The 115,343-nt window shown below is 37.0% G+C and carries 99 protein-coding genes (2 of these 99 only partly in view); 37 read left to right on the top strand and 62 right to left on the bottom strand.

Annotated features, from left to right (window positions below; translation table 11 throughout):
• The 6 genes from rny to AC3FI7_RS23815 all read right to left on the bottom strand — a co-directional run.
• Positions 1-1,309 carry the 5' portion of a ribonuclease Y gene (rny, locus tag AC3FI7_RS23840; protein WP_172617113.1) on the bottom strand. 257 nt of this gene lie to the left of the window's left edge, so only the first 1,309 of its 1,566 coding nucleotides appear in the window; the start codon lies at positions 1,307-1,309; its stop codon lies beyond the left edge, outside the window.
• A 228-nt stretch (positions 1,310-1,537) separates the two neighbouring features.
• Complete coding sequence (locus tag AC3FI7_RS23835) at positions 1,538-1,825, bottom strand: cell division protein ZapA (RefSeq protein WP_077415090.1); 288 nt, start codon at positions 1,823-1,825, stop codon at positions 1,538-1,540.
• The gene (locus AC3FI7_RS23830) at positions 1,825-2,217 is read right to left on the bottom strand and encodes a hypothetical protein (protein ID WP_228451302.1); all 393 of its coding nucleotides are present in this window, start codon (positions 2,215-2,217) and stop codon (positions 1,825-1,827) included. Before AC3FI7_RS23830 ends, AC3FI7_RS23835 begins: the two co-directional genes overlap by 1 nt.
• 46 nt (positions 2,218-2,263) lie before the next feature.
• Positions 2,264-3,046, bottom strand: coding sequence for a type IX secretion/gliding motility protein PorT/SprT (gene porT / locus AC3FI7_RS23825; protein ID WP_142725633.1), 783 nt, complete (start codon positions 3,044-3,046; stop codon positions 2,264-2,266).
• A gap of 3 nt (positions 3,047-3,049) precedes the next feature.
• Positions 3,050-3,712 (bottom strand): bifunctional demethylmenaquinone methyltransferase/2-methoxy-6-polyprenyl-1,4-benzoquinol methylase UbiE, encoded by a 663-nt coding sequence (gene ubiE, locus AC3FI7_RS23820; RefSeq protein ID WP_232529200.1) that lies wholly within the window; start codon positions 3,710-3,712, stop codon positions 3,050-3,052.
• 72 nt (positions 3,713-3,784) lie between these two features.
• Complete coding sequence (locus AC3FI7_RS23815) at positions 3,785-4,354, bottom strand: hypothetical protein (RefSeq protein ID WP_142725632.1); 570 nt, start codon at positions 4,352-4,354, stop codon at positions 3,785-3,787.
• Between the two features lie 101 nt (positions 4,355-4,455).
• On the opposite strand from AC3FI7_RS23815, the gene AC3FI7_RS23810 reads away from it, so the two are divergent.
• Positions 4,456-5,523, top strand: coding sequence for a 3-oxoacyl-ACP synthase III family protein (locus tag AC3FI7_RS23810; RefSeq protein WP_002980530.1), 1,068 nt, complete (start codon positions 4,456-4,458; stop codon positions 5,521-5,523).
• A gap of 65 nt (positions 5,524-5,588) precedes the next feature.
• Entirely contained in the window at positions 5,589-6,794 is a 1,206-nt protein-coding gene (locus tag AC3FI7_RS23805) for a metallophosphoesterase (RefSeq protein WP_142725631.1), read from the top strand.
• Positions 6,795-6,962: 168 nt separating this feature from the next.
• On the opposite strand, the gene AC3FI7_RS23800 is transcribed toward AC3FI7_RS23805, so the two are convergent.
• Positions 6,963-7,715, bottom strand: coding sequence for a polysaccharide deacetylase family protein (locus tag AC3FI7_RS23800; RefSeq protein ID WP_142725630.1), 753 nt, complete (start codon positions 7,713-7,715; stop codon positions 6,963-6,965).
• Positions 7,716-7,799: 84 nt separating this feature from the next.
• The gene (locus tag AC3FI7_RS23795; protein ID WP_142725629.1) at positions 7,800-8,765 is read right to left on the bottom strand and encodes an NAD-dependent epimerase/dehydratase family protein; all 966 of its coding nucleotides are present in this window, start codon (positions 8,763-8,765) and stop codon (positions 7,800-7,802) included.
• Positions 8,766-8,966: 201 nt separating this feature from the next.
• On the opposite strand from AC3FI7_RS23795, the gene ggt reads away from it, so the two are divergent.
• Together ggt and AC3FI7_RS23785 are read left to right on the top strand one after the other, a co-directional pair.
• Positions 8,967-10,655: a gamma-glutamyltransferase gene (gene ggt, locus AC3FI7_RS23790; protein ID WP_142725628.1), complete on the top strand. Its 1,689-nt coding sequence runs from the start codon at positions 8,967-8,969 to the stop codon at positions 10,653-10,655.
• A gap of 185 nt (positions 10,656-10,840) precedes the next feature.
• Entirely contained in the window at positions 10,841-12,121 is a 1,281-nt protein-coding gene (locus AC3FI7_RS23785; RefSeq protein WP_142725627.1) for a dicarboxylate/amino acid:cation symporter, read from the top strand.
• Between the two features lie 182 nt (positions 12,122-12,303).
• On the opposite strand, the gene AC3FI7_RS23780 is transcribed toward AC3FI7_RS23785, so the two are convergent.
• From AC3FI7_RS23780 to gyrB, 6 genes are all read right to left on the bottom strand, one after another.
• Complete coding sequence (locus AC3FI7_RS23780; RefSeq protein WP_373995769.1) at positions 12,304-13,194, bottom strand: diacylglycerol/lipid kinase family protein; 891 nt, start codon at positions 13,192-13,194, stop codon at positions 12,304-12,306.
• Positions 13,195-13,198: 4 nt separating this feature from the next.
• Positions 13,199-14,023, bottom strand: coding sequence for an RsiV family protein (locus AC3FI7_RS23775; RefSeq protein WP_142725626.1), 825 nt, complete (start codon positions 14,021-14,023; stop codon positions 13,199-13,201).
• Between the two features lie 91 nt (positions 14,024-14,114).
• Entirely contained in the window at positions 14,115-16,049 is a 1,935-nt protein-coding gene (locus AC3FI7_RS23770; protein ID WP_142725625.1) for a transglutaminase family protein, read from the bottom strand.
• Between the two features lie 2 nt (positions 16,050-16,051).
• Positions 16,052-17,944 carry a DUF3858 domain-containing protein gene (locus AC3FI7_RS23765; protein ID WP_491461067.1) on the bottom strand — a complete coding sequence of 631 codons (1,893 nt, stop codon included), beginning with the start codon at positions 17,942-17,944 and terminating at the stop codon, positions 16,052-16,054.
• Between the two features lie 406 nt (positions 17,945-18,350).
• On the bottom strand, positions 18,351-18,776 hold the full coding sequence (locus tag AC3FI7_RS23760) for a DUF5684 domain-containing protein (protein ID WP_142725623.1): 426 nt from the start codon (positions 18,774-18,776) through the stop codon (positions 18,351-18,353).
• Between the two features lie 81 nt (positions 18,777-18,857).
• Complete coding sequence (gene gyrB, locus AC3FI7_RS23755; RefSeq protein ID WP_142725622.1) at positions 18,858-20,792, bottom strand: DNA topoisomerase (ATP-hydrolyzing) subunit B; 1,935 nt, start codon at positions 20,790-20,792, stop codon at positions 18,858-18,860.
• A 234-nt stretch (positions 20,793-21,026) separates the two neighbouring features.
• Between gyrB and AC3FI7_RS23750 the strand changes: the two genes are divergently transcribed.
• From AC3FI7_RS23750 to AC3FI7_RS23740, 3 genes are read left to right on the top strand one after another with little or no spacing between them, the layout of a single operon-like run.
• Positions 21,027-22,370, top strand: coding sequence for a cytochrome ubiquinol oxidase subunit I (locus tag AC3FI7_RS23750; RefSeq protein WP_142725621.1), 1,344 nt, complete (start codon positions 21,027-21,029; stop codon positions 22,368-22,370).
• On the top strand, positions 22,367-23,371 hold the full coding sequence (locus AC3FI7_RS23745) for a cytochrome d ubiquinol oxidase subunit II (RefSeq protein WP_142725620.1): 1,005 nt from the start codon (positions 22,367-22,369) through the stop codon (positions 23,369-23,371). Before AC3FI7_RS23750 ends, AC3FI7_RS23745 begins: the two co-directional genes overlap by 4 nt.
• A 4-nt stretch (positions 23,372-23,375) precedes the next feature.
• Positions 23,376-23,891 (top strand): ClbS/DfsB family four-helix bundle protein, encoded by a 516-nt coding sequence (locus AC3FI7_RS23740; RefSeq protein ID WP_491461066.1) that lies wholly within the window; start codon positions 23,376-23,378, stop codon positions 23,889-23,891.
• 170 nt (positions 23,892-24,061) lie between these two features.
• Here AC3FI7_RS23740 and AC3FI7_RS23735 read toward each other — a convergent pair whose 3' ends face one another.
• From AC3FI7_RS23735 to AC3FI7_RS23710, 6 genes are all read right to left on the bottom strand, one after another.
• Positions 24,062-25,498: a glutamate synthase subunit beta gene (locus AC3FI7_RS23735; RefSeq protein ID WP_491461065.1), complete on the bottom strand. Its 1,437-nt coding sequence runs from the start codon at positions 25,496-25,498 to the stop codon at positions 24,062-24,064.
• Positions 25,498-30,024 carry a glutamate synthase large subunit gene (gene gltB / locus AC3FI7_RS23730; protein ID WP_491461064.1) on the bottom strand — a complete coding sequence of 1,509 codons (4,527 nt, stop codon included), beginning with the start codon at positions 30,022-30,024 and terminating at the stop codon, positions 25,498-25,500. The genes AC3FI7_RS23735 and gltB overlap by 1 nt, the downstream gene beginning before the upstream one ends.
• A 298-nt stretch (positions 30,025-30,322) precedes the next feature.
• Positions 30,323-32,020, bottom strand: coding sequence for a lysine--tRNA ligase (gene lysS, locus AC3FI7_RS23725; RefSeq protein ID WP_491461063.1), 1,698 nt, complete (start codon positions 32,018-32,020; stop codon positions 30,323-30,325).
• 187 nt (positions 32,021-32,207) lie between these two features.
• The gene (gene rlmF, locus AC3FI7_RS23720) at positions 32,208-33,137 is read right to left on the bottom strand and encodes a 23S rRNA (adenine(1618)-N(6))-methyltransferase RlmF (RefSeq protein WP_491461062.1); all 930 of its coding nucleotides are present in this window, start codon (positions 33,135-33,137) and stop codon (positions 32,208-32,210) included.
• 3 nt (positions 33,138-33,140) lie between these two features.
• Complete coding sequence (locus AC3FI7_RS23715; RefSeq protein ID WP_142725614.1) at positions 33,141-33,515, bottom strand: c-type cytochrome; 375 nt, start codon at positions 33,513-33,515, stop codon at positions 33,141-33,143.
• Entirely contained in the window at positions 33,515-33,733 is a 219-nt protein-coding gene (locus tag AC3FI7_RS23710; protein WP_076354041.1) for a hypothetical protein, read from the bottom strand. The genes AC3FI7_RS23715 and AC3FI7_RS23710 overlap by 1 nt, the downstream gene beginning before the upstream one ends.
• Before the next feature lie 189 nt (positions 33,734-33,922).
• On the opposite strand from AC3FI7_RS23710, the gene AC3FI7_RS23705 reads away from it, so the two are divergent.
• The 14 genes from AC3FI7_RS23705 to AC3FI7_RS23640 all read left to right on the top strand — a co-directional run bounded on the left by AC3FI7_RS23705 (position 33,923) and on the right by AC3FI7_RS23640 (position 45,827).
• Entirely contained in the window at positions 33,923-34,375 is a 453-nt protein-coding gene (locus AC3FI7_RS23705; protein WP_142725613.1) for a cupin domain-containing protein, read from the top strand.
• 191 nt (positions 34,376-34,566) lie between these two features.
• On the top strand, positions 34,567-35,208 hold the full coding sequence (locus tag AC3FI7_RS23700) for a hypothetical protein (protein WP_491461061.1): 642 nt from the start codon (positions 34,567-34,569) through the stop codon (positions 35,206-35,208).
• A gap of 255 nt (positions 35,209-35,463) precedes the next feature.
• Positions 35,464-36,888, top strand: coding sequence for an anthranilate synthase component I family protein (locus tag AC3FI7_RS23695; RefSeq protein WP_343657676.1), 1,425 nt, complete (start codon positions 35,464-35,466; stop codon positions 36,886-36,888).
• A 44-nt stretch (positions 36,889-36,932) separates the two neighbouring features.
• The gene (locus AC3FI7_RS23690; RefSeq protein ID WP_142725610.1) at positions 36,933-37,535 is read left to right on the top strand and encodes an anthranilate synthase component II; all 603 of its coding nucleotides are present in this window, start codon (positions 36,933-36,935) and stop codon (positions 37,533-37,535) included.
• A 41-nt stretch (positions 37,536-37,576) separates the two neighbouring features.
• The gene (gene trpD, locus AC3FI7_RS23685; protein WP_491462113.1) at positions 37,577-38,563 is read left to right on the top strand and encodes an anthranilate phosphoribosyltransferase; all 987 of its coding nucleotides are present in this window, start codon (positions 37,577-37,579) and stop codon (positions 38,561-38,563) included.
• Positions 38,564-38,621: 58 nt separating this feature from the next.
• Positions 38,622-39,395 (top strand): indole-3-glycerol phosphate synthase TrpC, encoded by a 774-nt coding sequence (trpC, locus tag AC3FI7_RS23680; RefSeq protein ID WP_491461060.1) that lies wholly within the window; start codon positions 38,622-38,624, stop codon positions 39,393-39,395.
• Positions 39,396-39,409: 14 nt separating this feature from the next.
• The gene (locus tag AC3FI7_RS23675) at positions 39,410-40,108 is read left to right on the top strand and encodes a phosphoribosylanthranilate isomerase (RefSeq protein WP_343657674.1); all 699 of its coding nucleotides are present in this window, start codon (positions 39,410-39,412) and stop codon (positions 40,106-40,108) included.
• A 15-nt stretch (positions 40,109-40,123) separates the two neighbouring features.
• Positions 40,124-40,633, top strand: a complete 510-nt coding sequence (locus tag AC3FI7_RS23670) for a hypothetical protein (RefSeq protein WP_343657673.1) — start codon at positions 40,124-40,126, stop codon at positions 40,631-40,633.
• Positions 40,630-41,175: a GNAT family N-acetyltransferase gene (locus tag AC3FI7_RS23665; RefSeq protein WP_142725606.1), complete on the top strand. Its 546-nt coding sequence runs from the start codon at positions 40,630-40,632 to the stop codon at positions 41,173-41,175. Before AC3FI7_RS23670 ends, AC3FI7_RS23665 begins: the two co-directional genes overlap by 4 nt.
• A 3-nt stretch (positions 41,176-41,178) precedes the next feature.
• Entirely contained in the window at positions 41,179-42,357 is a 1,179-nt protein-coding gene (gene trpB / locus AC3FI7_RS23660) for a tryptophan synthase subunit beta (RefSeq protein WP_491461059.1), read from the top strand.
• A gap of 216 nt (positions 42,358-42,573) precedes the next feature.
• Positions 42,574-43,308 (top strand): tryptophan synthase subunit alpha, encoded by a 735-nt coding sequence (gene trpA, locus AC3FI7_RS23655; protein WP_142725604.1) that lies wholly within the window; start codon positions 42,574-42,576, stop codon positions 43,306-43,308.
• A 31-nt stretch (positions 43,309-43,339) separates the two neighbouring features.
• Positions 43,340-44,068 (top strand): lipoyl(octanoyl) transferase LipB, encoded by a 729-nt coding sequence (gene lipB / locus AC3FI7_RS23650; RefSeq protein ID WP_142725603.1) that lies wholly within the window; start codon positions 43,340-43,342, stop codon positions 44,066-44,068.
• Positions 44,069-44,485: 417 nt separating this feature from the next.
• Complete coding sequence (locus tag AC3FI7_RS23645; protein ID WP_142725602.1) at positions 44,486-45,445, top strand: protein-glutamine glutaminase; 960 nt, start codon at positions 44,486-44,488, stop codon at positions 45,443-45,445.
• 70 nt (positions 45,446-45,515) lie between these two features.
• Positions 45,516-45,827: a hypothetical protein gene (locus tag AC3FI7_RS23640; RefSeq protein ID WP_343657668.1), complete on the top strand. Its 312-nt coding sequence runs from the start codon at positions 45,516-45,518 to the stop codon at positions 45,825-45,827.
• A gap of 6 nt (positions 45,828-45,833) precedes the next feature.
• On the opposite strand, the gene AC3FI7_RS23635 is transcribed toward AC3FI7_RS23640, so the two are convergent.
• Positions 45,834-46,586, bottom strand: a complete 753-nt coding sequence (locus AC3FI7_RS23635) for an SDR family oxidoreductase (RefSeq protein ID WP_343657667.1) — start codon at positions 46,584-46,586, stop codon at positions 45,834-45,836.
• Positions 46,587-46,857: 271 nt separating this feature from the next.
• Here AC3FI7_RS23635 and AC3FI7_RS23630 point away from each other — a divergent pair, with 271 nt between their 5' ends.
• The 4 genes from AC3FI7_RS23630 to AC3FI7_RS23615 all read left to right on the top strand — a co-directional run bounded on the left by AC3FI7_RS23630 (position 46,858) and on the right by AC3FI7_RS23615 (position 48,997).
• Positions 46,858-47,490, top strand: a complete 633-nt coding sequence (locus AC3FI7_RS23630; protein ID WP_142725599.1) for an NAD(P)H-dependent oxidoreductase — start codon at positions 46,858-46,860, stop codon at positions 47,488-47,490.
• Between the two features lie 30 nt (positions 47,491-47,520).
• Positions 47,521-47,955, top strand: coding sequence for a MarR family winged helix-turn-helix transcriptional regulator (locus tag AC3FI7_RS23625; RefSeq protein WP_142725598.1), 435 nt, complete (start codon positions 47,521-47,523; stop codon positions 47,953-47,955).
• A complete protein-coding gene (locus AC3FI7_RS23620) occupies positions 47,956-48,381 on the top strand; it encodes an organic hydroperoxide resistance protein (protein ID WP_491461058.1) in 426 nt (141 codons plus the stop codon).
• A 181-nt stretch (positions 48,382-48,562) separates the two neighbouring features.
• Positions 48,563-48,997 carry a hypothetical protein gene (locus AC3FI7_RS23615; RefSeq protein WP_491461057.1) on the top strand — a complete coding sequence of 145 codons (435 nt, stop codon included), beginning with the start codon at positions 48,563-48,565 and terminating at the stop codon, positions 48,995-48,997.
• A gap of 83 nt (positions 48,998-49,080) precedes the next feature.
• Here AC3FI7_RS23615 and AC3FI7_RS23610 read toward each other — a convergent pair whose 3' ends face one another.
• From AC3FI7_RS23610 to AC3FI7_RS23570, 9 genes are all read right to left on the bottom strand, one after another.
• Complete coding sequence (locus AC3FI7_RS23610) at positions 49,081-49,716, bottom strand: peptide deformylase (protein ID WP_142725595.1); 636 nt, start codon at positions 49,714-49,716, stop codon at positions 49,081-49,083.
• Between the two features lie 161 nt (positions 49,717-49,877).
• On the bottom strand, positions 49,878-50,750 hold the full coding sequence (locus AC3FI7_RS23605; protein ID WP_142725594.1) for a ChaN family lipoprotein: 873 nt from the start codon (positions 50,748-50,750) through the stop codon (positions 49,878-49,880).
• 122 nt (positions 50,751-50,872) lie between these two features.
• Entirely contained in the window at positions 50,873-51,901 is a 1,029-nt protein-coding gene (locus tag AC3FI7_RS23600) for a hemin-degrading factor (RefSeq protein WP_142725593.1), read from the bottom strand.
• Positions 51,902-51,905: 4 nt separating this feature from the next.
• Positions 51,906-52,556, bottom strand: a complete 651-nt coding sequence (locus AC3FI7_RS23595) for a class I SAM-dependent methyltransferase (protein WP_142725592.1) — start codon at positions 52,554-52,556, stop codon at positions 51,906-51,908.
• Between the two features lie 2 nt (positions 52,557-52,558).
• Positions 52,559-53,332: a heme ABC transporter ATP-binding protein gene (locus tag AC3FI7_RS23590; protein ID WP_343657660.1), complete on the bottom strand. Its 774-nt coding sequence runs from the start codon at positions 53,330-53,332 to the stop codon at positions 52,559-52,561.
• Positions 53,332-54,372 (bottom strand): FecCD family ABC transporter permease, encoded by a 1,041-nt coding sequence (locus AC3FI7_RS23585; RefSeq protein ID WP_491461056.1) that lies wholly within the window; start codon positions 54,370-54,372, stop codon positions 53,332-53,334. Before AC3FI7_RS23585 ends, AC3FI7_RS23590 begins: the two co-directional genes overlap by 1 nt.
• The gene (locus AC3FI7_RS23580; protein WP_491461055.1) at positions 54,356-55,234 is read right to left on the bottom strand and encodes a heme/hemin ABC transporter substrate-binding protein; all 879 of its coding nucleotides are present in this window, start codon (positions 55,232-55,234) and stop codon (positions 54,356-54,358) included. Before AC3FI7_RS23580 ends, AC3FI7_RS23585 begins: the two co-directional genes overlap by 17 nt.
• 26 nt (positions 55,235-55,260) lie before the next feature.
• On the bottom strand, positions 55,261-56,343 hold the full coding sequence (locus tag AC3FI7_RS23575) for an HmuY family protein (protein WP_142725588.1): 1,083 nt from the start codon (positions 56,341-56,343) through the stop codon (positions 55,261-55,263).
• A gap of 10 nt (positions 56,344-56,353) precedes the next feature.
• The gene (locus AC3FI7_RS23570) at positions 56,354-58,489 is read right to left on the bottom strand and encodes a TonB-dependent receptor plug domain-containing protein (protein WP_343657659.1); all 2,136 of its coding nucleotides are present in this window, start codon (positions 58,487-58,489) and stop codon (positions 56,354-56,356) included.
• A gap of 100 nt (positions 58,490-58,589) precedes the next feature.
• Between AC3FI7_RS23570 and AC3FI7_RS23565 the strand changes: the two genes are divergently transcribed.
• Positions 58,590-59,390, top strand: a complete 801-nt coding sequence (locus AC3FI7_RS23565) for a T9SS-dependent choice-of-anchor J family protein (RefSeq protein WP_343657658.1) — start codon at positions 58,590-58,592, stop codon at positions 59,388-59,390.
• Between the two features lie 191 nt (positions 59,391-59,581).
• Positions 59,582-60,874, top strand: a complete 1,293-nt coding sequence (locus AC3FI7_RS23560) for a T9SS type A sorting domain-containing protein (RefSeq protein WP_491461054.1) — start codon at positions 59,582-59,584, stop codon at positions 60,872-60,874.
• Between the two features lie 132 nt (positions 60,875-61,006).
• Here the strand turns inward: AC3FI7_RS23560 and AC3FI7_RS23555 are convergent, their stop codons facing one another.
• The 3 genes from AC3FI7_RS23555 to AC3FI7_RS23545 all read right to left on the bottom strand — a co-directional run bounded on the left by AC3FI7_RS23555 (position 61,007) and on the right by AC3FI7_RS23545 (position 62,954).
• A complete protein-coding gene (locus AC3FI7_RS23555) occupies positions 61,007-61,297 on the bottom strand; it encodes a putative quinol monooxygenase (protein ID WP_142725584.1) in 291 nt (96 codons plus the stop codon).
• 88 nt (positions 61,298-61,385) lie between these two features.
• Positions 61,386-62,324 (bottom strand): sulfite exporter TauE/SafE family protein, encoded by a 939-nt coding sequence (locus tag AC3FI7_RS23550; RefSeq protein ID WP_491461053.1) that lies wholly within the window; start codon positions 62,322-62,324, stop codon positions 61,386-61,388.
• 222 nt (positions 62,325-62,546) lie between these two features.
• Positions 62,547-62,954: an RrF2 family transcriptional regulator gene (locus AC3FI7_RS23545; protein WP_142725583.1), complete on the bottom strand. Its 408-nt coding sequence runs from the start codon at positions 62,952-62,954 to the stop codon at positions 62,547-62,549.
• A 205-nt stretch (positions 62,955-63,159) separates the two neighbouring features.
• Here AC3FI7_RS23545 and AC3FI7_RS23540 point away from each other — a divergent pair, with 205 nt between their 5' ends.
• The gene (locus AC3FI7_RS23540; RefSeq protein ID WP_142725582.1) at positions 63,160-63,588 is read left to right on the top strand and encodes a DUF4268 domain-containing protein; all 429 of its coding nucleotides are present in this window, start codon (positions 63,160-63,162) and stop codon (positions 63,586-63,588) included.
• Positions 63,589-63,697: 109 nt separating this feature from the next.
• A complete protein-coding gene (locus AC3FI7_RS23535; RefSeq protein ID WP_142725581.1) occupies positions 63,698-64,336 on the top strand; it encodes a hypothetical protein in 639 nt (212 codons plus the stop codon).
• 326 nt (positions 64,337-64,662) lie between these two features.
• On the opposite strand, the gene gldG is transcribed toward AC3FI7_RS23535, so the two are convergent.
• The 4 genes from gldG to kbl form a co-directional block, all read right to left on the bottom strand.
• Complete coding sequence (gene gldG, locus AC3FI7_RS23530; protein ID WP_343657654.1) at positions 64,663-66,333, bottom strand: gliding motility-associated ABC transporter substrate-binding protein GldG; 1,671 nt, start codon at positions 66,331-66,333, stop codon at positions 64,663-64,665.
• Between the two features lie 4 nt (positions 66,334-66,337).
• The gene (locus tag AC3FI7_RS23525) at positions 66,338-67,066 is read right to left on the bottom strand and encodes an ABC transporter permease (protein ID WP_142725579.1); all 729 of its coding nucleotides are present in this window, start codon (positions 67,064-67,066) and stop codon (positions 66,338-66,340) included.
• A 57-nt stretch (positions 67,067-67,123) separates the two neighbouring features.
• Entirely contained in the window at positions 67,124-67,675 is a 552-nt protein-coding gene (locus AC3FI7_RS23520; RefSeq protein ID WP_142725578.1) for a CopD family protein, read from the bottom strand.
• Between the two features lie 173 nt (positions 67,676-67,848).
• Positions 67,849-69,045, bottom strand: coding sequence for a glycine C-acetyltransferase (kbl, locus tag AC3FI7_RS23515; protein WP_142725577.1), 1,197 nt, complete (start codon positions 69,043-69,045; stop codon positions 67,849-67,851).
• Positions 69,046-69,202: 157 nt separating this feature from the next.
• Here kbl and AC3FI7_RS23510 point away from each other — a divergent pair, with 157 nt between their 5' ends.
• From AC3FI7_RS23510 to AC3FI7_RS23500, 3 genes are all read left to right on the top strand, one after another.
• Entirely contained in the window at positions 69,203-70,081 is an 879-nt protein-coding gene (locus AC3FI7_RS23510; RefSeq protein ID WP_491461052.1) for a cupin-like domain-containing protein, read from the top strand.
• A gap of 127 nt (positions 70,082-70,208) precedes the next feature.
• Entirely contained in the window at positions 70,209-70,463 is a 255-nt protein-coding gene (locus AC3FI7_RS23505) for a hypothetical protein (protein ID WP_491461051.1), read from the top strand.
• A 27-nt stretch (positions 70,464-70,490) separates the two neighbouring features.
• Positions 70,491-71,234 (top strand): GLPGLI family protein, encoded by a 744-nt coding sequence (locus AC3FI7_RS23500; RefSeq protein ID WP_491461050.1) that lies wholly within the window; start codon positions 70,491-70,493, stop codon positions 71,232-71,234.
• Between the two features lie 270 nt (positions 71,235-71,504).
• On the opposite strand, the gene AC3FI7_RS23495 is transcribed toward AC3FI7_RS23500, so the two are convergent.
• The 14 genes from AC3FI7_RS23495 to AC3FI7_RS23430 all read right to left on the bottom strand — a co-directional run bounded on the left by AC3FI7_RS23495 (position 71,505) and on the right by AC3FI7_RS23430 (position 90,571).
• The gene (locus tag AC3FI7_RS23495; RefSeq protein WP_491461049.1) at positions 71,505-73,436 is read right to left on the bottom strand and encodes a M1 family metallopeptidase; all 1,932 of its coding nucleotides are present in this window, start codon (positions 73,434-73,436) and stop codon (positions 71,505-71,507) included.
• 83 nt (positions 73,437-73,519) lie between these two features.
• Positions 73,520-74,989: a D-alanyl-D-alanine carboxypeptidase/D-alanyl-D-alanine endopeptidase gene (gene dacB, locus AC3FI7_RS23490; RefSeq protein WP_343657651.1), complete on the bottom strand. Its 1,470-nt coding sequence runs from the start codon at positions 74,987-74,989 to the stop codon at positions 73,520-73,522.
• A gap of 162 nt (positions 74,990-75,151) precedes the next feature.
• A complete protein-coding gene (priA, locus tag AC3FI7_RS23485) occupies positions 75,152-77,599 on the bottom strand; it encodes a replication restart helicase PriA (RefSeq protein WP_291903384.1) in 2,448 nt (815 codons plus the stop codon).
• A 376-nt stretch (positions 77,600-77,975) separates the two neighbouring features.
• Complete coding sequence (locus AC3FI7_RS23480; RefSeq protein ID WP_491461048.1) at positions 77,976-78,884, bottom strand: AEC family transporter; 909 nt, start codon at positions 78,882-78,884, stop codon at positions 77,976-77,978.
• A 209-nt stretch (positions 78,885-79,093) separates the two neighbouring features.
• On the bottom strand, positions 79,094-81,562 hold the full coding sequence (locus tag AC3FI7_RS23475; protein ID WP_491461047.1) for a beta-mannosidase: 2,469 nt from the start codon (positions 81,560-81,562) through the stop codon (positions 79,094-79,096).
• Between the two features lie 128 nt (positions 81,563-81,690).
• The gene (locus AC3FI7_RS23470; RefSeq protein ID WP_142725570.1) at positions 81,691-82,353 is read right to left on the bottom strand and encodes a copper homeostasis protein CutC; all 663 of its coding nucleotides are present in this window, start codon (positions 82,351-82,353) and stop codon (positions 81,691-81,693) included.
• A gap of 18 nt (positions 82,354-82,371) precedes the next feature.
• Complete coding sequence (locus AC3FI7_RS23465) at positions 82,372-82,926, bottom strand: hypothetical protein (RefSeq protein WP_491461046.1); 555 nt, start codon at positions 82,924-82,926, stop codon at positions 82,372-82,374.
• Positions 82,927-83,002: 76 nt separating this feature from the next.
• On the bottom strand, positions 83,003-83,995 hold the full coding sequence (locus AC3FI7_RS23460) for an isoaspartyl peptidase/L-asparaginase family protein (protein WP_142725568.1): 993 nt from the start codon (positions 83,993-83,995) through the stop codon (positions 83,003-83,005).
• A gap of 155 nt (positions 83,996-84,150) precedes the next feature.
• A complete protein-coding gene (locus tag AC3FI7_RS23455) occupies positions 84,151-84,639 on the bottom strand; it encodes a DUF6691 family protein (RefSeq protein ID WP_343657641.1) in 489 nt (162 codons plus the stop codon).
• Positions 84,640-84,666: 27 nt separating this feature from the next.
• On the bottom strand, positions 84,667-85,230 hold the full coding sequence (locus tag AC3FI7_RS23450; protein ID WP_343657640.1) for a YeeE/YedE family protein: 564 nt from the start codon (positions 85,228-85,230) through the stop codon (positions 84,667-84,669).
• Positions 85,231-85,240: 10 nt separating this feature from the next.
• A complete protein-coding gene (locus AC3FI7_RS23445; RefSeq protein WP_491461045.1) occupies positions 85,241-86,662 on the bottom strand; it encodes an MBL fold metallo-hydrolase in 1,422 nt (473 codons plus the stop codon).
• Positions 86,663-86,746: 84 nt separating this feature from the next.
• The gene (locus AC3FI7_RS23440) at positions 86,747-87,529 is read right to left on the bottom strand and encodes a sulfite exporter TauE/SafE family protein (RefSeq protein WP_491461044.1); all 783 of its coding nucleotides are present in this window, start codon (positions 87,527-87,529) and stop codon (positions 86,747-86,749) included.
• 196 nt (positions 87,530-87,725) lie between these two features.
• Positions 87,726-88,364, bottom strand: coding sequence for a Crp/Fnr family transcriptional regulator (locus AC3FI7_RS23435; protein WP_491461043.1), 639 nt, complete (start codon positions 88,362-88,364; stop codon positions 87,726-87,728).
• Positions 88,365-88,372: 8 nt separating this feature from the next.
• The gene (locus AC3FI7_RS23430; protein WP_491461042.1) at positions 88,373-90,571 is read right to left on the bottom strand and encodes a glycoside hydrolase family 20 protein; all 2,199 of its coding nucleotides are present in this window, start codon (positions 90,569-90,571) and stop codon (positions 88,373-88,375) included.
• A 295-nt stretch (positions 90,572-90,866) separates the two neighbouring features.
• Between AC3FI7_RS23430 and AC3FI7_RS23425 the strand changes: the two genes are divergently transcribed.
• On the top strand, positions 90,867-91,673 hold the full coding sequence (locus tag AC3FI7_RS23425; protein WP_491461041.1) for a DUF4197 domain-containing protein: 807 nt from the start codon (positions 90,867-90,869) through the stop codon (positions 91,671-91,673).
• Between the two features lie 1,155 nt (positions 91,674-92,828).
• Here the strand turns inward: AC3FI7_RS23425 and AC3FI7_RS23420 are convergent.
• Complete coding sequence (locus tag AC3FI7_RS23420) at positions 92,829-93,482, bottom strand: CoA transferase subunit B (RefSeq protein WP_089696085.1); 654 nt, start codon at positions 93,480-93,482, stop codon at positions 92,829-92,831.
• A gap of 122 nt (positions 93,483-93,604) precedes the next feature.
• On the opposite strand from AC3FI7_RS23420, the gene AC3FI7_RS23415 reads away from it, so the two are divergent.
• On the top strand, positions 93,605-95,407 hold the full coding sequence (locus AC3FI7_RS23415) for an ABC transporter ATP-binding protein (RefSeq protein WP_491461040.1): 1,803 nt from the start codon (positions 93,605-93,607) through the stop codon (positions 95,405-95,407).
• A 48-nt stretch (positions 95,408-95,455) separates the two neighbouring features.
• On the opposite strand, the gene AC3FI7_RS23410 is transcribed toward AC3FI7_RS23415, so the two are convergent.
• Complete coding sequence (locus AC3FI7_RS23410) at positions 95,456-96,157, bottom strand: CoA transferase subunit A (protein ID WP_002980643.1); 702 nt, start codon at positions 96,155-96,157, stop codon at positions 95,456-95,458.
• Between the two features lie 372 nt (positions 96,158-96,529).
• Between AC3FI7_RS23410 and AC3FI7_RS23405 the strand changes: the two genes are divergently transcribed.
• A complete protein-coding gene (locus AC3FI7_RS23405) occupies positions 96,530-98,056 on the top strand; it encodes a toxin-antitoxin system YwqK family antitoxin (RefSeq protein ID WP_491461039.1) in 1,527 nt (508 codons plus the stop codon).
• Positions 98,057-98,343: 287 nt separating this feature from the next.
• Here AC3FI7_RS23405 and AC3FI7_RS23400 read toward each other — a convergent pair whose 3' ends face one another.
• Positions 98,344-101,082 carry a fibronectin type III domain-containing protein gene (locus AC3FI7_RS23400; protein WP_491461038.1) on the bottom strand — a complete coding sequence of 913 codons (2,739 nt, stop codon included), beginning with the start codon at positions 101,080-101,082 and terminating at the stop codon, positions 98,344-98,346.
• 294 nt (positions 101,083-101,376) lie between these two features.
• Between AC3FI7_RS23400 and rplS the strand changes: the two genes are divergently transcribed.
• Positions 101,377-101,733 carry a 50S ribosomal protein L19 gene (gene rplS, locus AC3FI7_RS23395; RefSeq protein WP_002980648.1) on the top strand — a complete coding sequence of 119 codons (357 nt, stop codon included), beginning with the start codon at positions 101,377-101,379 and terminating at the stop codon, positions 101,731-101,733.
• 70 nt (positions 101,734-101,803) lie between these two features.
• Here the strand turns inward: rplS and AC3FI7_RS23390 are convergent, their stop codons facing one another.
• Together AC3FI7_RS23390 and AC3FI7_RS23385 are read right to left on the bottom strand one after the other, a co-directional pair.
• On the bottom strand, positions 101,804-102,271 hold the full coding sequence (locus tag AC3FI7_RS23390) for an SRPBCC family protein (RefSeq protein ID WP_491461037.1): 468 nt from the start codon (positions 102,269-102,271) through the stop codon (positions 101,804-101,806).
• A gap of 150 nt (positions 102,272-102,421) precedes the next feature.
• On the bottom strand, positions 102,422-103,204 hold the full coding sequence (locus AC3FI7_RS23385) for an AraC family transcriptional regulator (RefSeq protein WP_491461036.1): 783 nt from the start codon (positions 103,202-103,204) through the stop codon (positions 102,422-102,424).
• A gap of 76 nt (positions 103,205-103,280) precedes the next feature.
• Here AC3FI7_RS23385 and AC3FI7_RS23380 point away from each other — a divergent pair, with 76 nt between their 5' ends.
• Positions 103,281-104,417, top strand: coding sequence for a multidrug effflux MFS transporter (locus AC3FI7_RS23380; protein WP_291903299.1), 1,137 nt, complete (start codon positions 103,281-103,283; stop codon positions 104,415-104,417).
• A gap of 58 nt (positions 104,418-104,475) precedes the next feature.
• Here AC3FI7_RS23380 and AC3FI7_RS23375 read toward each other — a convergent pair whose 3' ends face one another.
• The 6 genes from AC3FI7_RS23375 to AC3FI7_RS23350 form a co-directional block, all read right to left on the bottom strand.
• Positions 104,476-105,468 carry an alpha/beta fold hydrolase gene (locus AC3FI7_RS23375; RefSeq protein ID WP_491461035.1) on the bottom strand — a complete coding sequence of 331 codons (993 nt, stop codon included), beginning with the start codon at positions 105,466-105,468 and terminating at the stop codon, positions 104,476-104,478.
• A gap of 81 nt (positions 105,469-105,549) precedes the next feature.
• Positions 105,550-106,536, bottom strand: coding sequence for an EamA family transporter (locus AC3FI7_RS23370; RefSeq protein ID WP_491461034.1), 987 nt, complete (start codon positions 106,534-106,536; stop codon positions 105,550-105,552).
• 125 nt (positions 106,537-106,661) lie between these two features.
• A complete protein-coding gene (locus tag AC3FI7_RS23365) occupies positions 106,662-109,289 on the bottom strand; it encodes a T9SS-dependent M36 family metallopeptidase (RefSeq protein ID WP_491461033.1) in 2,628 nt (875 codons plus the stop codon).
• A 346-nt stretch (positions 109,290-109,635) separates the two neighbouring features.
• Positions 109,636-111,426, bottom strand: a complete 1,791-nt coding sequence (gene rpsA / locus AC3FI7_RS23360) for a 30S ribosomal protein S1 (protein ID WP_142725551.1) — start codon at positions 111,424-111,426, stop codon at positions 109,636-109,638.
• A gap of 260 nt (positions 111,427-111,686) precedes the next feature.
• The gene (locus tag AC3FI7_RS23355; protein WP_491461032.1) at positions 111,687-114,239 is read right to left on the bottom strand and encodes a DEAD/DEAH box helicase family protein; all 2,553 of its coding nucleotides are present in this window, start codon (positions 114,237-114,239) and stop codon (positions 111,687-111,689) included.
• Positions 114,240-114,243: 4 nt separating this feature from the next.
• Positions 114,244-115,343, bottom strand: the 3' portion of a protein-coding gene (locus AC3FI7_RS23350) for a DNA methyltransferase (protein ID WP_491461031.1). The gene runs 607 nt beyond the window's last position; 1,100 of the gene's 1,707 nt are visible here — the last part of the coding sequence; its start codon lies off the right edge, out of view — the gene reads right to left on this strand; its stop codon occupies positions 114,244-114,246.

Below are 115,343 nucleotides of genomic sequence, written 5' to 3'. Positions count from 1 at the left end.
GTCTTCTAGCTCCCGGTCTTGCTCCTGAAATGGCATCGGCAACCTGGATGATTGGTGATAATAATGATTTCATTTCAATTTCGTCGTGGTGCGCTCCGATTGCGTTAACAACTTCCGGATTTTCACCATATTTCTCAGCCCACTGCATTCCTAACAATGCGTGTGGTAATTCTGATTCCTGCTCAGGAACTTTACCGATATCATGTAAAAGACCTGCTCTTTTTGCTAATTTTACATTTAATCCTAATTCAGCAGCCATAGTCGCAGCGATGTTGGCTACTTCTCTTGAGTGCTGCAGTAAATTTTGTCCGTAAGAAGAACGGTATTTCATTCTACCTACGATTTTGATCAGCTCAGGGTGTAATCCGTGGATACCTAGATCAATGATTGTTCTTTTACCTACTTCAATGATTTCCTCCTCGATCTGCTTTCTTGTTTTTTCAACAACCTCTTCGATTCTTGCCGGGTGAATTCTACCATCAGTTACCAATCTGTGAAGGGACAGTCTTGCAATTTCTCTTCTTACCGGGTCGAAACAAGAAAGAAGGATCGCTTCCGGTGTATCATCAACGATGATCTCTACTCCTGTTACCGCTTCCAAAGCACGGATATTTCTACCCTCTCTACCGATAATTCTACCTTTTACCTCATCAGACTCGATGTTGAACACGGATACTGAATTTTCAATAGCCTGCTCGGTTCCGATTCTCTGAATCGTCTGAATAACGATTTTTCTCGCTTCATTTTTGGCATTCATCTGAGCTTCTTCCATGATGCTCTGAACATGTGCCTGTGCTCTTGTTTTCGCCTCAGCTCTCATGGTTTCTACCAATTCTGCTTTAGCTTCTTCAGCCGTATAGTTGGAGATTTTCTCAAGTATTTCTACTTTCTTAGTTGTTGCAATATCCAATTCCTGCTGTTTTCTTTCCAGAATTTCATTCTTCTTAGCGTAGTCTGCAATCTGCTTGTCTAAATCTTTTTCAAGTTTTCCAGTCTTGCTAAGCTCGTCATTCAGTTTGTGTTCCTTGTCTTTGATTCTTTTCTCAACCTCCTGCATTTTCTTTTCACGGGACTGAATATCTGCATCATGCTGTGATTTCAGCTCCAGGAATTTTTCCTTTGCCTGAAGGTTTTTTTCTTTCTTTATGGATTCAGCCTGTACATTAGCTTTTTCTATAAGGTTTTCGGCATTTTTCTTAGCATCATCTATGATGAATTTTGCTTTAGTATTCAGAGAACTTCTGGAAAAGAACATTCCCACGGCAGCCCCGATTACCAAACAAACAACACCGACTATAACTTCTATCATAATATATATTGAGTTTTAATTGTATTCATATCTAAATAAAAAAGCCTACAATAATCCAGAGATTGAGAGTAAACTCCTAATCAACACGATTTGAACTGATTTCCACTGTCTGTAATCCGGAAGTCCGGCACGCCATTCAATGGACATTTGTTCGGTAATTGTTTAGCGTTGAGTTTACCTTTAATGTGTTAGAATTATTGTAGGCAGTAATTTTTCAGGAAAAAAAATCTATTTCCCGATTTCATTCAACGACTGATTAATCTGCGTTAATCTTTCGTTGGTAGAATTAATATTTTTCTCGTAGTTAAGAGAAACCACTTCTGCATTGGTCCCAAGTTTAAGGGCACACATTGCCAAAGCATCCTGTTTATCTCTTACATCGAAGTTCTGTTCAAAATCTTTAATCATATTCTCGATCTGCTTCCCTACTTTACGCAAAGTTTCTTCCTCTGCTGCCGGTACGTTCAGCGGATACACTCTTCCTGCAATGTTGACGGTAATTCTCCTTATCTCCATTATAATCCACTGTTTTGAAGCTGAGCAATACAGAAATCAATCTCTTTCACCAATCTGTTGATATGGTTTTTCATTAACCTATTGTGTTCAGGATTTCCTGATATTGCTGAATAAAGTTTTATATTTTTTTGTTCTTCTGCTAATACCTGATTTTTTCTTCTTTCCTCATCATATTTCTTCTTCAGTTCTTCATGCTCAATACTTAATTCTTTTAAATTTTCCGTAAGATTTTTATAGTTCTTCTGCAGAGTCGAAATCTTTCTCTCTAGTTCTGAAAAATTGTTTTCTAAATCTTGAAGCATTTCAGGTTTGTATATTCTAACTAAAAGCAAAAATAAAAAAATAATAACACTAACAAAAATAAAACGCTCTATATTTTGATATACTAACAAAAAAGGAGGTACTGATGCACCTCCTATGTATTTTTAATAATTTTTTTTATTCAAATTTCAGAACAAACATTACGGCTCTTGTCTGCAATGTAGAAATAGCAGAAGACCAGTAAGGAGGTGTAGTGGCATTATCAGCCACTTTTTCGTTGTTCATGAAGAATGTTCCTCTGATAGCGGGAGTCAGTTTGAATTTGTTGAAATAAAACTGAATTCCCATTTCTGCAGACCATGCAAAATTGTGGGTGGTAGATCTGAAAATCCCCTGCATGTTATCATCTGTAGAAGTTGCATTAGACTGAAGGTTTACTACATAGTTCACCCCTGCTGCAACATAGGGTCTTGAGTTGTACCATCTTTGTCCGTGAAGTTCCAAAAGTACCGGAATATCAATCAAAGTAGATTTAATTTCTCTTACTTTATCCTTTTCCTGTAAAGGGAATGGCATAAAGGGATCGTTGGTCAAAGATCCGCCTGCATAAATATCATTGGATTGAGTATTAAAAGTCAACTGTCTTTGTGCAAACTGTAAACCTGGCTCTATTCTTACATCAAGATAGTCATTCAGTCTCCATTTTGCAATAAGCCCGGCACCGAAACTATAACTTTCCTTAGAGGTAACAAGGTTTTCATTATCATTCATCCCGTATTTCGGATGCAAAACAATGCGGTAATCCAGTCTGTTCCCGTTCAAATAAAACCCCCAACTGAATTTCTGTTCGTCGAAATCCTCCAACTTATCCATTCTGTTTCGGGTTCTGAATTGCGCGTTTGCAAAAACGGCAACATTTACTGAGGTTAAAACCAGTGCTTTTAATAGAAATTTATTCATAGGTTACTTTGTTGCTTTATAAATTGTGGCTATACCTAAACTTAATTTTTTATATTCAACTTTCTTAAATCCCGTATCTAAAAGAATTTGCTTCATCTTCTCCCCGAAAGGAAAAGCATTTACAGAATCCGGAAGGTATGTATATGCCCTATTATCCTTGGAAACCAGTCTGCCTATTGCAGGTAATATATTTTTGAAATAAAACATATAAAATGGTCCCATGAAACCCTCAACCTTTGAAAACTCCAGTATATAAACACTCTTGTTATCTTTAACTACTCTTCTTAACTCTGCCAAACCTTTGGTAAGGTTTTCAAAATTCCTAACTCCAAATGCAACGGAAACAGCATCAAATCTATTGTCCTCGAAGGGTAAATTTTCAGCATCTCCTTTTTGCATGGAAATTTTGCCGTCTAATTTAAGTTTTTTTATTTTAATAACGCCAACATTCAGCATTTGTTGTGATAAATCTAATCCAACTACTTTGGAACCGGTTCCTTTTTCAATGGTAATTGCAAGATCTCCCGTTCCTGTAGCCACATCCAGTACTTCCTGCGGATTATCATTTTTCATCCATTTTACCAGTTTATTTCTCCATAAAACGTCAATTTTCATGGATAGAACATGGTTCAGAAGGTCATACTTCGGTGCGATGTTGTCGAACATATCCTCTACCTGGCTTTTTTTTGTAGCCTCTGAATTGTAGGGAGTAACTTTGGTGATATCTTTTGTCAAAACTTAAAACTTGTAATATTCTTTGTAATAATTTAGGTAATCCTGCTTTCTGAAGATTTTGGATCTTGATTCCACTTTCTGGATATTTTTGATCAATTGATCATAGTCCTCATCTACATTGTAATAAAAATCTTCTGTATAAAGCTTATTGAAGCGTTTCGCTCCTCCGTAATAATCTTTTCCGTCAATAACCGTTTTATCAAGGGCTGCCAGTAATGAATCTTTTTTAAGGTTGTACCCGTAATACTGATCATTGATATAGTAATCCTGGTGTGTAATATTGATCAGACCACGAAGTTTATTCACTTCAAATGCTGAATCATAAAGCATTTTTTTATTCTGATCAAAAACCTGAATAGAGTTTTTCCCTTTATTCAGATCCACATGCACATACTGCCCCGCAGATATAATTCCTTCAGATCCGTTATTGATCTTGAAATAATAAGTGTTCGGGGTAGGATTATCTACAACATAATAATTCTTCTTGGCTAAAAAAAGGAAGTAGATCCCAAAGGCAACGATAAACGCCACAGCTGCAATAAGTAAGCCTTTTAAGGATGAGTTGTTTTTCATAGATTGTAAAGTACAATTTTTGCAAATTTAATAATATTTTTAATTCTCCGTTATTAATATTAATTATTAACTTTGCAACTTTAAAAAAATCATATAAACGAATGCCGAATACGATCATTATTGGCTCTGGATGTTATATTCCGAACAGAGTTATTGGTAGAGATTACTTCATGAATTCTGAGTTCTACACTGAAGACGGAGTAAAGATTGAAAAGCCTGTGGAAGAAACCATTGCGAAATTTGTAGAGATTACAGAAATCGAAAACAGGAGATTCATTGAGGATCATCTTTCCAACTCACAAATCGGTTATGAAGCTGCAAAAATTGCTCTTGAAGATGCAAAAGTAGACGGTGAGGATCTGGATTATATTATTTACGCAAGCAATTTCGGGGAGGTTACTGAACACGGATATGCTGATTTTATGCCTACCATGGCAGCGAGAGTGAAGAACAAACTGGGAATCAAAAACAGAAAGTGCGTAACCTACGATATGCTTTTCGGATGCCCTGGATGGGTAGAAGCCATGATTCTGGCAGATAACCTGATCAAAGCCAAGGTAGCCAAAACGATTCTGGTCATAGGAGGTGAAACCTTAAGCCGTGTAACAGATCCGCATGACAGAAACAGAATGATCTTTGCTGACGGCGCAGGAGCTGTAGTCGTAAAAGCAACAGATGAAGAAAATGTGGGAATTATCGCTCACAATACCATCTGTGACAATGGTCCGGAACTGAACTATCTTGAAAACGCTCCTTCCATCAATAAAGAAGTTGACCAGAGACGTCTGTATGTAAGAATGTTAGGAAGAAAAATCTATGAATACGCTCTGAAAAATGTACCGGTTGCCATCAAGGATACCATTACCGATGCCGGTCTTTCTATTGAAGATATAGACAAAATCTTAATTCACCAGGCAAATGCTAAAATGGATTATGCAATGATTGAAAGACTTCACAAGCTTTATGATGTGAAAGAATACGATCATGCCATCTCTCCTATGACGATCCAGGATTTCGGAAACACTTCTGTAGCAACGATTCCTACCATGTATGACTTAATAATTAAAGGAAAAATGGAGGGTCAATCGTTTAAAGAAAAAGGTAACATTGTGATGACTTCGGTAGGTGCCGGAATGAATATCAATGCTATCGTTTACAGATTTCCTTAATAATATTTAATAAACAAAAATATAAAGCACAGGGAAGTTATTCTTTGTGCTTTTTTTGATCAGACATGCAAAAGAATTTTTTAATTATCGCCGGAATCTTCCTGTTTTTGGAAGTATATATTTATCAGGCCGTCAGAACACTTACTGACAACCCGTGGATCAAAATCGGATATTGGATTATATCATTAGCCGTGTATGGAATCTTTGCTTATGAAGTCACCCATTACCAAAGATCAGACAGAAGCATGGTAAGGGCCCAGATCATGATTTCATTATTTTTGATTTTTATCCTTCCGAAAATTTTCGTGGTCCTGTTTTTATTGATTGATGACATCATCAGAATCGGAGGCTATCTGATAGGTTTTTCCCAACCTTCAGAAAACTTCTTCCCGGAAAGACGAAAATTCCTGAGTCTTGTCGGATTAGGAATGAGCGGGGTTCTTTCTGCTCTTTTCATAGACGGAATCACGTTTGGAAAGTACAGACATAAAGTCAGAAGGGTAAGAGTAAACTTTGCCAATCTTCCGAAAAGCTTCAAAGGCTATAAAATCATCCAGATTTCCGATGTTCATAGCGGAAGTTTCTCTGATCCCGGCAAATTAGAGCATGCTATTGAGCTGATCAATGAACAGAAACCTGATCTGGTCCTGTTTACCGGAGATATGGTGAATAATGTTGCCGATGAATTCAAACCGTTTATTCCTCTGTTTTCTAAAATCAAGGCTAAAGATGGCAAGTTTGCGGTCTTAGGCAATCACGATTATGGGGATTATGTAACCTGGGAATCACCTGCTGCCAAAAAGGAAAACCTCGACACACTGATTGGCTATGAAAAACAGGCTGGATTTGACATGCTGAGAAACGAGCACAGAGTTATTGAAAAAAACGGTGAAAAACTCTATATTCTAGGTGTTGAGAACTGGGGATTGAAACCATTTCCACAATTCGGAAAAATCGATGACGCTTTAAAGGATGTACCGGAATCTGCCACGAAGATCCTGATGAGCCATGACCCCACTCACTTTGATTATGTGGTAAAAAAACACCCTGCAAACATTCATTTAACCCTTTCAGGGCATACCCATGGAATGCAGTTTGGTCTGGATCTTAAAAACGTGAAATGGTCGCCAGTCCAATACAAATACCCAAAATGGGCCGACCTATATGAAAGCGAAGGAAAACTCCTGTATGTCAACAGAGGATTCGGAGTATTGGGATATCCGGGAAGAGTGGGTGTATTGCCTGAGATTACGCTTTTTGAATTGAGCTAGAGATGCAGGGCTCGGATACAGGTTATTGGTTGCTGGTTGTTTGGTTGCGAGTTAGTTTATTCCGGGTTACGTGCTACACACAACATCAAACATCAAACATCAAACATCAAACCTTAAACCCTTTACCTAATCCCTACAACCTGGCACCTGATATTTGCAACCTATCACCTAAAATATATAATCTTTCATACGGGAAGTAGCCATTTCCCTTTCATTGAGAAAAGTAAGGAGGGCATCTAATTTGTCCTCCATTTTTTTGCCCGAAAATAAGCTCCGGTAAAAAGGAATATCAAAACGGTATTGCTTGAAGTCCGTAAACTGCCATGCATTCAGGTAGATCAATACAAACTCTTCATTCTGCAAAGTTTCCAGCACCATATTCTGATAATATTTCATCGGCAGGATCTGGAACACAAAATCATTATAGGGAAGCTGACTGTAAGGAGAGATACTCTCTGGCACAATACTCAGCCCGTCTTCTTCTGTAATTTCCGTATCTCTTTTGAGTCTTTTGAATGGAAAAAGAATATTGGCATTATCAATATTAGAAACATAATTAAACTCCATCAGCTTCAAAATATCCTGTGGAACTTTCATATCTTTCTGGCGGATTCCCCTGATCTGTTTTTCCAGCAGATCCTGAATATTCTTTTTGGCATTTTCAATTTCTTCAGGATTTGAACCTTTATTATAAAAAGCAATTTCATGCCCTTTGGATGAAATTGCTTTTATTAAATTCTGAAGTTTTTCAGTAAGAGAAATCTCTACAAAAAAACTTGATTTGATATCATGAATATCTAAAATTCTAAGAATTGCTTTGGTATTATTTTCTATGATTTTCAATCGCTCTTCATCGGCAATCCGGAAGCCTTTTTTTACTTCAGCTTCAATACAAGTGATGTTAAACGTCAACAATACCATTTAAATTAAATTTTATATAAATATTTTAATACCTTAAAAATCAGATGTTAAAAACATTTTTATTTAAAGTATTACTTCACATTATTAATTCTTAGCTAATTTTACTTTCAGATTCTTGATCATATCTTTTGTCATTTCAGAAATCCCGAAGTCATACGTCAGCCCCCAGTCTTTTTTAGCTACTGAATCATCAATAGAAGCCGGCCAGGAATCTGCAATAGCCTGTCTGAAATCCGGGTTATAATCGATCGTAAAATCCGTAATTTCTTTCTTGATTTCTTCAGCCAGTTCTTTTGGGGTAAATGACATTCCACCCAGATTGTAAGAAGAACGAACCGTTAAACTTTCTTTTGGTGCTTCCATCAATTTCAAGGTGGCATTGATGGCATCATCCATATATAACATCGGCATTCCTGTATTCTCAGAAATAAAACTTGTATATTTTCCCTCTTCGATTGCTTTGTAGAAAATCTCAACGGCATAGTCGGTAGTTCCACCTCCTGCAGGAGTCTTCCATGAAATCAATCCCGGATACCTGATACTTCTTACATCTACTCCATATTTATCGAAATAGTATTCGCACCATTTCTCCCCCGCCATCTTAGAAATCCCGTAAACAGTTGTCGGATTCAACACTACATCCTGCCCCACATCATGCTTTGGAATTCCTTTTCCGAATACAGCGATTGAACTTGGCCAGAAGATCTTTTTAAGGAGTCCTTCTTTCGCCATTTCACAAAAATGAAGGAGTGGCTCAAGATTAAGTTTCCAGGCAAAAATAGGCTGCTTTTCCGAAGTTCCGGATAAAAGCGAAGCAAGGTGATACACTGTGGTGATATCATAATCTTTGATCACCTGTCTTACCAATTGTGTATTGGTGACATCCATTCTTTCATAATGTCCGGCAGAAGTAATCCCTTCCTGCCATCTGTCCAGTCCTGAAGCAACAACGTTTTCTGCTCCGTGGATTTCAACAAGTCTGTTTGTTAGTTCGGTACCAATTTGTCCAAGGGCACCTGTAATCAGTATTCTTTCCGTATAGGATTCCATTTTCAGATTTTTTTTAGAATTGTACAAAAGTAAAAAAAACATGTCAACCATAATAAAAAAGGTGTATTTAAAAACATTTCTCTGATAACCATCTTCATCTTCAATCAGATAATCTCAATGAAAGAAAAAACCAAATGCAATGATCATCAGGCTGTGATTCACTGAAAATTCAATAATTTTGTTTCAAGAAAAAACAATCATATGAAGAAGATTTTAATTGCTTCGATGCTGTTGGCAGCTCAGCTCAGCTTGGCTCAATTCACAGATATTAATATTATCAAAGAAGTACAGGTAAAAAATAAAGGAGTCGTCGTCTCTGCACATCCACTGGCCAGTGAAGCGGGAGCCAAAATCTTAAAGATGGGTGGAAATGCCTATGACGCTGTTACGGCAACACAGTATGCCCTTGCCGTTGTCTATCCACAGGCCGGCAATATTGGTGGTGGCGGATTTTTAGTAGGAGTAAAGAGTAATGGTGAAAAATTCACGCTGGATTACAGAGAAACAGCTCCGAAAAAAGCCTCCAGGGATATGTATATCGATAAAAAAGGAAAAGCAGATACTGACCTTTCTCAAAACGGAAGGCTGGCAGTAGGAATTCCGGGAAGTGTGGCAGGATTTTTTGCCACGCTGAAGTATTGTAAGCTGCCTATGGAAAAGATTATCCAGCCCGCCATTGATCTTGCAGAAAAAGGTTTTGCCATCACGGACAAAGAAGCAGAAATGCTGAATAACCAAAGAGAAAAATTTCAGAAGCACAATAAATCTTCCATCATTTTTGTAAAAGATACTCCATGGAAAGCCGGAGATCTTTTAATCCAAAAAGACCTGGCCGAGACTTTAAAACGAATCCAAAAATTAGGCGCAAAAGGTTTTTATGAAGGGAAAACAGCTGAGCTTCTGGTGGCTGAAATGAAAAGAGGCAACGGAATTATCACCCTGGAAGATCTTAAAAACTACAAAGTTGCAGAAAGAAAAGCTCTTGAATTTGACTATAAAGGAAATGATGTTGTCACCATGCCCTTACCATCAAGCGGCGGAGTTCTTCTTGCCCAGATGCTTAGAATGGCAAGTTTTGAAAACCTTGAAAAGTATCAGCAGAACTCGACAAAGGCTGTTCAGATCATGGCAGAAGCGGAAAGAAGAGCCTATGCGGACCGAGCTGAATATATGGGAGACCCTGATTTTATTCAGGACAAAACCTCTTATCTGATCTCTGATGAATACCTGAAAGGCAGATGGAAAAGTTTTAGTTTTGATAAAGCAACTCCAAGCGCAGAAGTTGGCAAGATCATAGAACAGCCTAAAGAATCAATGCAGACCACTCATATCTCTGTATTGGATAAGGATGGAAATGCTGCTTCAGTAACTACAACTCTTAACGGATACTACGGAAGTAAAGTTTTAGTTTCCGGAGCCGGATTCTTTTTAAATAATGAAATGGATGATTTCTCTATTAAACCAGGAGTCCCTAATATGTTTGGAGCAGTGGGCGGAGAAGCCAATTCCATACAGCCTAATAAAAGAATGCTTTCTTCCATGACTCCAACCATTATTCTTAAGAACGGAAAGCCCTATATGGTTGTGGGAACCCCCGGAGGAACAACAATTCCTACGTCGGTATACCAGTCAATTGTGAATGTTGTAGATTTTAAACTGAATGCCAATATATCAGTAAATGCACCGAAGTTTCACCATCAGTGGCTTCCGGAAACCATAACTGTAGAAAACAACTTCCCTGAAAGCACAATTTCTGAATTGAAAAGTAAAAATTATATCATAGAAAAAACAAAATATATCGGAAAGACAGAAATGATCGTTCTTGATGAAAACGGAAATATTCATGCAGTAGCAGACGGCCGTGGAGATGATTCTGTTGCCATAGAATAACTGACCTTAAGATATTATTACATTACGCTTCGGCTTCATTCCTGGCAGAGTAAAATCTGCAGAATGAAGCCGAAGTTTTTATATTTCCTGTAAAAGTGGCAGTAAAGATTCTTTTCAATGACTTTTGTCATGTTTTCAGATAAATTTCTTAATTTTCGCCCTTAAAAAAACAAAACGACTGTTCTTTGAAAGCAAAAAAAATATACAATCAGATTTATTTTCAAGTGATTATCGCCATTATTGCAGGTATTCTTCTTGGAAAATTCTATCCTGAATTAGGAGAAAAGATGAAACCGCTGGGAGATGGATTCATCAAACTGGTAAAAATGATTATCGCCCCGGTTATCTTTATTACCCTTACTTTAGGAATCGCCCATATGACCGACTTAAAAAAGGTAGGAAGAATTGCAATAAAGGCAATGCTTTATTTTTTCACATTCTCTACTCTTGCGCTTATTATCGGTTTATTTGTCGGAAATATTTTACAGCCTGGCCATGGTTTGAATATTGATCCAGCCACTCTTTCAGGTGATGTTTCGCAATATCAGGCGAAAGCCCATGAATCAACACTTACGGGTTTTATCATGAATATTATTCCCGAGACATTATTCAGTCCTTTGGTGGGTGATAACATTCTTCAGGTACTTCTCGTCGCCATTTTAATGGGCGTTGCTCTGGTACTTACCAAGGAAAAGAGTCAGAAAGTAACAGATTTTCTGCAGGACTTATCTACACCAATATTTAAGATTGTACATATGCTCATGAAACTTGCCCCGATAGGAGCTTTTGGAGCGATGGCTTTTACAATTGGTAAATATGGACTGCATTCTGTATTGAATCTTATATTTCTTGTCGGTACATTTTATATTACATCCATCCTTTTTGTAATTCTGGTATTGGGAGCAGTAGCGTGGTATAATGGGTTTAATATTTTCAAGCTTCTTTTCTACCTTAAAGAAGAGCTTCTCCTTGTTCTTGGAACCAGCTCGTCTGAATCTGCCCTTCCGGGAATCATGGAAAAACTAGAAAAAGCAGGCTGTTCAAAAGCTATTGTAGGTCTGGTTGTTCCTACCGGATACTCTTTTAATCTTGATGGGACCAATATTTATATGACCTTAGCCTCTTTATTCATTGCACAGGCATTAAATATTCATCTTCCTATTGAAAAGCAACTGATGCTGCTTTTGGTAGCAATGTTGAGCTCAAAAGGAGCAGCAGGTGTTACAGGCGCAGGATTTGTTACTCTTGCTGCAACACTGGCGGTAGTTCCAGAAATTCCGATTGCCGGAATGACCTTAATTCTTGGAATTGATAAATTTATGAGTGAATGCAGAGCCTTAACAAACGTTATTGGAAATTCTGTGGCAACAATAGTGGTAGCCAATTGGGAAAAGCAACTTGACAAGGATCAGTTTCATTATTGCCTGGATCATCCTCATGAAGTTGAGAAAAAGCTTGAAGTATAAACAGATCGCAGGTGACAGATTTTAGGTTGCAGGGATTATGGATTAAAGATAACTGTTTCGCATTGAAACAACTATTCAGATTTTTAATCTCTACTTTTAACCTGAAAATCTGATTCTTGTTCCTGAATTTTTACAGTGCAATATTAAGTTTTCCAGAACAGCTACATCAGCAACCTATAACTTTAAACCAGAATATTCAAACTTGAAGGCTGTACTTTAACGTGAACTGGTGATTTGATTTTATTGAATTCACCGTCCAGATGCCAGTTTTTGGTATTGACTTTAAAAGATATTTCAGAGACCGGAAGATACGTGACATACTCATCATCTTTCAGCCTTTTGGTAAACATTCTGAAAGCAAAAAGTGCTGAGTAGGTCAATGGAAATTTCTTAACCAATACCATATCAACCAATCCGTCACTTTTACTGGCCTTTGGTGCAATATAAGCATTATTGCCAAACTGACGGGTATTGGCGATATTCATCATCAGATATCTGCCATTATACTTTTGATACTCCTCATCAAAAAATTTCACTTTGATGGGTTTGTAATTGAAGAAGGTCTTCAGGGAAACTTTAATATAATTTTTAAATCCACGGCTTGTTTTCTCAAATTCCTTGACTACTTTCCCATCAAATCCTGTTCCTGAGACGTTGATAGAAAGCCTGTCATTGACCGTAAATGTATCAATCTTTCTGGATTTTTTTGCTTCTATTTTTCCTAAAAGTTCATCCAGATTTTTACTGAATTGTGTTTCATTGGAAAAGCCGTTCCCTGATCCAGCTGGAAAAATAGCCAGAATTTTTTCTGTATTGATTAAGTTTTTGGCTACTGTGGAAATCGTTCCGTCCCCTCCTATTGCCACAAAGATATCCACTTCTTTGAAATAAGTCTGAATGAATTCATCTGTTCCGGGAATAGATTCTGACACATAATACAATGGGTTATTAACCTTTGTTTTAAGTTCGTTCAAAAACGGCTGATAGTTTTTTTTAGCCGAAAAAGGATTGATAATAAAAGCGACTTTTTCCATTACCACAAAATTAAAAAATGCTTCCAGAACTGGAAGCATTAATTTATTTAATTTTCATTCTATCTTTAAATTCTGCATTTAAAGTCCCCTTAAGATCTTCCCATGAAACCGGAACTGTAATATCTCCCGCAGCAAAAGCGGCAATTTCATATGGACTGTAATGAAAATAAAGATTTTTATCGTCAAAATAGAAATTATCGGAAGCCGGGATTTTATCTACTAAAAGCATTTCCGAATTCTTAACTTCTCCGTCACCATCCATTGTGCCACTATTCATTTTATCAATATTTTTCATCAGAATAGCTTCAATCTTATTTTTAGGCATTGAGGTAATATCTTTCAACTCTAATTTTCGGTTGTTTTTAAGATCAAAAACTCTTTCTGAAAATCCGTAGTTGTCATGGGCTCCTCCTTCATATCCGCTTCCTACATATTGGATATGCATATAACCATTTTTATTAGAAATCAGATTCATATGTGAGCTTGAATACCAGTTCTGCGCATAGGTCACATCTGAAAGCCAGTCGTTATTATCTTTTTTTATCGAATTGAAGTAATCATTCTTTTCTTTATCAAGATAAGCCTGAAGTCCGGCTTTGGAAAAATCTTTAATTTTTTCATTCTGGAAATAGATGCTGTCCAGCAGTTTTTTATCTTTTAAGGTAGGAAAAACCAACAGCTTTGATGTGTAGCTTACCTTTAAAGAGTCTGTAATTTTTGTAGAATCATTGACCTTTACAGAGTCTACCACAAATTCTTCTGAAGCTTTGCTTTCTGTTTTTTCTTCTTGTGCTGCCGTTTCATTTTTCTTACAGGCAGTAACTGCAAGGAAAGAAGATAATGCTATAACAGCAATCGTATTTTTCATAATTACATTTTTTGATAATAAATACAAAAACCATTCAAAAGATGAATGGTTTTTGATTTTTTTTATTTTTTATTTAAATCATGTTAAAAAATTACTTCTTAACAAGGCTGATTACCTGGTTTTCACATTTTGAAGCTACTCCCCAAATCTGTTTAAATGCAGGATAATATTCTTTCGGATAATCTGAACTGTTAACTTTAATTGTAGTAGTAACTTCCAGCTTATTTCCTTTTTGCTCTACATAGTAACTATATTCTATTTCTTTATCGTCTGTGGTAATCTTTTTAGCTTTAGGCATTTCCTCAACAACATATCCTTCAGGGATTTCAAGAGTTACTTTTTTCACTTTGGTGATAGGCGATCCAAAATCGATAGGATATTTTCTGACTTCAGTCTGATCAAATTCATTGGAATTTTTACTTAGAAACAACATCGGATTGATAATCATTTTTTTTCCTACCCTATCAATAAGATTTGTTGAAGAAAACTTCATACTGCTTTCAAATTCACCAGTTTCCAATACTTTTGAGTTGATATCGGTGAAATCCATTGAGAAGTTTTCTTTATACTGTTTTTTATATTTCTCTGCATTATCATCATAGCTGTCTTTAGCATACATAGCATAAGCACCGGTATCTTTGTCTGAATAGGTTCCGGAAATACTTCCGTCATCATTGATTTTTGCATTTGCAGTAAGGTAGGTGTTGCTTGATTTTATATTGGTCATCTGAATCTGCAGTGCTTTTTCTTTAGTTACCAGAAGTCCATATTGATTCCAGTTTTTAAGAGGAATTTCATCCAATGAAGACTGTCTGGAAGTGGCGTCATAGATATGCAACTGATTATTCAAATTGATAGCAGCCAACACAAAATTCATATTGGATATATTAGGTGACACCAGATTAATGAGTCCGTTTTCTACTGTGGAAATAACCAATGGATCCGCTTTAAGACCAACTTCACGAAGCATCATAACTAAAAAAAGATTAATTTCTGCGGCATTTCCGGTTTTAGTTTCTAAAAGCTTCTTAATCCCGTCTTGCGTATAAATTCCTTTATCTTTATTCCATGTAAATGTTTTCTGGACATAAGAAAAAATAGCGTTGGCTTTTTCAATATCTGTTTTCATTCCCAAAACTCCAGCAGGTAAATTTTCTTTAGCCAATTTTGTTTTTTTAAGCTGTTCACCAAAATCTTCATTTTCATAAAGTCTTTTAGCGATTTGATCCCAGGATGATGAATACAGTTTTAACTGACCAAAATGAGTAGAGTGCAACTCTGCACTTATTTTGGTCCTGAAATTTCTGTCATTTCTCACAAATTTTTCAGTTTTAAAGCCTTTTATATTTTCATAAGCAAACCTAAAGGTTTTATATTGAGAACCATAGATGTTTCGCTCATCCATTTCTCTGTATTTAGGGCTAATTTCTCCAGTATAGTTTACATTATAAGACATATTGATTGGTGCATCAAAAACATACTCAGTGTTCAGAGAGGGGGTATCTGATTCTATCAATACTTCTGGGACAATAAACAGAAAGGGTGAGATTATTTCATACTGATATTCTAATACAGATCCGTTTTTTACACCGGGAAAGGCAAATTTTGTCAAAGTAACATATTTATCTTCTTTACTTCTATATTGAGAACTTTTTTCTACTTTTAAAGGAACTACATTTCCATTTTCGAGATTGTAAGTGAAAGCTTTGAATTTATTTAAGGATTCTCTATTCGCACCGATATTATAAATAGGAATTTCCAGATTTAGCCAATCCTCAGATTTATCTTTATCATAAATTTTAACTCTGTAAAAGTATTTTTTATGCATATTTCCTGTAGTGGCATCTACCATAAAATAAGCAGATTTGTACAAAATTTCAGCAGGAGCATTTTCATCTAATGAAGACTTTGCTTTAGACAGATCGGCCTCATTAAATTTAGGCGGATTCAGAAATTCATATTTCTTCTGAGCATTGAGCAGTATTGTATTGGCAGAGCAAAGAAGCAATACTATTATTTTTTTCATGGTTATATTTTTGTTATTAAAATTTTCGAATTGTCCATATTCAGAATCTTCTTTCTGAAACTGATGTAATCGTTGTACTTTTCTTTTGGATATAATCCTTTATTAATCTGCATTTTTCTGATCACTTTTACCTGACCATCACTTTTGACAAAGCTCATCTTATAAGACCCGAATTCAGAAGTGATGGATGAGTTATCGGGAGTTTCATCAACTTTATACCCCAAAGGAAGAACAAAAGCAATTTCATATTCATCTTCAAAAGACATATTCACTTCAAAAGGAAGTTCACGGTTTTCATCTGTTTTATAAACCACATCTGAAAAAATAGGAACAGACCTGAACAAAAGACTGTTTCCTGCTTTTTTTGAAAAATTATTAGTCTTAAAATCAAGGTCATACGTAATAACAGCATGATCTCTGTCATTATTAAAGTTCTTCATTTCAACTTTTTCAAAGTTTAAAACACCAAATCTTTCTTTTATGGCATCATTCTTTTCTTTAGGATCAAGATTGGCCAACCTCAAATTGTAATCATACTGATTTCCCGTGTAGGAAAAATTACCGGTCCCCATCATACTGTTATCCTCATTAAGGTTAACTCTCAATATCTGTTTTTCTTTGTTCTGTTCAGCTTTATACACCGGTGTATTAATGAGCTCTATCCCTTTCGAAGTTACTGCAAGTGCATTTCTATCAGTTGTACTGTAACTTAAATGATTAAATGCGATTTGTTGGGAAGTATTTTCAAGCCAGATATTTCCATTTTCAGTAGGAACCATCAGAATAGCGTGATTTCCACCCATGGATGGAAACTCAGGATCAAATGAAACCTGTGAAGAACTGGAGTTGATCACACAATACTTCGATGGGATTCCGGCTTCATTCAGCAGGATTTTCATATAATTTGTCAGGGCTTTACAGTCTCCATATCCTTTTTTATGAACTTCATCCGGCTGCATGGGAAGCCAGCCCCCGATTCCCAGACCAACAGCAATATATCTCGTTTTATTCTGCATATACTGATAAATTTTCTTTACTTTCTCTTCTACAGATCCCTGTAATTGTAAAGATGCAACTTCAGCTTTAATAGCAGGAGTAGATACTGAAACCGGCTCTACAAGATCTTTATAATACCAGGTTCCGAAATCCGTCCAGTTATTTAAAGTGCCCTGTTTTCCTGCCAGATTAAATTTTGTAAGGGCAAAGTTTACCGAAGGTAATATTTTAACAGGCTGTGGAATCATAAAAGCATCCTCTATTGCAGGTACATTTTTGTATGAATATGTTTTGTCGTTTCCACTTCCGCTTTCAACAACAGAGGCATAATTATATTTTGAAGGGTATATCTTGGTACGCAGCTCAATTCCTGATGTGTTGATAATTTTAAATTGCGCCTCTTCCAAAGACATTTTAATAGAATGGAAAGGGACAAAATCCTGGATGAAGATTGTATTCTTATCTTCACTTTCATAAGAAAAATCAACAGTATAAGGATACTGAACCGGTGTATAGGAAAATACCAGAATCCTGTTATCTGAATAAAAAACTCCCTGAGGGTTATTGGCAAAATCTTTAAAATCCGATTTTGAGAAGCTCTTTATTTTTTTACCTGCTTCATCGTAAATCGTAACCTTTATATTGGAAATACTTTTTGATTTATCATAAGGAATATAAGCAGCGGCCTGTTCGTTTCCGTCTTTATTCAGAACCGTGGTTACTGTATTATACTGGTATCTTATTTCATCAATTTTATTGATCTGAACGGTTGTAAAATCCTTTCGTATAACGACATCAGCGTTTTTCTTTAAATTCTCCGGAATTGCAGAAGCAGGATAGCTCTGTGCAAAATATAATGAGGCGGTAGATAAAGCCCCAAGGACTAATATTTTCATCATAGTTATTAAGATTATGCAAAAATAAGAAAATCTTAATAACTGTTAAAAAAAATATAAAAGGCTTCAACCAGGTGAAGCCCTTAACCTAATACTTAAAAAGTACTGTTTAAATGTACCTATAAGGCTATGAACACATTATCAACTTTTCATGAGTAATTTCTGAAAAGTTAAAGCAGAATATTTATACTCATTCTATATTGGGAGAAGAATATATATTCTGCAGCATGAAGGGATAAACTTCATATTGTCTGCTTTTCAAATTTAGAATAATTTACGATTCCTATAATTCAAAACATGTAGAATTAATATGAAACAGGAGTACAATTAATTCTACAGATCATGTACAATGCATTATCCATAAAAAAAGACCTCATTGCTGAGGCCTGTTAATTTTTTATTTCTTATTCTATTGATCATTTGGAATACGTTTACTATCGTATTGATCACTTCCAAGACCTAATACAGGAATGAAAATAAATCCGAAAATAAGAATCAGAATCGTATAAAGAGGAGTTTCTTTGGCAAAGCCTTTGGCAAGCCTGTCATAAACAACCCAACATGCATAGATATTCACCAAAGGAATAAAGAAAAGAATGATCCACCAAATTGGTTTTTTCACGATTTCCAGTAATACAATTGTATTATAAATAGGTACAAAAGCAGCCCAGGCATCTTGTCTTCCTGCCTTCTGGAAAATCCTGTACATGCAATATCCATAGAATATATAGCAAAGTAATCCGAAGAATAACGTTCCGATCCCTAAACCTGCAGCGGCTGCACCAGACACTGCATCTGTTCCATTATAAGGATCTGTTTGTAAAAGAGTTAGCATATTATTTGTTTTTTTGGTTTGTCCAAATATAAAAAAAGCTTCTAAATAATTAGAAGCTTTTTTTATATATTTTAAAAATGTTTATGCATCAATTTTTGCATATTTTGCATTTTTCTCGATAAACTCTCTTCTTGGCGGAACCTCATCTCCCATCAGCATTGAGAAAATACTGTCTGCTTCCACTGCATTATCAATGGTCACCTGCTTCAGAATTCTGTGTTCCGGATTAAGAGTGGTTTCCCAAAGCTGCTCAGGGTTCATTTCTCCAAGACCTTTGTAACGCTGTACCTCTACACCTTTACCGTCCGGAGCCATGTCTAAAGTAAACTCTTCACGTTCTTTTTCGTTATAGGCATATACTTTTTTGTTTCCTTTCTTTAATAAATATAAAGGTGGTTGAGCAATATAGATATATCCGTTCTCAATAAGTTCTTTCATATATCTGAAGAAGAAAGTAAGAATCAGTGTAGAAATGTGAGATCCGTCGATATCAGCATCGGTCATGATAACGATTTTATGGTATCTCAATTTTGATAAGTTCAATGCTTTGCTGTCTTCCTCAGTTCCTACGGAAACTCCAAGAGCTGTATAGATATTTCTGATTTCTTCGTTATCATATACTTTGTGAAGCATAGATTTTTCTACGTTAAGGATTTTACCTCTCAATGGAAGAATTGCCTGGAAGTGTCTGTCTCTTCCCTGCTTGGCAGTACCCCCTGCGGAATCTCCCTCTACAAGGAAGATCTCAGATTCTGCCGGATCTTTTGAAGAACAGTCAGAAAGTTTTCCCGGAAGACCGGAACCTCCCATCGGAGATTTTCTCTGAACCATTTCACGGGCTTTCTTAGCAGCCTGTCTTGCTTTTGCAGCCAACACAACCTTCTGCACGATCTGCTTTGCTTCAGTAGGGTTTTCTTCAAGGAAATTGGTAAGCATTTCCCCTACAATTTTATCTACAGCTCCCGAAACCTCAGAGTTTCCTAATTTTGTTTTCGTCTGTCCTTCAAACTGCGGTTCCATTACCTTTACAGAAACTACAGCTGTTAATCCCTCACGGAAGTCATCTCCTGTAACCTCTACTTTTTCTTTCTGTGGAATCCCTAAATCATCAGCATACTTCTTAAGAGTTCTCGTCAAAGCACGTCTGAAACCTGCTAAGTGAGTTCCTCCCTCATGAGTGTTGATATTGTTTACATAAGAGTGAAGATTTTCGTTGAAAGAAGTATTGTAACGCATTGCTACTTCTACAGGGATATCATCTCTTTCTCCTTCCATAAAGATCACGTGCTCCATAATAGATTCACGGTTACCATCAATATAGGCAACGAATTCTTTCAACCCTCCTTCAGAGTGAAAAACTTCTGAACGGAAAGATCCGTCTTCCAATTTTTCTCTTTCATCGGTAAGGGTGATGGTAATTCCTTTATTTAGGTAAGAAAGCTCTCTTAAACGGCTTGCTAATGTATCGTAGTTGTAAACTAATTCTGTAAATATAGTATCATCCGGCTGGAAAAACTGCTTGGTCCCCCTTTTTTCACTGTGACCGATCTCTTCAACACCTGTCTGTGCTTTTCCTCTGGAATAAATCTGCTGGTAAACGTTTCCATCTCTGTAAACTGTAGTGATCATCTCATTGGAAAGTGCATTCACACACGAAACTCCAACCCCGTGAAGACCACCCGAAACCTTATAAGAATCTTTATCGAACTTACCTCCGGCCCCGATTTTAGTCATTACAACCTCAAGGGCTGATTTCTGTTCTTTTTCGTGAAAATCAACCGGGATACCTCTACCGTTATCACTTACTTCAATTCCGTTTCCTTCCTTGATGCTAACGAAGATCGTATCGCAGTACCCTGCCAAAGCTTCGTCAATAGAGTTATCTACTACTTCATAAACCAAATGGTGAAGTCCGCGGACTCCTACATCACCAATGTACATTGAAGGACGCATACGAACGTGCTCCATTCCTTCCAATGCCTGAATACTACTAGCTGTATATTGTTTTTGACTCATATAAAATATTAAAAATCCTGCTCAGTGCAAAGACTTACAAATATCGTGATTTTTTTCGAGGTATGAAAGTTAAAAAGTGTCAAAAAAATGGAGAGTATTCTTAGTAAAAACATAAAGGAAAACAAGTCAATAAAAGAATCAAAATTAAAGTGTATTGGTGAAATATCAACTGTTGTAAATCATATTCAACATCAATAATTTATGCGTAAATTTATTTACTGAAAAGTTGATATTATGGATGATTTTATAGCAGCGCGTGCTCAGATGGCACTTTCACTGGGCTTTCATATCATATTCTCCTGTGTGGGTATGGTGATGCCTTTCCTGATGGCTTTTGCCCATTGGAAATATCTAAAGACCAATAATGAAGTATATAAAGGACTCACAAAAGCATGGAGCAAAGGAGTAGCTATTCTTTTTGCTACAGGTGCCGTTTCCGGAACAATGCTTTCTTTTGAGCTTGGACTTTTATGGCCCGGTTTTATGAAACATGCTGGTCCTATTTTCGGAATGCCTTTTTCTTTGGAAGGGACAGCCTTCTTTATTGAAGCCATTGCAATCGGGTTCTTTTTATATGGATGGGAAAGGTTTAATAAATGGTTCCACTGGTTCTGCGGATTTCTTGTGGGGCTAAGCGGGCTTGCTTCCGGAATTCTGGTGGTAGCAGCCAACTCATGGATGAATTCCCCGACAGGTTTTGATTATATCAACGGACAATACTTAAATATTGATCCGATCAAAGCAATGTTCAATGATGCCTGGTTTCCTCAGGCGCTTCACATGACGGTTGCTGCATTTTGTGCAACAGGTTTTGCCGTAGCCGGAGTTCATGCTTTTATGATCATGCGGAAAAGGAATATTGAGTTTCACACCAAAGCGTTTAGAATTGCGGTGGGTTTTGCCCTGATTGGAGCGTTTGGTGCGCCTTTGAGTGGTGATGTTGCAGCCAAATCCGTTGCAGAAAGACAACCGATCAAGCTTGCGGCTATGGAGGCGCATTTTGAAACTGAAAAAGGAGCTTCATTCGTGATTGGAGGAATTCCTGACGAGAAAAATGAAGAAGTGAAATATGCCGTGAAAATCCCAAAAGTTTTAAGCTTTCTGGTAAGCAATGATTTCAATGCCGAAGTAAAAGGTCTTAAGGATTTCCCGAAAGATGAGTGGCCTCCGATTGCAGTTGTTCATTATGCTTTTCAGATTATGATCTTCTTTGGTGTGGTTATGATTGTTATCGGAGCTGTTTATTTGTATGCCTTCTTCTTCAGAAAAGAATGGCTGAGTAAAAACTGGCTGTTAAAAACCTTCCTCATCGCAACGCCTTTTGGTTACATTGCGCTGGAGGCGGGATGGACCGTAACTGAAGTCGGAAGACAGCCATGGATTATTTATGGCATTATGAGAACTGTAGATGCTGTAACCCCGATGCCGGGAATACAATATTCATTCTATTTCTTCACCGCAATTTTTGTATCCTTATCACTGATTCTGATTTTCCTTTTAAAAAGGCAGATTCAGATGGTACCAAAACTTTATGACCCTACCGATTCTCAGTTTAACGATAAAAACAAAAAATCATGATTTACATTGTAATAGGCTTTCTCTGGCTATCCATTTGTCTTTATATTATTCTGGGAGGAGCTGACTTTGGAGCAGGTATTGTAGAAATGTTCACCAATAAAAAAGCCCGCCATAAAACCCATGAGATTATGTATGAATCTATTGCTCCTGTTTGGGAAGCCAATCACATGTGGCTGATTATTGCCATCGTTATCCTTTTTGTTGGCTTTCCGGAGATTTATACCACTATGTCTACTTATCTTCACATTCCTTTAGTCTTAATGCTTTTAGGAATTATTGCAAGAGGAACAGCTTTTACGTTCAGGCATTATGACGCAGTAAAGGACAACTGGCAGGTTTTATATACGCAGATATTTTATTATGCGAGCCTTTTAACTCCCTTCTTTTTGGGGTTAATTGCAGCTGCAACAGTTTCCCACTCTATTAATCCTGATGCGACAGGTTTTCTTGATTTGTATGTTTACAGCTGGCTTAACTGGTTTGGAGTGTCTGTAGGACTTTTTACTGTAGCGTTGTGTGCTTATCTTGCATCTATTTTTTCATTAAGAGAAACCCGTGGGAAAGAAGAATTGCTATTAATGATAAGAAAATCAAAACAGACGATGATATTTGTTGTGATTACAGGAATTCTGGTATTTGCTACTGCTTACCTTTCAGATATTCCTCTTTTGATGTGGATATTTTCAAAGCCTTTGGGAATTATGGCTATTGCTTTTGCTACTGTTGCTTTACTGCTTATTTTAAGAGCACTGAATACCCAAAAATTACTTCCGGTGAGAGCTCTTGCAGGCTTTCAGATGGTGATGATTCTTGTGGCCGCTACCTATCAGCATAATCCGGATATTATACTGTTAGGTAACGGACAGCATCTTTCATTGTTACAGCATATGGCACCGCCTAAAACTATTGCTGCATTAGGCTGGGCATTGATGCTGGGATCATTATTTATTCTGCCGTTTTTATTTTATTTGATGGCTTCTTTCAGTAAGCTTAGAAAATAATACTATGAAAGGTTATAAAGACAAAACTGAACTTATTGAAGAAATAAAAAAAAGGTTCCTTCTCTACAACAAGGAATTCGATGATATTAAAGAAAAGGAAAAAGATTGGCTAAAAGTAGGGGTTGATAAAACACCAGCCCAGAATATAGCCTATCAGATTGGCTGGACCCAACTGCTCCTACAGTGGGAAGCTGATGAAAAGAAAGGAAAGGAAGTGAAAACACCTACCCCTGAATATAAATGGAATAATTTAAAAGGATTATATCAGTCTTTCTATGAGCAATATAGCTCCTATAGTCTGGCAGAACAAAGAGATCTCTTACAAAAGCAAGTCGATGAAATTATAAAATGGATTGAAAGCCTTGATGACAAAATCCTGTTTGAACCTGAGCAAAGGAAATGGGCAACAACGCCCGCTAAATGGCCTGTATGGAAATGGATACATATCAACACAGTTGCTCCTTTTAAAAATTTTAGAATACAGCTCCGGAAATGGAAAAAAGAAAAAGGTACAGAATAACTCTGTACCTTCTATTTTTAATTCTTTATCAATTTTGTCTGATGCCTCATTTGGCCATTACAGAAAATAAATTCGGGATCAAAGGCTCGAAGCTGTATAAAATTATCTACTTCCTACTTTCAGCTGCCCATCTAATTTTCTTAAATAACCTAATCAGGATTCAGATTATTTCATGATTTATTTTTAAAAAACTCATCAATTTTATCTGCGCATTGTCTGCCTTCCGCAATAGCCCATACTACAAGACTTTGTCCTTTTCGGGCATCACCACAGGTGAAAATTTTATCCTGATTGGTTTTATATTCTTTATTATTTCCGATTAAGTTCCCTTTTGGATCCAGGTGAATATCTAATGCTTCAACCAGCCCTTTATGCTCAACATGCGTATATCCTAAGGCAATAAAAATAATATCGCATTCGAGTACAAATTCAGATGCTGGTTTTTCAGTATATAAGTTCCATTTTCCTTCATCAGAATCTTTAGTCCATTCTGCTTCCACCAGGCGAATTCCTTTTAGGTTTCCATGTTCATCTTTCACAAATTCTTTTGAATTCACAGACCACATACGATCACACCCCTCCTCATGGGAGGAAGTAATCTGCAGTAGAGCAGGATAACTGGGCCATGGCATCGTTTCATCCCGTTCTGTTGGCTGCATAGGTTTATAATAAATCTGATATACAACTTCTGCTCCCTGACGGTTAGAAGTTCCTATACAATCGGACCCTGTATCTCCACCTCCTATGACCACTACTTTTTTTCCTTTCGTATTAATTTCTTCTTCTTCAAAAGAAATCCCACTTACTTTTTTATTACTTTGTTTAAGAAAATCCATAGCGAAATAAATACCTTTTGCATCCCGGTTGGGAATGATCAGATCTTTGGGAACAGTACTTCCTGTTGCCAATACAATTGCATCAAAATTACGGTTCAATTCTTCTACAGCATAATTGACACCAACGTTAATTCCAGTACAAAATTCAACCCCTTCTTCTTTCATCCATTGAACTCTGCGTTCTACAATATTTTTGTCCAGTTTAAAATCCGGTATTCCAAACCTTAATAATCCTCCTATTTCAGGATCTCTTTCAAAAACTGTAGTACTATACCCCATCTGGTTCAATTGATATGCTGCCGCCAATCCGGCAGGTCCGGAACCTACTACCGCAACCTTTTTATCTGTTTTCAGCTTGGGAATTCTTGGCTTAGCAAAGCCTTTCTCGAAAGCTATTTCTATAATATTCTTTTCTATTTCCTCAATGGTAACCGCCTTATCGTTAATTCCCAACACACATGCACTTTCGCAGGGAGCAGGACAAATTCTTCCGGTAAACTCAGGAAAATTATTTGTAGATATTAAAATCTGATAGGCTTTTTGCCATTGTTTTTTATATACGGCTTCATTAAACTCAGGAATGAGATTTCCCAAAGGGCAACCACTCTGGCAAAAAGGAACTCCGCAGTCCATACATCTTGCCGATTGACAATTCAACTGCTGATCAGAAGGCTTCTGAATAAATTCTTTATAATCCTTAAGTCTCTTTTCAACATCCAGTTTAGAAGGAAGTTCCCTCTCATATAATAAAAATCCATCTATCTTCCCCATTACATAATATCATTTATCTGGTTTTCAATCACTTTCTTATATTCTCTCGGATACACTTTCGTAAAATGCTTACAGCTGTTATCCCAATCACTTATTATATATTCTGCCAATGTGCTTCCTGTATTTTCAAAATGTTCCCTGATCAGATTAAAAATCGATTCTTTATCATCCTCTGTAATAGATTCCAAATCCGCCATATCAGGATTAAAATGATATTCTAAGTTTTTATTTACATCCCATACATAAGCAATACCTCCGCTCATTCCTGCGCCAAAATTTCTTCCGACTCCTCCCAGGACAATAACTTTCCCTCCAGTCATATATTCACATCCATGATCACCAATTCCTTCCACAACTGCAGTAGCTCCGGAATTCCGAACGGCAAAACGCTCTCCTGCTATACCACTGATAAATACCTTTCCAGAAGTGGCTCCATATAAAGCAACATTTCCAACAATACTATTTTCACTGGCACGGATAATAGCCTCTTTATGCGGAAAAATAATCAACTGAGCACCTGAAAGCCCTTTCCCTAAATAGTCATTAGCATCTCCTTCCAGACGCATAGTCATCCCTTTATTACAAAATGCTCCAAAGCTTTGCCCTGCGGTTCCTTTAAAATTAAATAGTAATGAATGTTCATTCATTCCCTCAGACTTATAAATTTTGGTTAATTCATGGGAAAGAATAGTACCAACTGTACGATCCGTATTTTTTATATCAAATTCTGCTTCCATGTATGTATTATTTTGAAGGGCGTATTGAGCCGCTTCAACCATTTTCCAGGAAATGGAATGATCCAGACCCACATCCTGTTCCTCAGATTTAATTACCGGCAAATCAGTTTCTATTTTATAAAGAATCCTGCTTAGGTCTATCCTTTGATGTTTCCAGAAGGTAATATTTGTTTTTCTTTCAAGACATTGAGACTGCCCTACCATTTCATCAATGGTTCTGAAACCTAAATTAGCCATAATCTCACGAACTTCCATCGCAAGAAATTTAAAATAATTCACCAGGTACTCAGCTTTTCCCTTGAATTTTTTTCTTAATTCTTCCTTTTGAGTGGCAATTCCTACAGGACAAGTATTCAAATGACATTTCCTCATCAGTATACAGCCTTCAACAATGAGCGCAGAAGTAGCAATTCCCCACTCTTCTGCCCCTAACAAAGTAGCTATAGCCAAATCGCGTCCTGTTTTCATCTGCCCATCAACCTGCAGAGTAACTCTTTGTCTCAGTTTATTTTTAATCAGAGTCTGATGAGTTTCAGCCAATCCAAGCTCCCAAGGCAATCCGGTATGACGGATTGAGCCTAAAGGTGATGCGCCCGTACCTCCATCATATCCCGAAATCAGAATATGATCTGCTTTTGCCTTTGCAACCCCAGAAGCTATAGTTCCTACTCCTGCTTTTGAAACTAACTTCACCGATAACCGGGCATGACGATTAGCATTTTTTAAATCAAAGATAAGCTGAGCTAAATCTTCAATAGAATAAATATCATGATGCGGCGGTGGAGAAATCAGTCCAACGCCAGGTGTCGAGTGTCTCGTTTTACCAATCCACGAATCCACCTTATCCCCCGATAATTGCCCCCCCTCTCCTGGCTTAGCACCCTGAGCCATCTTTATTTGGATTTCATCTGCTTCTGCAAGGTATCTGGCAGTAACCCCAAATCTTCCGGAAGCAACCTGTTTAATGGAAGAACGCAGGTTATCTCCATTCTTGTCAGGTGTATACCTGGCTTCATCCTCTCCTCCTTCTCCTGTATTACTTTTTGCCCCTATCCTATTCATTGCAATTGCCAATGTGGTATGTGCCTCCCACGAAATAGACCCAAAAGACATTGCTCCTGTTGCGAAACGTTTCATTATGTTTTCTATAGGCTCAACTTCTTCCAATGAAATGGGCTCTCTGTCATTTTTGAATTCCAGTAATCCCCTCAATAGAGAGGCTTTACCCATTTGCTGATTGACAAGTCTTGAATATTTTTTAAAAATGCCATAGTCATTGTTCCAGGCAGACTGCTGAAGTAAGTGAATGGACTGTGGATTAAACTGATGATATTCATTATTACTTCTCCACCGGTAAATACCTCCTGTATCCAGTAATGAGTTTTCCATATCTTCCCTGAATGCATCCTGATGTTTTATCAAAGCTTCCTTCGCAATTTCATCAAATCCAATACCTTCAATTCTGGAAACAGCTCCTGTAAAGCATGTATTGACCACAAGTTTATTCAACCCTATAATTTCAAAAATTTGTGCTCCATGATAAGATTGCAAAGTGGAAACTCCCATTTTAGAAAATATCTTTAAAAGCCCATCTCCTATTGCTTTTTTATAATTATCTTTTAGCCTTAGTAAATCTTCTTCTTCAAATTCCCCATCATCAAACATTTGTCTGATACTTGCCAATGCCAGATAAGGATTAATTGCCGTTGCTCCAAATCCTAATAACGTTGCAAAATGATGAACCTCCCAAACATCTCCAACCTCCATTACCAAACCGATCTTTCTACGGATGCCTTTCCTGATCAAATGATGGTGTACTGCCGAACATGCCAGTAATGAAGGAATAGATGCATGCTGAGAATCCAGTGACCGATCCGAAAGTATAATTACTTCAAATCCATCATCTACTGCATCTACCGCATACCTGCAAATCCTGTCGATCGCTTTTTTTAGTTCACCTTCTTTTCCTCTTGCATTAAAATAAGTATAAATCGTTTTGGCTTGAAATCTACCTGTATCAACACTTCTTAATTTTTCAAGCTGATTATTATTAATAATAGGGTTGTCCAGTCTTATAGAATGTGCAAAGTTTTTATCCTCTTCTAAAAGATTACCATTTCCTCCTATAATCGTAGTCAAAGACATGACCAGTTTTTCCCTTATAGGATCTATCGGTGGATTGGTTACCTGGGCAAATAACTGTTTGAAATATGAGCTCAAGTGCTGTGGCTTCTCACTCAATACAGCTAAAGGAGCATCAAACCCCATTGACCCAATTGGTTCTTTACCGTGAGACGCCATTTCTTTAATCACTCCATCCAGATCTTCTCTGGAATATCCGAATGCCTTCTGATACTTAAAAATATCTTCTGTCTGAAGTTTATTGAACCGGATTTTAGGGTTGGGTAATTCGGTGATATTAATCCTCATACTGTCCAACCATTCACGGTAGGGTTTTGAGATACATATTTCTTTTTTTAATTCATCGTCACTGATGATTGCTCCTTTTTTCATGTCTACAAGAAACATTTTACCCGGCTGAAGATGCCCCCTTCTAATTATTTTTTGGGGATCTACAGATAATGCTCCTGATTCGGATGCCATAATGACCAAATCATCCGATGTAATACAATATCGTGAGGGACGAAGCCCGTTTCTATCCAGAGTAGCTCCTATTATATCGCCATCTGTAAAGGAAATGGAAGCTGGCCCGTCCCAGGGCTCCATCAAGCAAGCATGAAACTCATAGAAATCTTTTTTGTAATGCTCCATCTGCTCATGTCCATCCCATGCTTCAGGTATCAGCATCATCATTGTATGAGGAAGCGACCGTCCCGAATGGTACAGCAGCTCTACCATATTATCGAGATATGAAGAATCTGATTGGCCTGGTTTTGTTAAAGGGAGAAGCATATCCATTTCCTGAGGGGTAAAAAATGGACTTTGGAACATTTTTTCAGAAGATCTCAACCAATTAAGATTTCCCCCTAAAGTATTGATTTCACCATTATGCGCTAAAAACCTGAATGGCTGTGCCAGGCTCCATGTAGGTGAAGTATTGGTGGCAAAACGGGAGTGTACCATTCCAAATGCAGAACGAATTTTAGGATTGGTAAGGTCTTTAAAATAATTCCGAACCTGAATACTTCTCAATTGACCTTTATAAATAAGCTTTTTACAGGAGAAAGAAGCTACATAAAACCCAATAGGATCATTATTTGTAATACTGGTCATCTGATGAGAAATATAATTCTTAAAAATAAACAGCTTTCTCTCAAAATCTTTTTCTGTATCCACATCAAAAGGACGCTCAATAAAAAGCATCTCCATCACTGGTTCTACACTCTTTGCCAAATCTCCAAGATCAATATTACTCACCGGAACAGGCCGATATCCTAATATTTTAAGATGTAACTTTTCTGCAGACTGTGCAATGACCTCTTTACATTCTTCCCGAATAAAATTATTCTGAGAAAAAAATAACATTCCAACACCGTAATATCCAGATTCCGGTAAATCTATTCCGACGTTTAATGCCTCATCATATAAAAGCTCATGGGGGATCTGGATTTGTATCCCTGCACCATCCCCGGTATTACTTTCATATCCGGTAGCACCACGATGCTCCATGTTCTCCAGCATGGTAATAGCATCACTTACAATCTTATAACTTTTTACTCCTTTAATATTCGCTACAAAACCAACTCCGCAGGAATCAAATTCAAATTCAGGCTCATAAAGCCCCTGATGTTTTGCAAAATTATCTGGATTTTTTTTGTGTGTATTCATCTACATGTTCATTTTCATATCAAATGTAATAAAAAGAACAATCTTAAAGAATTTAAATTGCATTTATTTTATCAAAAAACACTAAAAGAGTAGTTTTGTTTTAAAAAAATAAGACAATAAATAAACATAATATTAATAATTAAACAAAAACATAAATATTAAATAATAAAATAAAGTATTTTTTTTATTAAGTCTAACACCGGACAATTATTGGATTACTTTCAGGAATTACCGCTGGAAAAAAGAAAAAGGTACAGCATAGTGCTGTACCTTTTCTTTTTATATTTTCCGCGAAATCTTAAGCCAGTTTCATCAAAAGATTTTCGTCAATCTTCTCTACTTTCACAATATTGTTCTTCGTCAGAGTTTTGGAAGCTTTGTCCCATTTTTTACCGGATAACTGGCTTCTTTCTTTTACTTGCGCCAAAGCCATAGGCTCTTCCTGAGAATTAAGGATTTCCAGAATTACTTTTTCATCTTCTCCCAATTCAATCTGCGGAGCAGCTTTTTCCGGTCTCATCTGAGGGAAGAATAATACTTCCTGGATAGAGGCATTATTTGTTAAGAACATAATCAATCTGTCCATTCCGATTCCTAATCCTGAAGTTGGCGGCATACCGTATTCCAATGCTCTTAAGAAGTCCTGATCGATAAACATCGCTTCATCGTCTCCTCTTTCAGACAATGCCATCTGTGCTTCAAAACGCTCTCTCTGATCGATAGGATCATTAAGCTCTGAATAAGCGTTTGCGATTTCTTTACCGCACACCATTAATTCAAAACGCTCTGTTAAGCCTTCTTTGCTTCTGTGTTTCTTTGTTAATGGAGACATTTCGATCGGATAATCTGTAATGAAAGTCGGCTGGATGAAGTTTCCTTCACATTTTTCACCAAAAATCTCATCAATCAGTTTTCCTTTACCCATTGTCTCATTCACTTCAATACCAATAGACTTAGCAAAATCATATAATTCCTGCTCAGTTTTTCCAGTAATATCAAAACCTGTAAATTTCAGGATTGCTTCTGTCATCGAAACTCTTGGGTAAGGCGCTTTGAAATCAACTTGATGTTCCCCAAAGGTAGCTTTTGTAGTACCATTTACCTGGATCGCGCAGAATTCCAATAATTTCTCAGTGAAATCCATCATCCAGTTGTAATCTTTGTAAGCCACATAGATTTCCATAGCGGTAAATTCCGGGTTGTGGGTTCTGTCCATTCCTTCGTTTCTGAAGTTTTTAGAGAACTCATATACTCCGTCAAAACCTCCTACGATCAGTCTTTTCAGATATAATTCGTTGGCAATTCTTAAATATAATGGAATATCCAGCGCATTGTGGTGCGTGATAAACGGTTTTGCAGCTGCTCCACCAGGAATTGACTGTAAAATAGGAGTTTCTACTTCAAAGTATCCTGCATCATTAAAGAAAGTTCTCATGGCATTGAACAATTTTGTTCTCTTCACAAAAATTTCTTTTACCTGCGGATTTACCGTTAAATCTACATAACGCTGTCTGTATCTTAATTCAGGATCTGTAAAGCCATCGTGTACCACTCCGTTTTCGTCAGTTTTAGCCTGAGGAAGAGGACGTAAAGCTTTTGTAAGAAGCGTAAAGTTTTTCACTAAAACAGTCTTCTCTCCTACCTGCGTGGTAAACAATTCTCCTTCGATACCGATAATATCACCGATATCCAAAAGGTGCTTGTATACTTCATTATAAAGTTCTTTATCTTCACCCGGACAGATCTCATCTCTGTTGAAATAAACCTGGATTTTTCCTTTAGAATCCTGCAATTCTGCGAAAGAAGCTTTCCCCTGAATTCTGCGGGACATCAATCTACCAGCGATCTTTACCTGTTTACTTTCAGAAAAATCCTGTTTTATAGATTCTGTAGTATCTGTAATTGTATACTCATCCGCAGGGAACGCATTAATCCCCATTTCAGTAAGCTTGTTCAGCTTTTCTCTTCTAATGATTTCTTGTTCTGATAATTGCATTTCTTATTTTTCTAAAAGCGTACAAATTTAGGCATTTTTGACTTGACCGTCAATGGCTTTTTTAAGAAATTTTAAAAAGTGGTAAAGATGCGGGGTATTGGGTTCGGGATACGTGTTTAGAAATGCAAGATTACAGATTTGAATGATTGTGCTATAACCTTAAACTTTGAACCTTGGACTTTGAATTTTAAATAAACCAGCTTTTTCTGTCTTTTTGAGGAATAAATGTCCAGGCAAGTATTCTGCTTATTTTTTGTCCCTGGGCCATATCGATGGTTTTCACTTCTACAGCTTTTACCTTCTTTAAAAAGCCAGTCAGTTTATTGAGATTGTCTTTTTTAGAAACCAGGCATGTAAACCAAAGCACCTGTGTTGAAAATAATGCACTTTCATGAATCATTTTTTTAATAAATGCCAATTCACCACCTTCACACCACAGTTCAGACTGCTGACCGCTAAAGTTAAGAAGGGGTTTGACTTTCTTTGATTGATGAAGATTTTTCGTTTTTCTGATATTTCCTTTCATGGCAGACTCCTCAGAATCATGAAAAGGAGGATTGCACATGGTAAAAGTTAATCTGTCCTCAGACTTTATAATATTGACAAAGATATGGTCTGCATCAGGCTGACTTTTCAATTGAATAACGGAAGCCAGATCGGGGTTCTGATCTAAAATATGTTGAGCATTTTTTAAAGAATCCTGATTGATATCTGATCCCAACATCGTCCATCCATAAGATCTGTGGCTGATTAAAGGATACACGAGATTTGCGCCCGTTCCTATGTCTAATCCTTTTACAGAATTGCCTGTGGGAATTCTATTATGCTGTTCAGCTAAAAGATCAGCAATATAATGTATATAATCTGCCCTTCCCGGAATGGGTGGACAAAGATTGGTGTCTGGAATATCCCAGCCTTTAATATGATAAAAATGTAAGAGTAAAGCTTTATTGAGCAGTTTGACTGCTTTTGGAATGCTGAAATTAATGGTTACCGTCTGATAAGCATTAACGAAAACATAGTGTTTCAGTTCCGGCACACAAGAAATAAGCTGATCAAAATCATAGGGATTACGATGCAGGTTTCTTGTGTGCAGACTGGATTTTTCAGCGGACATATTTTATTTCTTCTGACTCAAAATATATTCCACCATTTTTTTTGCATCTTCTTTAGATACCTGTGGATGGGCAGCCATAGGCACGCTTCCCCATACTCCACTTCCGCCTTCTATAATTTTGGAAGCAAGCAGCTCGGTATCCTTTTCTGAGTATTTACCTGCAATTTCCTGATAAGAAGGTCCTATCATTCTCTCATGAACAGAGTGGCATCCTGAGCAGTCCAATGTTTCGATGATCTGATCACCGGAAAGATTAGATTTTGCCGGTTCTGAAACAGTAGACGTTTCAGAAGAAGCTGCCACTTCTGCTGTATTTTCTTTTTTAGAACAGGAAACGATCATTAGACCTAACATTCCTGCCAAAAGTATTTTTTTCATTATTTCTTCGCTGTAGAATCTGTTTTAGCAGCTTCAGGTGCAGGTGCAGCCGGAGTTGCAGCAGCTGGAGCAGCAGTTTTAGCAGTTGAATCAACAACAGTAGTTGCTTCCGGCTCTTCAAGCATTGTGTTGCTATCCTGTAAAGAGTGATCTACCTTTTTTGAGCAGCTTGCTAATAATAAACCTCCGATAAATGCGATTGCTAATACTTTTTTCATTTTTTTCTAATTTGGAAGCAAAAATATAAAAAATAAACTTTTAAACTTATGACAAATGTTTTCTTTAAGGAATATTTTTTAAGATCAGAGTGAAAAAAATAATTCAAACATAAGAGATATTTAAACAGGGTTCTTAATTTTGTATATCGGATCATCCGAACCAAACACCAATCTATTAATTTAAAAAGTATGATTAAAAAAAATGTATTGGGTACAGTTTTCTTTACTGTACTTTCTTCCCTCTTCATTTCATGTGATAACTCTTCAAATGAACCGCAATCAGAGTATTCCGATAAAATTGAATCGGTAACGCTTTTAAAAACAACAAAATCCTGGGACGGAACGACGTATCCTGCCTATCCATCGTCACAGCCGGAAATCTCGGTTCTTAAAATTGCCGTACCTCCCAATTCTGCTCTGAACTGGCATAAACATCCGGTCATTAATGCAGCATATGTGGAAAAAGGCGAAATCCAGATTGAGAGAAAAGAAGACGGTAAAACACAATGGGTAAGAAAAGGCCAGGTACTTCCTGAAATGGTCAATACCGGCCACAGAGGCAAAACCGGCGACCAGGGAGCAACCCTGATTGTTTTCTACAGTGGAACGCCTGACATTCCTTTGTCCGAACCGGTACAATAAATAGTTCAAACGCTATGTTCACAAAGTAATTATCATAAAACTCTATTTTTGGTTCGCAAGGGCACTTTGTTTAGCTAATGACAACGTCTTTTGCTGAGTGAAACGCCCTTGCAATCGTTTTAACAGTTATTTAATAACATCTTTGTGATCTCAGCGTTTAAATAAAAGATTATTATAGTTATCTTTAATCCATGGTTTTAATTTCAAAAATTCTGTTTTTCATCAGTCATCATGGTTTTTATACTGTGATCCTACTGCTGGTATTCTTTGGAGGGCTTTCATACCTGACTAAAAAAGCCTGGCTTTTAATTCCTATCATTCCTCTGACAATATTGAACGGATTCGGAGGACAATTCCTGAATGCATGGTTTTTAAACAAATATGGTGTTGAAAGCACAGCTATTATCACCTCTGATGTAGAAACAAATTCTACTCTGAATGACATGTACATTCATGATTACGAAGCCATTGTGAAAAAGCAGGACGGAAAATATACCACTACTTTTTTCTCCACTACTACTGCAGCCATCTATCCTATCAGAAATTCAATCAGAATCCCTAGTGAAAAGGACATACCTGTAAAATACATTCCGGGATATGAAAAAAATATCGTCATCCTTTATGACCAATCCAGAGAAGGAAAAATTTTACTACAAAATGAAAAACTGGCTCCTGTCAACTCTGCAAAAACAAAATACGAGGCAGACAGAACGAATAAGGAATTCATTAAAGAATATATTGATGCCCTTGAAAATTATGTAAAAGACTATGATGATGAAAATTACAATAAGAAAATCGAGGAATTGCGACAGGAGCTCAAACAGCTTAAATAGGGCATTCTTATGTTAAGTTTTTTTATTTTCTGATATTTTTTACTCTTCGTATTAAAAAAATTTCTACATTTGTCCCATGTTTAAAATGAACAACAATATTTGGTGGTGGCTTTCAAACTCTTCGTCGGGTCTGGAAGTATTGTCATGTTGTTAATCATACAGCAGAAATAAATCAAATAAACAATATATAGGCTTTGACGGATACCGTTGAAGCCTTTTTTTATTCTTTAACCTTACAAAAAATAAAGCAACAAGATGTTCAAAGACACAATTACAATAAAAACTGTTTCGAAAAAAACACTGGGAGACCTTCATACTCCCATGAATATTTACCTCAAGATCAGGGATAAATTCCGTGATACGATTCTTCTGGAAAGTTCAGATTCAAAAAGTATTGATAATAACTTTTCCTTTATTGCAGTGAATGCTATTGCCGGAATTGAAGTAAAAAACCTCAGCGAATACGAAATTAAACTTCCTGCATCTGCTCCTGTAAAACAGTTTATTATGGAACGAAATATCACAGATATTTTTGAAGATTTCCGCAATATTTTCAAATGTGAACCTACCCATGACGCAATAGAGCAGACCGCTCAGAGCCTTTTTGGGTATACAAGCTTTGAAGCCGTACAGTTTTTTGAAAACATAAGCCTTAAAGCACAAAGCAAAGAAGTTGAAATTCCTGTTCTGAGATACAGATTATACCAATATGTGATTGCTATCAATCATTTCAATGATGAGATGTATCTTATCGAGAATTTTATTGATGGTGTAAAATCTGAGCTTCACCTTTTGGAAAACCTTATTAAAAATCAGAATACTCCTGTTTATCCTTTCGAGAAAACAAGTGAGGAAACCTCCAATATTACAGATGAAGAATATATTGAACTGGTAAAAACAGCCCAGAAACATTGTATGCGCGGAGATGTTTTTCAATTGGTTCTAAGCAGACGATTTGAACAGAAATTCAAAGGAGATGAATTCAATGTTTACCGTGCTTTGAGAAATATTAACCCTTCCCCTTACCTCTTCTATTTTGATTACGGAAATTATAAATTATTCGGTTCCAGCCCTGAAAGTCAGTTAATCATTAAAAACAATAAAGCCATCATCCATCCGATTGCCGGAACATCAAAAAGAACAGGGAATTTTGAAGCTGACCTTCAAGCGATTGAAGTTTTAAAGGCAGATCCCAAAGAAAATGCAGAACATACCATGCTGGTAGATCTTGCAAGAAATGATCTTGGAAAGCTTGGGAAAAATGTAACGGTGACCAAACTTAAAGAAATCCAGCTGTTCTCTCATGTAATTCACATGGTGAGTGAAGTGACTGCAGATGTGTCTGAAGACATTAATCCTCTTGAAATGGTGTCTGCCACTTTTCCTCAGGGAACATTAAGTGGCGCACCGAAGCATAAAGCACTTCAGCTGATCAATCAATATGAGAAAGATTCCCGTGGGTATTACGGCGGCTGTATCGGAATTATAGGATTGAACGGAACCTGCAACCAGGCTATCATGATCAGAACTTTCTTAAGCAAAAACAATACACTTTTTTATCAGGCTGGTGCCGGGCTTGTGGCAAAGTCGGTCCCGGAAAATGAACTGCAGGAGGTTAACAACAAACTGAATGCACTCAAAAAAGCAGTAGAAAAAGCAGAAAAAATAGTCGAAAAATAAGTTCCAATCCCAGCAACCCACAACAAACCAACAAGAAAAAAGCAATGAACAACAATATTAACACCCAACAGCCTCCCTTTAAAGTTCTCGTTTTCGATAACTATGACAGTTTTACCTATAACCTTGTCCAGATTATTGAAAGAATTCTGGATCAGAGAGTGGACGTGGTAAGAAATGATGAAATTACTCTGGAAGAGATTGGAAAATATGACAAAATCATTCTTTCTCCCGGCCCCGGAATTCCTGAAGAAGCAGGTATTTTGTTAGACCTTATTAAAGAATATGCACCTACAAAAAGCATCTTTGGGGTATGCCTCGGGCAGCAGGCCATCGCTGAAGCATTCGGAGGAAGCCTGATCAACCTGTCTGAAATCTTTCATGGAGTGGCTACAACCACTGAACTGGTAAAAGAAGATACCAAACTTTTCAAAGATTTGCAGTCAGGGCTGGAAGTAGGAAGATATCACAGCTGGGCAGTCAATCCGGAAGGTTTCCCGGAAGAACTGGAAATAACAGCTGTAGATAAGGACGGAATGATCATGGCTTTGCAGCACAAAACCTATGATGTACATGGAGTACAGTTTCACCCTGAAAGTATTTTAACGCCGGAAGGAGAAGTCATTATTAAAAACTTCCTGCTGTCATGAAAACCTTGGAAATTCCCTCAACAACAATAAAAACCCCTCAAATGAAAGAAATCCTGCAATACCTGTTTAACCATAATACGCTGTCAAAATCAGAAGCTAAAGCTACCATGATCGAGATTGCACAGAATAAATTCAATGCCGCAGAGGTAACAGCATTCATCAGTGTTTTCCTGATGAGAAATATTACCCTGAAAGAACTGGAAGGTTTCAGAGAAGCTCTATTACAAATGGCTGTGCCTGTACATATCAATGCTGATGACGCCATTGATATTGTAGGAACCGGGGGTGATGGAAAAGACACTATTAATATCTCCACACTGGCCAGCTTTGTGGTGGCCGGAACCGGGCAAAAGGTAACGAAACACGGGAACTACGGTGCGTCCACCACTACAGGTTCATCTAATGTTCTGGAGGAACTGGGATATCTGTTTAAAAACAGCTCGGAACAATTGAATGAAGATCTTGAAAGAGCCAACATCTGCTTTTTGCATGCTCCATACTTCCATCCTGCGCTGCAGTCCGTGGGGTTGTTGAGAAAATCTCTGGGATTAAGAACATTTTTTAATCTGCTGGGTCCGTTAGTGAATCCTGCAAAACCTAAATATTCAATGATCGGAGTATATAATCTTGAAATTGCCAGAATTTACCAGTATCTTCTGCAAAAAGAGGAACGTGACTTTGTTCTGGTGCATGGACTGGATGGGTATGATGAGATAAGCCTTACCGGCGACAGCAAGATCATTACCAAAAACGGTGAGGAAATCTATTCTGCTGAAGACTTAGGCTTCAATCCTGTAACGCTGGAAGATATTAAAGCAGGAAACTCTATCCAGGAGACAGCAAAAATATTTATGAATATTTTGGAGGGAAAAGGTACGGAACAGCAGAACTCTGTAATCCTTGCCAATGCATCAACAGCACTTTACAACACCCATAAATTCGGGACCTATGATGACTGCCTGCTGTTAGCCCAGGAAAGCCTGCTGAGCGGAAAAGCATTGAATAGTTTTAATCTTCTGATCCATTAAGATTCACCATTCACTTGCAAAGCAAAATTCACTATTGACCACATTACAGACACACAAAATGACTATACTGGATAAAATTATTGAACGAAAAAAAGAGGAAGTTGCTGCAGCAAAATTACGCATTTCCCTTGACCGATTAAAAGACGCAGCTTTTTTTGGAAGGCCAACATATTCACTGAAAGAATCCATCAAAAATAAAAGTGGAATTATCGCTGAGTTTAAGAGACAGTCGCCATCAAAAGGAATTATCAACAATAATGTTGAGCCTTTAGAAGTTGTTTCTGCTTATGAAAAATTTGGAGCCAGTGGAATTTCTATCCTCACTGATCATGATTTTTTCGGAGGAAATTTAAATGATGTTCTCAGTGTAAGAAATGACATCAACATACCGATTCTGCGTAAAGATTTCATGATTGATGAGTACCAGTTTTATGAAGCTAAAAGTATTGGTGCTGATGTTGTACTACTGATCGCATCTTGCCTTTCACCAGCTCAGGTTCAGGAATTTACAGACTTAGCCCACGAACTGAAAATGGAGGTTTTGCTGGAAATTCATACCGACGATGAACTGAAACACTTCAATTCAAAAATCGACTTAGTTGGGATCAATAACAGGAATCTTAAAGATTTTAAAGTAGATCTGCAGCATTCTGTTCAGCTGAAAAACCAGCTTCCAAAAGGCGTTTTGTCGGTTGCAGAAAGCGGCATTTACAGTCTGGAAGATTTTCAATTTTTAAAAGAAAAAGGATTTGACGGCTTCCTGATGGGTGAATATTTTATGAAAAATACAAGTCCGGCTAAAGCTTTTGAAGAATTTTCTTCTCAAATTTAAAATAAAAATCAACTATGAACCTCCAGCCTCCAATTTTAAACCTGCCCTCTCAGCTCAAAGTCTGCGGTCTTACAAAACCTCATCAGATTCAGGAGTTGATTTCTATGAATATCAACTTCCTCGGCTTTATCTTTTATGAAAAATCACCGAGATATGTTTTGAATCATCTGAGTCTGGAAGAGATTTCAGCCATTGATCATCATGGAAAAACAGGTGTCTTTGTGAATGAAGATATAGGTCGTATTCTAAACACTGCTCAAAAAGCAGGATTGAATTTTGTTCAGCTTCACGGCGATGAAAGTGATGATTTTATTGTTGAACTAAGACAAAAGCTGAATCCGGAAGTCGGCATTATTAAAGTCATCAGAATAGGAAACAATGCAGTTGAAAATAAAATTAAAATAACGAAAGCTTTTAATTTTCAACAGAGAATCTGCAACCTGCAACCTGTCACCTATTATCTTTTTGATACCGACAGCAAAGCCTTTGGCGGAACGGGAACACAATTCGACTGGAATATTCTGAATGAATTTACAATTCCTCTTCCCTACTTTTTAAGTGGTGGTATTTCAGAAGAAAACATGGGGAATATTACAACATTAAAACAACAGCCTTTTGCTTTGGATATTAACTCAAAATTTGAAACAGAGCCTGGTAATAAAGATATTGAAAGGATAAAAGAATTTAAAAACCTGTATCAGCAGAATAGATAATTAAAAAACACAGTGATGAACATACATTTGCTAAAAAAAACATTTTATAAAACACTGTTTCCGCCTAAATTCGGAAATGAAAAAATCCAGAACCTGTACCACTTTGTTACGGAGAACGACAGCAATATCGAACACTGGGAAGTTGGTGGATTATTGTCCGAATTTATAAGTATTATTAAAGATTTTGAAGAAAATGATATCCAGTATTTTTTTGAAAGAATCAGCCTGTGGAACAGCTATTATCTGGTTATTATTTCGGATAAGTTTTTAGAAAACCATGTCAGATCAGTGATAAAGTATGATTTAGGATTAATTTATGCTAAAATATTTTTACTTTACGACGATTCTGATTCTTACTATCTGATTGATAATCTCGAAATTGCCATCACAATGTATCAGTCAAAAATAGATAAAGCAACCTTAATAGATTTACTACACAAAATTGAGTTGTTATATTATAAAAAACTGATCACCAAACAACAATATGATTACCATCTTACATTTATTAATAGTTTAAATCCATGAAATATCAGATCAAAGAAACCAGAGATTTAAAGGAAAAAGAAATAGAACATATTTTGCAGCTATGGGATATTTCTGCATGGAACGCCATGAAATCTGCCTATTTTATTACTTTTTTCAAAGATTCGGAATTTCATTTCCTGCTGGATGCGGATGAAAATGTACTGGCGGTTATGCGGGTGAATTTTGATTTTACCTTAAAAATAGCAGATAATGAATATTCCTTTGCGGAGGTAGTAGGACTTGTTTCCGCTCATAAAAAGAAAGGATATGGAGCAGCGTTGGTTCGTCATTTCAAAGAAAATGCTGTACAAAGAAATCTGGAGGCAATAGGTTTCTGTCATTCAGATCTGCGTCCTTTTTATGAAAAATGTGATATAGAAATTCTCCATGACAAAGCCAAGATGATCAAAGAAAGTATCGGCTCGGAATGGGTGAATTCTGAAGATGATGATATCCTGATTTTTCATACAACACAGGAAAGAAAAGAACTGCTCAACCAGCTTAGTTCTCAAAACAATGCTTACTTAATAACTAAAGAATAAAAAATGAATTATAAAAACCCCGATGAGCACGGATATTATGGAGAATTTGGAGGAGCTTTTATCCCCGAAATGCTCTATCCGAATATAGAAGAATTACAAAAGAATTACCTTCAGATTATAGAATCCGAAGATTTTCAGGCTGAATATCAGGATTTGCTTACAAATTATGTAGGCCGCGCTACACCACTATATTTTGCTAAAAACCTGAGCCAAAAATACAATACTCAGATCTATCTGAAGCGTGAAGACCTCAACCATACCGGAGCTCATAAAATCAATAACGCTCTGGGACAGGTACTTCTGGCAAAACGTCTCGGAAAAACAAGAATTATTGCTGAAACCGGAGCCGGACAGCATGGTGTTGCCACTGCGACAGCCTGTGCTTTATTAGGTTTGGAATGCATCATTTATATGGGAGAAATTGACATCCAGAGACAGGCCCCGAATGTCGCAAGAATGAAAATGCTGGGAGCCGAAGTTGTCGCTGCCACTTCAGGTTCAAAAACCCTGAAAGATGCAGTGAACGAAGCCCTGAGAGACTGGATCAACAATCCTGTAACCACTCATTATGTGATTGGAAGTGTGGTTGGCCCCCACCCGTTCCCGGATCTTGTGGCAAGATTCCAGAGTATCATTTCAAAAGAAATCAGAGAACAGCTTAAGGAAAAGATCGGAAGAGAAAATCCTGATTATGTGATTGCCTGTGTAGGTGGAGGGAGTAATGCTGCCGGGACTTTCTATCATTTTGTAGAAGAAAAGGAAGTAAAAATTATTGCTGCGGAAGCAGGAGGACTGGGAGTAGATTCCGGAAAATCTGCTGCCACAACTTTTTTAGGAACGCTTGGTGTGCTTCACGGAAGCAAAAGCCTTGTGATGCAGACGGAAGACGGACAGGTTATTGAACCGCATTCAATTTCCGCAGGACTGGATTATCCAGGAATAGGACCTTTCCATGCGCATTTATTCAAAGAAAAAAGAGCTGAATTCTTTAGCATTAATGATAACGAAGCCTTAAAATGTGCTTTTGAACTGACCAGGCTGGAAGGAATTATTCCGGCACTGGAAAGTTCTCACGCTTTGGCAGTTTTAGACAAGAAGAAATTTAATGAAAATGATATTGTTGTTATTTGTCTGAGTGGCCGTGGAGATAAGGATATGGAAACGTATCTTAAGAATCTGTAAAATGTCGGATGTAAAATGTACAATGTATTTTCTCCGCTGACTTTAATGCCTACTTTATACATTGTATCTGGTACACTATACTTTATACATTGTACTTTATACTTTGTACATTGTACTTTATACTTTGTACATTATACATTATACATTATACATTATACATTATACATTATACATTATACATTATACTTTGTACATTATACTTTAATACAATAAAAAATGAAAAAACTAAATATATACTTCACAGCAGGAATTCCACAACTGGAAGATACCGCTGATATCATAAAACTGATTCAGGATTCCGGAGCAGATATGATCGAGATCGGAATGCCTTATTCTGATCCTGTAGCTGACGGACCTGTGATTCAGAAAGCCCACGAACTGGCTTTACAAAACGGAATGACCATTGAAAAACTATTGTCACAATTGAAAGCCATCAAAAATGAAATCAGAATTCCGGTTATCCTGATGGGCTACATTAATCCGGTATTGAGTTTCGGATTTGAAAAGTTCTGTGCTGCATGTGCAGAAAGCGGTGTTTCAGGGTTGATTCTTCCGGATCTTCCTCCTATTGAGTTTGAGAAAAATTACCAGCATATTTTAAAACAGTATCATCTTAATTTCACCTTTCTGGTAACTCCGGAGACTTCTGATGAAAGGATGATCTATCTGGATTCTTTAAGTTCAGGTTTCCTTTATGCAGTAAGCTCTTCTTCTACCACCGGAAAAGAGAATGCCGTTGTAAAAAATGAATCTTACCTTTCCAGAATAGCATCTCTTCCGCTTAAAAACCCTGTAATGATCGGATTTGGGATTAAGTCAAAAAAAGATTTTGAAAATGTAACAGAAAAAGCAGATGGCGGGATTATCGGGACAGCCTTTGTCAATATCCTGCTTCAGAATAAAGACTGGAAGAAGAGTGCCATAGATTTTATCCATTCCATAAAAGGGTAAAATTCACTAAATTTGTATATCAAAAATTGAAATGAATACAAATCAGAATAAAGCAGTAGAATTTGAAGATTTAGGCATCAGAGAATATCAGCCGGCCTGGGATTACCAGGAGCAACTGATGAAAAACATCATTGATACCAAAATCAAAAACAGGGATCTTCCTGCAGAAAAGCATAGTATTACTCCCAACCACCTTCTTTTTGTAGAGCATCCACACGTTTATACGTTGGGAAAGAGCGGGCACGAAGAAAATATGCTTGCCGGCATTGACAAACTGAAAGAAATAGATGCCACTTTTGTAAAGGTAAACCGTGGTGGAGATATTACGTATCACGGCTACGGACAGGTTGTGGGCTACCCTATTCTTGATCTGGAAAACTTTTTCACAGATATTCATTTATATATGAGGAATCTGGAAGAAGTGATCATCAGAACCATTGCCGAATATGGTATTAAAGGTGAACGCTCGCCGGGAGAAACGGGTGTCTGGCTGGATGTGGGAAAACCTTATGCGAGAAAAATGTGTGCGATGGGAGTGAAAGCATCCCGATGGGTAACCCTTCACGGTTTTGCATTGAATGTGAATACAGACATGCGTTATTTTGAATATATTATTCCATGCGGAATCAAAGATAAACAGGTTACTTCCTTAAAAAGAGAGCTTGAAAGAGAACTCACCCCCGAAGAAATGGAAGAACTGAAAGCAAAGATCAGGAAACATTTCGCAGATGTTTTCCAGGCAGAATTAATTTATAAATAATCAGAACATTTTATTAAGATATAAGAAAACCAGTTTCAATAATTGAAACTGGTTTTCTAGTTTAATCCATATTACATAGCTTAGATTCCTACGGAATGGACAAAATGAATGGATAATTGATCCCTAAAATAAGGGTGTTTTTAGTATATATCTTTACTCGCTTTGTCCATTCCCTAGAAATCCGGACCGTTAAATAACAAATTTCACAATTTAAAAATTCTTACTTTCTCTGAATCTCCTATCAAAATCATTAGTTTTTTAATTGTTTTCAATATTATACAATCAAAATACAGCAGAATAATATTTTTTGAAAAAAATCTTGCATATGTTTTAAATTTTATTAATTTTAATATCACAAATAAGTGAACTATTTTAATTTGAAAGTTCGCTAAAACTAAACACCAAAATATAAAAACTATGAAAAAATTTCTGTTATCCATGATGGCATTCGTGACTATCCTGTCATTCAATGCCTGTTCGGATTCAAATGCCAACCAGGATCCGAATCTTGTCGCCAAGGAATCTAATGAGATCGCTATGAAAGATTTCGGCAAAACTGTCCCGGTAGGGATTGAAAAAGAAGATGGAAAATTTAAAATCTCTTTTATGGTTACTGCCCAGCCATACCAAATCAAAGACAGTAAAGAAAATGCAGCCTATATTTCAATGATCAGACAGGCGGTTGAGAGCGAAACTCCTGTTCATATTTTCCTGAAAGCCAACACAAATGAAATTGCAAAGGTGGACAGAGCGACTGATGAAGATATCCGATATTTCAAATCTGTATTCAATAAAGAAGAAAGGGGCGAAAGCAACAAAGCAGTCAGTGTTATTCCTAATCTGGCGACACTGAACAGTCTGTTTGCCCAGATTAAGAATCAGGCTTGCGGGACTTCTACGGCATCTTCCCCATGCATCACGTTCAGATATCCTGTTGACGGATGCTATGCAAGAGCTCATAAAATGAGACAGATACTGTTGAATGCGGGCTACGACTGTGAAAAGCAGTTCGTGTATGGTAATCTGAGGGCATCTACTGGAACATGCTGCGTATCATGGGTATACCATGTAGCGATTCTGGTAAGTTTCAAAAATGCTTCAGGAGTCGTTGAAAAGAGAATTATAGATCCATCATTATTCTCCAGCGGTCCTGTAACTGATTCTGCATGGAGAGCTGCATGTACCAACACCAGCTGTGGATCTGCGTCTGTATCTTCTTATGCCAATACAGCAGGAAATGTCTACTACAGAAGCCCGTCAGGTTCATTACTGTATGATAACAACTATGTCAATACCAATTGTGTATTGAATATATTCTCATCCCTTTCAGGGTGTTCCCCTTCCCCTGCACCTAGTGTAGCAAGCTGTGGATTTTAACTGACTTATATAAAGCTCCTGCAATTATTTTGGTACATTGCAGGAGCATTTTTACTTAATACTTTTCATTATGAAAGCCTGGTCACAACTATTATTACTTCTTATTATGATTATATCCTGTTCGGGTAATTCCGGTTCGCAAAACTTAACATGGTATCATAATGCCACTATTTCAGATATCACCGAAGATCCGGACAAACCTAATGAAGTCGTACGCGTTGCCATCGGAATCAGTGCTCAGGTATTTTATCTTTCAAAAAAATCACCGGATTATAAAACTCTTATGGAAAAGGCAACCCAAAGCTTGAAAAAAAGTAAGGCTTATGATATAGGTATTGAAAATAAAACCAATATCATCAAAGAAATTAATGAGATCAAATAACCAGGATCATCTGATTACGGAAATACCGGCATCTACTTTTATTTCAGCACCGTGAATGTATGAAGCTTCCTCCGAAGCCAGAAACAGCACTACATTGGCTATTTCTGAGGGTTCCCCCTGCCTTTTAAACGGGATGGTAGGAATAATATCATCGATTGCATTCTCAATCTGTTCTCCACTCAGACCTGTATTATTAAAAATATTGGTTTTAATATGTCCGGGACTTACTCCATTGACACGGATGCCGCGCTCTGTAAGCTCTACTGCAAAAGTTTTGATGAATGACTGTACTGCAGACTTGGCCGCAGAATACACCGAAAAATTAGGCATAGCAATATCGGTGGCTACTGAAGTATTGAAAATAACGGAACTTCCATTTTTCATTAATGGCAACATTTGCTGTACTGTAAAAAACGGACCTTTTACCAGCACATTGAAGAGTTCATCAAACTGATTTTCATCCACATAGTCTACAGGAGCAAACTTTCCGTAGCCTGCATTGGCAAAAACCAGATCAATATGTTCTGTATATTTTCTGACTTCCTGCTGAAGGCCCATCAGATCTTTTACATTTCCAGCATTGGAAACGATTCCGGAAGCATTTTTTCCAAGGCTTTCCAAAGCAATATTGACAGTTTCTTCACTCCTTCCTGTAATAATCACCGTTCCTCCTTCCTCAATGAATTTCTGAGCTGTAGCCAACCCCATTCCATTCGTTCCACCTGTAATTAAGGCAGTTTTGTTTTTAAATCTCTGCATTGTTTTTAGTTTAAAATTCTATGGCAAAGATTGGAATAGTGATTGTTTCATAAAATCCGAATCGTGTGGAATTGATTGGAAAGTGAATAATGCAATTTACCGTTTCGCTCTTTTACCATTTTAAAGTTTATCAATAATTACCATCAATAAAATCTTTCAAAATTAAATTGTGTACAATTTAATTGGTCTTATATTTGTACAGTCAATTGAGTTCAATGTAAAAACTGAACTGATAAATAAAAAGCAGTTTAATTTAAAAACAAAAAGAAAAATGTCATTAATAGAAAATCTAAACTGGAGACATGCTGTAAAAGCTTACGATCCAACCAAAAAAGTTTCACAGGAAGACCTTAACACTATTTTAGAAGCAGCAAGACTGGCTCCTACTTCATCAGGATTACAGCCTTTCCGGGTTATTGTAGTGGAAAGCCAGGAGCTCAAAGAAAAAATGGTAGCCGGAGCTTTAAACCCTGAAGTAATGAGAGATTCTTCTCACGTTTTGGTTTTTGCTGCATGGGACAGTTATTCTAATGAAAAAATTGACAAAGTTTACGATTATCATACTGACGTAAGAGATCTTCCAAGAGGACGTTTCGGAAGCTATACTGATAAAATCAAAGAAATATACGGTGCACAGACTCCCGAAGAGCACTTTGCACACACTGCACGCCAGACTTATATTGCATTAGGAATTGCTCTTGCCCAGGCTGCAGAACTTAAAATCGACAGTACACCGGCAGAAGGCTTCAGCAATGAGATTGTAGATGAAGTACTGGGATTGAGAGAACTGGGATTAAAAAGCGTAAGTCTTTTATATCTCGGATACCGTGATGAAGCTAATGACTGGCTTTCTACCATGAAAAAAGTCAGAATTCCAATGGATGAATTTATCATAAAAAAATAATAATTCATCAAATCTTTCGTACTCAAAATTATGGAAAATCCAAAAACACCCAAATTAGAAAACCAGATCTGCTTTCCGCTGTATGTCATTGCCAAAGAGATTACCGGGCTTTATCGTCCTTTTCTTGATGAATTGGACATTACCTACCCACAGTATCTTGTGATGATGATCTTATGGGATGGAGACGGGCTTACCGTAAGCCATATCGGTGAAAAGCTTTTTCTGGACAGCGGTACTTTAACCCCTCTCCTTAAAAGACTGGAGTCTAAAGGGTTTATTATCCGAAAAAGAAAAAAAGAGGACGAAAGAGTGGTCGAAGTATTTTTAGACGAAGCCGGGAAACAGCTTCAGCAGAAGGCTTGTGAAATTCCGGGAAAAATTCAGAAAAAACTGGGAATACAGCCGGAAGAGCTGCTGCATCTTAAAGATGTGGTACTTAAAATATTAAACAAAATAGAAAAATAAATGAAAACGTTATATACAACCCAGGTAACTGCCAAAGGAGGAAGAAACGGACATGTAAAGAGTGAAAACGGAGTATTGGATCTTGATGTAAGAATGCCGAAAGCTTTAGGAGGTGCCAATGATGATTTTGCCAATCCTGAAATGCTTTTTGCAGCCGGATATTCTTCATGTTTCGACAGTGCTCTGAACAGAGTGATCAGTCTTTCTAAAGTGAAAACAGGAGAAACAACAGTAACAGCTCAGGTAAGCATAGGACAGCTTGAGAATGGCGGTTTCGGACTGGCAGCAGAACTGAATGTCAATATTCCTGGTGTTTCTATTGAAGAAGCACAGGCTCTGACAGAAAAAGCACACCAGATCTGTCCATATTCCAATGCGACAAGAAACAATATGGAAGTAAAGCTTTCTGTGACCAACAACAATTGATCCAATTTTTTAAGCATAGTTATAACGAAAGGAGCTGTTTCCATGGAAACAGCTCCTTTTTATTTTTTTATTTTCCCACAGAGTACGCTGATGACGCAGATGATTGAGGATAATTTTATGTATACTATATAATGCTTAAGAATATCATTTATAATTCATCATTATTGAATATTTTTACGTAATGGAAATCATTATAGATATTGTTTGCCAGGTGTATGCAGGGCGAAAATCAAGAAAGACTATCGATTTGGTGTTGAATACATTTCTTCCCGTATATGAAAAATTAAATCTCAATTATACTTTCCCAAGGCACGACAAAGATTATATTTTTAAAACAGAGGACGAAATGATTGGTTATTTCATCGAAAACCCGGCCATTGACCAAACTTTTTACTGGAATAAATACCATGATAATCCAGAAAAAATAATGGTGGGCGCCAATATTACAGATGATGACAGGCTTATTATGAGCCTAACAATGGACACTACGGAAGAGAAAAGAGATATGTACTTCAATAAGCTAAAAGAAGTTTTACAATCAGATATCGGGGTAATTACCTATGTGTATCCCGCAGGTTATGAAGATGGAGAAGATTTTATTATAAAATATGGATAGAAAACAGAAATATACTTAACCTTACAACAACTTTCTCATCATTCAGCATTCATAACTCATCACTTATAATTCATCATTCATCATTACCTCCTGTCTTTATTTACGTCACTTTTCTGATAGGCATCTACCTTTTTATAAGAATCGTTTTTTTCTTTTTCCTTTTTATCGGAAATCAGAATTCCGAAAAGGTGGTCAATTTCATGCTGAAAAATAACTGCAGTGAAACCCTCTACAATTTCCGAATATTTCTGTCCTTTCAGATCCACATATTCCAGTTGGATGACTTTGCTTCTGTAGAACTGATCTCTGAAATCAGGAATGGAAAGATCACCTTCAGGGCCAAGATTCTGCAGATCGGAACGCCAAACAATCACCGGGTTGATAAAGTATTCCAACGGGGTTCCTTCTTTATCAAAACGCTGTACCCAAATAATCTTTCTGTTGATTCCCACCTGAGGAGCAGCAATTCCTACTCCGCCATCTGTGGACAGCAGAGATTCTTTCATTCTTTTTACCAGAACAGCCGTATTCGGATCAAGAGGATCTGCTTCTGAAGAAATGCTCAGCAATGTTTTATGCTGATTGGAATCAGTAGTCTGATAGATTGGTAAAGCGGCATTCACATCTCCCTGATTAATGATAGAAAGCTCATGGGAAGTAAGTTTCTGGGCGTTGAAAAATCCAATAAAAAAGATCAGCAGTACGGAAAGTTTCTTCATGTTTTTTTAAATGTATAACAAAGGTAAAAATTGTAGAATAAAAATGATGAAACAGTATTCAATAATTATGGTTTAGGCTAAAGCCAATGGAATCTGGTGTAAAAAATAAACGGGCTAAAGCCCGTTCCTATTGAATATTTTTCAGTCTAACTGTTGAAAGTTTAAAAAGTCTTTGTCATATCTCCTGGGATTATCAGATTGAAGTCTGTCGGGATATACTCTTTGGAAGGCACTTTCAGTTCTGGATCATCAGATTCAAAAACAGAGATGACCGCCATTTTCAGATCAGGGTTTTTCTGTTTGATATACCAATAGATTCCTCCGAATTCTTTGCTGTGATAGTTTCCGTTATAATGGATAAATGTTTTTCCTGAATGAAAATTCTTCAGGATAGATTCCGCCATTGTGGCGTCTTTTGTAGCCTGAGCTGAGATAAAATTCATCACTTTTGTACCTTCCGCATGATCACCCATCATTTTTTTCATTTCAGGATATCCAGGAGTATCCAATGTAACATTGATGGGCAGCTGCGCAATATAGGTTTTCTCTTTTTCGCTTAATTTATTCAGGGATTCAAGCCCTTCTTTGGCAGTTTGGGAAGCATATCTTCTTGGAATATTCGTGGCGATAAACTTCAGCTTTTTATTTTTGGCAAAATCCACCAAAGGTTTGTAATCTGTCGCATAGTTATTCCATAAACGGGCAGAATCTTTAAATGTTCTGGCATCAAATTTTCCACTTAGATACTGATCCAGCTGAGACTGATTGTCTCTTTCAAACATCTCAGCCCCTAATATAAGCTGACCGTTCTTTTTTGCAAACAGAGCTTCTGTAATTTTAAGCTGAAGCCAGTGGTTGATGGAGCTGTTATGATTTTCACCAAAAAAGACGATGTCATAGCCTGCCAGTTCTCTCACCAGTTTATCTGTCTTGATCTCCTTCCCTTTTTTATCATAAAACTGATATGCCTTAAAGTCCTGTGCCTTCAATGAACAGAAACCGGCCATCAATATTGCTATGAAAATATTTTTCATTTTATTTTTTAATATTTTAATCACAAATTACACAAATATTCCGGCACTTGCAGATCATTTGCCATAAAAAAGACCGCTTTGAATCTTACAAACAAAACGGTCTCATTCAAATCATCTAATTATTATTTCTCTAATGCTGCTACAAGGTCTTTCCATTCCTGCAGCTCTGGGATTCCCGGTTTTCTTTTTCCAAAGAACTGAACGATAAAGTCTCCTTCACTGTTGAATACCTCGATAGCCGTCACTTCCCCATCTTCAGTTGGTTTTTTAACAATCCAGGCTTCTGCGATCTTCGTTACATCAAGGTGCAGGTTAAAATCAGGATCCATTACATTGAACCATTGCTGATGCCAAAGTGTTTTCTTTACATTTCCTGTGTGGATCTGAATAATTCCTCTGTTTCCAACAAAAATCATGATTGGAGTGTTGGTTTCGGAAGCATCTTCAAGGACGTTGACCACTTTAGCATTATCAATTTTTCTGGCAAATCCTTCCGGAGCCAATCTTAATGCCTGAGTTCTGCTTACTCCGTATTTTCTGGTCATCATGAAGAAATCATGGGTGTCTTTCAGTTCTGTCCATGCCTTTTTGAAACCTTCCACATCAATTTCTGAATCTGCTTTTTCTGCCTGCTTAGGCGCTACTGCTTCAAAAACGAATGGCTGGTTCTGATCTTCTGACTTGTATTTTTCAACGATAGCATCAAAAGCATTTTCATTACTGTCTTTAGTCAGATAAATCTTATGAAGTGCTAATCCATCTTTTCCGAAAAACTGAAGGCTTTTCTTATCTCCTTCCACTACTGCAAAAGCAAATTTCCAATGGTTAAGGAAGATTCTTAGATCGATATCTTCCCCCACAAAAAGCTGTGCATGTGGACTGCTGAAATCACCATTCAGATAGGTTCCTTTTCTTTCATGAACACACTCATCGTTACGGGTAAGCGCCATGACTTTTCCAAGCTGCCCGGCTTCCGTAAGGATTCCCTGGAAATCAGGGTTCAGCACTGTTACACCTTCACCTATGCCGGTCACTAATAATTCCGCTTCACTTACGTCTAACTGTGCAGCTGCATTTCTTATTCTGATATGTGGATTTTCCACCTTCAGAGCTTCCCATTTTTCCTTTAAATCATTAACTAATGTGCTCATTATTTTATTTTTTTATGGTTAAAATTGTATACATTCTTCGTATGGTTTCGTTTCCTGTTTTACTTTTTATTTCTTCTTCTTTTTCAGAAATTTTCATTCTTTTAAAATGGCTTTTAGAGATCAGTTCTTCCATTTCACCGTTGCTGTACAAAGTGAAATCGTATTCTGTGAATGGCAGTTTTTCCATGAACTCTCTTTGTCCGAACGTAAGAACAAACGTTCCTTCATCTTTTAAAACCCTGTAAATCTCATTTAAAAATGCTTCCGGATTTTCCCAGAAATACACGGTATTGACTGTAAATATTTTATCGAAAGTTCTGTCCTGAAAAGGAAGTTTCTTTCCTTCATACCATACAAAATCTGCCTGACTTTCAAATTCTTTATTGAGTTTTTGGGCTTCATGATGCATGGTCTCAGAAATATCAATCCCTGTATACCTGAGGTTTTGGGCAAGATTCATTATACTTTTCAGATGTCCGGCATTTCCGTGTCCTATTTCAAGGATATGCTGGTCATCTTCTATCACTAGTTTTTTAATACTTTCTAACGTCATGCTGATGTTAGTGGCATTCATCATTTCGCCAATCTCGATTCCTTTTTCTCCCTGTGGATTGGCAAGATTCTGCGCCAGGATTTTGAGTTCTTCTTTTTCCATGGTTATCCAAAAATGATCATTGGGTTATTGGTAATAGGGTGTCCGCAGATGGTACACGGAAAGTTGTAGGCTTTACTGATATTTTCAGCTGTAAAAACTTCCTGTGGGGTTCCATATGCGGAAACTCTTCCTGATTTCATCAATAAAATCTTATCTGCAAACTGGGCCGCGAGATTCAGATCATGCAAAACAACAATGGCACTGTTGGCTTTTTTTGTAAAATTTTTAATGATTTCCAATGCTTTATACTGATGTCTGATGTCTAAATTATTCAGCGGTTCATCCAGAAAAATCAGTTTATGGGCAATTTCATTCTGTAACTGGGCCATTACTCTTGACAGGTGTACCCGTTGTTTCTCTCCTCCGGATAAAGAATTATAATCCCTGTCTTTCAGATGAAAAATATCAGTTTCATAAAGCATACTGTTCATGGCTTCAAGGTCTTCTCTTCCGGGCTGGGCATCAAAATAAGGATACCTTCCCATCATCACCACATCCTTTACTTCAAGCGGAATATCATTGCTGTTATGTTGTGAAAATTTTGCTTTATGTTTTGAAAGCTCTTTCACCTTCCATTCCTGAATAGGTTTATTCTTAAATAATACTTTCTGCTTCCCGGATTTCACTTCATCTGCCAAAACACTCAAAAGACTTGACTTTCCTGCTCCGTTAGGACCTACAATGGCTAAAAATTCGCCATATTCCAGGGAGACATCTATCCCATCCAGAATACGGAATTCTTTATGTTTATAATTAATCTGGTGTGCCTTGATCATTACAGTGATTTTTTAAATTTAACCAAAATAGCAATAAAAATAGGACCTCCCATCAGCGCTGTCAGAATCCCGATCGGAAGTTCAGACGGAGCTACAATACTTCTGCTGAAAGTGTCTGCTGTAAGCAGCAGAATACTTCCACACATTGCTGATAAAGGCAGGATAAAAGTATTATTGGATTTGAATAAAAGTCTTAAAATATAAGGTACAATAAGCCCCACAAAACCAATTGTTCCTGAGAATGCGACACAGGTTCCCACCATTAAAGCAACGGTAATAATGATCTGCTTTTTCAGTTTTTCCACATTGATTCCCAGATGCTGTGCATCTTTTTCACCCAGCATCATAGCATTCAGAGCTTTTCCTTTGGGTAATAAAATGATGTAAGCTATGGTCATTACAACGGCCAGGATAATATTCTTCGTCCATGTGGCGGCAGCCAGGCTTCCCAGATTCCAAAAGGTTAAATCTCTAAGCTGCTCATCTTTTGAGATATAAATCAGAAATCCTGTAATAGAGAAACCGATTGCTGTTATTGCCACCCCGGTAAGCAGCATCATGACTACATTGGTCTTTCCTCCGCTTGTCGAAATTTTATAGACCAGCATCATGGATAAAAAAGATCCTACAAACGCCGAGATTCCTACCAGCGAGAACTGTACGGCTTCAGGGAGATATTCTTTAAAATGTCCTCCCAAAACAATTGCAATGGCCGCCAGCAGAGTCGCTCCTGATGTAAGTCCTATTAAATCCCCTGTCGCCAGCGGATTCTTAAAAAGTCCCTGAAGGCTGGTTCCCGAAACAGAAAGCATACCTCCTATTAAAATGGCCATAACGATCCTGGCAGCCCTTACATCCCAGATCACATATTGATCACTTAAAGACAGGCCCGGGTCTCCTTTTATATATTTCCACAGTATTGTGAACGCAGAACTCTCTCCGAAATCATATACTCCGATGTTAAGTGACAGCACTGCTATAATGGCAAGCAGTACTGCACTTATAATAAGATAAAAGTATAGTTTACTTTGTGTTTTCAATTAAAAGTTTGTTTAATGCTACTGCTGCTTCTCCCAGTCTCGGTCCGAAACCTGATACTAAACCTCCGTCCATTGCGATGATCTTCTTATTTTTACCGGCATTGGTTTGTGATACTCCCGGCATTTTAAGGGCACCTTCATTCCCTCCTGCTCCCTGAAGGCCAGTTTCAAAGAAGAACAATACATCAGGATTAGCTTTTACAACGGCTTCCGGCGTCAATGGTTTAAAATCTTCAAAATCGGTTACGGCATTTTCTCCGCCTGCAAGGGTGATCAATGAGGCCATTGGCGTATTTTTACCGCTAACCATCAGCATATTTCCTCTGGCATATATGAACAATACTTTTGGCTTTTTAGCAATAGGTTGCACCTGTTTCAAATCCGTATCAATCTTATCGGTTAATTTCTGGTAATATGTATTCCCGACAGCTTTTGCTACGGCCTCAATCAGTTTTTTAGTTCCTTCAACGGTGTACTCCTGCTTGAAAATTTCAGTTTTAATTCCTGAAGATTTGATTTTCCCTAATAATTCAGGATTGATATCTTTATCAGATGCAAGAATCAAAGTAGGATTGACAGCCATGATCGGCTCAATGGTCATTGATCTTACATGTCCAAGATCTTTGGCCGTTGCTTTCAAGCTTGCCGGATATGTACTGGTAACATCCGTTCCTACGATTTCTTTTTCATGGCCTAAAGCAGATACGATTTCTGTGATTCCTCCGCTTAATGTTACTATTTTATTGTTTGTTTTTGGTATTTCAGAGGCAACTTCTGTTGTATTTTCTTTTGTGGCTCCTTCTGTTTTTTTGCAAGAATACACTGCGACAAGAACAGAAGCTGCAAGAATGAATTTTTTCATGATATACTATTATTTGATTATTTTATTTATAGAGGTTTGTATTCAAATTGAGGTCTTCCGCGCTCTCCTGATGTGCTGGTTAATCTTGTAAATCTCAATTTAAAGTAATATCCTTCAGCATCTTTGATAATATAGAATCGGTCGCCATATACTTCAAGCCCATTGGTACCCACCGGATTTCTCCAGTTTCCTCCAATTGCTCTCTGATCATTATAGACAAACTTTGAAGGATCGACATCTGAAGCTTTAAAGTTATTATAAGCTTCCACACCTGATCCTGAAGTTACTTTCACTTCATAAGCGCCTACTCCGCCGACGTTATTCGTAAGAACGAAATCAGCATAGATATAACTTCCAGCACCTGTAATCAAATTGGTAAATACAGTGAAACACAGGTCCCATTTCTTCTTTTCCGGCTGTATCGTTACTTCACTATTTTTGCCCAGACTGACAAAATTATAGTTATAGGAAGTGTTTTTGGTTATGATTAATTCTTTATGGTCTGTTGCATTAAGCTCAGCATATTTTATTTTATAGCTGGCTCCGGCTCTCACCACCTGTACTTTCATCCATCCTCTGCTGTCCCCTCCTGTAGTAACAGATCCTGAAGGAACGTTCCCTGTAAAGATCTTTTTTCCCATATTCACCAGGTAAACTGCATTTTCGGAATCATTAGCCTTAATTTCGTCGATAGCTGTATATCCTGAAGGAAAGTTACCTTTTACATCATCGATATAAGTCTCGTTGGCAGGATTGAAGTTTGCAACCTGAATTTCATCTTTCAATGCTGCAACGCTTGCATCTGTTACCAGGTCTATATGGGTTGCATTAGGTATTTTGCCTGCAGCCATCATAATAGAAGAATTCAAAACTACTTTAAAAGAATTTCCTGTATAAAATGCAAAATCCCAATCTGTTCTTGTAGTGACGGCTTCCGTATTGGTCCCTAAATCGATCCAAACCTGATTGGGCTGAGTTGCACCTCCCACATTTGGATTAACAACAGCTCCATCAGACGGGGCTACCATAATGGCATCATCATTATCATTAATGCATGACTGAGATATAAAAGAGCTTCCTATTAAAAGAATGAATACTATTTTTTTCATTTCTAATCCTTTAAAAATTATAATTTAATCTGGCAAAATAGCTTCTGCCATAGAACAGATTCTGTTGGTTCGCAGCAGCATTATGGCTGTTGCCCGCCTGTATTGTATTTCTGACTGAGGTTACGTCAAAAATATTTTTTATCCCTGCGCTGATTTCAAAATGATTTTTAAAGAAAGGCTGGCTTACCGTGAAGTTCATCATATGATAATCCCCAATTTCTCCAAGCACATATTGTCCCGGATCTTTCGGGTCCTGCAGGTTTGTCTGATGTGTATAGCGTTTCTGTGACCCTGTATATTTGTAATAAAGAGCAAATAACGTTTTCGTATAAGGCAGCGTATAATTAGCTGCCAGATTAGCTTCAGCATAAAAATTATAATCATCCGGAGAAACAATATTTCCGGTATTAAGAACCTGAGAAATACCTAACACTGAAACGCCTGCATTTAAAGAAAGATCACCTTTTCTTACATTGATTCCCCCTCCAAACAATACAGATTTATAATTATCAACATTTAAATACGTGATTTGTAAAGGACTGTTATTGACAATGACACTTTCAATTCTGTTTTTTACATCTAAAAACATCCCGGAAGCACTGAAATTAAACTTCCAGTCATTTGAATTGGTCATGGCATAATCCCAGAATAAAGAGGCGGAATATCCTGTCTCAGGCTTCAGGTTTTCATTTCCTCTGATATCGTGGTTATTATCTACCACAAAGGTGTATAATTCATCATAAGTAGGGAATCTGTTTGCAGAACCAAATACCAAACGGATATCAGATTTTTCGGTAGTTTTAAACCTCAAAGTCGTTGAATAATTATACTGAGAGTCAAATTTATCACTTAAAGCCAGTCTTATACCCGGACGCAGGGAAAACCAATTGTTAATATTCCATTCAGCAGATAAGAAATTGGCATAATTGAATATTGTGCGTTCGATATCCTTTCCGTTATTATTACTCTCAAATGTACTGGCACTGGCAAAACCTTTTGTCCTGTCCAACTCATATCCTAACTGAAAATTGATTTTTTCACTGTTCAAAAAATTACTGAACATTCCTCTGGAATAAAGTACATCTGATTGATAGAAAGTCAGGTTTTCATCTCTTGACAATTCCTTCCTGCCCGGTACATCGTACATATAATGTTGCGACTTTCTTTCCTGAGTCTGATAAGAGAAATCCCCATTATAATTGATTCTTCCTATTTTAGTCTGGATATTGAATTGATGAATCCATCTTTTTGTATTATAGTCGATATCTTGTGTTGTATATGTTCTGTTGCCTCCTCCCAGATAAAGTTCATTTACCAACGGATTGTAGTAATTGATTTTCTCAGACAGAAAATTCATTTTATAGTAAAAACTTGTATTGTTTTTATTGTAGCGTATTACTCCGTTGGTTGTAATCTGATCTTTGGGTTGCCAGTCATACCCGCGTAAACCGTCATTGCTTTCATTAAAGTATTTATACCCCTGAAGATCTCCTTTATATCCCTGAAAATCATTATGGTTAATATCTGCAGAGACAGACCATTTATCATTGATTTTATATCCTATATTCAATGACTGTATATGACGGCCGTTTCCTTTTTTAAACCAGTCATAATCCTTATTGACAGTTTCTTCCTGTAAAGAAGCCAGAATCGAAACTTTTTTACCATAGCTTTTCTTTGTGATGATATTAATGACACCTGCTACAGCATTATTACCATATTCAACTCCCATGGATCCTTTTACCACTTCAATACGTTCAATATTATTAACGTTAATCTTAGTAAGATCCACCAGATTACCCATCCCTTCATCACTTACAACAGGAATATTATCAATCAGAATTTTAGTATAAGCTCCGCTCAATCCCATAATATTGGCATTGGAATTCCCGGAACCTCTATTGGGCTCTATTAAAATATTCAGATTTTGATTTAAAACCTCAGCAACATTGGTTACCGCCATATTTTTGATTTGCTGCGCATCAATTACTTCTACTTTGTATATTGATTTATTGATAGACTGCTGCATATACTGACCTGTTATGACAACTTCGTCAATATTATTTTTATTCAAAGAATCTTTTTGTTGTGCATTCATCCAAAAAGTAATGGACAGTGACAAAACGGTAATCACTTTCTTCTTCATAACTATTGAGAAAAATTTTCAGCAAATATAAAACTTTATTTAGACTCATTAAAAATAAATGTATATTTTTGTGGAATAATTCTAAATAAAAATAAAAATTATGAAATTAAGATTACTTATTGGAGGTTTAATGTTCACAGCAATCGGTATGAATGCACAGCTGAATACTATTGATGAAAACTTTGACAACTTTACCGCAGGAAACAACACCTTTCCCCAAAGCGGATGGTCAGCAGTCTTAGCTCCCAATCCAATGCCTTTTCCACCTGCTCCATTGATGATCGTCACCAGTACAGCGAATAAAGTGGTACAGGCCTATTCCGGAAATAATTCAACTGCTCCATCGTATCTTATCACTCCACAAATTGTGGCCCCTACAGGTAACAAGACCTTATCTTTTGCCGCTGCAAAAAGCACAGGGACCAACGGTAACGGAACCCTGGAAGTGGGGCTTGCATCAAACCCTGCAGATATGACGACTTTCGTATCTATAAGCAATCCTATTTCTCTGACCAGTGAAACGGTACAAACTTATTCCATTCCTGTGCCGGCATCTGCTGCTACTTACATTGTTTTCAAATTCACTCCGACAATAGCTCACACTGCTTTACAAATTGACAACGTCGTATATAACACCACCGCTTCTTTAGGAGTACATGACAACAATAAAGCGACAGAAAACTTAAGATTTGCATTAAACTCTGATCAGACCGCATTGGAATTCATTTCAAAAAAAGATCTTAAAAATATCCGTATTTATTCTTCTTCAGGCCAAAAAATTGCAGAAGGAAGACCAGACGGACACCGATTTGGAATCAGCACTCTTAAAACCGGAGTATATTATATGAACATTGAAACCTCTGAGGGAAAAACAATTCAGACAAAATTCATCAAGAGATAAGGTTAATCAGACTATTCTATCTTTTTAAAGCCGGCAGGGTTATTCCTGCCGGCTTTTTTATAGCGGTTTTTCCTGTTCATCATCATAACAAATATTGAAACACGACAAAAATCATGTTTTTATTTAGACTTATTAAAAATAAATATATATTTTTGTGGAACCATTCTAAATAAGGAATTTAAAAATAAATTATGAAAACAAAACTATTATTGGCTTCAGTACTGGCAATGTCTGTTCAGCAGACTGTTTTGGCACAGACTGATGCATTGGGATACACGCAGGTAAATATGACAATGGGAAGTGGGTATCAGAACCGCGTATTTGTGAACCTTGCAGATGGTAATATGGTTTCTCAGCCAGCCAATACGTGGGATATTGCTTTTTATAGAAATTCAAACTATGCATTCGGATCCAGGATCAATGATGCAAAAGATATTGAAGTATTCGCAGCTTCAACCAATTTAGCAGATTGGGATAATATCAGCATCAGCAACGAATCTTCATGGGGAGCTCCACTTTACAATCCTGATCAGACGACTGACTGGAGCCAGGGTGCCTTCGAACAGGGTCCTGTGATATCCTCCAACCCTAATATTCCTTCGACTGGATGGGGAGTTTACAACCCCGTGAACCATCACATTCAGGGCAAAGCTATTTTTGTTTTAAAGTATGCTTCCGGAGCCTATGTTAAATTTGCTATTGAAGATGCATTTGCAGGATATACTTTCAGATATTCAAAATGGAACGGCACATCATGGGGACCTACAGAAACAAGAACCATCGCCAACGGAACAGATGATACTTATTTCAATTATTTTTCTTTTGATACCGGGGCTAAAGTTCCTGATATGGAACCTTCCAGATCTGCCTGGGACTTCGTATTTACCAAATATTATACCTTCTATATGGGGGTACAGATGTATCCACTTTCCGGTGCCATTCAGAATCCGAACGTTAAAGTAGCAATGGTACAGCCTGAAACACAGGAAACAGTGGCTTATACAGTTCCCGCCAATGCAAGTTTCTCATCAGCGATTACGACTGTGGGACATTCATGGAAAGGGATCGGAACCGTAAAAAATGATGTGGTGTACTATGTCAAAAAAGGAAACGACTACTACAGAATGTACTTCACTGCAAACGGTGGGGCTACAACGGGAAATATGTATTTCAAATACAAAAAGATTACTGAGACATTGGGCATTACTGAAATCGGAAAAAAGGCTTCTTTCGGTATATATCCTAATCCGGCAGCAGCCGATAAAAAAGTGACGGTTCTTTTTGATGTTAAAGAAAAGACAGGTAACAAAGGAAATGCAGAAGTTTATGATCTTACCGGAAAAAAAGTATATTCTGCAGAACTTACCAATCAGGCAGGATTCTATAAGCAGGAACTGAACCTTTCAACACTTCCTTCAGGAAATTATCTTGTCAAAATTACTTATGGTGGCTATTCGGAGACGAAAAAGCTTATCATACAATAAATATTTATTTTAATACTTTCTATTTTTTCTAATAAAAAGGCGGTTTCAGATTGTTGAAACCGCCTTTTACTTTTTATTGAAATTGAGAAAATCTTTAAGTTTTTAGATTCTTAAATCTCTAAATCTTCAGTATTAATATATTTTAAATCCTTTATAAACCTGTGCTGAGCTTTCCATGATTTTGGAAGCATCTTGACGGAAATCTAACAGGTGATCCTGGCCGTTATGCCTGTTGTGGTGATCAACGCTTTCCCAAAGCTCGATCAGGAAAAAAGTTCCTTTATTATCTTTATCTTCAATAAGATCATACTGCAGGCAGCCTTCTTCTTTTCTTGTTTCTTTCACAAGCTTCTGAAAAAGCTCTACAGCATCCATCAGATAATTTTCATTAAACTTAAAAAGTGCGATGATATGTAAATTCATGTTCTAATATTTAGTGATGTAAAAGTAAAATATTTTCAAAATCAAATATCTTTTTAAACCCTTTATTTTTCCACACCAAACATAATTTTTAATTAAAAACTGATTTATAAATAGTTATAGAACTCATTACAATCACCAAAGTCCCGATAATCACAAACATTTTCTTCACGGGAAGCTTAGCGGTAAGCATTGCAGAGAAAGGAGCGGTAACAATCCCCCCGATCAAAAGACCGAGAATAATATTCCAGTGCTGAATTCCCAGAGTAAAAAAGAAAGTAACGGCAGCAGTAATGGTAAGGATAAATTTGGCTACGGTAGAGCTGCCTACCGCAAATCTTGGAGTAAATGCATTTTTAATCAGTGTTCCGGTCACCAAAGGTCCCCAGCCTCCTCCTGCAAAAGAATCTATAAAGCCACCAATCACCCCCAGTCTGATCAGATTGGTTTTTCTTTTTAAAGCTTTACTCTGTTTTTCTTTAAATGCATTAGAAAGAATCTGGTATCCGAGATATAATGTATAAAAAGCAATCAATGTTTTGGTAATCTTCGCATAATATTCACCAAGATAAGTGAGGCATACTGCTCCGATGATAGCTCCGATAACAGCTGGAATTGCCAGTTTTTTGACCAGACTTTTACTTACATTTTTCAGTTTAATATGACTGAGGCTTCCTGCTGCTGTGGTAAAACTTTCTGCTGAGTGAATACTTGCACTGACAATATGCGGCGGAATATTCAGTAACATCAATGTCGTAGTACAGATCACCCCATAACCCATTCCCATAGATCCGGCAACAATTTCAGCAAAAACTCCTACCAGAAGCATCCAGTAAAAAATATAATTGTCTTTTGCCAGAATGTTCTGCAGCTCTTCCAGATACCCCAGTTCATACATTGAAAAAACAGCAACGGATATAATTGCAACCGTTACAACAAGGACATTAAGTCTTACCTGAATTTTTCTTGAAATCACCATATCACAAAACAGTTTTAGTCCATAGTCTTTCACTATCAGTATGAGTGACAAAAAGAACATTTAGCCATTGCCTGCTTCCTGTCCTTAGATGCATAATTTTTTTCCCGTGTATATATACAGGTTGTACTGTTGCAAGAGGTGAGTTAAGATTTTGTGATTGGTCTTTCTCTTCTTTTGAAATCATAATTTATTCATTTGAAGTAGTGCAAATATCTGATAAAAATATTTATTCTACAAAATAAGTAGACTATTAATTCAAAAAAAAGGACCCGATCAGTCGACCAGATCCATTAAAGTTTTACTTTCCAGAATATTCAGTGAAGCATCCCGAACCTCTATCAGCACATCATGAAGTCCGCAGTGATCTTCATTACAGTCTTCACATTTTTCATAGAAATTCAGACTTACACAGGGAAGCATGGCAATAGGTCCGTTTACCAGACGAATAATTTTTGCCAGTTTCACATTTTCAGGATTTTCTTTAAAAAAGTATCCTCCACCCTTTCCTTTTTTACTGTCAAGGATTTCCGCTTTTTTCAGCTCAAGAAGGATATTTTCCAAAAACTTTAAAGGAATCTTTTTATGTTCCGCTATTTCAGAAATAAGAATCGGGCCTTCATTTCTTTTTTCTACAAGATATGAAAGCGCCTTAAACGCATATTGAGATTTTTTTGAAAGCATTACAGCAAAAATAAGAAAATTGTTTAACATTTGAAAAAAGACAGAAAATAGAAATCGTAAATAAGGAGAAAGACAGGCCACTGAAAAGACAGACTGTGGTTTCATGATTTTTTCATACGATTTTGGTTGTTCTGTATATCCGTAATTTTACGGTTTTCAATACCACATTTTTGCCTTTCTCCCATTAAATCATTATGTTTGCCATATGTTCAGTAAACAAGAGGCACAACAACTAAAAAAAGAATTTTGGACAGCTTTCGGAAAATCATTTCCCAGAAAATGGATTCTTTATGACACTAAGATTAAAGATATGGCATTTAAATTCTCTGCCGATAATAAGAAAGCAGAAGTTTCTCTGGATATCGAAATGAAAGATGAAATCTTCAGAAATGCGTACTATGAAAAGATCTGGTCTCTGGAGGATATTTTAAGGGATTTCGTTGGAGATTTTCAGAAAGAAGAATATTTCACTCTTGAGAATGGCAAGATTATCAGCAGAATATGGGTAGAAAAACATCAAGTTTCCATTTTTAATAAAAATACATGGCAGGAAATTTTTGAATTCTTTGTGGACAAAATGGACGGTTTTGAAAGGTTTTACTATGAATATGAGGATTTTATAAAGGATATATAAAATACTTACGAAATAAATACTACTTTTTGTTTCGGATTAAGATAAAAAGAAAACTTATCTTTGCAATACCACTTAACTAATAGATGAAACTAAACTAACATGATTAAAAATGAGAAAAGTGTACAAAAACATTTTTGGAGAGATCATTTCCAAAAGTAATGCTGCGAAGCTGAACGAATATCATCTGTATTATTATGAGGAAGATTCTGATTTTTTAAAAGAAATTGAATTTATCAATGAAGACAGTGTTTACAACATCAATTATTTTTTAAGTGAAGATGAAGACGAAACACAAGTAGTCGATTATCTTAAAGAAAAATCAGATTTTTTTGATATCGAAAAAAAAGAAACCACTGACAGCTTTATTATTTCTACCAATAAACTGTATTCCTTATCCGTAGATGACCTTCCCTTAATTTCCAAAACCGTTTTCCATACGGACGACCCTGAAAACTTCATCTGCTCCCAGGTCATTGATAATGAAACCCACAAACCCCAACTTGAAAGAACAATAAAATGCTGGTATACCCATGATGAAAATGGTGAAAAATATGCAGCAATAGAATGCAGCTATCAGGAAGACGGAAAACTGGAACTGGCTATAGACAAGACCTCTGATCCTGAAAATGAAGAAAACTGGACCCAATATGACTATGACACTTTCCAGGACCTTCAGGAACGTATATCCACTGATATCAGCTATTATAAAACCGCCACATTACTTCCAAAACAAGCTTATCAGAAATAACCTCTACTTTTATAAATACTTACCTTAAAAAATTATTACTCGAAGTAAACTCAACTTTTTGATCAGGCAAAAGTAATTGGACGCCATATTCTGTTTTCCCATATTTTGTACAGCCTGATCAAAAAGAAATACTTATAGGAAAAACTACGTATAAAGGAAATAAGGTAAGATCAGAGGAAGGTGATTACAAAAAAATTCTGCCGACCCACTTCCTCCTTCTGGTGATTAAGCTATTCATCAGGAGCATTAAGCTGAATTAATTCCGATAAGAAAAGGTTTAATATTAACAAAAACTGCCGGAAGATTTTTCCGACAGTTTTATTTTTTTATCCAAATTTCTTTTTCCTTAACCAGAAGAACAATCCTCCGATAAGACCGATAATCACCAGCGGAAGCAGTAAGTTCAGCCACTGCCAGGTGGATTTTTCTTCAGTAATTCTTTGCCTGTCAAGAAGTCTTTCTTCAATATTCCTATTTCTAAGCTCCATCAGATTGCTGTCATCCAATAGATAATCCAAAGCATTTCTGAGGAACTGTTCGTTTCCAAACTGTTCATTCGTCAAAAGATCTACTCCTAATGGAAGCGGTTTTCCTTTAATTACTTTATTTCTTCCTACATCTCCGTCAGCAATAACGATCATTTTATTTTCAGGACTTGTGGTTTTAAATCCGGGATAAGCTTTTCTTTCAATTCTCGATGCATACGCAGAATTGAATTTTCCTTCCAAAGCTACGGCAAAGATCTTCGGAGTACTTGGCTTTTCCATTTGGCCAAGACTGTCTACACTGGCGATTTCTTTCAGATCCACATAATTTGGGACCTGCTTCAGCAGTGTTCTTTCACTGGATTCGAAAAGAACTTTTGTTTTGATATTCTTTCTTCCTCCCAATGTATCGATGGAGGTCGGAAATTCAAATTTCACAGGGTTGATATTTTTGGTGATGGGATTATTATTTTCCGCAATTCCAAGTGGATAATAAGGCCATGGTAAGCTTGTGTACTGAGGATTTCCACCCACTTCCCCTGTCACCAGTCTTAATAATGCAAACTTTTTAACATCCTTTACCAAAGCAGGATTAATCCTTACGCCGTAGTTAAAAAAGAAGTCGGTCATATTGATATCAACCGGGAAAGGCATTACTTTTTTGGATCTCGTTAAGGTATCCATTTCAGCATTTACTGCATCAATCATCCAAAGTGTCTTTCCACCGTTCATAATGTACTGGTCAAGAATTACTTTTTCATTATCTGTAAAAGCTTTTCTGGGTTTTGCGATCACCAGGGCACTCATCTGCTTCAGTAACGGAACATCTGCCAGTGAAAGCTCAGTCTGGTTTTCAGGAATAATTGGTCCTACATCATAATTTTCCATTGCCAGCTGTACAAACCCCTGAAATTCATCAGCATCCAATTCATCATGGTTCACCAAAATTCCGATTTTCTTTTTCTTCGTGGCCGCGATATTTTTGATATTGGACACAAGATTATATTCCAATCCTTCAATAGATTTTGTCAGCTGCTGATCAGCATCAATTCCTGCCTGCTGTACTACCAACGGTATAGAAACTCCATCATTCCCATATTTGATCACAGCATAAGGGAAAAGCGTGATCTGCGAGATCTTTCCATCCTTTACATCGGGAAGGATAGATGGCTGCATTCCCATAGCCATCAGGGTATCCTGGGACATTTTTGTTTTGATCGGATCGATGAATTTAAAATCAATCTTCGGATTAATTTTTCTGAACTCTTCCAGCATGAATTTCGTTTCACTCTGAAGCTGCTTGAAACTTGCCGGAAAATCTCCTTCTAGATACACTTCAACAGTCAGGGGCTTTTTTACAGACTCCAGCACTTTGATGGTGTTATCAGAAAGTGTATATCTTTTTTCTTTCGTTAAATCTAACCTTATTCCCGAATAGGTCAGGATAATAACCAAAGGAACAATTGCAATTAAGAAAATTCCAAGGGGGGATTTAGCATTGATCTTCTTCATGATTCTACTTCTTTTTGTTAATAAAATGATTGGACAATACTAATGAAGCTCCAATGATAAGGATAAAATAAGCTACATCTTTACAATCAATAAGACCTCTTGTGAAACCTAAAAAATGCTGATAAAAGCCAATATTCTGAAGGATAAAATCTGCTCCTCCCAATAGTTTATAACTTGCCAGCTGTTCGATTCCAAAATACATGATAAAGCACATGAAAACGCCCAATAAATAAGCCATAATCTGGTTCTGAGATAATGAAGAAGCTAAGATTCCCACTGCTGAAAAAGCTGCAATTAACATGATAAGCCCAAGATAGCTTCCGAAGGTCATTCCAAGGTCAATGTTTCCTGCAGGAACTCCCAGCACATATACTGTATAGAGGTAAATTAATGAAGGGATAAGGCATAAAATTCCGACAATCCATACGGAAAGGAATTTTCCAGTGACCAGTTCTGAAACCTTTAAAGGCTGTGAAAAAAGCCAGTTTAATGTTCCGGTCTGCTGTTCTTCTGCAAATGTTTTCATGGAAAGAGCCGGGATGATAAACATCAACAGCCATGGAACCAGTACAAAATAGCTCTGCAGTGAGGCCATTCCGATCTCAAAAATATTAGAATCGTTGTCGAAAAAGAACAGGAAAAGGGTTGCGATCAAACTGAAAGCAGCAATGATCACCCATGCACTCCAGTTTCCAAAGTAACTCCAAAGTTCTTTCTTTAAAATTGCAATCATAGTTTTTTGTAAGATATAGAAAGGATGATGTATTCAGATATACGTCCTACTCCACAATTATTTGTTTTTTTTATTTTTATTAACCAGTTTTACCGTCATCATGATCAGCAATACAAGAACGAAAAATCCTGTAATTAATTGCCACCAGTATTCGATCACCATAGATTTTAGAATAACTGTAAATACCACCAGAAACAGAATGAAGGTTGCAATCTCATTTGCCTGTCTCAATTTGATATTGGCAATAGGCAGGGTATTTCCGTATAATAGCTTTAGCTGAAGGACTTTTTTCCAGCACCAGTAATGGTAGACCGCCAGTCCGATAAGGAAGGTAAGTTTCAAATGAAACCACCCCATTTTCATCAGTCCCGGATTTAAAAAGATCATAACCAGCCCACATACCGCCATGATTACCCCTGCAGGAACAGTGATAATATTCCACAGTCTTCTGGCCATAAAGGTATACTGCTCTCTCAGAATTTTCTTTTTTTCTTCAGGAAATTCATCAGTGTCTTTGTAGTAAACGAAAATCCTTACGAGATAAAAAATCCCCGCAAAATAGCTTACCATGAAGATAATGTGCAGCGCTTTGATTATTGTATAAAGCATTCAGAAAAAATTAACAGCAAAGATAAGCTTATTATATAATTGTTAAAAATAAATTTCTTTTGATCAGGAAAATCCAATCAAAAACGGATTTATATAAAAAAACAGTTCGGCTCGGGCAGCAAAGCTGCCCCGAGCCGAACACTATATTTTCATTGTTGTGACCCATTCAATGATTAAGAGATGACTCCTAATTCTCTTCCCACTTTTTCAAAAGCAGCAATCGCTTTATCCAGGTGTTCTTTGGTATGGGCAGCAGACAGTTGTACTCTGATTCTCGCTTTTCCTTTCGGTACCACAGGATAGAAGAAACCGATCACATAGATTCCCTCATCCATAAGCTTTTCAGCCATTTTCTGAGAAAGCGGTGCATCATAAAGCATTACCGGAACAATAGCAGCATCTCCTTCAGGAATATCAAAGCCTTTTGCTTTCATTTCTGTTCTGAAGTACTCTGCATTTTCCATTACTTTATCGCGAAGGGAAGTATCATCAGTAATCATATCTAATACTTTCAAAGCAGCTCCTACGATTCCAGGTGCTAAAGAGTTTGAGAACAAATATGGTCTTGAGCGTTGTCTCAGCATATCGATGATCTCTTTCTTACCAGATGTAAATCCGCCCAAAGCTCCTCCCAGAGCTTTTCCTAAGGTAGAAGTGATGATATCTACTCTACCCATTACTTCATTGGCTTCATGAGTTCCGCGGCCGGTTTTTCCAATGAAACCTGTTGCATGAGAATCATCTACCATGACCAATGCATCATATTTATCGGCAAGGTCACAAACTCCTTTCAGATCTGCAACAATTCCGTCCATTGAGAATACTCCGTCTGTTACGATGATTTTAAAACGGTGGTTCTTTTCAGAAGCAGCTATCAGCTGAGCTTCCAGATCCTCCATGTTATTGTTTTTATATCTGTATCTCGCAGCCTTACAAAGACGAACACCATCAATGATTGATGCATGATTCAATTCATCTGAAATAATAGCATCCTCTTCTGTAAATAAAGGTTCAAAAACACCTCCGTTGGCATCAAATGCTGCCGCATAAAGGATTGTATCTTCTAGACCCAAGAAATCTGCTATTTTCTTCTCCAGTTCTTTGTGAATATCCTGTGTTCCACAAATAAAACGTACAGATGACATTCCATATCCATGAGACTGAATCATATCCTGAGAAGCTTTCATCACTTCCGGATGATTGGATAATCCCAGATAATTATTCGCACAGAAGTTTAACAGCTTTTTTCCGTTAGCCTCTATTTCTGCACTTTGTTGAGAAGTGATGATTCTTTCCCTTTTGTAAAGTCCGTCATTCTCAATATTCTGAAGTTCATTCTGTAAATGTTGAAGGTATTTTTCAGAGATCATTTTAGTAATTTTTTAGATGTGCTAATTTACTAAAAAGGCAGTAAAATAAAACCTTTTATGCGTTTAATTCTAAAAAAACAATTTGACTTTCAGTTTTAACATTATTAGTCTACTAATTTAGTAGGATAATATTTATATTTGCTTAAAATTTGAATATATGAGATTAAAGCCGGTACAAAAAATAAAGAAAATAAGTTCAGAGACCTTTATTAATAACCACATGAAGCCGAGAATTCCAATTATTATTGAAGATTTTGTACATCCGGAAAGCCCAGCCTTTAAAAAATGGAATTACAGCTATTTTAAAGAAATTGCCGGTGATCATATGGTCAATATTTATGGCAGCGAGTTGGATTCCCTGGACAGAGTGGCAAGTGATCCTATAGCACAATCTACATTTTCAGAGTATCTTGACCTGATCCAGTCAGCTCCAACCGAACACAGACTTTTTTTATTTAATCTGTTAAAAATAAAGCCTGAGCTTAAAAACGATATTATCTACAATGATGTGACAAATGGTAAAATACTGAAATGGCTTCCTTTTATGTTTTTCGGAGGAGAGGGCTCTGTAACCAGAAATCATATTGACATTGACATGTCGCACGTTTTTATCACACAATTCAAGGGAGTCAAAAGAATTTGGCTCTTTCCTTGGGAGCAGTCTGATTTCATGTATAAACTGCCCTACAATTTCCATAGTCTGGCTCAAATTAAAAATCCAGATTACAGAAAGTATCCGGCTCTGCTCTACTTAAATGGCTATGAAGCTATTATTCATCCCGGTGAAACGCTTTATATTCCTTCCGGATGGTGGCATTATATTCAATATGATACAGAAGGATATTCAATATCAGTGAGAGCACTTCCTTCAAGTTCTCTCGAAAAATGGCGTGGTTTTAAAAATCTTGTGATCACCAGACATTTTGACAATCTGATGCGTAAAATATTCAAAGAAAGGTGGTTTTCCTATAAAGTCAGGCTGGCCAGACAGAGAGGAGCCAGAGCTGCCAGAAAACAAAGAAGCTTTCAAATCTGAAAATTATTCAGATTCAGTTGATATTTGATTAATTTAACATAAAAAAATATTTTCCAGTATATTGAATTTATTTTATCTTTTTGATTTGATCAATTCAATTAAAAACTAATTTCTAAAGAAAACTACAATGAAAAAAGCAATTTTATTAGCAACTATATGCGTTGCTGGGCTTATGAGTGCAAACGGTAAAGTGGAAGCCAAAGTTGAAAAAAAAGTCGCTAAAGTCGCATTTCAATTATGCGGAGTTATGGTAACATATTATAACTCATCAGACCAACCTACATTAAACGCCTGTATGGCTTATCAGGCTGGAGTAATTGCCGATTTAAGAGAAAAGGGATATAATGTTAAGCCGCAAGGGCTAAGCAACGATATTAATTAACTCTTATGAATTATCAAAGAATTTAAAATGAACAAATTTCTTTTCTTCTTTTCTCTTTTATTTTTTGGAAGCATATCAGCACAAAAACAGATCCATATACAATATCTTAATGTCAGATCTCCAATAGCCAATGTGTATGAGGACCTTTACACTAATGGTACAAAGGTTATATCAAAACAAGATGGTAATATTATGTGGACTGATCCTAGCTTTAATAAAAATAAAAAAACTCAAGATTTTTATTTTATTTCTACTATTGATAAGGCAACAAAAGATAGAAATTTCTTTTTCACATCATTTGTTAGAGATAATGCAGAGGATTACTATTTTGTATATGATAAAGTTCCCCAAATAAACTGGAAAATTGAAAAGGAATCTACTAGAAAAATTCTTGGTTACGAATGTACAAAAGCAACTGCTAATTTTCGAGGTTCTTCTATAACGGCTTATTTTACAAAAGAAATTCCTTATTCTGTTGGTCCGTTTAAGTTTTTTGGGCTGCCTGGTGCAATTTTAGATGTCAGAGTTGACGGAAAAGATTTTGATTTATGGAAAGCTGTAAAAATTGACCTTGATGATCGCTCAAAAGTAGATTATAATCCTGATTTTCCTGGCTTTGCTAAAGCAAATATGAAAGATTATATAATGCTTAAAGATAATGCCACTACCAACTATTTAAGTAATAGCAAGGTTAGCGGAAGCACTGGAAAAATAGCAACAATCCGGATGGGAGTTGAAAAAAACTTTGAATGGGAAGACCAAACCAAATAGTTTATATCATATTCATTCATGGAAAATCTTATTGTACAAAAAAACACAAAACGCCTTTCATTTTGGAAGGCGTTTTAATGTATTAAGGTAATAATTACTTCAATATATTTTCCAATATTGAATTTTAAATATTGGCTAAGTCAATCCTTAAATAGCTACCGCCAGTTTCTCTGCAAATACCTATTTGTATATTTAATTATACTATTTATTATATTATATTCTATTTAAATAAATCCAGAAAGTAACCCTTCATAGTTTACTTCCCGTCATTTAATGCTTAATAAACTTAATATTTTTTTCATCAACCGTAATGAAATAGGCTCCCGGAACCAATTCTGCAATTCCAATCGATTTACCTGGCTGATACGTTCCTTTTCCTACCAGTTTACCGTCTATAGCATGGATTGTGAAATCTACAGTTCTGTTAATTCCTTTCAGATAAATTTCATTTTTTGCAGGATTCGGATATAAACCAAAGCTTTCCTTCTCAACCGATGAAACACTTAGCGTATTATCCTGAGTGACGGTTGAGTTTTTTTCAATAATCTGGTATTCGTAATTAAACTGAACACTGGCGATCGGGAATGTTACCGATTGAAGAAAGTATTGATTATTGGAGGTATTATTAAGAACCAGATAAGCTGTCTGCCCTGAAGTTCCTGTCACTTTAACCGGTAAAGGCATTTCGAAAAAGCTTACTGTAGGACTGCTTTGTGTCTGTGAAACTTTAAATAAAGCCTGATTACCGCTCTGCATCCATTTTATAGTATAAGTAGGATATCCCTCTCCATATATCCAGTCATTGAAAAACTCTGTAAAGTCTGTTCCCGTTGACTGCTGTAAAGAAGTATTGAAATCTGCTGTACGTGCATAGCTATAAGCAAGATTCGGTCTGGCATGATAATCCTTGAGTGCCTGATAAAAAGTTGCATCTCCCAAAATCCATTTCAGCATTCTCAACACATAACCTCCTTTTGAATAGGACAATCTGCTGTCAAATATTCTGTTGATGCTGGAAAGCCCATTATCCGGTACATAAACGCTTCCGGTTGTGCTTGATGTTATATAATTGGACTGCCCCTGTAAGTAATTCAGAAATTCTGTATTGCTCATCAATAGTTTTTCATTGGCAACATGTTCTCCAAATGTTGCAAAGCCTTCATTCAGCCAGATATCATTCCATGCACCACAGGTTACTTTGTCACCAAACCACTGATGGGTAAGCTCGTGGGCAATAAGCTGCTTGCTCCAGCCCCCCATGGAAGACATGGTCTGATGCTCCATTCCTCCTCCATACATAAATTCCATATGCCCATACTTTTCATTACGGAAAGGATAAGTTCCAAAATAGGTTTCAAAAGTATTCATCACCTGCTTTGTCCAGTTAATATTGGCTACACTGGTAGCATTTGAGTTCGTGGACGGATAAATATAATTGATAAAAGGGAAAGGAGGATTTCCAATAGTATCAGTAAGTTTCACAAAATTGGTGATCGAAAGGGCGATCAGGTAGGCCGGTGTAGGATACATTGTTCTCCAGAAAGTAAGTTTGGTATTTCCCGTGGGAAAAGTTTCAGACATCAGCTTTCCATTGGCTGCTACACTGTAATTGGATGGAGTGGTAATTTTAAAATCAAATCTTTCAATTTTATCATTCAAACTCTGCTTGGTAGGAAACCAATCCTGCGCACCGTAAGGCTCATTTAAAGTAGAAAGCACAGGAGTTCCGCTCTGAAAAGCTGTTTTGAAAGCATCATTACCTGTAGAAGGAGCTCCTGCATAATAAATAGTAAGGGAATCCAGTGTATTGGCAGGAATAGACGCTGGAAAATCAATCTTCAGTTCTTGTGAAGGAAGCTGTTGAAAACTTGTGATATTGGTGCCATGGTATTTCACCTGAGAAACCGTTAATGAATTGGAAAGATCAAAATAAATACTTCCCATACTCTGCGTAGGTTTGAAATGTGAAGTTACCGAACCGGAAATATTATACACTGCAGGATCCAGGCTGACATCCATTCTCTGGTATTGTAAATCGTAATTCAGAGTATTGGGATTGGTGTTCCCGATATTCATTTTCTGAGTGAAAGATTTTTTCTCTTTTTCGATCAATCCTTTCATATTAGTATTTTGCTCATGCTTCTGGCTATAGAACTGCTGAGAAAATAAAAATCCCAACACCAAAAGGTACAATTTTGTCATGCTTAGAAATATTTAATCAAATATAAAAAAAACCTTTTAATCAATGATTAAAAGGCTGTTATAATATATAAAATAAAATATTTTTAAAGATCTAATGCGGGTTCAAGAATTTTTTCCATTCTTTTCTTCACCATATCTACTGACCCGGCATAATTGTTTACCATTAAAGAGAAAACCAGAGTTCTTCCGGAATTTGTCTTAAGATATCCAGCCAGTGTTTTTACTTTATTCAACGTTCCGGTTTTTGCAAAAACCTGTCCGTTACCTCCCAAATTAAACATTCTTTTCAAGGTTCCTGATTGTCCGCCGACTGGTAAAGATGTCAGATAAGCATTATAATATTTCTGATCCATCAGAGACGTCAGAAATTTTACCTGGGAAATTGGCGTTACATTATTACTTCTTGAAAGTCCGCTTCCATCAATATAACTAAGACCATTCATATCAAAACCTGCCTCTCTTAAGTGGTTTGTCACAACAATTCTTCCTGATTCCGAAGTCTGATCACCCATTTTCTGATATCCTACTGTTCTCAACAGGGCCTCGGCCAATGAATTATCACTGTGCTGATTGGTGTAATAAATAATATCGTTTAATGTAGGGGACTTATAAGCTGAAAGCATTTTTCTGTTTTCCGGTGCTGCATCTGTCATTTTTGGAGTTACTTTTCCGGTAACAGGAATTCCGCTTTTTACCAGTGTTGTTCTGAAAGAATTGGCAAGATAAGCAGGAGCGTCAGGAAGTTTGGTTGTCAGCACACCGTTTCCGTCATACTTTTCTGCATATACCATCTGATGAGCGTAAGGGGAAACATAGAAAAATTTCTTTTCTGCAGAGAAACCTCCTTTTTTAACGATCAGTTTTTCGTTCGCCGGGTTAATTCCCTGAGTTGTTCCTGCAGGCAGATAATAATTATTGTTCTCAAGCCATACAACATTTTCCGGAAGCATTGAAATATTGCCTTTGAAAAGCGCTGTCTGAATGATAATATCACCATTTACCTTTTTGATTCCCTCTCTTGAAACTCCTGCTACGAAATCGGAAATAATGTCTCTGTAAGAGGATGCGCCCGCTTTGTTTGTTCCTAAAGAAGGGTCACCACTGCCTATGACATAAAGATTTCCATTTAAAACTCCGTTTTCATCTATAGTGCCTGAATATTCCAGCTGAGTCATCCAACGGTAGTTTTCACCTAACAGGTTTAAAGCTGTTTCCGTTGTCAGTAATTTGGTAGTAGAAGCAGGTACTAAAGGAGTATTTTCATTATACGAAGAGATAACTTTCTTCGTTTTCGGATCGTACACAACGAATCCCCAGGTTGCATTTTTCAGCACAGGATCCGCCATCATTGTGTTTACATTAATGTCTACAAGTTCTTTTGCTGACAAAACAGTCTTCTCCACTACCGAACTAACGGGTGAAGGCAGATTTAAGCTGCTTTTCTGGTTGTCATAATTCTGAGAATAAAGAACGGTAGAAACGGTAGATTGAGCCAGGAAAAGACCAGAAGCCAACACCGCCGCACTTGAAATATATTTTCTGAAATTTACCATCTATCTTCTTTTTGTTCTATAGGTTTTGACTCTATAAAAAATGACAGGTTAAATCATTCAATAAAAAAGCCAAACACTTAATCAACGTCCAAAAGTAGAAATTATTGTTATATAACGGACCACCAGTGTCTTATAAAAGAGTGTAAAGTTTGTTAAAAATTGTTAAAAATCTACAAAAACATCTTTTTTAATGCTTTGATATGCAGTGATTTCATCAAATTCTTTCAAACTTATCAAAACCATACTTTTGAATCTCTCATAGTTTTTCCCTCTGGGAAGCTTAAGCATAATCTGGAACTGATACAAATTATTCAGCTTTGCAATCTGAGCTCTTTCAGGACCTAAAACACAATCTTCCGGAAGATATTTTCTGAGAATAGAACCCAGAAACTGAGAAGCACGGTCTGCTTTATCCTCTCTTCTGTGTTTCATTTCAATCATAATCAGTTTGGTAAATGGCGGATAGTGGAATTTCTGACGCTCTGTAAGTATATATTTATAGATCTTCGCAGGGTTATTCATTTTGATCAGCTGAAATACAGAATGATCAGGGTTAAAGGTCTGAATAAAGATTTTCCCTCTACCGGAAACTCTTCCGGCTCTTCCCGAAACCTGTGTGATCAGCTGATAAGCTCTTTCCTCTGCCCTGAAATCCTGAACATACAACAGGGAGTCCGCTTTGGGAATTGCAACAAGTTCAATATGATCAAAATCCAGTCCTTTGGAAATCATCTGAGTTCCTACGATGATGTCCGTTTCTCCCTCTTCAATCTTTTCATACAGCTTTTCGTAGGCAAATTTCTTACGCATAGAATCTACATCCATTCTGTCAACCTCATTCTCAGGGAACAGCTTGGAAACTTCCTCATGAATCTGCTCTACTCCAACTCCCCTTTCATTCAGCTTTTCAGAATTGCACTTCGGGCAGCTTTTGGGTTTTGAAGCTCTTTGCCCACAATAGTGGCACTTCATTTCATTAGCCGCTTTGTGATAGGTCATGACCACATCACAGTTGGAACAGTAATTTACATAGCCACAGCTCTCACATTCTATTACATTGGAATAACCACGCCGGTTGTGCAGAACAATGGCCTGTTTTTTTTCATCTACTGTTTTTTTAATCTCATCAATAAGCTTCAGAGAGAAATTTCCTGAAACCTTTTTAGATTCCTGAGCTTCCTTGAAATTGATCAGTTCATATTCCGGCAGATTCACGTTCCCAAATCTTTCATTCAGGAAAACATATTTCATTTTATCTTTTCTGGCACTGTAGTAGCTTTCAACAGAAGGGGTGGCAGATCCCAGAATAACTCCCGCTTTATACAGTCTGCCTAACACCAGAGAGGCATCTTTAGCATTAAAATAAGGAGACACTTCCCTTGGCCTGTATGCCGAATCATGTTCTTCATCTACGACAATAAGTCCAAGATTCTGATAAGGTAAAAACAAAGCATTACGGGTTCCTACCAAAATACGGATATCATTCTGCCTGATTCTTCTCCAAACTTCCACTCTTTCAAAATCAGTAAGTTTCTGATGATAGAAACCGAGCTGTTTACCATACTTTTTCTCTAATCTTTGGGTAATCTGTTTGGTCAGAGAAATTTCAGGAAGCAAAAACAGAACATTTTTTCCGTCACGGATACATTCTTCAATTTTCTCTAAATAGATATGAGTTTTTCCTGATGAAGTAATACCGTGAAGCAGGACATTCTTTCCTTCCTCGAAAGCTTCATCGATCTCAGATTTGGCTGTTTTCTGCTGTTCTGAAAGTTCTTCAAGCTCTTCTATTTCCCCTTCATAACTCTCAATTCTGTCTTTCTGCATATAGTACTCCTCCACCAGGCCTTTATCTGCTAAAGGTTTAAAGTGAGAACTTCCAAAATACCCGTCTTCAAAGAGTTCAGATTTTTTTATTGGAACATCCGGCTTTTCAGTCTGCTTTTCCAGAATAAGCAGAAAAAGATCTTTCTGCTTTTGTGCTCTGTTCAGTTTTAAAAGGATTTCTGTAAGATTCTGATTGACCAGAACCTCATCATTAATTCTTACATAAGCAACTTCTTTCGCTTTATATTTTTCAGCAATTTTCTCATCAATTTCAATATACTGAAGATCAATAAGTGAATTGATCGTTCTGATGATATCCTTTTTAGGAATGAAAGCTTCAATATCCGTCAGATTGATCAGCTGTCGGACTTCGAGTGCCTGGACCAGGTACATTTCATTGACATCCAGATTTTCAAAATCAATGACCGCTCCCGGTTTCAATTTTAAATACGTTTCACTTTCGAGCTTTAATGAAGAGGGAAATGAAAACCTGTAAATTTCTCCGAGATTGCACAAATAGTATTCTGAAAGCCAGTTCCAGAAATCAATCTGCTCCTGAGGAAGAATTGGCTTATCGTCCAGCATACTGATCATCTCCTTCGCAACAAAGTTTTCCGGTGCATTATCGTGAAGTTCAAATACAATTCCCGTATAGATTTTCTTCCCGCCAAACGGTACCAGAACACGCATTCCAGGCTGGATTTCAGATATCAGTTCTTCAGGAACCTTGTAGGTAAAAGATCCTTTTAAATTCAGTGGTAAAACAATTTGAGCGTACTGCAAGGGAAATATTTAAAATGTAAAATTAGATTTTTCCTGAGAGAACTGCAAGTTTGTGGAGATTCTTTCGTCTTCGTTTAATAGACATTTAAACCCTCATTCTCAGGTATCATTCTGTCATTCCACAGAAATTTGCGAAAAAAAATCAATAATAATTCAATAGGAACGGACTTTAGTCCGTTTGATAAAAATTAAAATTTCAATTGGCTTTAGCCAAAACTTATATTATAACGCAATGCTCACAAAGATACTATGAATAGTTTTCAATTCGTTCGCAAGGGCGTTTTACTCAGCAAATGTATTCCTATGGAATGACAAAGTGTGCTGATAAAAGAACAACACAAATTCAGAAAGGATCGAAGAAAGGATTCATGAATCACTAAAAAAGCAGTTCCGTGATCTGATACCAGAATGCAGAAGTAAAAAAACCTACAATAATACTGAATCCAATAATCAGGTTGGTGAGTTTGGTATTCAGCCTGAACTGTTCTGCGATAATGCTTGAGGTTACAAGTGTCGGCATGGCAGCTTCAAATACGGTAATTTTTGCCACATTCCCTTTTATTCCCAGTAATAAAGCCATTCCTAAAACAACAGCAGGGGCCACAATAAGTTTGTAAAGCATAGACATGGACATCTGCGGGACCAGTTTTTTCCATCCGTTGAATTTCAACTGCAACCCGACTGAAAACAAAGCTAATGGACTTACTGTAGCTGCCAGTTTATCAAAGAACGGTTCTGCAAAAGTAAAATCAATAAATTGAGACAGAACCAAAGCAGAAATGCAGCCAATTAGCGGTGGGAATGTAATGAGTCTCTTTAAAATAAAAACAGCACTTACCTTTCCTGATTTACTTCCTCCTTTTACTGCTGCAATAATTCCCAATGTAGAAAGGGCAAAGAACATCGTCTGGTCACAGATAATCGCAATACTCAGAAGCCCTTCTCCATAAAAGGCACTGATCAACGGAAATCCTATAAATGATGTATTGCTGTAACCGCTTGCCAATTCTAAAGTGCTTCTGGAGCGCCTTGAATACCCCCTGCTCTTACTGTAAAACATCATAAAGAAAAAGCAGAACACTGCAATTAAAAATGTGGCTGCAATTGGAAACAGCATCTCTGTTGTCCATTTTACTTTTGGCAGGTATTTAAACGACACTGCCGGAAGAGCAAGATAAAGAATCCAGGTATTGATACCCTTGTGAGCATCGGGGTGGATAGATTTTGTTGCTTTGAATACCATTCCTGCAATGATGCACACTGCAATCAGAACAAAATTTACCATAACTGTAATAAAATATGAGGCAAATTTACGGCTGATTTTTGAGTTGGAAAGGTAAAATTTATATTTTTTTGAGTAGAATTTCTAATGAACCTTTGCTGCTTTAAACCTTATAGGTTTGGAGATCTACCTGCCGGAAATTAACAACCCGTGTCAAGGTTTTGAACCTTGACACGGGTTTAACTGCTTGAAATAATTTTTCAATATAGATTTTAATTCTTCATCACATCCCAAAGGCTCATTACCTCAACATTTTCCAAAGGCTTTGAAAGGGTAATCCTTTTTGAAGTTCCGGGAAGCAGGTCAAAAAAATTATCACTAAAATGAGCATCACCTATCAGATAAATATCTTTTGCCAGGACATCTGTTGAAATTTCAATTTCAGCAGGTGATATTTTTCTGATTTTGATCTCGGGCTTTGAAAGTTTTATATCTTTAGGTTTGTTAAAAAAGAACAGCTTTTCAAATTTTGTATCTTTTTCAGACCTGATCTTTAAAACAGCTTTAGATAAATCAAACTGAGCCCATTCTGTCTTACTGATACTACGAATTTTCTCACTTACATCAGCATTGACAAGACCTGACTGACTGGCTTTCCAAAGTATTTTCCCTGTGAAATCCATCAGTTCAAATTGTATATCTGTTTTCAGTTGTTTCAGCAGATCGCTTATAAGATAGATGTCATAATTTTTTTCTGTTTCAGCTACTGATACCAACACTGGCTCAAAACTTCTTTTTGCCTGATAATGGAAAGCTTTCCAGTTTCCTGAATAATCAATGGAAGACCACGAAACAACCGGCCAACAATCGTTGAGCTGCCAGTATAATGTTCCCATATTGTAAGGTTTTGCACGGCGGTGAGCTTCAATGGCAATCTGCATTCCTCTTGCCTGCAGCAATTGTGATACATAATTATACTGTACAAAATCTGTTGGAATTTTATAATCTCGTTTCAGATATTCATTGATGATATCCCAACCTCTGGCGTGTTTTTCATGTGCTTTGATGGTTGAATTTTGCAGATTTAAATCCGGAGTACCTGAAAACATGGATTTGGTAGTTTCAAGGGTTGGTGTTCCCTGAAAACCATATTCAGACATAAAACGTCCTACTTTTTCGTTATAAATTTCAAATGGCTGCTCTCCCCACCAAACGCCCCAATAGTGAGAATCTCCTTCGGTAAGGCTTTCCTTATGTCCCCAACCGATAGATGGCGAACTTGGCCAATATATATTCTTATCTGACTTCAGGTTTTCTGCCAGTGCCTTGGGAATGACGTTGTGAAACAACTTTTTATAGTCTTTCCAAACCTGAAGAGAGTCATTTTTTGAATAGTTGAACTGCTTCTGATATCCCCAATTGACAATCGCTTCATCAATTTCGTTATTTCCACACCACAAAGCAATGGATGGATGATTTTGCAGTCTGGTGACCTGATCTTTTACTTCTTCCTTTACATTGTTTAAAAATGCTTCATCTGCCGGATAAAAACTTCCTGCAAACATAAAATCCTGCCAGACCAGGATACCATTTTCATCACAGGCTTTGTAAAATTCATCGTCTTCATAAATACCTCCTCCCCAGACACGGATCATATTCATATTCGCGTCTTTGGTATCTTTGATCAGTTTCCGGTATTTTTCTTTGGTCATTCTGGGTGAAAAACTGTCTCCCGGAATCCAGTTGGTTCCTTTAATATACAACGGCTGTCCGTTCACTTTAAAATAGAAAGATTTTCCTTTTTCGTCTTTTTCCTGTACTAATTCTACAGTTCTTAATCCTATTCTTACATTTTTACGATCAATATTTTTCTGACCTTTTGAAAGCTTCACTTCAAAATCATAAAGATTGGCATCACCGCGTCCATTAGGCTGCCAAAGCTTCATCCCACTCGTATCATAAGGAATTGTAATTGTATTGATTCCTTTTTTTAATGTTATTTTCTGATGAATGGAATTAAGATCCAATGTATAGTCACCAGCATTTTGAGCATAAATCTCTACGTCAAAATGTAAATGATCAGCAGTTTTAGCCGATCTGTTCTGAATATCCTTAACAGTGATAATTTTAGCATTATTCCAGAATTCCAACTGAACATCCTTCCAGATTCCTGCCGTAACCAATCTTGGTCCCCAATCCCAGCCAAACTGATATTGTGCTTTTCTTACAAAACTTCTTGGTGATTCGGGCATGGTAAAAGGAACTTGCTTTGCCAGTTCTTTTCCGGCATTTACCGAAGATGTAAACCTGACCTGTAATATATTCTTATCTGATTTCAGATACTCTTTCACCGGAATACTCCATTTCCTGAACATATTGTCTGTTTTCTTTAACAGGTTACCGTTAAGATAGATTTCAGAAAAGGTATCCAGTCCGTTAAAAACCAGATCAATATTATCATGTTTTAATTCCTGGGAAGAAACAGTAAATACGGTCTGATAATCCCAGTTTTCATTTTCTATCCACTGTACTTTCTTTTCGTTTTCATCTTTATAAGGATCCGGAATAATCTTATTATCCATCAAATCCAGGTGAACTGTTCCCGGAACTTTCGCAGGAAGCCAGTTTTGATCTTTTGCATTTTTGAACTGCCAGTCTTCAGAAGATAAATTTCTTTGTAAAAACTGTGCTGAAAGGATATTCTGCATAAAAAGGAAAGCAAAAAGAATCGTTCTATTCATCAATAAATTTGTTTTGTATTGTTACCATACCAGTGATTTTGTCATTCCGAGGTAAGAAGGAATCTCTACCATAAGAATTTAGATTCCTGCTGCGTCTGGAATGACAAAATAAGTGTATATAACCCGCATTACTTACTCTTCAACGCAACCACTTCAGCCGGGTTTGCAAAAGCACCGCCATCAGTAATCGCTGAAGAATGGAAATAACCTGCTTTGGTAATCGCTCTTATTTCTTCAATATTAGACGAACGAAGTCCTCCTCCTACAAGGATTTCTATTCTTCCGTTGGAAAGCTCAACCAGTTTTTTGAGATTCTCTTTTCCTTCTCCCACATTGGGTTTCTGGCCGGAGGTAAGAATGGTTGTAAAACCACATTCAATTACTTTTTCTAACGACTCTTCCAGGTTTGCAGCACGGTCAAAAGCACGGTGGAAAGTACATGGAAGCGGTGCCGCTAATTCTACTAAAGCTTTATTCTGTTCAATATTCACCTCATCATTTTCATCCAGAATACCGAATACAAAACCGTCTGCCTGTAAAGATTTCAAATGAACCAAATCATTTTTCATCTGTTCAAACTCTGAATCAGAATAAGTAAAGTCACCTCCTCTGGGACGGATCATCACAAAAATCGGGATAGTAATTCTTTCACGAAGCTTTTTCATGGTTTCGAAATCCGGAGTGGTTCCCCCTTCACTGAGTCCGTCACAAAATTCTATTCTGTCTGCTCCGTTCTCAAAAGCAATCATTGCTGATTCAGGATTAAAACACGCTATTTCTATTTTTGACATTATTGTATAGGTTTAATTTTATTTCGGTTCGTCCTGCCATACATCTGCAATCAGAAAAGAACCGTTTTCTTTTACTACTTTTATTACTGACGGGTATTCTGCCTTAAAATTCTTATCTGTCAGTACCACATTGAAGAGATATTCATCTTTTGAGGAGCGTTTTAAATCACAGCTTTCAACTTCAATTTTATCCCAATCCTGTGCTGTAATCAGGAAGCCCGCTCCAACACCTGCTTTACTTATATCAAATTTGGATTTCCATTTATCCTGAAATTCTTTATCAGTGAGACTACCCTCAACATCGAGATCTACATTCATGGCATCCGTTTTATACTCAAAATAGTCTTTTGTAGTGATCTGCTGCATATTCTTTTCTTCACTTCCGATATCAGCTTTAAAGTAATTTACAATACTCTTTTCCAACCATTTCTTAGCATCTTCCGCTTCATTGGCTTCATTATTTAAAACTACTTTCTCTTCTGTTTGCTGGGGTCTGGCATCTGTTTTAACCTCCTTCTTTTCTTCTTTGCATGACATGATCAGAAGTAGAGAAGCGATAATCGTTCTTTTCATATTTATTTTATGTTTTGGCTAAAGCCAATGGGTATTTTTATTGGTTTAAATGGGCTAAAGCTCATTCCTAATGAATTTATTTCAAAGCAAATTCAGGTTTTTCAAGACGGTTGCCTTTCTGATCATACACCGCAAAATTGAATCCATCCTGAATACAGTAAGAACCATATTCTCCCTGTTTATTGATGGCAATAAAGCCCACCTGAATATCTTTCAGATTTTTGTTTCTTCTCTGATTGATTTTTACGATTCTGTCTACTGCTTCTTTACAGGCTTCCTGTGGATTTCTGCCTTGTCTCATCAGCTCAACCACAAGATGGGTTCCTACCGTCCTTATGACTTCTTCCCCATGACCGGTTGCGGTTGCAGCTCCCACTTCATTGTCTACAAACAAACCCGCTCCGATAATCGGAGAATCTCCTACTCTGCCATGCATTTTAAAAGCCATTCCACTGGTTGTACAGGCTCCGGAAAGGTTTCCCTGTGCATCCAAAGCGATCATTCCTATAGTATCATGGTTTTCAATATTAGCAATAGGTTTATACTGACTGGTTTTTAACCATTCTTTCCATTCTTTTTCAGATTCCGGAGTAAGGAGATTTTCTTTTTTAAAACCCTGCGAAAGGGCAAACTGTAATGCCCCGTCACCTACCAGCATCACATGGGGTGTTTTTTCCATTACCGCTCTGGCAACGGAAATAGGATTTTTAACATGTTCAAGACATGCAACAGAGCCTATATTATAATTTTCATCCATGATACAGGCATCCAGGGTAACTCTTCCATCTCTGTCCGGCCGGCCGCCATACCCCACACTTCTTTCTTTGGGGTCCAATTCTACGATGCGAACTCCTTTTTCAACCGCATCCAAAGCTTTTCCACCTTTCCCAAGTATCGTCCATGCTTCTTCGTTGGCTTTCAGTCCAAAATTCCAGGTAGAAAGAACAATCGGTTTGTTTACGGCTTTCGTATTTTCCGGGAGCTCTTTTGCAATAAGATCCAAAGGATTTACAGCCAGCACAAGGGAAGCAGCTGCGGTTTTTTTTATAAAGTTTCGTCTACTTTGCATATAGGTTTATTAGGCCTACAAATTAACAATTTTCCAGCTGGTAGAAAAGTAAAAAGACTGCAGAATAAAGATCTGCAGCCTTTTGTTAATTTAAATCCTCTTTTAATCTAAGATAGATACTATTATTTTATTCTGAATACCTGGAGTTTCTTCTTTCAATGAGGTAATTTATCTCTGAAATATCCATATACCCATGTTCCGGCAATAGCACTCAACAAAGTAACGGATACTGCTAAAGCTCCTGTTCCGATTTGGGCGAACAGTGGTCCTGGACATGCTCCGGTAATAGCCCAGCCGAAACCAAAGATCAGCCCGCCATAAATCTGGCCTTTATTAAACTTTTTAGGGGCAATTCTGATAGGTTCTCCATATACTGTTTTTATATTCAATTTTTTGATCAGCCATACTGAGATCATTCCTACCAATACAGCACTTCCAATGATTCCGTACATATGGAAAGACTGCAGACGGAACATTTCCTGTATTCTGAACCAGCTGATCACTTCTGCTTTTACGAAAATAATCCCAAAAATAATCCCTGCTGCAAGATACTTCAGGTTGTGATACCATGGATGTGTAGGAATGCTTTCGTTTATACAGACAGCATCCTGATGACGTATGTTCTGTTCTTTTTCTTTTATCATGATATAAATTTCTTTATTACATTATACTTACAGTGAAAGGATGAAAGGCAGGATGATATTCGCCATTAAAAATCCTCCGATCATAAAACATATTGTTGCCACCAAAGAAGGCCACTGCAGATTGGAAAGCCCCATAATAGCATGTCCGCTGGTACATCCTCCCGCATATCTTGTTCCGAAACCTACCAAAAATCCTCCTGCAACCATTGTTATAAATCCTCTTATTGTCAGCAGATTTTCAAAATTCATAAGCTGTTCGGGAACCATATTGCTGTAATCTGTAATTCCGTAGCCGGCCAATTCTGCTTTCAGTTCAGGATTTACCGTTATTTCATTGGGATTAGCCAAAAAATGGGCAGCAATCATCCCTCCGAAGAAGATTCCCAGTACAAAAAATAAATTCCATACTTCCTTTTTCCAGTCATATTTGAAGAAATTCACACTGGCAGGTATGCAGGCTGCACAGATATGTCTCAGTGAAGAGCTTATACCAAAGGATTTATTACCCATAATCAGTAAGGCAGGTACGGTAAGTCCGATCAGCGGGCCGGCAATATACCACGGCCACGGTTCTTTTATCATTTCCAGCATTTTTTATTTTTTAATTTAATGTATTTAAAATTTTAGTCTGACAGACAAAGTCACTTTTGGGAACATCTGTTGCTGCAATAGCTTTGAAGCCTCCTTCAATTTCTGTAAAATTCCTGTATCCTCTTGCCTGAAGGATGCTTGCTGCCATAGTACTTCTGTAGCCGCTTCCACAGTGCATGTAGAAATGTTCCGCAGGATCTAAATTACGAATCCATTCATTGATATAGGCCAAAGGTTTGCTGTAAGCTTCATGAATATGTTCCGCATTGTACTCGCTTTCTCTTCTTATATCGATGATCTTTACTTCTCCCTCTTTTATTTCAGCTTCAAACTGCTCAGCAGAGATACGATTGACCAAGTCTGTTTCTTTTCCACTCTTTTGCCATGCTTCAAAACCTCCTTCCAAAAATCCTAAAATATTGTCGAACCCTACTCTGCTCAACCGGGTTACAGCCTCTTCTTCAGATCCTTTTTCAGTTACCAGCAGAATAGGCTGGTTCACATCAGCAATTAAAGCGCCTACCCATGGGGCAAAATCACCATCCAACCCTATGTTGATGGATTGCGGGATAAAACCTCCGGCAAATGTTCTGTTATTTCTTACATCTAAGATTAAAGCTCCTGAAGCTTCAGCAATTTCCTCAAACTGTTGTGAATCCATGGCATGTAACCCTTGTGAAAGAATTTTATCAAAACTGCTGTATCCTTTTTTGTTCATCATGACATTCATCCCGAAATAAGCAGGTGGCGGCAAAAGTCCGTATGTAACTTCTTTAATAAAGCTCTCCCGGTTTTTTTGGCGTAAAGCATAATTGGTTCTTTTTTGGTTTCCTAATGTATCCACAGTCTCTTTCTGCATATTTTTACCGCAGGCCGAACCGGCTCCGTGAGCTGGGTAGACAATAATCTCGTCATCTAAAGGTAAAATCTTATTGTACAGACTATCGTATAAAAGGCCAGCTAAGTCCTCCTGAGTCATATCCGCTCCTTTCTGTGCCAGGTCCGGACGTCCTACATCCCCAAGGAATAACGTATCACCACTGAAGAGTACTTTCTCAGCTCCATTTTCATCAATCAGCAGATAGCATGAACTTTCAAGGGTGTGTCCCGGTGTATGAAGAACCTTAATTTTGATGTTTCCAATTTCAAATATTTGTTCATCCTCTGCAATAATGGCCTCAAAATCAGGATTGGCCGTTGGTCCATAGACAATTGGGGTACCTGTTTTATGGCTTAAATCAAGATGTCCGCTGACGAAATCTGCGTGAAAATGGGTTTCAAAAATATATTTCAATTCTACTTCATCTTCTTTCAGTCTGTTGATATAAGGCTGAGTTTCTCTTAAAGGGTCAATAATAGCAGCTTCTCCGGCTGAGGTGATGTAATAAGCTCCCTGTGCCAGGCAACCTGTATAAATCTGTTCTATTTTCATTGTATTTATTTTTTGATTTTGTTATCTGGTACAAATTTCCTGCTTTCTTTTTGCCTCCACAGCTACTTTTGTTACATAAGAGCATTAAAGGAAAATTTCTTTCGTAATAATATAAATACCCATAATCAGGATAAACCAACCGAATGCCGGTTTCAGTTTTTTACCGTCAATCTTTTTTGATAATTGAGAACCTATGACTATTCCTGCTATGGCAATGACTGTAATCGAAATCAACAGTTTCCAATCTATTTTCATATGATTGACAGAAGAAAAGAATCCAATCAAAGAATTCAGGGAGATAATGACCAGAGAAGTTCCTATCGCAATTTTCATAGGGATTTTCAGCAGATTGACCAGTGCAGGAATGATCATAAATCCTCCTCCAGCTCCCACCAACCCAGTTAAAACACCTACTATTGAACCCTGTCCTGCTGCCTGGAAAACATTATTCTTATCGGTTTTATGTTCTGAAGTATTTTTTCTTATCATTTTATAAGAAGCCAGAATCATTAAACCAGCAAAAATCAGCAGTAAAAAAATATTTCTGGTCATGGTAAAGTGCTGTATTCTGAATATTTCCTCAGGAATCAAGGGAAGAAGGTACGTTCTGGTCAGAAAAATAGAAACTATGGAAGGAACTCCAAAGACCATTGCAATTTTAAAGTTGATCAATCCTTTTTTAAAATATGACACCGACCCAACAAGGCTGCTTATCCCTACTACAAAAAGAGAATATTCTGTTGCTATAAAGGCGTCGATACCAAAAAGATAAACGAGGACAGGAACGGTGAGGATACTTCCTCCACCTCCTATTAAACCGAGAGAAATGCCGATAAAAACGGCTGCTGTATATCCTATAATTTCCATTTTACAATTCAAATAATTATGATGCAAAAATGGGAAAGCGGGAGGAGGGCTACAGCTACTTTTGTTACATAAGGAGATTGCTTCACCTTTGGTCCGCAATGACAGGTTAACCACCCCGTCAAAAATTCTATGAATTTTTGCAACCCCTCCGGAGGAGGGGAATGGTCTACGTATTAGTAAATTGAAATGGGATTTATTAATGAAGGGATTTCAGAAGGGTAATTTTATTTCTTCCGAGTTTTAGTTTCCCATCTTCTTCCAGCTGTTTGAGGAGTCTGGATACGACTACTCTTGCGGTTCCAAGCTCATTGGCCAGCTGCTCATGGGTGGTATGAATGGTTTCTGAACGGGTAAGCTCTGACTTTTTCTGCAAAAGATTCAGCAGCCTTTCGTCTACTTTTTTAAAGGCAATAGCATTGATAATATCCAAAAGCTCTTCAAATCGTTTATGATACAGCCTGAAGATATAATCCAGCCATTCGGGATGTTCTTTGATGAATAAAGACACCTTATCCAGTGGTAAGAAAAGAATTTCAGCATCTTCTTCGATCTCAGCTCTTACAATACTTTTTTCATTGTGCATTCCACCCAGAAAAGACATAATACAGCTCTCTCCAGCTTTGATATAGTACAGTAAAATTTCACGTCCGTCTTCTTCTGTTCTGATGACTTTCAGCATTCCTTTCATCACAATAGGAATGGAACGGATGGAGGCATTTTCATCTAAAATAATATCTCCTTCATGGTAATTTTTTGTTGTACCATACTGATACAGCTTTTCTACCAGATCCGGTGATGATGAAAATTCGGAAGAAAGTATGGTATTGTTCTGCATTTTTTATTCTAATTTACACCAATTTCATCAACAAACAACCATGCTTTGGAATCTGCTCCGGGATTTCCTGCCGGGATAATTCCTGCATTTTCAATACTTACCTTAAGATATTTTGCATTCTGTGATCCTACATTTACTTTGATTTTGCCATGGGCAGCCTGAATTTCCGATACACCGATTTCTTTGATCAGTTTAAAATTCCTGTTATCATCAGAAACAAAAATCTTTGCGGACTTTGCAAGGTGAATCCAGCTTCCTTTATTTTCAAGAGTATTGAAATAAACTTCTGAAAAAGCTGTTTTCTGCCCAAAATCTATGGTTGCCACCACGTCTTTTCCCTGAAAACCCAGCCATGTTTTTCCCAGCTGTTTTACGTTTCCAATAATACCGTCTACCAGAGTAAAAGCGCCTCCAAAAGAATAATTTTCACTTGGTTGCTGCTCAAGAGTTATTTTTTTTCCTGTTGTTTTTGAAACAGTAAATTCCTGCGTAGATACAGCACTCTTCAGCTGCCCCTCTTCGAAATAAGCAGACTTAAGGGTTAAAGAATTAGGAATCTGAACTGCATTCTGATAGGTTTTAGAATTGATAGAGGGAATTATCCCATCCAAAGTATATCTGATGCCATTCTCATTCTGTGAAGTTGACAGCTCATAAGCAATTCCGTTATTGGAAGGAATTACTTTTCCGGTAATGTTATAGATGCTTCTTGCATAGTTCACTTTCATTTCATCCAGAATTTTGAAATGGCTGATCACTCTGTTTTCAAATTCTTTATAGTTTTTAGAATCCGATGTTCCCCATCCCACTTCAGAAAGCGCCATTAATCTTGGAAAGATCATGTACTGCACATGTTTAAAATCCAAAATATATTCTGTCCATAGGTTAGCCTGAACTCCCAAGATATATTTGGCCTGCTCTGCATTCAGTTCGGAAGGAACAGGATTGTAAGAATATACTTTTTCCAAAGGTGTAAAACCTCCAAACGCATTAGGCTCCGACTGCGGATCTCCCTGATAGTGGTCAAAATAGCAGTAAGCTCCCGGTGTCATTACAGCAAAATGCTTTGATTTTGCAGCTTCAATACCTCCGTTTACTCCAGTCCAGCTCATTACCGCAGCATTTGGGGCTAATCCCCCTTCTAAGATTTCGTCCCAACCGATAATTTTCCGGCCTTTGCTGTTGACATATTTTTCAATCCGATGAATAAAGTAGCTCTGTAAGCCATGTTCATCTTTCAAATTGTTCTTCTTAATCAATTCCTGGCAGTGTGCACATTCTTTCCATCGTGTTTTCGGACACTCGTCACCACCGATATGGATGTATTGTGATGGAAATAATTTGATGACCTCGTCCAAAACATTTTCCAGAAAAGTAAATGTTTCATCTTTCGGGCAGAAAACATCATCAAAGACGCCCCATTTTGTAGCCACTTCAAAAGGGCCTTTTGTACATGCCAGTTCAGGATATGCGGACAGCGCTGCCAAGGCATGTCCGGGCATTTCTATTTCCGGAACAACAGTAATATGCCTGTCCTGAGCATATTTTACCACCTCTTTTATCTGTTCCTGAGTATAAAAATAAGGCCCGTAAGGCGTACCATCAAATGTGTTGTCAACGTAAGCACCGATCATGGATTCCTTACGTTTTGAACCAATCTGAGTAAGCTTCGGATATTTTTTGATTTCAATCCTCCATCCCTGATCATCCGTTAAATGCCAGTGGAAAGTGTTCAGTTTATACATCGCCAGATAGTCGATATACTGCTTCACCTCATCCACTGTAAAAAAATGACGGCACACATCCAGATGCATTCCTCTCCATGCGAATTTTGGCTGATCCTCAATTTTTAAAGCAGGAATTTTCTTAGTTTCTTTGTATTGTTCGAAAATCTGAATCAAAGTCTGCAGCGCAAGGAAATAGCCTTGTCTGGTGTAAGATTTTATATGAATCTGCTTCGGAGAAATTTCTATGGAATAGTATTCTTTTTTCTGTTCATTTCCTGCTGAGGGCAATGAAGGCGTAGCGTATACCAAATGAATCCCTTCCCCTTTCTGCATATCTTTGAATTTAAACTGAGAGCTTAAACGGTTTTTAAAATATTCAGTCTCTTCTTTTGGCAGATTACTGCTTAACAGCAGTGTTTCCGGAATTACAAATTCTCCCTGCTGAAGTTCAAGTTTTTGAGGATAAGGAATTAAATTCAATCTATTTTGGGCCAAAATTAGGTTCGAAATCAAAATGAAAAATACTAAAAGCGTCCGTATCATTGGATGGGATTAAGGTTTTAGCTAAGATAATTATTTTTCAAAACTCCGGAGCCTTTTTAGAAACAAAATTCAGCATCTTACATTGTTTGGACCCCTGTGAAATGGACGACTTACAGTTGTTATGCCATGTACATAGAAATTGTTCTATTATATTCTGTGTATTATGGTTTGTTTTTTGATCAAATTTGACAACTTAAAAAATTAAAAGGTTTAAATTTGTAAAAAAAATACGATGAAAAAAAACATTTTTCTGGCAGCCGGATTATTATTTTCAATGTCAGCACAGGCACAGATTTTAGATATCATAAAATCAGCTGTAAAAGACAAAACAGGTGTAGACCTTAATGTTCCTGTAAAAAATAATGGTACAGCAACTTCCACCACCACTACAGGGCAGTCTAATCATTCATCTGCCAATCTTGGTAACCTTACTTCCACGCAAATCTCTTCGGGATTGAAAGAGGCTTTAAGCATGGGGGTAACTGATGGAGTTAAAAAACTGGCGGTAACTGACGGTTTTTTCAAAAACGAAGCAGTAAAAATCTTAATGCCTGAAAAGTTAAGAAAAATTGATACAACCTTACGATCCATTGGAATGGGAAGTCTTGCTGATGAAGGGGTAAAGTTATTGAACAGAGCCGCTGAAGATGCCGTAACGGAAGCTGCACCCATTTTCACCAATGCGATCACTTCTATGACCATTACAGATGCCAAAAATATTCTGTTAGGCAGTAATAATGCAGCAACAAATTACCTTCAGGGAAAGACCCAGACTCAGCTTTTCAATGCTTTTCAGCCTAAAGTAAAAGCTTCGTTAGGAAAAGTAGGGGCTGATACGCTTTGGAAAAATCTGATTTCAAAATATAATACCTTTACAGGACAGTCTTTAACAACAGATCTTAACGAGTATGTTACTACAGAAACCATTAACGGAGTGTTCAAAATGGTGGCAGATAAGGAAAGCGGAATCAGAAATACACCTGCTATGAGAACGACAAGTATTCTGCAGAAAGTTTTTGGGGCACAGGATGGGAAATAAATAAGATAATATTAGACTAAATATAGAAGCTGCATGATGAGGCAGCTTTTTTGTTGGGTTTAATTTCTTTTGTCCTGAAACAAAAGAAACAAAAATTCAAGACCTGGGACCTCTCCGCTAAAAATAAATCCTGTTCTCTAAAAATTCTAAACTTGAGCGATAGCATCATTTCTTTATCGGTTCTAATTTGTGTCTCGCGCTTCGGACAATAGAATTTTCTTGACGTTCACAGGAGTTATTCTCTTAACGCTATGAGTTCCGATGTCATTTTAAAGTTATCATAGCACTATTGGTCTGAGTATAAATGAACAAAAGCTATGTTTTTGTCATCTACTTTCTTTTGTCTTAAAACAAAAGAAACAAAAATTCAAGACCTGGACCTCTCCGCTAAAAATAAATCCTGTTCTCTAAAAATTCTAAACTTGCGCGATAGCATCATTTCTTTATCGGTTCTGAATTTCTCTCGCGCTTCGGACAATAGAATTTTCTTAACGTTCACAGGAGTTATTTTCTTCACGCTACGATTTCCTATGTCATTTTAAAGTTATCATAGAACTATTGGTCTGAGTATAAATGAACAAAAGCAATGTTTTTGTTATCTAATTTCTTTTGTCCTGAAACAAAAGAAACAAAAGAAACAAAAGTTCAAGACCTGGATCTCTCCGCTAAAAATAAATGCTGTTCTCTAAAAATTCTAAACTTGCGCGAATTCATTATTTCTTTATCGGTTCTGAATTGGTCTCGCGCTTCGGACACAAGAATTTTCTTAACGTTCACAGGATTTATTTTTTTCACGCTACGATTTCCTATGTCATTTTAAAGTTATCATAGCACTATTGGTCTGAGTATAAATGAACAAAAGCTATGTTTTTGTTATCTACTTTCTTTTGTCTTGAAACAAAAGAAACAAAAATTCAAGACCTGGACCTCTCCGCTAAAAATAAATGCTGTTCTCTAAAAATTCTAAACTTGCGCGAATTCATTATTTCTTTATCGTTTCTGAATTGGTCTCGCGCTTCGGACACAAGAATTTTCTTAACGCTCAAAGCATTTATTTTTTTAACGCTCCGATCTCCTATGTCGTTTATTTCTTAAGATTTATAAAAAGTTTCGGCCTCACTTTGTGAGGCCGAAACTTTTTTATTTTTAAACAGATTAAAACTGCATTTCAGGAATTTCTCCTTCAATGATCAGATCTGCTTCTGTCGCTTTAACAATATCTTCTACTGAGACACCCGGTGCTCTTTCCACCAGTTTGAACCCTGCCGGGGTTACATCCAGAACAGCTAACTCAGTGACCACTTTTTTCACACAGTTTACTCCTGTCAAAGGAAGTGTACATTTCTTAAGGATTTTGCTTTCTCCTGCTTTATTTACATGCATCATCGCAACAATAATATTTTCAGCAGAAGCTACAAGATCCATGGCACCTCCCATTCCTTTCACCATCTTTCCCGGAATTTTCCAGTTGGCAATATCTCCGTTCTCTGAAACCTCCATAGCTCCAAGGATGGTAAGGTCTACTTTCTGACCACGGATCATCCCGAAACTGAATGCGGAATCAAAAAAAGAACCTCCTTCTAATATAGTGATAGTCTGTTTTCCGGCATTGATGATATCAGCATCTTCTTCTCCTTCGAAAGGGAAAGGCCCCATCCCCAACACTCCGTTCTCACTCTGGAATTCTACGGAAATACCTTCCGGAACATAGTTGGCAACCAAAGTAGGAATTCCAATTCCCAGGTTTACATAATAACGATCTTTCAGTTCTTTTGAAATTCTTTTGGCAATTTGTTCTTTTGTAAGCATAATAAAAACTTAGACTGCAATTTAATTATTTTCACTTGAATACAAAAGGCCTTTGTTGTATTCAATAATTAACACTGTTAGTTAAAATAATATCTGTAATTTTGCTTCATTATTTTAACAGAATGAAAATACTTTTTAGATATCTTAAACCTTATCAGTGGCTGATTATCATTTCTTTGTTTCTGGCTACTATTAATCAGGTTTTTTCTTTATTTGCACCGGCTATTACAGGAAACATCCTGGATCAGCTGGTTACGCACCCTAATTTTTTTGATAAGGAAAAACTGCTACCCAGAAACCTGAATGAATATTTATATGGAAGCTCCGCATATCATGGTGCTTTTTATTTCCTGGGGCTTCTGATCGGAACAGCAATGGTAAGTAGAATTGCCAAGGCTTTTCAGGATTATGTGGTAAGCGTTATTACACAAAAATTCGGAGCAAAAATATTTACAGATGGTTTAAAACATTCTATGGCCCTGCCTTATCAGGAATTTGAGGATCAGAGAAGTGGAGAAACACTTTCAATTTTAACGAAAGTAAGAGAAGATACCGTAAAATTCATTACGAATTTCATCAATATCTTCTTCGGAATTCTGGTGAGCATTATTTTTGTTTCCGTATATGCGATCCGCTTACACTGGTCTATTATGCCGGTTTATATCTGCGGAATTTTCTTTATTGCCATTGTTACGAATTTACTGAGCAAAAGAATAAAAGTCATCCAGAAAAATATTGTGACTGAAACCACAGCTTTAGCTGGAAGTACTACAGAAAGTTTAAGAAACATCGAGATTGTTAAAAGTTTAGGATTAACCAGCCAGGAAGTAATCCGTTTAAATAACAATACCTATAAAATCCTTGGTCTTGAACTGAGAAAGGTGAAAAGCATCCGTTCTTTGAGTTTTATCCAGGGAACAATGGTCAATTTTCTTCAACAGATGATTACGCTGACCTTATTGTATTTAATTTTCAAAAACATTGTGACTCCGGGTCAGTATCTGTCTCTCATGTTTTATGGTTTCTTTATTTTTGGGCCTATGCAAGAGATTGGAAATATCATTATTTCTTACCGTGAGGCAGAGGCTTCTCTTCAGAATTTTGACCGTTTAATGAAAAAGGAAGTGGAAGAAAAACCACTTCACCCAAAACAGATCGGTGCCATTGAAGAACTGGAATTCAAGCATGTTTCTTTCAAACATCAGTCAGCCCAGTACAAAGCTCTGAATAATATATCCTTTGATGTCAAAAACGGAGAAACTATTGCATTTGTAGGACCAAGCGGCTCCGGAAAAAGTACCCTTGTCAAATTACTGGTTGGGCTGTACAGACCTCAGGAAGGAAATATCTTTTATAATGGAATTAATGGAAAAGAATTTGATTTTGATGAACTGAGAAACCAGATTGGTTTTGTAACCCAGGATACCCAATTATTTGCAGGAACCATTAAAGAAAACCTTCTTTTTGTTAATCCTTCAGCTTCTGAAGAAGAACTGGCAATTGCTTTGCAGAAATCGAGCTGTACGGCGTTGCTGGAAAGAGCAGAAAAAGGCATTGAAACCGTTATCGGTGAAGGCGGTCTGAAGCTGAGTGGCGGTGAAAAACAAAGAATTGCTATCGCAAGGGCTCTTTTAAGAAAACCTCATCTTTTGATCTTTGACGAAGCCACATCTGCACTGGACAGTATCACTGAAGAGGAAATTACGTCTACCATAAAAGACATTTCCAAAGAAAGAGAACAAATTACCGTCCTTATTGCACACCGTCTAAGTACCATCATGCATGCAGACAAAATCTATGTTCTGGAACGCGGACAGATCGTAGAAACAGGCTCCCATGATCACCTGATTGCTGAAAAAGGACTTTACTACGCCATGTGGAGACAACAGATCGGAGAAAGAAAAACGCTTACTTCCCAGGCATAAAAAAAGCGCTGAAACTGTTTTCAGCGCTTTTTATTTTATTATTTAAGCTTATTCTTTAGGTCTTACTGTTCTCTGCTCGATTCTTTTTTCAAATTTTTCTCCCTGGAAAATTCGCTGAACCATGATTCCCGGAATATGAATTTCATTGGGGTCTAATTGCCCCGGTTCTACCAGTTCTTCTACTTCAGCAATAGTAATCTTTGCAGCACCCGCCATCGGATGGTTGAAGTTTCTCGCAGAGCCTTTGAAAATAAGGTTTCCTGCATGATCTCCTTTCCATGCTTTTACGATAGAAAAGTCTGCATCGTAAGCATGCTCAAGGATATGAGGTTTTCCTTTGAATTCTTTTACTTCTTTTCCTTCTGCCACTTCAGTCCCGTAACCTGCAGGGGTGTAAAAAGCAGGAATCCCCGCCTGAGCAGCTCTGCACTTCTCAGCTAAAGTTCCCTGTGGAGTAAGTTCTACATCCAGTTCCCCGGAAAGCATCTGTCTTTCAAATTCAGCATTTTCTCCTACATAAGAGGAGATCATTTTCTTAATCTGTCTTTTGTGAAGCAGTAATCCTAATCCGAAATCATCTACTCCCGCATTGTTTGAAATACAGGTCAGATCTTTCACATCGCTTTCTACCAAAGCATTGATTGAGTTTTCCGGGATACCGCAAAGTCCGAATCCGCCAAGCATCAGTGTCATTCCATCTTTAATTCCTTCGATGGCTTCCTTTGCGTTTTTTACTCTTTTATCTATCATGAAATATTAGATTTTTCTGTTGGCTAAATTTAATAAATTTTCCTGTATATCTGATGAATGGAAAAGCCTTTGAAGTTCCACACTGTTTTTCCACCATATAAAACAATGGTAATCAAATTCTTACCAGTAAAAATGAACAGATCTGTTCATTTTTTATAGCATTTTTCATCCATTTGATTTATCTTTGGGGCTTTAAAATCAGAAATACAGCATATTTGTTATTCTGGAATATCATTTTTTAAACACAATTTTAATGTAGAAATTATTTTATGACAGGCAGCTATTGCCTTTTCACTTCTTGTGATCTATACAAAGATCTTCTTATATCAATCGTTACATTAATCATATTAAATATTAAGCTTACATAAAAACATGAAAAAATTATTTACCTCAGCATTACTTGCACTGGTACTCAGCATCAATGTATGCGCACAGGAGAAAACTTATTTCGATGAAAACTGGGAAAAAACCACTCAGGATAAAATGGAATATTACCGTGAAACAATTGCTAAAGGAAAACTTACCCTTATCCGGGACTTTTATAAAAACGGAAAACTTCAGATGGAAGGCCTGGCTTCTGATACCACTCCCGGCAGTGAAGTTTTTGATGGCAAAGTGACATGGTATACCCCTGAAGGAAAAGTTATGAGTATGGTAACTTATTCTGACGGTAAACAGATTGGTGCTTCACAGTCTTATGACGAAGCAGGCAGACTGACAGAAGATGTGATATATAAAGCTGACGGGAATTTTTCAGGAAAGATGTTCACTTATAAAGATGCTGAAGAAGGAGTTGATTTTAATATCCTGGTTGATTATGAAAACTCGATACCTGTCAAAACAACAGTTTATGATGATGACATTAAGGGTATCAGAAGTGAAACCATTACCGGTAAGGACTACAATACTGAAACAAAATATTATGGGGATAAGGGGAAATATCTGGGAAGCGGCACCACCGGTCCGGGTGAAAATATGGTCGTTGATTATTATTCCAACCCGATGAGGATTTCCAAGATAGAGAAATACAGAAAGGACGGCAGTGTAAAGGAAGGTGTATCCTATAGCAAAAGCGGAAAGGTTTTACAGGAACAGAAAATGAATAAGAAAGATGGCTATAAAACCACTTATGATGAATCAGGTAAAAAAATAGGACATCTTATCTATCAGTATGATAAGGAAAGCGATATTTACAACCCAACAGATGGTGAAGATTACCAGATTTCTTATTCACAGATTTCGTCGATAGATATTTATGAAAAAGGCTCGATTGTGACCAGTAAGCTTTTTGATGAAAACGGAAAATTATCCTATGAAAAGTTTTTAAAAGATGACATCACCCAGGAAATTAAATATTATGCTCCTGACGGAACATTGAAATCAACGTTAATGTATAAAGATGGTATTCCTTATAATGGTTCATCTTATGAAGGTTTTAATGAAACAGTTTATAAGGGTGGTATTATTACAAATATCAAAAGCTTTTTTGAAGATCATACACTGAATTATGAGAAAAAGATGAATGCTAAGCAAACAAGCTATGAAACAACTGTTTATGACAGAAAAGGTACTGTTCTGTATACTTTTTCACAACCTGCCAGTGAAGACGGGGAAGACTATTCCTTCACAGCACAAATTACACAATATGTAAAGGGGAAGCCAGCCAATAAGTCTTCTGTAAAAGCTGGTGTTATTCAATCCGGAAAAATCAGACTAAAAATATTAGATGGCGCCAAAGAACTTGAACGTAACGGAAAATGGGTTCTTTTAAAACTTTATAATACGGATGGAAAGCTTATTCAGGAAACGAAGACACTGGCCGATGCTCAGGATGAAAATGCTTCCACTGAAAACCAGACGCTGCTAAGTGAGGATGATCTTTACTATCAGTTCGACTAATTATCACCACTATAATATCAAAGGCGGTTTCATTTTTTTGGAACCGCTTTTTATTATTTGCCCAAAAATGACGTAGATTTTTATAAATCTATGTGAACTTATCGATGCAAGAGTCCCCTCTTCATTAACTTTAAGTGTTTAAAAACTTTTGCGACTTTTGTGGTTTGTTTTGCCCACAGATGACGCAGATTTTCACAGATGATTATGGGAAATTATATTTTTTATTGATATAAAAAGAGACTATCATTTCTGACAGTCTCTTCGCTATAATAGTGTTTTAGTTTACCTTACTGAATAATCAGCTTTAAAGTAAACAGTTTTCTTCCGTGTACTTTTACAAAATAAACGCCCGCAGGAAGATTTTCGTTCACAAGAGAAAAACGCTGGTTATTGATATTTTTTGATACATAAAGCAGTTCTCCTGAAGCTGAGATCAATTCAATTTTCTCAATCGGGTAATCACTTTTAATAAAAGTAGGCTGTCCCGGTTTGGTTGGGTTTGGATACAAGACTACATTTTTCTCTGTGCTTCTTGTTTCTTCAGTTCCTAAAGTGGGTGAAGCTACCTGAAACTGCACTCTGTTTGAAACTTCTGTGTAGGAATCATTGGTAAACATTACCATGTAGTAATTCCCTGGGGTTGCAGGTACTGCTGTTCCCTGGATCGTTTTTGTTCCCTGGGTGACACCGTCAAAATAAGTATACGAAACAAAATTATCATCCGGTATCTGAACACTTTGAGGATAGATTCCTAACCAGTCTTTGATAATTCCCGGAGAATCCGTCCATGAAGCCGTAATATTTTCTCCTAAAGTATACACTGGTTTGTTGATCCAAAGATCTGTAACGATATCCCCTACTTTAAAAAATACCTTTTCCCCGATTCCGTTATATCCGTCTTCCAATAGATACTGAGCATAATAATAACCCTTTGGAAGTCCTGTGAAATTCAGTGTTCCTGACGCTGTAGTCACATAGCTCCATTTGATAGAGACTGTAGTTCCCGGAGTCTGTCCCATTTTATAAATTCCAATCCAGTCTTTCTGTAAGTTGGGACCGTTTGTAAAATTAATAGTAACAGTTCCTCCTACAGGATAAGTATCAGCAGTAGTCTGCAGCTGTACCTTCGGTCCTACGTAGAAGTTTTTTCTTGGAGTGATTTCTGTATAACCACCATTGGCGAAGAATCCTGCAAAATACTGGCCTTTATTCGGAAGACCATTATTGAAAGTTACGGTTCCAGCTGTCTGTCCGTTCGTATAAATATATCCTTGTGAAGTTGTTGTTGCCGGAGTTTGTCCTTTCTTATAGATTCCTACCCAATCCTGCTGATTTCCCGGCCCTCCTGTGAAAGTCGCTGTAATCGGTTCGTTCTGGGCATATTCTGTTTTATTTAAAGTAAAGGTTGGGTTTGACACCACGCTCCCTGTAATTTCGAACTGTTTCACATCACTCCAGTCACTCCACTCCAGGTTTCTGTCCCTGTAACGTGTTTTTACATAATAAATCCCGTTCGGAATAGAATTCGCTGCCAATGTTGCTTTTGTGATGTCTACACCATCATTCAGATTTTTGGTTTTATCCGGAGTTCCGTTTCCGTCTTTTCCGAACCAGTTTTCAAAGTCTCGGTAAAATTCTTTTTCAATTACAGAAAAATTCGAAGCTTTACTGATCAGGAACTGAGTTGTATTCAACAGCTCTCCGTTGGAAGAAGAAAACGCACTTCCATTCAATGTTAAAGGTAAAGTAATCGGACCTGAAAAATTGTTTGTAATCAATGGTTTCGCCGGCTTAGGCTGATTTTTATACCTGTGGAAAGAATCTACCAGTACATTGTTTTTCTTATTGTACACCCCACCGATAGAATAACATTCAACATCTACCTTTCCGGTTGGAACATCTACTTCCACGATCTGGTATGTCCAGTCTGTCAACGTTTTCTGAACATCGTCAAAATCCTGTTCATTGGACATTCCCCAATACTGATCCCAGGCTGTTCCCCCGGAAATAATCTGATAGTTTGGAGTATTTTTAAGCTGACCTCTGTGGTATAAATGATGGTGAGCTCCAACGTGCATCAGATATTTGTTAGAAGTTACCAGAAGCGGCACCGCATTTTCTCTTACCCATGTAGAGATATCTCCTACATACTGCTCAGCCTGATAAGGTCTGTGGCTTAAAGAAATAATCCAGTCTACAGTCGGATCATCATTAGCTGCGGTTAAGATCTGCTGAAGCCAGGTCTGCTGTGCTGATCCTGTATGCTCGGAACTTAAACTTACAAATAAAACGTTCCCGGCCTGCTGAGCATAGTAATTCTCATTTCCGGAACTTATATTCTTATATTTGATTTCGTCAATATAAAAGTGGGCATAATAAGAGTTCATTCCTAAAGAACCATAGGTTTCATGATTTCCTACTGTTGTCTGAATGGGTAGGTAAGGAGATAATTTGATATTCTTTTTAAAGTGAACATTCTCATAGTGATCCAGTGTTCCCACATCCACCTGGTCTCCCACCATAAAAGTAAGGGCAATATTATCTGACGGATCTGAAGTCGCTCCGAACTTTTCTTTTAATTTTTTATAGGCATTCAGCGTAAGCGTATCATATCTTGGCTCTGCTTTGATCTGGTTGTCTCCCATGATAAGAAAACGAATCTTTCCATTGGACGTTGCGGCCTGTCCTGGCATGGGAAGTGTTCTGAAATTATAAACAGCAGACTCGCTGGTTCCTGTTTTTATCTTATAATAATACTTCGTATTCGGCTGAAGATTGGCAATCTTTGCCGTATGATAATAGTAGTTATTGTTGTATCCCGTATCTGAAAAGATATTGGTGGTTCCGGTTACCGTCACGTTCAGATTTGTAGGAGAATCCCCGTAGATCACTGTTGTTTCATTATTGGAAGAAGTTTTCCAGTTGACGATCATAGAATTCGGAGTGGGATTTTGTAAATAAGGAAACAAAACCTGCCCGAAAGCCATCTGGACCGCGAAACAAAAAAAGAAGAAATAATGTTTCATAATCGTTTTCGTTTTAAAATAACATATAGAATTTCGAATGGTAAATGAGTCATTTAAAAATCTTTGTTGTGATTTTTATTTCGGGCAAAAGTAGAGTTCATATATAAACTCTGACCGATGGTATTTTAAAGAAACCGTTAAATTTTGAACAAAATCGGGAAGGAAAAATTATAGTTTTTAGCACATAAATTATTTGGCATATTTGAAAACTATTTTGTACATTTGCAACCTGTTATTCAACCTCTGACGAAAAACGTGTAAGTTGCTTAGCTTTAACATTTTATTTTATTAATAATGGATTTATTAAAGTACGTACAAGACAAGTACATTGCGAAAAAAGAATTCCCTGAATTCAAAGCAGGTGATACCATTACTGTGTATTACGAAATTAAAGAAGGACAAAAAACAAGAACTCAGTTCTTCAAAGGAACAGTTATCCAATTAAGAGGTACTGGTTCTACAAAAACTTTCACTATCAGAAAAATGAGTGGTGATGTAGGGGTAGAAAGAGTATTCCCTATCAACATGCCTGCACTTCAGAAGATCGAAGTTGACAGAAGAGGTAGAGTTAGAAGAGCTAGAATTTACTACTTCAGAGACCTTAGAGGTAAAAAAGCAAGAATCAAAGACGCTGCTTACAAGAAGAAATAATTCAGACAACAATAAATACAAAAAGAGGCTGTTTACTTATAAACAGTCTCTTTTTTATTGAGGCATTTCCTTATTTTTTATATGGAGTTCCGTGTCCTGTTTCCAGAAACTTTTTTAAACTGCCAAGGAATTGCTGCCATCCGCCGGAACAGATTTCATAGCATTCAATATCCGGATTCAGGCCGATGTGGGTAAGCTTTAGCTTGGTCATATTATTATTTTGCTCAATTTCCCAGACAATTGTTGTTCCGATCCATTCTCTCTGATTTTTTAATTCAGGAAGGGCAATCAATGAGTCTTCAACCAACCAGACAACTTCTGTATTGGCAATCAATTCCTTTACCCGCATTGTTTTGTGAATCTGATCTCCAAATCTTATGGTGAAGACACTGCCAATCTGTGAAGATGCCCCTTCAAACACTTCAGTCCACCAAAGAGGAATTTCATTGGTCAAAGCCTGATATACTCTATCTGTTGTAGTATTGGCCTCAATTATATGGGTGTAGCTACCAACGTGATCTGTATTCATTGTTTTCATAAAATTACTGTATTAGGTAATACAATTTTATGAAATTTACTATGAATCAAGCTTTTCATAGGACAAGAAATATTGTATGACACTAACCCTGTCAAGGTTTAAAACCTTGACAGGGTTCACAATCGTACTATTATCAGCTGTCCAAAAAGACTATTCATGCCTCATCAGATATTGCAAAGGTGTTGAGCCTCTATATTTTTTGAAAAATTCAATAAAAGCGCTGTCTGATGAAAAGTCCAGAATATGTGACACCTCCCCTATTGAATTGCCTTCTACCAAAAGCTCAATCGACCGCTGAAGCCGCCATTGCTGTCTCCATTCCTGATAAGACAATCCGGTTTCTTTTTTAAAAATACGGCTGATTGTTTTCTCTACTGCTCCGGTTCTTTCTGCAAGATCTTTCAGCATTGGCGGTATTGATTTCCGTAACGTCCATTCTTCAGATATTTTCATAAAACGTCTATTTCCAGGCATTTTAAGCTCCAGCTTTTCCTCCGGAGCTTTACTCAATTCATCCCAGAATACTTTTAAAAGATTCGTCTGATCCTGTCCTAAATCTGACCATTCCCAAAAACAGATTCTTTCTATGATTTCTTTTAACAGGGGATTTACATGAAGAACTTTCAGTCCGGATTTCATATATTTTCCGGAATAGCTGTCATCAAAATAGATTGATCTGTAAGCCACAATATTCCGGAAATTCACGCGGTGAAGTTCGTTGGCAGGAATCCAAAGCATTCTGAACGGGGGAAGAATTAGCTGCCTGTCAGAAGTAGTCACGGTCATACAGCCTGATGGCGCATACAAAAGCTGAGCTTTCGTTGTATGAAGATGAAATCCGGAATCATGCATTACCATATCAGAAGCTATGCCGATGATTTGTTCATGAATTGAGTCTGCATCAAAGTCTTCATGTTGTTTCAGTACAGCCATGTCCTATTTTTGATATTTTTTGTTTTTATATCATTATAAATATACATTGATTTTTTGGAAACTTTGCAGGAAAAAAATGAAAAAAACAAATCCTATCTGGCTGCTGACTTTGCTTGTTATGCTTCCACAGTTTGTAGAAACCATTTACAGTCCTGTTTTGCCAAAAGTAGAGGAACAGTTTGGAGTCAGTGAAGAATCGGCTACCCTGACCATCAGTTTATATTTTATAGCATTTGCCTTGGGAGTAGCGTTTTGGGGTGTACAATGCGACAGAATCGGAAGGAAAAAATCACTGGAATACGGTCTTATCACCTATGTAATCGGAACTCTGGCAGCTATTTCTGCTCCTGACTTTATGCTCTTTCTGAGCGCCAGGATTATTTCCGCATTCGGAATTGCCGTGGGTTCCATCGTAACCCAGACCATTTTAAGGGATACCTTTGACAAAGATCATATCAGCAAAGTATTTTCCTGGATCGGGATTGGTTTATCTGTCAGTCCGGTAATAGGAATGATTACCGGTTCAATATTAGCTTCTTCTAACGGATATCAGGGAATTTTTATTACATTATGTCTTTTAGGCATCCTTTTTTTTATCCTTTCAAAACAGAAAGTTTCTGAAACCCATCACTCAAAAAAGGCTGTTAACATAAAGAATTTGACCCGGTTATTGAAACGTATGCTTCACGATCCGGAAATTCTCAAGCGCTGCCTACTGATCATGAGTTTTAATGTCCTGCTGTTTTCATACTATTCACTCGCTCCGTTTATATTTAAAGAATATCATTATTCTTCTTATGCTTTCGGATACAGCAGTATCATTCTGGCTGGAGGTACATTTGCCGGAGCACAGCTCAACAGGCTTCTATTATTAAAGAATATACAGCCTGAATATTTAGTGAAAGCGGGTACATTTGCGGCATTTACAGCTTCAATATCTGTATGGGTTCTCATGGATACAGGAATCTGTTTTTTAATCCCTTATTTTTTCATTGTGATGGCCTTCAGCATCGTTATTCCGAATATTCTGAGTACAGCACTGATGAATTATAAAAGTGAAACAGGAAGTGCAGGTGCTTTACTGGGATTGATCTATTATATAATGATAGGTGCAGGATTGATAGGTATTGGTTTTATACAAAATCTGGGAATTTCCTGTGTATTATTTTCAGGAATTGCTGTTTGTACCTTATTATTCTTTAAGAACAAATAAAATTAATTTTGAAACATCAAGTTTTTAATCATTTATAAAAACTTAATGTTTCAAATATTTATTGGATAAAACTATACAGTACTTCAAAAAATTTCGGATATACTTCTATATGAGGAAGATGTCCTACATTATCGATCTCCACGAGTTTTGAGCCTGCAATTTCGCGTTGGGTTTTCTTTCCCAGTTCCTGATACTGTCCCATTTGAGGTTGAAGTTCTTTAGGAGCTCTGTCCTTTCCTATTGCAGTTCTGTCTCTAGTTCCGATAATAAGCAATGTAGGAACTTTGATATTCTTAAATTCATAGCATACCGGCTGGTTGTAAATCATATCCGAAGTAAGTGCAGCATCCCATGCTACCTGAGGATAATCTTTATGAAGAGTCCAACCCGCAATCAGGTCAAGCCAGGGTTGATATTCTTCTTTCCATTTATTATCATAATAGAATTTCAGCTGATAATTCTTATAAGTTTCCGCTGTGTTTTTAAGCTCTGACTGGTAGGCCTGATCAATAGTCTGATACGCTGCGAAAGTTTTATAATCTTCGAGCCCGATTGGATTTTCAAGAATCAGTTTCTGTACTTTCTCCGGATACAGCAATGTAAATCTGGTCGCCACCATTCCTCCCATTGAATGTCCCAGTACTATGGTTTTATCAATTTTCAGTTCATCCAGAACAGCCTTCGTATTTTCTGCCAATTGTGAAAAAGAAAACTGGTATGCATGGGGCTTTGAAGACTTTCCAAATCCTATCTGATCAGGAATAATTACTCTGAATCCTTTAGCAGAAAGGTCTTTAGCTGTTCTTTCCCAATAAGCTCCATTAAAGTTTTTTCCATGGAGAAGCATGATTACTTTTCCATTTGGTTTTTGTGGCTGTACATCCATATAAGCCATTTTCAGGTCTTCTCCCTGAGACTTGAAATTGAGAAAATGTACTTCATAGGGATATTGATAATCAGATAACATTGCATCCAGAGGTCTTACCTGCGAAAACATAAAACCGGACATCGTTACTGTGAAAATGGCGATTATATTTCTGAAATATTTCATGAAGCTTTATTTTAAAGATTAAAATTAAAAAAAACCGCTCCAACGGGAACGGTTTCAACTGTTATTTTTAGTTAAATATTTTTAAGACACTTCTGCCATTGAAACTTCTTTTTCCTTTTTTGAAGGTAAATTCATCAAAACAATAGCAAAAAGAATCAGGGCAATCCCTACCCATTGGATGAAAAATACTTTTTCTCCCAATAAAACAAAAGCCATCGTTACAGAAACCGGAAGCTCAAGAGATGAAACAATACTTCCCAACCCTAATCCTGCATTCGGGAAACCGATATTGAATAAAACCGGCGGAATGATGGTCCCAAAAAGAGCCAGAACAAAGCCGTATGTCAGGAAAATTGAATAGTTGAACGGGTGAATATGTTCTGTATTTTCTGTAAAATTCAGGTATAATGATTTTAACCCATCGAAATACATTGGTCCTATCTGGGCAAAGAATAAAAATGCAAAAACCACTACAGAACCTCCAGCCAGCATAATGATACTCTTTTTGAAAACCGGAAGATGAGTTGCCAGCGTATTGGAAGTAAACATCGTTAATGTATAAGAAGCAGCAGCCATCAAGCCCCAGAAGACTCCATGCCAGTCCAGTTTTATCTCCATGTTTATAAGATTGGTTGCCAGAACGGTTCCCAGCAATACAATAATCACAGAAATTACTTTTCTTGCATTGGGCAGTTTCCGGGTAAGGACACTTTCCACGACCACACTGAACCAAACCGACTGCATCAGCAATACAATAGCAATGGAAACATTGATGTATTGAACTGCAATATAATAGAACAGACTCGTTCCTCCAAGGGAAGTTCCCGCAAGCAGCAACATTCTGACTTCTTTAGAACTTGGCGCCGATAATTTCTGCTTCGAGGTTAGGGTCTGAATAAAATTAAGGATCAGAAGTCCTGTCAAACCTAATACGAATTGGGAAGTAGTTACTTCTGAGGTTGTAAAACCATCATGGTAAGCCATTTTCACAAAAGTGGCCAACATACCGTATATACTAGCTCCAATCCCTACAAATAAAACACCTTTTAGTATATTTTTCTTCTTCATAATTTTTTTAACAGCCTGCAAAGGTACGATATATAAATTAAATGATAGTAAAGTGCTGCGGTAACGGATAAATAAAATCGCCACAAGCAAGCTTGTGGCGATTCTGAAATGAATATAAAAGTAAATTATTTTTTAACCATTACTTTCGAAGCTGCTTCGAAACCAAGTCCTTTTATTTTAACCATATAAGTTCCGTTGACAAGATTGCTTGTAGAGATTGCTTTCTTGGCATCCGGTGAAATCTTATCTTCTGAAGAAACCAGCTTACCAGACATATCATAAAGTTCTACACTCACTTTTCCAAGGGTATTGCTTGGGAAGTTAATATAAAATTCGTCTTTAGCAGGGTTTGGATAGATAGAGATATTTTTATTCTTATCAGCATTTACTTCATGGGTAGCCAGCAGACATTCTTCCGGTACATTGAAGTCCTGAACCTGATCATTGATATTATTTTTAACTCCTGCAGATGCATTCACTCCAAGACCTCTTCTTGCAAAAACGCCCCAGATCATACATTTATCCTGTCCCTGTGTGGTAGCTAATTCTGCAGCCAATATTGCATTTCTTCCATCAATAAAGCTTGGATTACATCCCTGTAATTTCAAAGCATCAGTTACCAGCTGTAAAACTTTTGTACTTCCATTTGGAGTGGTTGATAATACATCTGAAGCATACCCATATTTTTCAACATATTTCCAGTGAAGGTCCCATAACATGGTTGCCCAAACGAAACCAATAGAGTGTACATCCGGCACTATTGCTGATCCGTTATTGTATTCCATTCCATTGGTATTTCCGTAAGTAAATCCATTAACAGAAAGGTTTGTAGAATATTTTGCTGGTCTGATACCAGCACCTGTTATCGCCTGTCCCAAAGCATAAGTACCTGTACCTCTTGCTACAGTAGCATTGTCACCGGCTTTATTGGTCAACATCAGAGCAAAGAAATCAGACCAGCCTTCTCCCATTTGTTCTTTACTCACGCCTGAATTCAGACAGTTGTATCCGGTACCTGTCATCCTGTTTGATATTCCGTGACCATATTCATGGGTTACGATTCCGTTATCAAAGCTGCCATCCGGAGTCATATTTCCTTTTAGGGTAACATTTACGGTTGTACTTGCTGCAAGCTGAGTTTTAATATATTCTCCCTCTGTATTGGTTATCAATACGGAAGGAATTGTAATTGTCGGATCGTTACCCGCCATATTTCCTATAGTAGAGCCATTCGCTACATTGTTATATACAATAGCTGCTTTAGCTCCGGCATCCTGAAGATTTTTTACTTTAACAGCAAAAGCACATGTTCCTCTCTCAACCAGTCCTATTTTATTAACCAATGAACTTGCCGGCAACGCTGTACAGCCATCCAACACTGATGAAAGTGTTATGTCCCCAGTTATTCCGTTCATAGGTAGCGGATTTCCAAACTGTGCAGTTCCGGCTCCTGGTGTACGGGAAACAGCAGCAGTAGGAGCATTATAATAAAACACTCTTCCTACCGGAGACCAAAGGTACATCTGCATTTTCCCATTGTAACCGTCCATTGGCGAAGAGAAATTTGCATTATTTAATCCGCTTCCATCCTGAGCTTCTGCATATACAGAATCATCATCTCCCCCTACAGGTCCATTACCAAAATTGTTCTGCTGGAAATTTCTGGCAGTTTCTGTAAATCCAAACTTGTAGAAAACATCATGAATTCTGTTATTCAGATAAAATAAGTTGGTAATAGCAGCATTTCTGTTGTTTACAGGAGATTCATTGATATTAAAAGGGAAATCAAAGTTTCTTGTTGCTCCTCCTTCTGCGGGAGTCCCTGTAAGATAGTTAGGAGCTGTTAAAGCTGTTCCTGCTACATCTTCATAGGCAAAAACGTTATTTCCTCTCGTTATGGTATAATGATTAATTCCGTCAGAATGCCATCCTTCAGGGGAAGCACTCAGAATCCAGGGGTTAGTAATGATTGATCTTGAACCAAAAGTAGGCGCTTCAATAGGTAATGGAAATACATTATATGATGCATTATCCGGTAAAAGCAATGGAGCGTTATTCTCTGCTACATTATTCTGAGGTCCTATTAATGTATTTTCAAAATGATTGGCATGACTATAATCAGCATCTGATCCATATGCATCATGGTGAAAATTACAAGACAGCGTCAGGTTATTTTTTAACAGGATATTTCCATTATTGGCATCTACCAAAATATTCCAGTAATTCGGAGATTTTGGTTCCATTAAAGTAAATTCATACGCCAGACGTAAATTTCCATTATCGTCGTTCGTATACACAAGTCTTTGATTGGCTGCTGTTGCTTTCTTCTGAGTTTTCTCAAGATAGGCAAGAATGGTAAAATTCGCAATATCAGGATTCTTCAGTTCTTCTGCAATTTTTTGAAGAGCCATTGATTTGTTAATAGCCGCTGTACCTGATGTAGATGCAGTATAATCTTTAATAAAGTTATCTGTATAGTAAACAATTTTACTGTCCTTAATCAATGCTGTTCCTACAGCGCTGTATACCGGTAAACCATTATAGGTCTGTAAAAATTTCACAACATTACCATTCAGAGATTTTGAAGGATCTACATTATCGACAATAATATTATTAAGGCCGGACTTTTTATATTCCCTTATTTTATTTTGAGAAATATAATCTTTAATCAATTTTTCATTATCTTGTCCGAACAGTATTGCAGGAAATGCAGAAAATACCGCAAACAAAAGAGGTAGAGCTTTGTTTTTCATATCCATTATTAAAGGCGCTAATCTACAAATATTTAACAAATAAATATTATTTTTTTTACGCAAAATTCAACAATAAAATATTTTTATTACTATATATCTTTCAAAGAGAAATTTATAATTCACATAATGAAGATTTTTAAAATTATAATCATCTATAAAACCTTATTTAATAAACATTTAAAATTCTTAAATCGAATGAATTGACTCCAAAAAGTGTCTTATAGAATATGACAGTAAAAAAAATAATGCATTTTTAATGTTTAAAAACGCTGCTTCTCTTTTATTATAATACTCATAAAAAAAGCCGCTCAAATGAGCGGCTGTATATTGATCAATGGTTCAAAGATTATTTACCTTCTTCCATTTTTCTTTTCAACTCTGCTAATGCATCGATGTCTCCAAGAGTAGATCTTTCTTCGTTGTTAGAAGAAGAAGTTACGTTTCTAGAAGAAGCTTCTTTTACGTTTTTCTTCTCTTCATCTCTGAAGATACCTGTGTGAGATACTACTACTCTCTTGAATTCTTTGTTGAATTCGATTACTTTGAATTCAGCTTCTTCACCTTTTTTGATTTTAGATCCATCTTCTTTCTCTAATAATCTTGAAGGACAGAAAGCTTCAACCTCAGCATCTTCGAATTGAACAGAAGCTCCTTTATCATGAACTTCTACTGCTTTACCAGCGTGGATCGTTCCTTCAGCATATTTAGTTTCGAACTTATCCCATGGGTTTTCAGTCAATTGCTTGTGACCTAGAGATAATCTTCTAGCCTGAATATCTAATTCAAGAACTACAACGTCTAATTTATCACCTACTGCGCAGAACTCAGATGGGTGCTTGATTTTCTTAGTCCAAGAAAGATCAGAGATGTAGATCAACCCGTCGATACCTTCTTCTAACTCTACGAATACACCAAAGTTAGTGAAGTTTCTTACAGTTCCTACATGCTGAGATCCTACAGGATACTTAGCTTCGATATTTTCCCATGGATCTTTAGACAATTGCTTGATACCAAGAGAAATTTTTCTTTCTTCTCTATCTAAAGTTAATACTTCAGCTTCCACTTCATCACCTACTTTTACAAAATCTCCGGCAGATCTTAAGTGAGTAGACCAAGACATTTCAGAAACGTGGATTAATCCTTCAACACCTGGAGCGATTTCTACGAATGCACCATAGTCAGCAAGAACTACTACTTTTCCTTTTACTTTGTCTCCAACTTTCAAGTCAGCAGAAAGAGCATCCCAAGGATGAGCTTCTAATTGCTTCATACCTAACTGGATTCTTGTTTTCTCATCATCGAAATCAAGGATAACCACTTTCACAGTCTGTCCGTCCTCAAGGATTTCAGATGGGTGGTTCACTCTAGACCAAGAAAGGTCTGTAATGTGGATCAATCCATCTACACCACCTAAGTCGATGAATACACCGTAAGAAGTGATGTTCTTAACAGTACCTTCAAGAACCTGACCTTTTTCAAGCTGAGCGATGATTTCTTTTTTCTGACCTTCGATATCTGCTTCGATCAATGCTTTGTGAGAAACTACTACGTTTTTGAACTCAGGGTTGATTTTCACAACTTTGAACTCCATAGTTTTTCCTACGAACTGATCGTAATCTTTAATTGGCTTAACGTCAATTTGAGAACCAGGTAAGAATGCTTCGATTCCGTGAACGTCAACGATCATACCACCTTTAGTTCTAGACTTAACAAAACCGTTAACGATTTCACCAGTTTCGTGAAGTTCGTTTACTTTATCCCAAGCTTTAAGTGTTCTAGCTTTTCTGTGAGATAATTGTAACTGACCAGTTTTGTCTTCTCTCTTGTCAACCATTACTTCTACCTCATCACCTACTTTAAGGCCTTGGTTGTAACGGAATTCGTTAAGAGAAATAACACCTTCAGACTTGAAGTTGATGTCTACGATAGCTTCTTTATCTGTTAATCTTACAACTTTACCAACCAGAACGTCATTATCGTCCAGATTGTTTAATGATCCGTTGTAGATTTCTTCTAAATCGCTTTTCTCTTTTCTAGCATCAGCATCAAGACCAGATTCGAAAGAATCCCAGTCAAATTGTTCAGGTGCTACGTTTTGGTTTAATAATAATTCAGCTGAATTTGTCTCTTTTGACATAATTCTAAAAAAATTTGTATTCCTTCTCTTTCAACGGTCTTAATCAATGTGATTGAAAAATACGGAAGTTATTAATATTTAATATTTTACTTTCTCAGACCTTTACCACAAAAAGTGGGTGCAAAGATAAGGATTTTATTTAAGATAAACAACAGTTTTTCCGTTTCAGATTTTCCTTATAAACAACTGGATATCAGAAAGATTGATTAGAATACGGAAGGATTTAAAAATTTAAAGAGAAAGAGGAGGTTATAAGGAGATTAGCCTGTAAGCGTTTTTTCTAAAGCTATTTCGAAGTCTCTTTCATTTTCATGGTTATAAAACGGGACAGCAGTTATTAAATATTCATTTGTATGAATGGTAATGGTTTTCTTTTCATCTCCCATTTCTCTCAAAAAGTCATCTTTCCATCTGTCATAATCAATTAAATGAGCTCCTTTTGGCTCTATAAAAACCTGATAACTCAGCTGTTTATCATTTTTTTTGCTGCAAAACAGGATAAAATCAGGCTCAAAAGCACGTCCTGCCTTATCAAATATCTTAATTTCTCTTTCATTACGGATCAGATGAATGTTCTGAAATTTTTGATTTAATCCCCGGAAGCGTCTGGAAAATAATTCAACAAACCTTTTTTCCTCATTGGTCCCATAATTGGCATTATAAGCATACCAGGATTCTTCCGAAACCACATTCTCCTGCCCATCTGCTTTTATACTGCCTTTTTTAACCCTGATTTCTTTATCCCTGAATACCTGTCGGATAGGTTGCGCCTGGAATGATGACCCTTCATAGTCCGGAATGTTGTGTTTAATATCCATTTCTATATTTTGCAGCAGCCTGTTCAATGCCTGAAGATAATCGAAATGTGAAATCTCCTGAAGACGGCTTTGGATTCCGTAGAATATGATTTCCATTCCACCCAGATACTTCTCATCTTCTATAAACTCCCGGATGGACGTTATATTGGGGAAATAACGCGAAAGATTATCAAAGTAAAAAAAAGGATTGCGGCTTAAAGCGTATCTTACTACATGTTTCTGAATATCCTTAATTCTGACGCCTTCAGATTTTATACCTTCATCAGAAGAAACCGGTTTTTCCAATTCAAAAAATACATTGGAAGTTTTCCCAACGCCGGAAGAAAGCTGATGACTGAACTTAGGTTTACTAATTCCCAGATCTTTAAAAGACTTTATATGAGTAAAACTTTTGGGTATTTTACTGTTGGAAAACACAACTCCATTTTTGTATAATTCTGTGGTTTTAAATACAGGCTTTAATTTTAACTGTTTGATTTCAAGATTGGCCTCATCTTCGTATATTCCGGAGTCGACAAGGGCTTTTTTAAGTTCTGAAATGTAACGGCTGTCTTCTTTGGTGTGGTAATACAGCTCTTCTAAAATTTTCAGATCGTTTGAAATTTCATCATCATATTTCCGCACAAACTTATCTTCTCCCTCTTCCACTGCAAAAGGATAATATCTTGCTCCACGACCGATAAGCTGGGCTTCGGAAAGTGTTGTTTTTCCCGGATTACCATCCTTCCCATCCCGGTCTTCATATAATCTCACAATATCAAATAAGTTGAGAACATCCCAGCCTTCATTAAGCTTCTGTACCGCAAATACAGCACGAATCGGGTTGTTTTCCTCTTCCAGTGTATTGAGTAAGATCTGGTTTTTCTCTGCTTCCAGGTCATTATTGGCACTCAGGCAGTTTTCTTCTCTGAAATGAGTCTGTATCCGTTTTACAATATCCGTTATTGAAATATTTCTGGCTTCAAAAAATTCAAAAGCCTTTTGAATAATAGTAACTGTAGATGTCTTCCTGATCTTATCTACCATTGTTTCAGAGAAGTCACTGATCAGCTTATGAAAGTTTTCTTTATTCTGTTCTGATTCTTTAATCGTTTTCTTGGCTTTGAAAAGAATAACAGGTTTCAGATTAATATGATGCATAATGGCGAGTTCCTGACGGTACAGATTAAGAATCAATGCCTGAATGATTCTTTCCTCTTCATCATACATGGAACGGACAAGATTAATCTCTTTGGAAAATTTATCCGTTCTGAACTGGGCGAGATCATATTTATAAATGACTTTATCTTTATATTTCTCTGCAATTTCCCGGCTTTCATAATCTAAGGTTGCTGTAAATTCAAGGAGAATATTTTCAAAATTCTGATGCAGAATCTCCAGAACGGTTTCTTCCCAGCTTCCAAACAGATTCCCGTTTTTTGTGCCGCTGTTCAGATGATGCGCTTCATCTGCCATAAGGACGATCTTCTTATCCTGAAAATCTTCATAGGTGACACTGTTTTCTTTAGTATTGTTTAAATCGATATGGAGCTGCTGGATGGTGGTAAATTTAATATTGATGTTTTCATGATCGGATTCATCAAAATTATCGATTTGTTTAAAAAAAACTTCTCTGCCATCAATGACTATTTTATCCCGAAATAAATATTTGGAAGTCTGAGGATTAAGAAAGTTATCCTTCGTTTTCTGAATAATATTATTGCTGTTGACAAAAAACAGAAAGTTACGGTATCCTTTTTCATAAAGGTGAAGCATCAGGCCTCCCATTACCATCGTCTTCCCGCTTCCTGTTGCCATATTATAAAGGAGGTGCACAGGTTTTCTGGGCTTACCGTCAAAATCTTCCTGTTCCATATACAAATAACGTCTGAAAGCTTCTTCCTGATAGGGACGAATTCCAAATTTCAGATTGTCAGTGATTCCATTGGGTAGGGGAACTTCCGCCAGGGCCTTACGGGCAAACGGATTATTGAATATTTCGTGTAAAAATATCATCTGTTTAGGGTTTAAGTTGATAAAATGCCTGTGTTACTTTTTGTTCTTCCGGTGTACATGCAAAGTTCTCATCCTTAAGAGAAGATAGGTTAACATAGAGCTGATTTTTGTCGAGAAGCTCGCAAAGATGCTGCTTCTGTTCCTGCAGGCTCAATGTTTTGAAGTCTTCAATATGCTGCTCCTGTTTCTGAATATCTACATTATAATTAAGAAAAGATTTCGCTTTCATCTCTTCCCAAATCTGAAGAAGTATTTTTTCATCTTTTGCTTCTTCTATTTTTTCTATAAAGGTTTGATTGTATTTTTTGAGTTCGAGGTAAGTATAATTTATTCCTTTAAATCTATCTTTAATAATTTCATGTGTATTTTCAAGTTGCTCAACCAGAATAAATTGTCGTTCCAAATAATTCGAAACAAAACCTGTCGTTCCACTACCTGCAAAAAAGTCTAGTATGATATCGTTTTTATTTGTGTGAGCTTTAATAAATCTTTCTATAAGTTTATAGGGTTTTTCAGTTAAATAACCTGAACGTTTTTTACCATCAATTCTAATCCTTGCTGCAACAGCCATTTTCCACCAGTTTTTATTTTTAATTCTTTCATATTCATCATAGAGATTAGACATCTCCTCTACAAATTCCTCTTTATCTCTTCCCATTTCCCACCAATCTTCAGGAATTTTTCCTCTATCTGTATATTCACTGCTTACATTTGCATTCATTTCATTATTAAAACCACCAACATGTACTTCGGATGACATACGAACATCATCTCCATTAAAAATCCAGTCAGAGGTAGATTTTGAATACCATAAAATATTATCATGTTTTCTGTTATATTGTTTCATTTTAGGAGACCCTGGTCCGTGATATGCCCAAATTATTTCATTCCTAAAATTTTCTCTATTAAAAACAGAATCTAATAAGACTTTTAAGTAATGTATTTCATTCCAATCGGCTTGAACTAATATACTCCCATCGTCTGTAAGTAGACTTTTTGCAATATCCAATCTATTCTTCATAAAAGTTAACCAAGAAGAATGATTAAACCTATCATTGTATTGAAAACTATCATTTCCTGTATTATACGGCGGATCTATATAAA

The sequence above is a fragment of the Chryseobacterium sp. TQ-BC-N36 genome (assembly GCF_058382295.1).
Note: the sequence above shows the minus strand (reverse complement) of the source record. Positions and strands in the feature narration are given on the sequence as shown.

Bases quoted from the DNA above. Each gene is read 5' to 3' on its own strand.
- AC3FI7_RS23675 (WP_343657674.1), top strand. From the start codon at position 39,410: ATGAACCTCCAGCCTCCAATTTTAAACCTGCCCTCTCAGCTCAAAGTC.
- AC3FI7_RS23705 (WP_142725613.1), top strand. From the start codon at position 33,923: ATGATTAAAAAAAATGTATTGGGTACAGTTTTCTTTACTGTACTTTCT.
- rplS (WP_002980648.1), top strand. From the start codon at position 101,377: ATGGATTTATTAAAGTACGTACAAGACAAGTACATTGCGAAAAAAGAA.
- AC3FI7_RS23470 (WP_142725570.1), bottom strand. From the start codon at position 82,353: ATGTCAAAAATAGAAATAGCGTGTTTTAATCCTGAATCAGCAATGATT.
- AC3FI7_RS23370 (WP_491461034.1), bottom strand. From the start codon at position 106,536: ATGAAGAAGAAAAATATACTAAAAGGTGTTTTATTTGTAGGGATTGGA.
- AC3FI7_RS23410 (WP_002980643.1), bottom strand. From the start codon at position 96,157: ATGATAGATAAAAGAGTAAAAAACGCAAAGGAAGCCATCGAAGGAATT.
- gltB (WP_491461064.1), bottom strand. From the start codon at position 30,024: ATGAATACACACAAAAAAAATCCAGATAATTTTGCAAAACATCAGGGG.
- AC3FI7_RS23740 (WP_491461066.1), top strand. From the start codon at position 23,376: ATGAAAGGTTATAAAGACAAAACTGAACTTATTGAAGAAATAAAAAAA.
- AC3FI7_RS23645 (WP_142725602.1), top strand. From the start codon at position 44,486: ATGAAAAAATTTCTGTTATCCATGATGGCATTCGTGACTATCCTGTCA.
- AC3FI7_RS23795 (WP_142725629.1), bottom strand. From the start codon at position 8,765: ATGGAATCCTATACGGAAAGAATACTGATTACAGGTGCCCTTGGACAA.
- AC3FI7_RS23355 (WP_491461032.1), bottom strand. From the start codon at position 114,239: ATGATATTTTTACACGAAATATTCAATAATCCGTTTGCCCGTAAGGCC.
- trpC (WP_491461060.1), top strand. From the start codon at position 38,622: ATGACTATACTGGATAAAATTATTGAACGAAAAAAAGAGGAAGTTGCT.
- AC3FI7_RS23600 (WP_142725593.1), bottom strand. From the start codon at position 51,901: ATGAGCACATTAGTTAATGATTTAAAGGAAAAATGGGAAGCTCTGAAG.
- AC3FI7_RS23605 (WP_142725594.1), bottom strand. From the start codon at position 50,750: ATGAAAAATATTTTCATAGCAATATTGATGGCCGGTTTCTGTTCATTG.
- AC3FI7_RS23695 (WP_343657676.1), top strand. From the start codon at position 35,464: ATGTTCAAAGACACAATTACAATAAAAACTGTTTCGAAAAAAACACTG.
- ggt (WP_142725628.1), top strand. From the start codon at position 8,967: ATGAAGAAGATTTTAATTGCTTCGATGCTGTTGGCAGCTCAGCTCAGC.
- AC3FI7_RS23780 (WP_373995769.1), bottom strand. From the start codon at position 13,194: ATGCTTCCAGTTCTGGAAGCATTTTTTAATTTTGTGGTAATGGAAAAA.
- AC3FI7_RS23750 (WP_142725621.1), top strand. From the start codon at position 21,027: ATGGATGATTTTATAGCAGCGCGTGCTCAGATGGCACTTTCACTGGGC.
- AC3FI7_RS23615 (WP_491461057.1), top strand. From the start codon at position 48,563: ATGGAAATCATTATAGATATTGTTTGCCAGGTGTATGCAGGGCGAAAA.
- AC3FI7_RS23640 (WP_343657668.1), top strand. From the start codon at position 45,516: ATGAAAGCCTGGTCACAACTATTATTACTTCTTATTATGATTATATCC.
- AC3FI7_RS23715 (WP_142725614.1), bottom strand. From the start codon at position 33,515: ATGAAAAAAATACTTTTGGCAGGAATGTTAGGTCTAATGATCGTTTCC.
- rpsA (WP_142725551.1), bottom strand. From the start codon at position 111,426: ATGTCAAAAGAGACAAATTCAGCTGAATTATTATTAAACCAAAACGTA.
- AC3FI7_RS23575 (WP_142725588.1), bottom strand. From the start codon at position 56,343: ATGAAAAAAATAGTATTCATTCTTTTAATAGGAAGCTCTTTTATATCT.
- AC3FI7_RS23625 (WP_142725598.1), top strand. From the start codon at position 47,521: ATGGAAAATCCAAAAACACCCAAATTAGAAAACCAGATCTGCTTTCCG.
- AC3FI7_RS23590 (WP_343657660.1), bottom strand. From the start codon at position 53,332: ATGATCAAGGCACACCAGATTAATTATAAACATAAAGAATTCCGTATT.
- AC3FI7_RS23690 (WP_142725610.1), top strand. From the start codon at position 36,933: ATGAACAACAATATTAACACCCAACAGCCTCCCTTTAAAGTTCTCGTT.
- AC3FI7_RS23815 (WP_142725632.1), bottom strand. From the start codon at position 4,354: ATGAAAAACAACTCATCCTTAAAAGGCTTACTTATTGCAGCTGTGGCG.
- AC3FI7_RS23805 (WP_142725631.1), top strand. From the start codon at position 5,589: ATGCAAAAGAATTTTTTAATTATCGCCGGAATCTTCCTGTTTTTGGAA.
- AC3FI7_RS23565 (WP_343657658.1), top strand. From the start codon at position 58,590: ATGAAATTAAGATTACTTATTGGAGGTTTAATGTTCACAGCAATCGGT.
- AC3FI7_RS23775 (WP_142725626.1), bottom strand. From the start codon at position 14,023: ATGAAAAATACGATTGCTGTTATAGCATTATCTTCTTTCCTTGCAGTT.
- AC3FI7_RS23770 (WP_142725625.1), bottom strand. From the start codon at position 16,049: ATGAAAAAAATAATAGTATTGCTTCTTTGCTCTGCCAATACAATACTG.
- trpB (WP_491461059.1), top strand. From the start codon at position 41,179: ATGAATTATAAAAACCCCGATGAGCACGGATATTATGGAGAATTTGGA.
- AC3FI7_RS23535 (WP_142725581.1), top strand. From the start codon at position 63,698: ATGAGAAAAGTGTACAAAAACATTTTTGGAGAGATCATTTCCAAAAGT.
- AC3FI7_RS23735 (WP_491461065.1), bottom strand. From the start codon at position 25,498: ATGGGGAAGATAGATGGATTTTTATTATATGAGAGGGAACTTCCTTCT.
- AC3FI7_RS23525 (WP_142725579.1), bottom strand. From the start codon at position 67,066: ATGATTGCAATTTTAAAGAAAGAACTTTGGAGTTACTTTGGAAACTGG.
- AC3FI7_RS23435 (WP_491461043.1), bottom strand. From the start codon at position 88,364: ATGCAGAACAATACCATACTTTCTTCCGAATTTTCATCATCACCGGAT.
- AC3FI7_RS23510 (WP_491461052.1), top strand. From the start codon at position 69,203: ATGAGATTAAAGCCGGTACAAAAAATAAAGAAAATAAGTTCAGAGACC.
- AC3FI7_RS23635 (WP_343657667.1), bottom strand. From the start codon at position 46,586: ATGCAGAGATTTAAAAACAAAACTGCCTTAATTACAGGTGGAACGAAT.
- AC3FI7_RS23385 (WP_491461036.1), bottom strand. From the start codon at position 103,204: ATGGCTGTACTGAAACAACATGAAGACTTTGATGCAGACTCAATTCAT.
- AC3FI7_RS23365 (WP_491461033.1), bottom strand. From the start codon at position 109,289: ATGAAAAACAAAGCTCTACCTCTTTTGTTTGCGGTATTTTCTGCATTT.
- AC3FI7_RS23445 (WP_491461045.1), bottom strand. From the start codon at position 86,662: ATGAAAATAGAACAGATTTATACAGGTTGCCTGGCACAGGGAGCTTAT.
- AC3FI7_RS23665 (WP_142725606.1), top strand. From the start codon at position 40,630: ATGAAATATCAGATCAAAGAAACCAGAGATTTAAAGGAAAAAGAAATA.
- AC3FI7_RS23500 (WP_491461050.1), top strand. From the start codon at position 70,491: ATGAACAAATTTCTTTTCTTCTTTTCTCTTTTATTTTTTGGAAGCATA.
- AC3FI7_RS23620 (WP_491461058.1), top strand. From the start codon at position 47,956: ATGAAAACGTTATATACAACCCAGGTAACTGCCAAAGGAGGAAGAAAC.
- lipB (WP_142725603.1), top strand. From the start codon at position 43,340: ATGAATACAAATCAGAATAAAGCAGTAGAATTTGAAGATTTAGGCATC.
- AC3FI7_RS23745 (WP_142725620.1), top strand. From the start codon at position 22,367: ATGATTTACATTGTAATAGGCTTTCTCTGGCTATCCATTTGTCTTTAT.
- ubiE (WP_232529200.1), bottom strand. From the start codon at position 3,712: ATGTTCGACAACATCGCACCGAAGTATGACCTTCTGAACCATGTTCTA.
- AC3FI7_RS23765 (WP_491461067.1), bottom strand. From the start codon at position 17,944: ATGATGAAAATATTAGTCCTTGGGGCTTTATCTACCGCCTCATTATAT.
- AC3FI7_RS23425 (WP_491461041.1), top strand. From the start codon at position 90,867: ATGAAAAAAAACATTTTTCTGGCAGCCGGATTATTATTTTCAATGTCA.
- AC3FI7_RS23405 (WP_491461039.1), top strand. From the start codon at position 96,530: ATGAAAAAATTATTTACCTCAGCATTACTTGCACTGGTACTCAGCATC.
- AC3FI7_RS23700 (WP_491461061.1), top strand. From the start codon at position 34,567: ATGGTTTTAATTTCAAAAATTCTGTTTTTCATCAGTCATCATGGTTTT.
- AC3FI7_RS23480 (WP_491461048.1), bottom strand. From the start codon at position 78,884: ATGGTAAATTTTGTTCTGATTGCAGTGTGCATCATTGCAGGAATGGTA.
- AC3FI7_RS23710 (WP_076354041.1), bottom strand. From the start codon at position 33,733: ATGAAAAAAGTATTAGCAATCGCATTTATCGGAGGTTTATTATTAGCA.
- AC3FI7_RS23760 (WP_142725623.1), bottom strand. From the start codon at position 18,776: ATGCTAACTCTTTTACAAACAGATCCTTATAATGGAACAGATGCAGTG.
- AC3FI7_RS23560 (WP_491461054.1), top strand. From the start codon at position 59,582: ATGAAAACAAAACTATTATTGGCTTCAGTACTGGCAATGTCTGTTCAG.
- AC3FI7_RS23505 (WP_491461051.1), top strand. From the start codon at position 70,209: ATGAAAAAAGCAATTTTATTAGCAACTATATGCGTTGCTGGGCTTATG.
- AC3FI7_RS23375 (WP_491461035.1), bottom strand. From the start codon at position 105,468: ATGAAATATTTCAGAAATATAATCGCCATTTTCACAGTAACGATGTCC.
- lysS (WP_491461063.1), bottom strand. From the start codon at position 32,020: ATGCAATTATCAGAACAAGAAATCATTAGAAGAGAAAAGCTGAACAAG.
- gldG (WP_343657654.1), bottom strand. From the start codon at position 66,333: ATGAAGAAGATCAATGCTAAATCCCCCCTTGGAATTTTCTTAATTGCA.
- AC3FI7_RS23495 (WP_491461049.1), bottom strand. From the start codon at position 73,436: ATGACAAAATTGTACCTTTTGGTGTTGGGATTTTTATTTTCTCAGCAG.
- AC3FI7_RS23800 (WP_142725630.1), bottom strand. From the start codon at position 7,715: ATGGTATTGTTGACGTTTAACATCACTTGTATTGAAGCTGAAGTAAAA.
- AC3FI7_RS23555 (WP_142725584.1), bottom strand. From the start codon at position 61,297: ATGAATTTACATATCATCGCACTTTTTAAGTTTAATGAAAATTATCTG.
- AC3FI7_RS23390 (WP_491461037.1), bottom strand. From the start codon at position 102,271: ATGAAAACAATGAATACAGATCACGTTGGTAGCTACACCCATATAATT.
- AC3FI7_RS23610 (WP_142725595.1), bottom strand. From the start codon at position 49,716: ATGAAGAAACTTTCCGTACTGCTGATCTTTTTTATTGGATTTTTCAAC.
- rlmF (WP_491461062.1), bottom strand. From the start codon at position 33,137: ATGTCCGCTGAAAAATCCAGTCTGCACACAAGAAACCTGCATCGTAAT.
- AC3FI7_RS23380 (WP_291903299.1), top strand. From the start codon at position 103,281: ATGAAAAAAACAAATCCTATCTGGCTGCTGACTTTGCTTGTTATGCTT.
- AC3FI7_RS23580 (WP_491461055.1), bottom strand. From the start codon at position 55,234: ATGAAAAAATTCATTCTTGCAGCTTCTGTTCTTGTCGCAGTGTATTCT.
- AC3FI7_RS23465 (WP_491461046.1), bottom strand. From the start codon at position 82,926: ATGAAAAGAACGATTATCGCTTCTCTACTTCTGATCATGTCATGCAAA.
- porT (WP_142725633.1), bottom strand. From the start codon at position 3,046: ATGAATAAATTTCTATTAAAAGCACTGGTTTTAACCTCAGTAAATGTT.
- gyrB (WP_142725622.1), bottom strand. From the start codon at position 20,792: ATGAGTCAAAAACAATATACAGCTAGTAGTATTCAGGCATTGGAAGGA.
- trpA (WP_142725604.1), top strand. From the start codon at position 42,574: ATGAAAAAACTAAATATATACTTCACAGCAGGAATTCCACAACTGGAA.
- AC3FI7_RS23570 (WP_343657659.1), bottom strand. From the start codon at position 58,489: ATGAAGAAGAAAGTGATTACCGTTTTGTCACTGTCCATTACTTTTTGG.
- AC3FI7_RS23670 (WP_343657673.1), top strand. From the start codon at position 40,124: ATGAACATACATTTGCTAAAAAAAACATTTTATAAAACACTGTTTCCG.
- AC3FI7_RS23810 (WP_002980530.1), top strand. From the start codon at position 4,456: ATGCCGAATACGATCATTATTGGCTCTGGATGTTATATTCCGAACAGA.
- AC3FI7_RS23420 (WP_089696085.1), bottom strand. From the start codon at position 93,482: ATGCTTACAAAAGAACAAATTGCCAAAAGAATTTCAAAAGAACTGAAA.
- AC3FI7_RS23520 (WP_142725578.1), bottom strand. From the start codon at position 67,675: ATGCTTTATACAATAATCAAAGCGCTGCACATTATCTTCATGGTAAGC.
- kbl (WP_142725577.1), bottom strand. From the start codon at position 69,045: ATGATCTCTGAAAAATACCTTCAACATTTACAGAATGAACTTCAGAAT.
- AC3FI7_RS23440 (WP_491461044.1), bottom strand. From the start codon at position 87,529: ATGGAAATTATAGGATATACAGCAGCCGTTTTTATCGGCATTTCTCTC.
- AC3FI7_RS23630 (WP_142725599.1), top strand. From the start codon at position 46,858: ATGTCATTAATAGAAAATCTAAACTGGAGACATGCTGTAAAAGCTTAC.
- AC3FI7_RS23835 (WP_077415090.1), bottom strand. From the start codon at position 1,825: ATGGAGATAAGGAGAATTACCGTCAACATTGCAGGAAGAGTGTATCCG.
- AC3FI7_RS23460 (WP_142725568.1), bottom strand. From the start codon at position 83,995: ATGCAAAGTAGACGAAACTTTATAAAAAAAACCGCAGCTGCTTCCCTT.
- AC3FI7_RS23415 (WP_491461040.1), top strand. From the start codon at position 93,605: ATGAAAATACTTTTTAGATATCTTAAACCTTATCAGTGGCTGATTATC.
- AC3FI7_RS23595 (WP_142725592.1), bottom strand. From the start codon at position 52,556: ATGGAAAAAGAAGAACTCAAAATCCTGGCGCAGAATCTTGCCAATCCA.
- AC3FI7_RS23475 (WP_491461047.1), bottom strand. From the start codon at position 81,562: ATGAATAGAACGATTCTTTTTGCTTTCCTTTTTATGCAGAATATCCTT.
- AC3FI7_RS23400 (WP_491461038.1), bottom strand. From the start codon at position 101,082: ATGAAACATTATTTCTTCTTTTTTTGTTTCGCGGTCCAGATGGCTTTC.
- AC3FI7_RS23450 (WP_343657640.1), bottom strand. From the start codon at position 85,230: ATGCTGGAAATGATAAAAGAACCGTGGCCGTGGTATATTGCCGGCCCG.
- AC3FI7_RS23545 (WP_142725583.1), bottom strand. From the start codon at position 62,954: ATGCTTTCAAAAAAATCTCAATATGCGTTTAAGGCGCTTTCATATCTT.
- dacB (WP_343657651.1), bottom strand. From the start codon at position 74,989: ATGGTAAATTTCAGAAAATATATTTCAAGTGCGGCGGTGTTGGCTTCT.
- AC3FI7_RS23455 (WP_343657641.1), bottom strand. From the start codon at position 84,639: ATGATAAAAGAAAAAGAACAGAACATACGTCATCAGGATGCTGTCTGT.
- trpD (WP_491462113.1), top strand. From the start codon at position 37,577: ATGAAAGAAATCCTGCAATACCTGTTTAACCATAATACGCTGTCAAAA.
- AC3FI7_RS23540 (WP_142725582.1), top strand. From the start codon at position 63,160: ATGTTCAGTAAACAAGAGGCACAACAACTAAAAAAAGAATTTTGGACA.